A 115,343-nucleotide genomic window follows, 5' to 3' on the forward strand; every position below is an offset into this window, starting at 1 on the left:
ATGGAGCAAGAGCCGATTCCTGATTCATTGGAGAGTGTGCCGCGAGCCACGCCAAAACGGATCGCCTCTTTTACTGTATGCCCGAGGAATCCACCGACCATGGCTTCGTTTGTGAGTGCTGATTTCAGAACGACCATGATGATATCCGGGATGATGAGGACGTTTGTGAGAATAACGTAGAGGCCGGCGCCCATGTACAGGACAATCATACTCGGTACAAGCCTTTCTGCAACGGCTGCGATTCTCTTCACTCCACCAATAATCACCACCCCGACAAGCAGCGCCAGCGCAATGCCGCTGATTGCAAACGGGATCCCGAAATCACTATTAAGCGCCAACGCGATGGAGTTCGATTGCGCCATGTTGCCGCTGCCCATTGTTGCCATCAAAATAACCGCAATGGAAAACCAGAGGGCGAGAAGCTTTCCAAGTTTTTTCTGCTTCAAGCCGTCACGCAAGTAATACATTGCGCCGCCGCTGTATGTTCCGTCGGCTGTCTTTATTCTGTATTTCAGTCCCAACATTCCTTCGGCATACTTCGTTGCCATCCCGAACACGGCCGTCATCCACATCCAGAACGGAGCGCCTGGTCCGCCGCTTGCAATTGCCGTGGCAACGCCCGCGATGTTTCCGTTCCCCACGGTTGCAGCAAGGGCCGTCATAAGTGCTTGAAATGGAGTGATGTCTCCTGTACGCCCCTCCATTTCCTTCTTGCTTCTCCCGAGAAGCATAAACCGCATTGCAAGTCCTAATCTTCTCACTTGGATAAATCCGGTCTGAAACGACATGTAGATCCCGGTTCCCGCAAGCAGAAGAATGACAAAGGGCCACCAGATGTTTCCCGCGATGATTGACGTGATATGGAGAAGGCTGTCAAGAAGTTCTGTCATGCTAACTCCGTTGTTTGTAAGGATTGTGTTGGAAAGCTGTTGGGCGTGTGGCTACCATGATACTGGAATACATGCTCAGAGTCAATGAAGAGCCACGCAATGAACTTCCGGAGTGAACTTGAAACTTTCCTTGCTTTTCAATATCTTAAGTACAAGAAATTATCTTTTCAGGATGATAACGGAACTTGAAAGTGAACATGGTTGTTTAGGATTGAAAGTGCGTGAAGTGCGAGGCTGAAGCCTCAATTTTTTTGATTCTAAATAGGACTTAACAAGTCGGAGTTCGATGGTACGGCTGTCAAAAAAGGTTGAATACGGGTTGATCGCCATTCGGCACATTGCCGCAAATCCGGCTGATGTTGTTACGGCGAAGGAGATCGCCGAAAAGTATCAAATACCGTATGAGCTTCTTGCAAAAGTGTTGCAGCGGCTTTCGCGTGAGGGATTGATTAGTTCACAGCAGGGTGTTCGCGGCGGCTACTCATTAACCAGGAATCCGAATGAGATTTCCGTTTCCATGATCATTAATGCGATCGAAGGCAATAACCTTGCCATTGCCCAGTGCATGACGGAGGGTCCTGAAAGCTGTGATGTGTTCAACGTCTGCACAATAAAATCTCCGCTTTCGAAAGTCCAGGCAAATATAGAACACGCATTTGACACAATGACGCTGGCGCAGATAGTATGAAAGAACTACGCTTGCCGATATATCTTGACAATCATTCAACAACGCAGGTCGATCCCCGTGTCGTTGAGGCGATGCTGCCGTATTTTTCCGAACAATACGGCAATGCGGCAAGCAAACAGCACGAATTCGGCTGGCGGGCTGAAGCGGCTGTCGAAGCAGCGCGAAAGACGATTGCAAGACTGGTTGGGGCAGAGAAGAGCGAAATCGTGTTTACGAGCGGTGCAACAGAATCCATCAATCTCGCTTTGAAAGGGATTGCAGAGGCGTACCTAAGCAAGGGCAATCACATCATCACCGCTTCAACGGAACACAAGGCGGTTCTTGATACATGCAAGCGGCTTGAGAAGTACGGCTTTCAAATCACAGTTCTTCCAGTCGACCAGTACGGGTTTGTTTCCATTGAAGATGTGGAGAAGGCCATCACCGAAAAGACAATCGTGGTCAGTATTATGATGGCGAACAACGAAATCGGAACGCTTGCTCCGATTAGAAAAATTGGTGAGATGTGCCGGAAGCGGAACATCATCTTTCACACCGATGCAACCCAGGCTGTGGGGAAAATTCCGGTAGATGTAAAGGCGATGAATGTTGATCTGGTTTCCTTCAGTTCTCATAAACTGTACGGCCCGAAAGGTATCGGCGCATTATTTGTCCGAAATGCAACACCGAGTCTACGGGTCTTGCCACAGATTGATGGGGGAGGACACGAAAGCGGCTTGCGCTCCGGGACATTGAATGTTCCTGCGATTGTCGGGTTCGGCGAGGCAGCAAAGGTTGCGCAAGCCGGGATGGAGGATGAAAGCGTCCGGACAAGAAATCTACGCAATCGTCTGGAGAATGGAATTCTCACTCAAGTGCCCGACAGTTTTGTCAACGGCCATCCGATGAGCCGCCTCCCCAATAATTCCAATATTACTTTCAGGTTTGCTGAAGCCGACAGGATTATGATGGAGATGAAGGATGTCGCCGTGTCGTCCGGTTCGGCTTGTTCGAGTTCCGAGTCCGAACCGTCGCATGTACTCAGAGCAATAGGGCTGAGCAACGAAGAAGCAAAGAGTTCCATCCGCATCGGGGTGGGAAGGTTCACTACGGAGCAGGAAATTGATTACGTTATACAACGAATAAGAGACGTCGTGCAGAGTGTTCGTGCCGAAAAACTTCGTGTTCAACTAACACACTAACAACACATCATCACAACAATGAAACAGCTCGATTACGTTCTAAGCAACGAAAAGGAAGTGCTGGCGTTTATTAGAAGTTATTATCCAATGTACCATCTTTCGAACATCTTTTTCAGAGATGTGCAATATGGAATTCAGAAGATGTTTGAACGACGGGGAGAACGTTTGAACTATGCCAAGGCGGAAGAGGCTGCCCGGGCATTTGTCGAGAAGCTGGAAAGGAATAAGATCCTCAACAGAATCGACAATCAAAGCTGGGTTTTGAACTATCCGGAATACAAGAAGCCAACAGTAACTCCTGCGGCCCCTGCGAAGCCCGCACCGGGTGCTGCCCCGGCTAAATCGCCTGCGTCCACGACACCGCGAGCACCGCTTCCACCGCTGGGTGGCGCAAAACCGGCGTTGCCTCCGCTGAGCAGCGCGAAGCCTGCAGCCGGAGCAAAGCCTGCACTGCCTCCGCTATCGAGTTCAAAACCTGTTGGCGGGGCAAAACCCGGTCTGCCGCCTCTTTCGAGTTCGAAGCCTGCCCTTGCAGCACCGGGAGCTTCTGAGCAACCGGCGCCATCTGCTGCACCGCAAGCAAAGGCAGTTCAACCTGCGGCAGAGTCTCCGGCACAACCACCGGCGGTTGCACCGACAACACCCGCAACAGGTCAGAAGAAGACACTGCCACCGTTGAAAGGAAATTACACCCCGGCAGGGAAGAAATAATTCGTCACAAGGAAGAAAACAGGATGGCAACAGAAAACAACGATATCGAAGTTCTTACCAACAAAGAATACAAGTACGGCTTCGTCACCGAAATCGAGATGGATATTGCTCCGCCCGGATTGAACGAGGATGTTGTCCGTCTTATCTCGAAGAAAAAGAAAGAACCGGATTGGTTGCTTGAGTGGCGATTGAAGGCATACCGCCACTGGCTTACGATGGAAGAGCCGAAGTGGCACAACGTCCGATATCCGGCAATCGACTATCAAGCGGCAAGTTATTATGCCGCGCCAAAGCAGAAGAAACAACTCAGCAGCCTTGACGAAGTCGATCCTGAATTGCTGAGAACCTATGAAAAGCTCGGTATCTCACTCGACGAGCAAAAACGGTTGACCGGCGTAGCGGTTGATGCGGTGTTCGACAGTGTTTCTGTTGCGACCACATTCAAGAAGACTCTCGGCGAGTTGGGTATTATCTTCTGTTCGTTCAGCGAAGCAGTACACCATCATCCCGAACTTGTCAAGAAATATCTCGGTTCTGTTGTTCCGTACACGGATAATTTCTTTGCGTCGCTCAACTCGGCTGTATTTAGTGACGGCTCATTCTGTTTTATCCCGAAAGGCGTTCGCTGCCCGATGGAACTCTCAACGTACTTCCGCATCAATGCGGCTGAGACGGGACAGTTTGAGCGCACGCTGATTGTCGCGGAAGAAGGGGCTTATGTCAGCTATCTTGAAGGCTGTACCGCCCCGATGCGCGACACTAACCAGTTGCATGCCGCGGTTGTCGAATTGGTTGCCCTTGATAACGCACAGATAAAGTACTCGACTGTGCAGAACTGGTACCCGGGAGATAAGGAAGGGAAGGGAGGTATCTACAACTTCGTTACAAAACGCGGCAAGGCCATGACGAATGCAAAAATCTCGTGGACTCAAGTCGAAACCGGATCGGCGATTACTTGGAAGTATCCGAGTTGCATTCTTCAGGGAGATAATTCAGTTGGCGAGTTCTATTCCGTTGCGGTCACAAATCACTATCAGCAGGCCGACACCGGAACGAAGATGATTCACATTGGCAGGAATACGAAGAGTACAATCGTCTCGAAAGGCATTTCGGGCGGCTTCGGGCAGAATTCGTATCGGGGACTTGTGAAGATAGCCAAAGGCGCAACCGGTTCACGGAATTTCTCTCAGTGTGATTCACTGTTGCTCGGCGACAAATGCGGGGCGCATACGTTCCCCTACATCGAAGTCAAGAACACCTCTTCCAAAGTCGAACACGAAGCCTCGACATCGAAGATCGGCGAAGATCAGATTTTCTACTGCAAGCAACGCGGGTTGTCGGGGGAAGATGCAGTGAACATGATTGTCAACGGCTTCTGCAAGGAAGTATTTCGTGAACTGCCGATGGAGTTTGCCGTCGAGGCGCAAAAGTTGTTAGGCGTAAGCCTTGAAGGAAGTGTCGGATGAACGGTCCCGATCTTGACAAGCAACAGGTTCTGCGTCAGCTTGGTTTGCTTGACGGCGATTCATTGCGCGAAGGTATGGCGTTTACTGAGTTTCTTCTCCATAAATATTCACGGAAATCTTCAGGTGATTTCAGGGTTAGTGAGCCGCAACCCCTATGGAGCGCGAGTGATGCAATCCCTGACATACGGGAAATGCTCTGGCAGAAGCTCAGTTCATGTCCCCCGGAAGTACAAGCGGAGATTCTTGACTTCATAGACTATTTGGTGGCGAAGAAGGGTGGCCAATTCGCCGGATCTGTTCCGCAGCCGGGATTGGGCAAGAATATGTTTAGTTATGTTGCGGAAGATTTTGATGCGCCACTTGAAGATTTTCGAGAGTATATGGAATGAAGCTGCTTCTCGATACCCACGCACTCATTTGGTTTTTGCAAGACGATGAGAGACTGACGGCAGAAGCGAAGAAAGCGATTCAAACATCAGGTAATGTGAGCTTCGTAAGTTTGGCAAGTATGTGGGAGATGGCAATCAAGAGCAGTCTTGGCAAGCTAAAAATCGAAGTTCCATTTGGCGAGATTCCGAATAGTGTCCGTAAGTCTGGGTTGGAAATGCTTGATATTCGGTTTGAGCATATTGAGACGGTAAGTGGAATGCCTTTCTTTCATCGGGACCCGTTTGACAGGATCTTAATTGCGCAGGCGATCTTCAGTAGGCTCTCTCTGGTGAGCAACGAATCTGTTTTCGAACAATACGGCATAGAACGAATCTGGTAATATCAAACAACATATTGGGAAGAAGATGTTAGAAGTAAAAAATCTCCACGCCTCGGTGAATGGCAACGAAATTCTCCACGGCATCAATCTGAAAGTCAATGCAGGCGAAGTGCATGCCATCATGGGACCGAATGGTTCCGGAAAGAGTACGTTTGCCGGCGTCCTTGCGGGACGAGACGCGTACGATGTGACCGACGGACAGGTCGTGTATCAAGGAAAAGACTTGCTCGACATGGACCCTGAAGAGCGGGCCCGCGAGGGGGTGTTCCTTGCATTCCAATATCCGGTCGAGATTCCCGGAGTGACGAATACCTATTTCTTGAAAGCGGGACTGAATGCGATCCGCAAGCATCGCGGACTCGAACCGCTCGATGCGGTGGACTTTCTCGCTCTCGTGAAGAACAAGATGAAACTGGTCGAAATGGATCAAAGCTTACTCAACCGGCCCGTGAACGAAGGGTTCTCGGGCGGAGAAAAGAAGCGAAACGAAATCTTCCAGATGGCGGTGCTTGAACCGAAACTCTCGATTCTCGACGAAACGGATTCCGGCCTTGATATCGACGCGTTGCGCATCGTCGCTGACGGCGTCAACAAACTTCGCTCGAAAGAGAATGCGACGATCGTGGTTACACACTATCAACGACTGCTGAACTACATCGTTCCCGATTTCGTTCACGTTCTGGTTGACGGGAAGATTGTGAAGAGCGGCGGCAAGGAACTTGCGCTGCAACTGGAAGAACGGGGTTACGACTGGATCCGTGAAGAAACGGAAGCTGTTGCTTGAGGAATTGGACATGAAAGAAACACAAAGCATAGAGTGGTATAAATCCAGATTTGACCTTTTTGAGAAGAGTCTGAACGGCGAATCCAAAACACCGTTGCATGCGCTTCGCAAACAAGCGATCCAAACATTTGCGGGAATGGGATTTCCCTCGACGCACGAGGAGGAGTGGCGCTTTACGAATGTTCTGCCGATTGCCAGAACGGAATTCACCCCCGCCTTCGAGTATTCCGCCAAAGGGTTAAGGCAAGCGGATATCGACAAATTCACTTTCGGAGGGTTGAATTGTACGCGCCTCGTCTTCATCAACGGGCATTTGGCGGATGAATTCTCCACCCATGATCCCCAACCGGGAGTAACAATCGCAGGGCTGAAGTCGGCGCTGGCTTCGCATCCGGAACTCGTGAGCCGGCATTTGGCAAAGTATGTGAAGGTCGACGAGAATGCCTTTACGGCACTGAGCACGGCGTTTATACACGACGGCGCCTTTGTGCATGTTGAAGAGAATATCGAAGCGACGAACCCGATTCACTTGCTCTTCATCGTGACGGGAGATCAAAAAGTGGCGGTAAGTCCGCGCAATCTGATTATAGCAGAACGCGGAAGCAAAGTTTCGATTGTCGAGAGTTACGTCAGTCTTGCCACGGCCCCGTATCTGACAAATGCCGTTACGGAATTCGTTGTTGATGAGAATGCTGCTATCGAACATGACAAGTTGCAGGATGAAAGCATCGAAGGCTTTCACATCGGAACGATTCACTTCCAGCAAAGCAGAACGAGCAACGTTGTCTCGAATGCCATCAATCTGGGGGCGGCAATTGCCCGGAACAACATTACCGCGGTGCTGAACGGCGAAGGAATTGAATCAACGCTGAATGGCTTGTCTCTTGCAACAGGAACGCAGCACGTCGATAACCACACAACAATCGATCATGCGAAGCCGCATTGTGCAAGCCACGAGTTGTACAAATCGATTCTGGATGGGAAATCGAAGGGCGTGTTCAACGGCAAAATCTTCGTCCGGAAGGACGCACAGAAAACCGACGCCAAGCAGACGAACAAGACCCTGCTACTTTCGGATGATGCTACGATCGATACCAAGCCGCAGCTTGAGATTTTTGCGGATGATGTGAAATGTACGCACGGTGCAACCGTCGGCCATCTTGATGAAGAACAGAAATTCTACCTCCGCTCGCGCGGCATCGGCGAAGAAGAGGCGAACGACTTGCTTACTTTCGCCTTTGCCAGTGACGTCATCAACCGGGTTCATGTCGACGCGTTGCGTGAGCAGCTCGATACAATGATTCACGCCCGGCTGCAACGGGGACGCACACTTGCGGGATGATCATGGAAATCGCCTCTGCTACATATATCGAAGAAAAGCTGAAAGCTCCGGTGCCTGTTGAGAGTTGCCGGTTCCATTTTCCGCTTCTGAGACGGCAGGTGAACGGAAAGCCGCTTGTGTACTTCGATAATGCGGCCACGAGTCAGAAACCTCAAGTCGTGATCGACGCGATTATGCGTTACTATCACGAAGAGAACTCGAATATTCATCGCGGCGTTCACTATCTGAGTACCAAGGCGACAGAGGCTTATGAAGAGGCCCGGTTGAAGGTGCAGCGGTTCATCAATGCCCGATCCATTGAGGAAGTGATTTATGTCCGGGGAACAACGGAAGCGATCAACCTCGTTGCAACAACATACGGACGTAAGAATGTCAGCGAGGGTGATGAAGTGCTGATTTCTGCAATGGAGCATCACTCCAATATCGTTCCGTGGCAGATGCTGTGTGAAGAGCGCAAAGCGACGATGCATATCATTCCGATGAATGATGCTGGTGAGCTTCTGCTCGACGAATATGAGCAATTACTGGGTGAACGGACAAAGATCGTTTGCCTTGCTCACATCTCAAATGCCCTCGGAACGATCAATCCCATTAAACGCATGATCGCTGCTGCGCATGCGAAGGGAATTCCCGTGCTCATCGACGGAGCGCAGGCAATGCCCCACATGAGAGTTGATATGCAGGATTTGGATTGCGACTTCTACGCGTTTTCGTCTCACAAGATGTTCGGTCCGACCGGGGTTGGCGTCCTGTACGGGAAGAAGGAGTTACTCAACGCGATGCCGCCGTATCAAGGGGGCGGCGACATGATCAAGTCCGTAACATTCGAGAAAACGACGTACAATGATCTTCCCTACAAATTCGAAGCCGGAACGCCGAACATCGAAGGCGCAATCGGGCTTGGCGCCGCGATTGATTATATGAAAGGAATGGATTTGACCGCCGTTGCAGCGTACGAGCACGAACTGCTGACGTATGCCGCGGCAAAGTTGCTCGAGATCCCCGGCTTACGCATCATTGGAACGGCGAAGGAGAAGGCGAGTGTTATCTCATTCGTGCTGGAAGGAATTCACCCGCACGATATCGGTACAATTCTCGACTACGAAGGAATCGCCATCCGGACGGGACATCATTGCGCCCAGCCGGTAATGCAGCGGTTCGGTGTTCCCGCAACTGCCCGTGCCTCATTCGCATTCTACAACACGAAGGAAGAAGTTGATGTCCTTGTGAAAGCTATCTACAAAGTGAAAGAGGTACTCGGCTGATGTCACTGCTTCGTGAACTGTATCAGGAAGTCATTCTCGATCATAACAAGAATCCCCGCAACTTCCGCATCATGGAAGATGCGACGAAGCATGTCGAGGGATACAATCCGCTGTGCGGTGATCACTACACGATTTATGTGAAGATGGAGGGAGATGTAATCAGCGATGTGAGTTTTCAGGGGGCGGGATGCGCTATTTCGAAATCGTCGGCCTCCGTCATGACATCGTTATTGAAAGGCAAGTCCAGAAAGGAAGCCGAACAGATGTTCAACGACTTTCACAATCTTGTGAAGGGAGAGTTGAATGCCGAGGAGAATCTGGAAACGCTCGGCAAGCTCGCGGCGTTCGCAGGTGTCAGTGAATTTCCGGCGAGAGTGAAGTGTGCAAGTCTCGCCTGGCATACGCTCCACGCGGCGTTGCATGACGACGCTCAGAGAGTTACAACCGAATGAGTGAAGAGGGTGAAATAATGGAAGAAGAAAAGAGCCGGCAAGTCGAAGACGGCGTATCAGGAAACGGGCAAACCGAAGTGCGGGAGTTGAGCACAATCGAGCAGAGCATTATTCATAACAATGCCATCGAGGCAATCAAAACCTGCTACGACCCGGAAATCCCGGTTAACATCTACGAGCTGGGATTGATTTACGATGTGAAAGTGGCGGCAGACGGCGGTGTGCTGGTGTTAATGACGCTGACGTCGCCGCATTGTCCCGCTGCCCAATCCTTGCCGCGGGAAGTGGAAGCAAAAGTCAAAGCCATAACGAATGTGACGCAGGCGGTTGTGAAGGTCGTTTGGGACCCGCAATGGAATCCGAGCATGATGACCGAAGCTGCAAGACTTGAATTGGGTTTCTGAGAATCGTATGAATCAAGAAGGAGAAATGATGGAAACAACCGTAACAAACATCCCCGTACGACCTGAGTTGAATGAAGAGATTGTGCTTACGGAAAAAGCTGCACATCAGGTGCGCAAGCTGAAAGCGGAGAACAGTATTCCCGAGCATCACGGCTTGCGGCTTGGCGTGAAGGGCGGAGGCTGCTCGGGCATGACGTACGTTCTCGCGTTTGACGAGAAGCCGAAAGAGAATGACAAAATCATGGAGCAACTCGGCATTCAAATGTTTGTTGATCCGAAAAGTTTGTTCTTCCTTTCGGGAACCGTTCTCGATTTCAGCGACGGGTTGAACGGAAAAGGCTTCGTGTTCAACAATCCGCAAGCGGCGAAAACCTGCGGCTGCGGACAGTCGTTCGGCGTTTAGTATTCAGCATCATCTCGGGCTTTTCCCTGTTCATTTCTATTCGAAAAACATGAAACGACGTAACTTCATCAAAACTGTGGCAGCATCCGGAGCGGTTGCTGCCGCTTCACCGCTTGTGCATATTCAATCAATTCTATATCAATCAACACAAACTAAGGAGAACCACATGGCATACGAGTGGAAATTCAATCCCCGTCCGTACTCTGACGAAGAAGCAAAGAAACTTCTTGCGAACGTCATCGATGCGGAGACAACAGATTGGCACTACAATACACACCACAAAGGGTACGTTACCGCACTCAATACGATCGAGAAAGAACTTGAAACCGCGGATCGCTCGAAGGCAAACGGCAACTACAGTCAGATAGGCGAGCTGAAGCGCCGCACAACGTGGAATCATGCCGGAACGCTTTTGCATGACATCTACTGGGATGTGATGGGCGGCGACGGCGATGTTTCGAAGGGCCCGGAAATCAAGGCAGCCATTGAGAAGGAATTCGGTTCCGTTGACGCATGGAAAGCAGATTTCAAAGCCGGCGCCGTTTCGGCAAAGCTGAGCGGTTGGGGCGTGTTGGTGTACGATATGCTTTACTCGAAGCGGCTTCTCAACGTGACGGTCGACGAGCATCACTATGGCGCAATCTGGGGCGGCATTCCGTTGATTCCGTGCGATGTGTTCGAGCATGCCTACTACCACAAAGATGGCCCGAAGCGCGCGGCATACATCGATAACTTTCTCGCCAACCTTCACTGGGGAAGAATAAACGAACGGTACAAGAAGTTCGCGAAGTAGTCTTCCATTCTGTTGCACCCGGGTCAGTCCCGCCTTCCAGCGATGGCAGCCTGGGTGCTCGGTTTTTCCAATTGATGTTCTACGCCTTTTTTTCTATCATGGTGCAGAACGTCGAATGTGAGCAGAATGTCCAAAGAACTGCTGCCGTTGTTTCCGCTGCAGGTTGTTCTCTTTCCCGATTCTCTTCTTCCGCTTCACATCTTTGAAGAGCGCTACAAGCAACTCATCAACGAATGTTGGGACGAGCGAAGAGAGTTCGGCATCAATCTCGTGCAGCACAGCGAGATGGCAAAAGTGGGCTGTACCGCTGAAGTGCGTGAGGTGGTGAAGAAATACAATGACGGAAAAATGGATATTCTTGTGCGGGGGAGCCGACGTTACTTGCTGGCGAATCTGGTGATGAGTTCATCACAGTACAGCGTGGGTCGCATCAACGTGTTGAAAGATCAACACGAGGTGCCGGACACAGCCCTTGCAATGGACACGATTCGCCTGCATAACGAACTCGTTCGAATTGTGTACAGGGATGATGCATTCACGATTGAATGGGACGAACGCAACCCGATACTCTCCTTCCGAATCGCACAGAAAGCTGGAATGGAACTCGCCCATCGGCAGGAAGTACTTGAACAGAATTCAGAAAACCAGAGACTGGCGCTTCTCCACAAATACTTCGTTGAAGTCATCCCGCGACTTGAGCGGCTTGGCGAAGTAGAACGGATCATTAAAAGTGACGGATATCGTATCAACTAATCTCGAGGAAACGGATGAACAAGAAAAAACGAGTGGCACGGCTGAAGCACAAAAAGGCGATCGAGCGAACGAAAGCCAAACGCAGAGCCGGACTGCAGAAGAAGAAGACAGCATAAACTGCAAGAGGGTGACTGCGAGGTCACCTTTTGCATTGCAGGCGGTTAAGCGATGAGTGACCCGTACATCTTCACATTTGGAAAACGGGAATACAACCTCTCTTCACGGACCCACATCATGGGGGTTCTGAATGTGACTCCCGACTCGTTTTCTGATGGTGGAAAGTATTTCAATGTTGACGCTGCGGTTGACCACGGCATGGCAATGATTGATGAGGGAGCCGATATGATCGACGTGGGAGGTGAGTCAACACGTCCCAAGGGAAGTGTTTACGGATCGGGGGCTGAAGAAGTCGACGTAGAAGAAGAATTGCGGAGAATTCTGCCTGTTGTTGCCCGGCTTGCAAAGCTGACAAACGTGCCGATTTCCGTTGATACGTACAAGTCCCGCGTTGCAATGCAGGCGCTGGATGCCGGCGCGGTAATTGTCAACGACATCAGCGGCTTGACGATTGACAGAGAAATGGCCGGGGCCGTCGGATCGAGAAAGGGTTCGTTAATTCTCATGCACATAAAGGGGACGCCCAAGACAATGCAAGAGAATCCGGTCTACGGGAATTTGTTCGGAGAAATCGCCGACTTCCTTTCAACGGGAATCGAAACGGCACGCAGGGCAGGCATCACGCAAATCTTGATTGATCCGGGGATTGGCTTTGGGAAAACGGTTGAGCACAATCTCCAACTTGTCAAAGATATTGGAAAGCTGAAAGGGCTGGGTTGCCCGATTGTGATCGGGGCTTCGCGCAAAAATTTCATCGGAAAGATCCTCAATGTTCCGATTGATGAGAGATTGGAAGGATCGCTGGCGGCTGCAGTAGCGGCATCATGGAACGGGGCGCAGGTTGTGCGGGTTCACGACGTAAAAGAGACAAAACGGGCTCTCATGATTGCCGATGCAATCAGAAACGCCTAACATCTGACGTGAATGGTTGAACTTTTCAAAATAGGCTTCCTTTCTTTCACGCTCGTTGACTTGCTCGACGTGGCACTCGTGTCGTTTATCTTCTATCGCCTCTATCTGGTGATGAGGGGAACAATCGCCGCGCAGATTTTCGTCGGGCTTGTACTGATTGTGGCCTTCTCGTTTTTTGCGCAAGCCGTCAACCTGAAGGCCATGGGGTGGATACTCCGAACGCTTACCGATATTTGGGTGATAGCATTTATTATTCTGTTTCAGCCGGAATTGCGTCGATTGCTTGTCCTCGTCGGGCGGAATCCCGTTATCCGGTTCTTCATAAAGACCAATGTCGATGAATCCATTGACGAAGTTGTTGCCGCGGTTACTGAACTCTCGCGAAAAAAACAGGGGGCTTTAATCGTTTTCATTCGTGCCACGGGCATCAAAATTCACATGGAGTCGGGGACGAAAATGGAGGCAATCGTTAGCCGATCCCTGATTCTCTCCATCTTCAATCCCAAATCACCATTGCACGACGGCGCAATTGTCATTAAGGATAGGTTGATCGAAGCCGCGCGTTGCATTCTGCCGCTTTCGTACACGGCGGAATGGGAGGGAGTTCCGCTTGGCACCCGGCATCGTGCCGCGCTCGGCATTTCGGAACAGGCCGACGTTGTCGTGTTGGTGGTGTCGGAGGAGACGGGAATTGTCTCGATTGCGGAGGGTGGATTGCTCACTCGCGGGCTTAGCCCCGCCGTGTTGCGTCGTGAACTCAAAGAGCGTCTCTCGATGGAACCTGACCACTCGTTCAGTTCGATCATGAAACTTGTACGAAATTCCAATTGAAAAGGCGGATTGTTGGGAAGATTTGACGACGAATTGCTGGGGATGATCTCTTTGCTGAAGGACAGGGGGATTACCGACTCCCTCCTTTTGCGCAGCATGTTAACAGTCAAACGCCACCTGTTCGTTCCGGAGCCCTTCACGAGTCGAGCCTACGAGGATTCCGCGTTACCCATTGGGATGCAGCAAACCATCTCCCAGCCATACACTGTTGCTTTTATGACGCAGGCACTGGGCGTGAAGGCGGGCGACAAGGTTCTGGAAATCGGAACAGGCTCGGGATATCAGGCCGCGGTTCTTGCGGAAATGGGGGCGAGAGTATTCACCATTGAACGCCATGCCGAATTACTGAGCGGAGCACGACGGCTCTTCGACAGACTGAACTACCGCATTGCCTCGAAAGCGGGAGACGGCACAGTGGGGTGGAATGAGTTTGCCCCTTTCAACGGTATTATCGTTACGGCGGGAGCTCCCGATGTTCCCGAACCGCTCATGAAACAACTCGACAACGGCGGAAAACTCGTTATTCCGGTTGGTGATCTTGACTTTCAGACTCTCATGGTTGTGACGCGTTTGGGTGAGAAATTTGAACGCAAGGAAATTCACGGTTTCAAGTTCGTGCCCCTCATCGGAAAAATGGGATGGAGCCGGTAACGTTCGCAACGAAGCGGAAAGTGCCTGTTCTCGTCGGACCCACCGCCTCGGGCAAGACGGATGTTGCCATGGAATTGGCCAAGCGTACCGACGGCGAGATCCTCTCCGCAGATTCAAGGCAAATCTATAAACACCTCACTATCGGAACGGCAAAACCCTCAGCGCTTCGACTCTCTTCGGTCAAACATCATTTCGTAGATATTCTCACACCCGATCAGGAATTTAGTGCTGGAGAATTTGGTGAGAAGGGGAGAATCATCATTGATGAGATTTTTTCCCGCAACAAGATGCCTGTTGTTGTAGGCGGATCGGGACTCTACATTCAATCGCTGATTGACGGTTTCTTTGAAGGGCCGGGCGCCGATAAGGATTTCAGGAAAATCCTTGATCAGCGAGTTGCATCGGGTGAACTTCGTGTTTTGATCGAGGAACTTCGTCGTGTTGATCCTGTATCAGCGGAACGGATCGATCCGACAAAACCAAGACGAATTGTCCGGGCGCTGGAAGTGTTTCACATTACCGGGAAAGCTCTTTCGCAACTTCATCAGGAATTCCGGATCGAAATCCGTTTTACTCCCCTGCTCTTCGGATTGGAGTGGGAACGGACGAAACTGTACGACCGCATCAACCGACGATGCGAAGCAATGCTTGACGAAGGACTCTTGAAAGAAATCGATTTGTTGGAACGATGCGGATACTCATCCTCATTCAATGCACTTAACACAGTCGGCTATGCTGAAGCGTTTGCATACCGGCGCGGCGACATTTCGTATGATGAGATGCTCCGGCTCTTCAAGCAGAATTCCCGCCGGTATGCCAAACGCCAGCTGACCTGGTTCCGGCGCGACGCAAGAATCAAGTGGCTGAAGTGTGACGAAACAACTGATTACGGGCAACTCGCCGACACCATCTACCAACAGCTATTGGGACAACGCGGGGAGTGAAACGCTTACTCTACATTCTGTTGGTTCTTCTCTTGCTGTTTCCATTGGCACTGGTTACAGTCCTGTTTCTCGCCGTTGATAATGAGATGAAAGTGAATCGCGTTGCAGAAATTACTCCAGCCAGCATCGGCCGGGCGAGGGAAATTCTCAGAGAAAATGATCCCCGCACATTGCGGTCCGGGCAGCGGCAAATGGTGGCAATCGACCAACGGGATCTTGATCTTACCGCCAACTACCTTGTCAATCGGTACGCCGGAGGAGGGGCGCGCATCACGCTGGAAGAGGAGAAGCTGGTTCTGACGGCAAGTGTTCAATTGCCGTCCAATCCGATTGGGAAATATGCAAATATCGAAGCTTCTGTTGTAGAGAGCGGTTCCGGTTTGCAACTGAAGAGTTTGCGGATCGGCAGTCTTCCCTTGCCTGCTTGGGTTGCAAATCGCTTGATTCAGTTCGGTATTGGAGAACTGCAAAAGCACGTCAAGTATAGTGTTGCCACAGACATGGTAAAGAAGGTCGATATTTCATCCGGTACGCTTGAGGTCGCATACGAGTGGCAGGACGGGTTGCCGGACAGACTTCGCAACGTGTTTGTGACGCAACAGGAGCAAGAACGCCTCCAAGCATATCATTCCCTTCTTGTCGAGACAATCCGCCCGTTGTCCGGAAAGAATATTCCACTTACCAATCTTCTGATCCCTATCTTCTCTCTGAGTCAGGAACGTTCATTACGAGGGGACGCGATAGCCGAGAATAGATCGGCAATTCTTCTTCTCGCAACGTACGTTACCGGCAGAGGCTTTCACCGGCTGGTTCCCGCGTCAAGAGAGTGGCCTCAGCCTTCCCGATACACAGTCACACTTAACGGCAGGGATGATCTGGCGAAGCACTTTATTGTCTCGGCAGCGATTGCCGCCCATGCCGGTTCGCCACTCTCGGATGCGATCGGCCTGTACAAGGAACTGTCGGATGCGAAAGGAGGCAGCGGGTTCTCGTTCAGCGACATTTGTGCAGATAAGGCCGGAACGCGTTTCGGCGAGATGGCCGCCCGAAGTGCAGTGTCCGCACGGGAACTGCAAGACCGATTGAAAGGAGGCACGGTGGATTTGATTCCGGCGACGCTTGATTTGCCGGACTTCTTGTCAAAACAGGTCTTTGCGCGCCGATTCGGCGGGCCAGGTGATCAGCGATATGAAGAACTGATGCAGGAGATTGATCGACGCATTGACCTGCTGACTCTGTATCAGTGAATAGTGACGTCGCTTATTTCTGCGATACTCCATTTCCCAAGAGCAGGCTGATTTGGCGTTATCTTGACAATGTCACCCATCTCCGTTAGATTGAATGCAACTCGTTGTCAAACGATTGTTCTTCAAGAAACTGACAATCCCATTTCGACATTTGGTTGCCTTAACTTATGATGAGGAGCAGAGATTTGCTTCCTCTCTTGAGAAAAGAGTCGCTCCAACCCTGAATAACACTACAACCGCAAAGAACTCTCGCCTCATCACTTGTAGAACTACATCCAAGAAGAGTCACGAACCTATTTCATTAATGACTCCCATTGCGCGACGCCGAAAATTGCAGGGATGTACATGAACGACCGTGATTGGAGAACGCTCGTTCATAACATAGAAACCGGAAGCTGCATCCTCGTTCTGGGTCCTGACGCTGCAACAGAAAAGGTTAGCGGTGAATTCAGAACACTGAACCGGATTCTGGCTAACAAGTTAGCTGACGAGCTCTCGAAGGACCACAAGGTTCTCGACCCTGACGATCTCCTCACCACCGCACAACAATACGCCGACTTCACTTCCGAAGAAGATCTCCGGTTGGATACCGCTGACTACTACAAGAACCGGAAAGTTGAAGTAGATGCACTGCATGCGGACTTGGCTCAACTGCCCTTTCAGCTTGTTGTCAACGCCTGTCACGATTCGTTGTTTCTCCAAGCGCTGGAGAAAGCAGGGAAGAAATACGCGACAGACCTGTATAATTACCGTGGCGAGCCGCGTGATATGGTGAGATGGGAATCCCGAACGGACCCGTTTGTGTATTCGCTGTACGGTTCCACTGCCGTGCATGAATCACTTGTCATCACCGAGAAGCATTTTCTCGAATTCCTCGTCGCAATCACTACAAAAGACCCGCCCATTCACAACAATATCATGAGCGAGTTTCGTGACAAGAACAAGAGTTTTCTTTTTGTCGGATTCGGATTTCGGAACTGGTATCTTCGCATTCTCCTCTACATTCTGCTGAACAGCAAAACCGGCAAGTCGGAGAAGACGAGCCGCTCGTTTGCACTTGAACCCGATTCGCCCGAAAACGCATCGCTTGCGCAAGTCTCATTCCTTTTCAAGGACAGTCTCAAGATCAATTTCTCAGATAGGGCTGTTGGCGAATTTGTCAATGAGCTGAGAAGCCGCTTCGAAGCGCAGGTGCAATCGAACGTCCCGCAGTCTTCCTCAAATACACAAGAGCCTCCAGTGGAGGAAGTCAAAGAGAAAGCTGTCACGCAATCCACGTCGATGATGGATGATATTTCCGGAGATGCGCCGACGATCTTCATTTGTCACGCCAGCGAAGACAAGGAGACTGCGATGCGAATCTGGCAGCGGCTGCATGAAGCAGGAATGAATCCGTGGATAGACAAGGAAGGCATTCGCGGCGGCGATCAGTGGGATCAATTGCTCGAGAAACAAATCAAGGGGGTTGATTATTTTCTTGTTGTGCAGAGCAATGCCCTGGCTGCCAAAGGGAAGCAAAAGAGTTATGTAAACAAGGAAATCAAATTGGCATTGGAGGAGAGGCTCGAGTTTCCCGATCAGATTACATTTATTCTCCCGGTGAAAATTGAGCAATGCGAGTTGCGTGAGGAATTCTCCACGTGGCAGTGTACAGACCTGACAGACTTCAGCAATATCGAGAGCCTTCTGAAAGATATCCGGCGGGATCAGCAGCGGAGGAAGAAATAAATGACAGGGGCGAAGTAATGGCAGACCCAATGCACCAACGATACCCGGGAACACGTCCGTTTCAGGATACAGAACGTGACCGGTTGCTGTTCAAAGGTCGTGAGGATGATGTGCAGCGCTTCTTGCATCTCGTCCTCGCTGAGCGGCTCGTTGTTCTCTTCTCGAAGTCCGGGGCCGGGAAATCATCACTGTTGAATGCAGGCGTTTCTCCCTCCTTGCGGGAACGAGGGTACGTTCCCATTCCCATTCGTCTGAATGACTCGCAGAAGCCGCTTATCGACTTGATTGACGGCCAGGTGCGGCAGGCGGCTGCGGATCGGCACCTTGAATTTGTGGCCGGCAATACATCTTCGCTTCTCGAATATATCAGAAGCTGTGAGTTCTGGGGAGCTGGCGATGTGCTGTTAACGCCTGTTCTGATATTCGATCAATTCGAGGAAATGTTTACTCTCGATTACTCGCGGGAACAGCAGAATGAATTCTTCCGACAACTCGCGAAACTAATCCAAGGTCACACACCTGGCTCGCCGGGACAGAAAACCGAGACGCAGACAAAGAAGGTTGCATCTACCCCTCCCGATGTCAAGGTTGTTCTCTCTCTCCGCGAAGAGTATCTGGCACATCTGGAGGAAATCCATGCCGATATTCCCTCGATCTTCCGGAACCGTTTCAGGCTTCGCTCGCTGACTCCGGCGCAAGCCCGAAGGGCAATAATCGAGCCTGCTTTGCTGGGAAATTCACAATTCGCATCCCGGCCCTTCACATACGAAGATCAGACTGTTGACGCGATGCTCGGTTTTCTGCAAAAGGGAGGGACTGAAATTGCAGAACGGCCGGGCGGATCAAGACGGCTCGTCCCGTGGGTTTTGGTCGGGTTAGGAATTGCCCTCTTCTCCTACATTTTTGATCCTGTGATCGGCACCCTCGGTGACAGCGTGATTTTTATGCGGCAGCCCGCCGTACTTTCTATTGGGATAGCGTTTGCATCGTTGATACTGGCATACTACTTTCCGCTCAAGCCCGTGTACGTCGTCACTGCGGCCCTTGTTTTCCAACTTGTAAATTTGGCAAGATACTGGTCGGCGGTGGGAGGGACTGACCTTTCCGTTGAATCGAAGATTATCTTGACAGCGCTTATCGGCGCATTTGCTTCGGGTTGGATTGCGTGGCTCCGCTGGCGGCAGTTTCCGAAGCCATTGAACGACAGCCGAACGGAACGGCAAGCGGAAATCGAGACTCCCCAAATTCAACTTCTCTGTCAGCACGTTGAACAAACGGTTCTCCGCAAACAGTCAAGGTATGAGACAGTATCGGTATCACTGCATGATCTCGGCGGTGAAGAAGGAATGCAAAACATCCTGCGGGATTTTTATCGGGTACAAATGAAGCAACTATCACCCGCACAATGGTGGGTAGCGCATACGCTTTGCGAAAACGGGCTCATCAGCATGTCGGGTCGGCGATTGAGTCTTGACGGCGAGTTCATTGCGGACAAGTACAAAGTATCGCGGGCGCTGTTGGATGAACTTATCGCGAAGCATCTCCTTCGTGCAGAATCCCGGCTGGGCAGTCATTACTACGAGTTGACGCATGATTCGTTGGTGAAGCCAATCCAGGAAGCGGCCCGTGAGCGACTCCGGCGCACACGGATCCTTCTGCTTCTCGGTGTTTGTTGCACGGTCTTGTTCTTCGTCGGAAAAGATCTGATGGAAAAAGCGAGCGCGGCGAAGGAGCTTGTCGAGGCGCGGAAGACGCTACGCACGGCTTCACTCATGCTTGATGAAATGAGACTCGGAAGTTCAGGGCATGATAGCATGGTAGTACTTCTCAGTCGAGTCGACTCCATACTGAGACGGCAGGATAGTGTGCTCGGTTTGGGTGCACTGGAACGCGGAGTGCCGCCTCCAAAACCGCCGGACGACCCTGTACGCACATCTCCGCAACCCGAAGAAAGGAGTAGGATTAGTGGCAGAATTGTGGACAACAGCAACCGCGGAATTGGGCAGGCTGTCATCGTTCTCGATGGAAATAGTTTTGTTTCTGATGCAAATGGAGCCTTCGCGATTGAAGACCTTCGCATGCAGAAATATCAATTGAGAATATCCCGCGAGGGATTTCGGGAAACGACACTTGTTGATATCGAACCGGGACGTGCCCTGTTGACCGTTCAGTTGGGGGCTGTTGAACGTGTGCAGCGGGAGCCGGTTATTGCCGGAAGTCTTGGCGGAAGAGTTGTGGATTCAGATAATGACGCCGTCGAAGGCGCTGTCGTTAATGTGGAAGGGTCGGCACGACGGCAAACGCAATCGGGCAGGGACGGGAGGTTTAGTCTGAACAATCTTCCGTATGGAATGTATCGGATGAAGGTTTCCGGTTTTGGATATGAGGAGTTGAGGAGAGAAGGAATCAACCTGAATACGCCTCGAATGGATCTGGGAAATCTCCGGATTCTGCAAACCATTGCCATGCCGGTCCTCCAGAATCCGAACGATGTCGTGGCCGAATATCCGCGTGAAGCGTTGGCCTCGCGAGTCAGCGGGTCGGTGAGAATCAGAGCCTTGATTGACCCGCAAGGCAACGTTGCCAATGTCCAGGTACTCGAAGGTGTTCACCCTCTTCTTGACTCAGCGGCTGTTCGCGCTGCCAGAAGAGGAATATTTCAGGGGGGCGGATACTGGAAAACCAAATACCCGTTCAGGCATCCGGCAAGCCAATGAACGTGACAGCATTACCTTCAACCATCAACAAAACAGGGAGAAATCACCATGCACAAAAGTATCATGTGTTGTACTCTGCTTCTTTCGGGCTTGCTGCTATTGCCCTCACACGTGACTGCGCAGGAAACAGAAAAAAGGTGGGTGTTCGGGGCACACGCAGGAGTGAACCTTTGGTTGACCGAGCTTGACAATGTTGTGGCCGGCGACGGCCTGGAAGTGATGCTCCGATACGGTGTTGCCCCATGGTTTTCGTTCGGCTTGCAGGCCGGATACGAGGAACTCAAGGCAAACAACAAACCGAACAACGTCCCGGGGCTTGCCGCGGATTATTTGAAGCTCCATGCCTTTCCGGCTTCATTTGTCGGGACGATACATTTGTTTCCGGGGAGTCGCGTTGCGCCCTTCATCTATGCCGGCATCGGAGGAATAGCATATCAACGTAAGGATGGCCTCGGGAATTTTGTCGACGGGCGGGGATTGAAGTTCTCGTATCATATTCCTGCGGGAGTCGGGATTGAAACGTTTCTCTTCAGCAACGTTGCTCTCATGGTTGAAGGAGGAATCCGGCTGATGGATGACAAAACCGACACCTTCTCGAAGAATTCGTTCGACTATTATCTCAATGCAAAAGGGGGCCTGAACTGGTACTTCAGCAGGAAGAAACCCTGTGACGGGATTGACGACTATAGCGACGATCCTGACAAAGACGGCTTGACCACCGATGAGGAACGAAAACTCGGAACAGATCCGTGCAATCCGGATACTGACAACGATGGCTTGTCGGATGGCGACGAAATATTCAAGTACAAAACTGACCCCATGAGATCAGATTCGGACGGCGACGGGCTTTCCGATTTTGACGAGATTTTCAAGTACAAGACCGATCCCATGATACCTGACACGGATGGCGACGGTCTTTCGGATGGCGACGAAGTGCTGCGGTACAAGACAGATCCTTTGAAAGCCGACACTGACGGCGATGGACTTTCAGACGGCGATGAAGTGCTGAAGTACAAAACGGATCCCCTCAAGGCCGATACCGACGGTGACGGACTCTCGGACGGTGCTGAAGTAATAAAATACAGAACTGATCCCTTGAAACCCGACACCGATGGTGACGGGTGTTCTGATGGTGACGAAGTGTTGAAATACAAGACCGACCCGCTCAAGAAAGATTGCGGCGCATTTGCCGTGCCGGAACCCGACCTGACAACAATTGAATTTGACCGGCGATTTGTTGTGGCGAATTTCGGGGTTGGGAGATCGTTGCTACCCGATACGTCAAGTTTGTTTACGGCCCTTACCATCCTCCGTCAAAATCCGGAGGTTGCGGTGATGATTACAGGGCATGCGGACACGACGGGTACCGACAGAATCAACGACAGGCTTTCCCTCGACAGGGCCGAAGTTGTGAAGACGTGGCTTGCACGACGAGGGATCGAACGTTCCCGAATGACAACGCAAGGCAAAGGAAGTCGTGAGCCTGTGGCGTCAAACAGCACTGTTGAAGGCCGGGCGAGGAACAGACGTGTTGAGATATACAAGAATAACTAAACAACTTGCCTGTTAAATCCGACGGCGCCGCCTCTGCAGTGATACAAAGGCGGCGTCTTGAATTCATTTCAGGACAATCGAGAAAATTGTATGCCCGACAAATCGTCCTATCATGATTGGCTGAAGAAAAATCTCGGCAGCCTGATTGACTCCCTCACTCTGACGGATCTCCAAAAGCGATTTCTCCATTCCCGCTGGCTGGATCAAGTGATGTGGATGGAAGCAAGTGCCAACAAGGCCCGTTCACGGTACTATGCCTTGCGAATGGTGACAATCATTGGTGGAGTATTGGTCCCTGCCCTGATTAGCCTGAATCTCGCCGGAGCCGCGGCGGATGTCATCAAATGGAGTACAGTCGGTATCAGCTTGCTCGTCGGCATGAGTGCTGCAATTGAAGAATTCTTCCATTTCGGCGAACGGTGGCGGCACTACCGCCGAAATGTGGAATCCCTGAAAACGACGGGATGGCTTTTCTTTCAACTCAGCGGGCCATTCAGCGCCGCCTCGCACGCCGAAGCCTATCGCTCGTTCGCTTCACACGTTGAAGAAATTCTTCAACAAGATGTGAACGTTTATATCGGCAAGGTTGTCCAAGAGGCTTCTGACAAGAAGGTTGATAATCGGCAGGGAGAGGTCGAATAGCGGGGGACTCATTCCCACTTCCGGCACAGGCCGGTTGGAGAACAATCCATAGCTGTGCATTCTCTCACAATATTCAAGGAGTCCCCGAATGAATCCTGCAATTCAAAAACTCGTTCAGCTCGCCGAAGCTGAAGTCGGCACGCGCGAGCAAGGCGGCAACAATCGCGGTACGCGTATCGAAATGACAGCACAACAGGCGACGGCGTCTGGCGAAAGAAGCGAAAACGTGAATTGACGAATTCGTATATCCGACTCTTCTAAAACTCAGGCAACTTCATGAGCGTTCACGTTTTTGTAGCGATGCCCTTCGGAGTGAAGGAGGGCATTGATTTCAACAGGGTGTATTCCGACCTGATCAAGCCTGCACTTGAATATGCAGGCTTTGATGTGTTCCGTGCAGACGAGGAAATCCGTGGTGGCAACATCCGGACGGATATGTTTCAGGAACTTCTGCTTGCGGATTTGGTTCTCGCAGACCTTTCCATCGACAATCCCAACGTGTGGTACGAGTTGGGCGTGCGTCATGCACTTCGATCACGCGGTGTCATACAGATTCAATCCGGCCGAACCTATACTCCGTTTGACATTTATACTGATCGTTCGTTGAGATATCATCTCAAGAACGGCGTTCCGGACCCGGACTTTCTTGAGGCTGACAAATCTGCGATTGCCGAAATGGCGAAGGAAACCCTCGCGTCATGGCGCGGGCGTAAAATCAGTCCGGTCTACCAGAACCTACGTTATCTCAAGGAACCGGACTGGAAGTCGCTGCACGTTGAGGAAGCAAACGAATTCTGGGAAGCGTTTGAAGGGTGGGAGAAGCGCATCAGGATTGCGATGAAGAAACAACAACCCGGTGACATCGTTACCTTGGCTGATGAAGCGCCGACACGCATTCTGCATTTGGAGGCGTACCGTTCGGCCGGGAATGCGCTTTTCAAGCTCGGCAAATTCTCGTTCGCCCTCGAACAAATCGAACGGGCACTCGAAATCGAGCCCGACGACAACGAAAGCCTTCGGAAGAAAGGAATACTGCTTGGCAGGTTGGGTCGCCACGAAGAGGCAAGTGTTCTTTTGGAAGGATTGATCAAAGCCTCTCCCGACGATGCAGAGACCGAAGCGCTTCTTGGCAGAGTCAAGAAGGATCAGTGGACAAAAGCCTGGCATACGGAAGGAAAGACCCCTGAAGCACTGCGCGAAGACGCAGCCTACGAAGATGCCTTGCTCCGTCAGTCAATGGAACAGTATCGGGAAGCGTTCATGCACGATCATGCCAACTACTTTGCGGGCATCAACGCCCTTACGCTTTCGTATCTTCTCAAACATCTCGTCGGAGGAAGCGACGATGATGCAGATCGTGAAGCGCTGGAGGGGGGAGTTCGCTGGGCAGTGCTCAGCGCCCTTGCAAAGGAGACTTCCGAATCTCCCGACTATTGGGCGCGAGTTTCCATGGGCGATCTTGAAGTGTTGAAGGGAAAATCTGACGCAATTGTCAAGGCGTACAAAAATGCCGTTTCGATAGCAGAAAAAGATTGGTTCGCGCTCGACTCGTCCCGGCAACAGCTCGTCCTGCTTCAGCAACTGGGCTTCAGGCCTGCTGAAGTGGACGCCGCGCTTGCGGTTTTCACGCGGGAATTGGATCGATTGAGCCCGCCGTGGAGTCCGCGTACTGTAATTCTGTTTTCCGGCCACATGATCGATGCACCCGACCGGCCCACCCCGCGGTTCCCGCCAAGCAAAAAGGACTCGGTTACCGCGGCAATTGCCGCAACACTCGAAGAATTGAATGCCGGACCCGGCGATTTGGCGATTTGCAGCGGCGCTTGTGGCGGTGACCTCTTGTTTGATGAAGCATGTTTGGCGCGAGGTTCCCGGCTCGAACTACGACTACCATTTGCCGAACCGGAATTTCTTCAACGCTCGGTGAGCTTTGCAGGCGAAGAGTGGAGCAAAAAATTCTTCGAAGTGAAGGCTCACCCCAATGCGAAAGTCCTGTTCATGCTGGAAGAACTCGGCCCGTCTGCCAAAAACCAAAGCCCGTTTGCGCGCAACAATGTCTGGCAGTTGTACACGGCACTTTCGCATGGCCCTGAGAAACTGACCTGTATTTGTTTGTGGGATGGAAAGGGTGGAGACGGCCCGGGCGGGACCCAACATATGATTCAGGAAGCGAAGAAGCGATCCGGGAGGATCCGGATTCTGGACATCAATACTCTCTAAGGAATATCATGACAGCACAAGAACGGATCGCCGCTCCGGGCCCGAAGAAGATTCTCGCATTGGACGGCGGAGGAATAAGAGGGATTCTCACCATTGAAATTCTTGCTGCAATCGAAAAGACATTGCGGGAACGGCAAAGCACAAGAGACATGGTTCTCTCCGACTATTTTGATTTTGTGGCGGGGACAAGCACAGGCGCCATTATTTCCACGTGCATCTCACTGGGCATGTCGGTAGATGCAATCCGGAAATTCTATATCGACAGCGGCGCGGAGATGTTTGACAAGGCGTTCTTTCTCAAGCTTCTTCATCACAAGTACAATGATGAGAAGTTGCGAGGGAAGCTCCAGGAAGTGATTGGAAAAGACACGACTCTCGGCTCGGACAAGCTGAGAACATTGCTTCTGCTGGTGATGCGCAACGCAACCACGGATTCCCCATGGCTTGTGACGAACAACCCTGCTGCAAAGTACAATCGGCTTGAACGACGGCAAAACCCGGGCGACTGCAATCTTGATATCCCTCTCTGGCAACTCGTTCGGGCAAGCACGGCGGCACCGGTATTTTTTCCTCCGGAAGAAGTTCAGGTGGGGAAGAAGAAATTCATCTTTGTCGATGGGGGAATCACAACCTATAACAACCCGTCGTTTGCGGCTTTCCTCACCGCTACGGTTGAGCCGTACAACGTGAACTGGAAAACGGGGGAGCAGGAAATGCTTGTTGTCTCCGTCGGAACGGGTGTATCACCGGATGCAAATGAGAATCTCGACGCATCCGACATGAACCTCGTGTATAATGCGAGTCGCATTCCTGCTGCGTTGATGTTCGCAGCCTCGAGCGAACAAGATCTCCTGTGCCGGACGTTTGGCCGTTGTGTTTCGGGAATGCCTATTGATCGTGAAGTCGGCGATATGATTGACAAGCGGGGTCCCGTTCACCCGAAGCTCTTTACATACATGCGATTCAACGCCGAGCTCTCAAAGCAGGGTCTGCATGATCTTGAACTTGCCGATATCAATCCGAAAGATGTTCAGAAGATGGACTCGGTGGAACACATCGACAAGCTTCAACGTGTGGGGAGGGCGGTTGGGAACAAGTTTGTACGGCCAGAGTGTTTCTCAGGTTTTCTGCAATGAACTGCGTTCACTCCCTGACCGTTAGCGTCTTATTCTGAATGAGCCGAAATCAATCAGCGAATCACTAAGAAACTGGCCATCAAACCTTGCAGTACCCGAAGGGCGTTGAATTGTGATCGAAATGTTCCTGTTGCTGAAGGAACCTGTCAGGTTGGAGACGGTTGAGTTCAACGTCTCAGTACCGGTAAAGATGCCAGTACTCACATTGATATTGCTCGAGTCGGCGTTAAAATCAAATGTATGATTGGGGTCGGCGGTGTTTGTCCAGAATGCGCCGTTTATGGGCGGTATGTAAGTTAAGTCGGCCGGTGCCGGGTCGTTCGTTGTGCAGCTCGCCAGGACAATAATTGCACTTGCAAAAATTGCCACCATACAATTCACGTTACGCATATCAGCCTCATTGATGTGTTCGAAATCCCCCCCGTGCTTATTGCTTGAGCTTTGCGAGCAGAGCGTCGGTTTCATCATCAAGAAGTTGGAGTTTTGAATTCAAAGACTCCACCCGCCGGGCTGTTGTCTGTTTGATTTCCGTTCGTATCCGCTCGACGTCGCGCCTGTCGGTAATCCTCTTGTTGTTGATGTCCATGACCATCACAAACATTTCGTTGAAAACGAAAACATCATTGCGGTGGATGTCTTCAAGGGCAAATCGCAGGAGTTTTTCGGTCAGGAGTGTAAGTTCCTGATTCTGCCAAACGGCTTCAATCTCTTCAATGATGGCGTTTTGATTGATAGTGAGGCTGTCGTGCATTTGGTTATAGGCAACGACGGTGGCTGCGAGTTCCTCTTCGACGCGTTTGTTACCGTGGGCGAGTTCGGGCAAGTATCCGCACAGCGTGTTGAGTTTCTGTGTGCGGACGGAGAATTCCCTCAATACTCTGGAGATGCGTAAAAACGATTTTCTCCGCTCACTCTCCGCATCCGGCGGCCGCGGTTTTTTTGCTATGTTCTCTACAAGTTCCTCCATCTTCTTTTCCCTGCTGCCGGCATCATTCACAAGTCCGCGGGGCATACGAATGCTCCAGACCTTGATGGTATTGTCGAAGTTCTGAAACGTAACTGCTATCCGGTACTCGCCGCTGCTCGTGTCGTCATACACCTCACCGAAAACCACCGTGTTGGCATCGTATGCCTTAAGTGTGTCCAGCGTTGCTTGTGAAACCCCGTCGAGCCGGTGAATAGCCGTTTCATTGTCCCGGTGTGCAATCAGCCGTGCAAAGTTCCGCCGTTCAAGAACCCGGCAGAATCCCTGTTGTGCCAGCTTCTCTTCAAACTCTATCGTGAAACGTTGTGTAATCAGATTTCTTTGGCCGCTCCGCGTCGTAAAATCCCATACATAGCACCGGATGGAATCTGGTGGCGTGGCACTGGCCGTATCAGATAGGCCCGACAGCAGGATGAATAGGAGGAAGCGTGCGACTTGTTTCATTCTTACTGTAAGCATGGCCGGATACTCTTGTCACTATCAACCAACACGTTCGTTGTGCACGTACGGAATTGATTCTTCAAAACAACCTTCTGGCCTGTTTCGCGCTCTTCCATTCGCAAAACAACAAAGCTGAGTCCTTCTTCAATCACGTCGGCAAATTTTCCGTCAACGGTGATATCGGCATTATGCAGGTCGGAAGGGATTTCAAGAGTGATGCGATGGAAGCGTTTCGGGTTTGTGAAATAGACTTCCGGGCGGGGAGGAATGTTGACGGTCGAGTCGGCCTTCTTTGGTTCTTCAGTGGCTGACTTCCCGTTCTTCGCTGTAGGTGAGTCGGGTTCGCGGTAGTATTGCCAGAAGCCGAGCGCAATAATCAGAAGGGCAATAATGAATCCGAAGTTGATGACACGTTTTGCTAACTCGGCGGCAGCTTTCTTGGAAATTTGGGGGAGAATTCCGGTTTTGAGAAGCGCCGTGAGAATGCCGAAGAATAGCAGTACGACGAAGCCAATCAACACAAGTGGGTGTTGGAGGAAGGGTGCGACATCCTTGAAAGATTGAAGGAATTCCATGTCGGCGTTCCTTGGTCCGGCGTCGGGATGAATTGTGAATGAGCAGAAATACTGACCTGAATAATCAAAGATCGGTAACAAAAAGCAAGGCGTTGAATCTAGTTCCCGAATAGCGTATCTTGTTTGCGCAAAGAACGACACGGGGCGTAGCGCAGCCCGGCTAGCGCGCTTGGTTCGGGACCAAGAGGTCGGGGGTTCAAATCCCCCCGCCCCGACAAAGAAGGCTCAGAGAAATCTGGGCCTTTTGCATTTTGCGGTATCCATGTTTGTATCTTCTCGCATCATCTCCTCTGATATTTTTCTGACAGCCTCATGACATTTTTCTGACAACTCCCTTTTCCGGTTGATATATGTTGGTGTTGCAATTTTCACCAATAGTTTCAATCACAAAAAATACAAGGAGTTCGTCATGAAAACACGACAGAATCCAATCGGTGTGGTGGCACGAGTATTCTTCTTGCCAATGTGGATGTTTCTCTCAGGTTGCAGCTTGATTGGTTTCGGCATCGGGGCGGCAATTGATGGCGGAAAACCCGACAAGGAAACAGTGCTGCCGGAGAGCTCACCCGGTCTGGCTGTTGGTCAACCTGTTCGGATTACAAGGGTTGACTCGACATCGGTTGAAGGAATGTACGAGGGTGTCACGAATCTTGACTCGGTGAAATATGCCGAACGATATGGTGGATTTACTGCAACCGCCGGCGGAGAATCTGCATTCCCCAAATTGGGAGAGACACTTGATCTCTACACGGTATCCGGGAAGTTGGGAGGAGAATACAGATTTCGAGGTTTTGGATTCGGGACACTGCAAGTTGCAGTGATCACCGATGATGGGAACAGTTTGGCTCAGTTGACCTTCTCGCAGTTGGTCAGAGTTACGGATCGTCAAGGGGATGAGTTTGATCTCAGCAGATTCGCGAGACTCAGCGATGAGGGGCGGCTTCCGCGAAACGTTGCGTTAGCGCTCACAACAGGGATCGGCGGAATGCAAGTTCCGTTCGATGATGTTGCACGGATTGAAGTAAACAACTCCAAGAATGCAAAGTGGATTGGCGGGGGAATCGGGCTTGCCCTTGATATTGCGTACTTGGTTGCCGCTTCCATCGCTTTCGATCGCTGGGGCAGGGATGAGGGGTGGTTACTGGGATGGAACCCTGGACGATAGTGTCAGAAGTCTTGTCCCGCCTGTTGGCAATTAGTTGAAGTCTATTCATCTGCTCAACTCGTGTCGTAGCGCAGTGCACAGTTCATCTATGTGCCTGCGCTCGACAATTAGAGGCGGAAGAAACCGCAGGACATTCCCGTGCGTGCAGTTGATAATGATGCGTCTCTCTAACAGTCTGTCGACAATTGGCTTTCCCGCGAATGTCAGTTCAACGCCAACCATCAGCCCTTTGCCGCGTACATCCCTGAGAATGTTCGGCATTTCTGCCTGCAATGCCCGCAGTTGTTCGATGAAGTAGGCGCCCGTTTCGGCAGCGTTTTTCATCAATCCGTTCTTCACAATCTCGTGCAATACCACTTTTCCTGCCGCGCACGCGACAGGGTTACCGCCGAATGTTGTGCCGTGATTGCCGGGCTTCAGCACTTCTGACAATTCTTCAGTTACCAGAATTGCGCCAAGCGGCAAACCGCCGCCGAGAGGTTTTGCGAGCGTAACGATATCGGGCTTGAGGTCATAGTGTTCAGCAGCTAAGAACTTTCCCGTTCTTCCTATGCCGGATTGAACTTCGTCAGCGATAATGAGGAAACCGAACTGCTTCTTGAGTTCTTTCAGTCGTTCGGCAAACTCATGACTCAGTTCGTGTATTCCACCCTCTCCCTGAATGATCTCAAGAAAGACGGCAGCCACCTTTTCCGAAACGGCGGCATTCAACTGCTCAACATCGTTGAACGTGATATTGGCACAACCGCTGAGGAATGGCCCGAACCCGTCGCGATAATCGGTGTTTGTCATCATCGAAAGTGCCCCCATCGTCCGGCCGTGGAAGCTCTCCTGCATCGTGATGATCTCAGAACGGCCGTTGGCGCTTCCCCATTTCCGCGCAAGCTTCAACGCGCCTTCGCTCGCCTCTGCGCCGCTGTTGCAGAAAAAGACGTTGCTGTAACCCGTTATGGTTCCAAGCGTTTCGGCAAGTTCAATCTGCGGCTCTTGGAGAAAGTAGTTTGAAATGTGAATGTACTCCTCAGCCTGCATGCGGATTGCGCTGACGAGCCCTGTGTGTCCGTAGCCGAGCGCGTTGACCGCGACCCCGCCGAGAAAATCGAGGTATGCGTTACCGTTTTTGTCGTAGAGGTACATTCCTTTTCCCCGGACAATCTCGACAGGGAGTCGTTTGTAGGTATGAAGAAATGCAGATTGCTCGCGTTCGGCCAGCGTCATGAGGGCTCCCGGAAAATCGTTGCAGAAAAGACTTGCATAATTATACGAGAAAATGTATAATCATGCAATTTGGTTCTGACCCGTTGGCGGGCAGAAGAATGTGTTCTCGCAAATGCAAAGAATGCCGCGTTCATTGATACGTATCGGGGTTGTCGGCGCGTCAGGATATTCGGGTCTTGAGTTGCTCAAGCTGTTGCTCGGGCATCCCAAAGTACAGATTGTCCGGTTGTTCGGCAACTCGTCTGCCGGAAAAAGGATCGATGCGGTTCATCCTTCACTCCGCAATATTCTACCCCTCGAAATTCAGGAGTTCAGCGAAGTATCATTGCAGGGGATCGATCTGCTTCTCTTTGCTCTCCCGTCCGGCCAGGCGATGTCGGTGGTACCTCAGGCTCTCGCTGCAGGAACAAGAGTGATAGATTTGGGCGGGGATTTCCGCCTTTCCGATTCGGCGATCTACCGACAATATTACGCGCATCACCATACAGCTCCGGAGTTGCTTACTCAGGCAGTCTATGGATTGACGGAATGGAATTGTGAGAAGATACAGAAAGCCAGACTTGTGGCAAATCCGGGCTGCTACCCGACAAGTATTCTTCTTCCCCTCATTCCGTTGCTGAAGTCAGATGTTATTGAGTCCTCGTCCATTGCCATCACGGCCTACAGCGGCACGTCGGGTGCAGGGAAGTCGGTGACGGAGAAGATGATGTTTACGGAAGTGAACGAAAGCGTGCGGGCGTACAAGGTCGGTACTCATCAGCATATTCCTGAAATCCATCAATACCTTAGAGTGTTTGGCGGATCAGAGGTTTCGTTCTCATTTGTGCCGCATTTGCTTCCGGTGAGCCGCGGCATCTATACAACAATTCATGCAGTACTGAACGAAGGAACTGGCGAAGAAGAGATCGCCGAAGCGCTGCATTCGTGTTACGATGCATCCCGCTTTGTTCGAATCGTCTCGCCCGATCTACCCGAAATGAAAAACGTTGAGCACACGAATTTCTGTGATATCGGTTTTTCAGTTGAAGGAAATAGTCTCATCCTCCTTTCCACAATTGACAATCTCGGCAAAGGGGCCGCGGGACAAGCAGTGCAGAACATGAATGTTATGTTCGATCTACCACAATCGGAAGGATTATTGCCATGCTACCAGCATTAGAGAACGAAGCACTTGTAGCGACTGAAGAGAGAGGCGGCACACTTCCCAAAGGGTTCCGGGCTGCTGGTGTGCATTGCGGGATCAAGCGCATGAAAAAAGATCTTGCCCTCATCGTGTCCGACGTTCCTGCAACGGCAGCCGCAGTGTTCACGCTGAACAAAGTGCAAGCCGCGCCGATTGTTCTGAGTAAGCAACATTTTGCAACGCGCAGTAAGTTCCGCGCAATCATCATCAACAGCGGCAATGCCAACGCATGCACAGGAGAAAAGGGATTCGAGGCTGCATGCGCAATGGCTCAAACGGCGGCGGAGGTTCTTGGCGTGGATCCTTCCGAAGTCTTTGTTGCATCAACAGGTGTGATTGGCGAGCCGTTGCCGGTCGGGAAAGTTGTCAGCGGAATCAGAACAGCCGCTGCGCTGTTGAGCGCAGAGGAGCAGCACAGCGCTGCAGAGGCAATCATGACAACCGATACGTTTGTGAAATCGGCTTCGGCAACGTTCGAGATTGACGGGAAAGAAGTGAACATCGGCGGCATTGCAAAAGGCTCCGGCATGATTCATCCGAACATGGCGACGATGCTCGGCTTCATCACCACCGACGCGGCAATTGAGCGCAATGCATTCCAGGGGCTGTTGAAAGCAACCGTGGACAGAACATTCAACCGTATTGTGGTTGACGGTGATACGAGCACAAACGACATGGTGGTGGCGCTGGCGAACGGAGAGGCCGGCACAAATCCGCTGCAACCCGGCACCTCCTCATTCAACCGGTTCGCTGAGCAATTCGAGAACGTATTGCGCAAACTCGCGCTTGATATTGTGCGTGATGGCGAAGGAGCAACAAAGCTCGTCGAGATTCGTGTTGAAGGCGCCTTGAGCAACGGGGATGCGGTAAAGGCGGCAAAAGCCGTTGCGCTATCTCCTCTTGTAAAAACGGCGATTCATGGCGAAGACGCAAATTGGGGGAGAATCATCGCCGCTGTCGGGTATTCCGGAATTGATTTCAACCCTCCGGAGTGTGAAATCACAATCAACAACATGCCGATTCTCCGAAAGAACTTTGCCGTCACACGTTCAAATCATGAATCAAACAAAAGTCTCAAGAGTGATTTTATCGAGATGACCATCGCGCTGCACCGGGGAGACAAATCGGCAACGGTCTGGACGTGTGACTTCTCAGAACAATACGTCGCGATAAACGGGAGTTACCGGTCGTGAATTCTGCCGAACTCCGCAAGGAGGATGTGCTGGTTGAGGCACTGCCGTATATTCAGCAGTTTGAACGGACCACGTTCGTGATTAAGTACGGCGGCGCGGCAATGGAAGATGAGCAACTGAAACAAATGGTTTCACAAGATGTTACCTTGCTGCGAAAAATCGGCATTGATGTGGTTGTTGTTCACGGTGGCGGGAAAGAAATTACATCTCTTGCAGGCCGGTTGAATCTTGAAACCACATTCGTGAACGGGCAGCGCTACACAGATGAGGAGATGCGGGATGTTGTGCAAATGGTGCTTGCAGGACTCATCAACAAGGATATAGTCCGGCGAATCAATATGCACAGCGGCAACGCAATCGGCTTAAGCGGAATTGATGCTAAGCTGCTTACGGTAAAACGGTATGATCGTGAAGATCTCGGTTTTGTGGGGGAGATAACGAATGTCAATGTATCGTTCCTCCGCTCGATGCTGGGTGATGGCTGTTTGCCCGTGATCGCCCCTCTCGGTGTAGATGGTGAAGGAACAGTCTACAATATCAACGCCGATATTGCCGCGGCGGAAATTGCAAAAGCGCTGGTTGCGACGAAACTGATTTACTTGACCGATGTTGAAGGCATACGAGCCGGTTCGGATTTGCTGAAATGCCTCTCTGAATCCGAGGCAGAGAATCTTATTCACAACACCACCATCAACGGGGGGATGATACCCAAAGTCGAATCGGCGCTTGATGCCTTGAAAGCCGGAGTGGGGAAGGTGCACATCATTAACGGCAAGACCCGGCATGCGTTACTGCTTGAGATTTTTACGACTGAGGGAGTCGGGACGGAAATCGTGCATCAAAACGGAACTCGATAATGAACAAGGGCGACATTCACAAGCGGCACGCAGCTATCAAATCTCTCATTTCATCAAAAGATATATCGAATCAGACAGAATTGGTGAAGGATTTGAAAGCGAAAAAGATCGATGTTACTCAAGCTACGCTTTCACGAGATCTGGCTGAACTCGGCATCATCCGAATGCCGACGGAACATGGTTACCGCTATGAAATCCGGACTGCAAGTCCCGAGCCGGTATTACGGGGCTTTACGGCGGAGGAAGTGATTTCAGTCGATTCAAACGAAAATCTGATTGTGATCAAGACATTTCCCGGCAGGGCGCAAGGTGTCGCGTTCCTTCTCGACAGCAAAAGAGATCCGGAAATTCTGGGAACGATTGCAGGCGATGATACGATTGTCGTCATTCCCAAATCCATCAAACGAATCAAAAAGACAATCAACAACATCTCACACTATTTGGGGCTGAGCTAAATGGCAAAGCAAAAAATCGTTGTGGCATACTCCGGCGGGCTCGACACGTCGGTGATGGTTCATTGGCTGAAGAACCATTACGATGCCGAGATTATCACGTGCACGGGAAATCTCGGACAAACAAAGGAAACGGCATCCCTGAAAGAGAAGGCTCGTTCCGCGGGAGCTTCTAAAGTCTACTACATAGATTTGCGGCGCGAGTTTCTCGAGAGCTACGCGTTTCCCGCGTTGCAGGCGGGAGCCCTGTATGAAGAGGCGTACCCGATGGCAACGTCGATTGGCCGTCCGCTGCTTGCAAAGACGATGGTCGAAATTGCCCGCAAGGAGGGTGCGACAATGATTGCCCACGGTTGCACGGGAAAAGGCAACGATCAGGTTCGATTTGAAGTCTCGATTGGCGCGCTTGCGCCGGATATTCAGGTGATTGCTCCGTTGAGATCGTGGGAGTTCAAATCTCGTGAAGAGGAAATTGAGTACGCAGCGGCAAACGGCATTCCGGTTTCAGCGACAGTAAAGAGTCCATATTCGATTGATGAAAATCTTTGGGGAATAAGCATCGAATGCGGCGTTCTTGAGGATCCGATGGTTGAACCGCCGCTCGATGCATTTCAATCAACCGCCTCTCCCGAACTTGCGCCTGATGAATCCGACGAAGTGACGATTGGCTTTGAGAGAGGAATTCCTGTCAGCATTGATGGCAGGGAAATGGACGGCATCTCTCTTGTCGAATTTCTCAATTCGCTTGGTGCACGCAATGCAATCGGACGGCTCGATCTGATCGAGAACCGGCTCGTCGGCATCAAATCGCGTGAGGTGTATGAAGCGCCGGCGGCGACGATTCTCCATTTTGCGCATAAAGAACTTGAGCGGCTGACGCTTGACAAAGGCGTTGCTCAATACAAGTTTCTGGTTGCGCACGAATATGCCAATCTGATCTACAACGGGTTGTGGCACTCGCCGCTACGGGAAGCGCTTGCCGCGTTTGTGGCGAAAACTCAGGAACGAGTCAGCGGCGCCGTAAAAGTCAGGCTCTACAAAGGAACAATCCGCGTCATTGCCCGAACTTCGCCCTATTCACTGTATGATTCAAAACTCGCAACGTACACTGCGGAAGATCAGTTTGATCATACAGCCTCTGAAGGTTTCATCAAAATTTACGGGTTGCCATTGAAAACCTACAACCGTGTCGGCGGGAATAATCCTCCCAACGGCAAGAAGAACGGACAACCGGTGGGGAAGTATGCCACTGTGGAATAGCCGTTTCCGAAAGCCGCTTAACGACGAGGTATTGAAGTTCACCTCATCCATTGAGATCGACAAGCGATTATACAACGACGATATTGACGGGAGTATTGCCCACGTCCGGATGTTGATGAAGAAGAAGATTGTCTCAATCGCAGACGGGAAGGCGATTCAGCGCGGCCTTGAACGCATTCGAAAGGAAATCGGCTCGGGCAAGTTCAAGATCAATTGGCGTGACGAAGATGTTCATACACTGATTGAAGAACGGCTTGTCCGTTTGATTGGTGTGAGAGGAAAGAGACTCCACGCTGGACGAAGCAGGAATGACCAGGTGTCACTTGATGAACGGCTCTATCTCCGGAAAAAGATTCAGGAGATAGGAAAACGAATCAAAGCCTTGCAACTGACTCTTCTGTCGCAAGCCGAATCTCACAAGAAGACGATCGTACCCGGCTATACACACTTGCAGCGGGCACAGCCGATTCTCTTTGCTCATCATCTCCTCGCCTACGTTTCCATGTTTCACCGCGACGCTGAGAGATTCAGAGATTGCGGAAAACGCAACAACCGCTCGACGCTGGGCGCAGCCGCCTTTGCCGGCACCTCGCTTACCATAGACAGAAGAATGACAGCCCGACTCATGGGGTTCGACGGAATTGTTGAGAATAGTATCGATGCCGTGAGCGACAGGGATTTCATGATTGAGTTCATCAGCGCCTGCGCAATCACGATGATGCATCTCAGCCGGCTTTCCGAGGAGATGGTGTTGTGGTGTTCACAAGAATTCGGCTTTGCCCGACTCGATGATGCGTTTGCAACAGGCAGCAGTCTCATGCCGCAGAAGAAGAACCCGGATATCCCGGAGTTGATTCGCGGCAAAACCGGAAGAGTATACGGCAGCTTAGTGGGTCTTCTTACCGTCATGAAGGCTTTGCCGCTCGCTTACAATCGCGATATGCAAGAGGACAAGGTTCATCTTTTTGAGACCGTTGATACAACAGAAGATTCTCTGCGGATTGCAGCTCTCATGATGAAGAATACAGTCTTTCGCCCGGATGGATTCGAAAGGCAATTGAAGGGAGACTTCACGCTCGCAACAGATCTTGCCGAGTACCTTGTTCGAAAGGGCGTTCCGTTCAGACGTGCACATTCGGCAGTCGGGAATCTGGTTGCGCTCTGCGACGATCGGCGATGTTTGTTGCACGAGTTGTCGCTCAACGACTACAAAAAAGCAACTCCATCGTTCAAGGAAGATGTATTCCAGTTGCTTCATGCCGGCGCAAGTGTCAAGGGCAAGCGTTCCGAGGGCAGTACATCACCTGATGAAGTAGAGAAGGCGCTGCGTCGATGGAAGAAACGGCTCAAATAGAGGATGATTCGAAATATGTGAATGTTTGAATTTCTTGTTGACAAAGCCCCCCCTCTTTCCTACATTTAATCACCATCATTAAGTTACGTTCACACCATCAAGACCCATCGCACGTTACGCAAATCAGCCCGGTCACGAAAGTGTTACGTGCACGGTCGAGGGTCACAGAAGTACAAACAAACAACCGGTGTGGCGCCATGATGCGCGGATCGAAAACCTTCACACAATCTTCATCATAAACAACTTGGTCGCTATTACGCTATGCGAACTCACACACGCAAACCCTTCTATTGGCTGACGTCCCTTCTCGTCGCCGTTGCGATGTTCGGGATATCATGCCAGCAATACGAGTATTCGTCGCCCGGTCCGGGAATTCTTGAACTCAGATTGGCGGTAAAGAATACACGGGAGAATATTATTCCGTTCAATGATTTCAGTTTTTTGAATATCGTCATCAGGGACATGGCGGTGTTGCGAAACGACGGAACGTATCTGATTGTCTTGGCTGATCTTCAAGCCATTCAGCGCAAAGAGAATGGGGACACGCTGAATTGCATTACTTTTGCAGCAAGAGACTCTCAAATCGTCTTGGGACAGGTATACGCGCCTCCCGGCACATATGTGGGTCTGGGACTTGACAAAATGACTGCTGTTGTTCACGACCCGTTCTTGCTGAGGTTTGATGGCAACCGGTATACTCCCATTGCAATCCTTGATGTGGGTTCTGCTCAGAAATTCACGATGCTCGCCCCGCCTCCGCCGTTTGAGGTGAGAGAGTCGCGAAAGACGATCGTCACATTTACCCTTGATCTGGATCAGTCGATGCCACGCAGAACGGAGTGGTTTGAGTGGGTGGCACCGTTGGTGTATATATCCTCAATTCAATATTTATAGTTACAGCCAAAGAGTTCGAAGCGCTATGAATAGTACATCTCCGCAATCTCGATTTGTTCCGAAGCCGCGAACAGTGTTGCTGGCCGTACTTCTTACGGGAGTGATGCTTGGCCTGTGGAACTGCAACTATCCGGATACGCCTGCTGCAGGCAATTCGCTGCCAACTACCCGGTTGGCAAATGTGCCGGCAAACGACACGATTGCCCAATACATCAGCTTGGGCGTCATTCCGGAAATAACCCTCTTCTGGCTCGGCGATGATCCGGATGGATATGTTGTTGCGTACAGGTATCGCTGGATTGACTTTTTCAACGGACAACAACGTCCTCAGCCATTCCATACGGTGCTCAATCTTGTCAGCATTGGTCCTACACCGCTTGAACGTATGATGCTTGTGAAGGGCAATCAAAATTCGATTCCCAATATCTACACGTTCTTTGCGACACTGACAAATCAAGACGGTGATCTGATTAGCGCAATAGGCGATTCGTTGGCGACAGGCCGAACATTTGCCGTTCCGTACAAGACCGGCATCGTGGTTGGCGACTCCGTGTCAGGTGCGGATTCCGTTATCCATCGCTCGCCGACGACAGGACGTTTCATCTTTGACTCTCCGGCAGACAGCAACATGCATCGTTTCGAGGTTGCATCGATTGATAATAATGGCGGTATCGACCCGAACCCTGCACACGTGAATTTCTGGACATTGCGTTCGCCGGCACCACTCGTGACGGTTACAGCGCCCGTGGTGAATACACAGATAAGCGCAGGACTGGCTGATACCAATCAGATTGCGATCAGACATGCGACCGATCGATTCCCCGGGCTGAGGATTGACTTTAGTGCAATAGACTTCAGCACCGATGAACGTGTGTTCTCCTGGGCGGTGGATGATACGCTTGACCCTGCGAGTTGGTCGCCGTGGAGCGAGAATACGTTTGCGCTTGTAACAGCCTCGTCTTTCAAGCCGATTGTTACGGGCTGGCACAATTTCTACGTCCGTGCCAAGAACCGGTGGGGTGTGCTAAGCAATATCGCCACCTACATGCACTCGACAGGGCAGGGCAGCTTCAAGGCGACGATTGTGGCAATTGACAGCATCGGGTATGTGCCTCGAATTCTGGTGATCAATTCGGCACCGCCGCCAAGCGGGTCTGTGCCTTGGGGAATCGACACAACGGCGAGCAGAAACTACTATTCAGGGATTCTTGATGCAGTAGGGAAGTCAGGGAAGTATGATATTTGGACTGTTGCCGGTCGCCCGATTGCCAGTGCATTTCCAAGCGTCATCACGTTAGGTCAATACTCGACAGTCATACTCTTAATGGATCAGAAACTGCCCGCAATCGGCGGGGCTGTGTATCAGTTTGACCCGACGCGTCAAACCAACATGAGGAGGTACCTCACAGCGGGCGGAAATCTGATCTTCAGTGGTCCGGTGAACTACATTACTGCTATTCAGAACTTCGAGCCATGGTCGGTTGAGATATTCCATACACTTCCGTCTCCCCCTGCGTATCCTCAACGCATGAACAACAATCTCGATTTCAGGGGTACGAGGGGGCACAATGGCTATCCCGACTTGACGATAGACCCCTCAAAGTTGCCGGCTGACTCGCTTGGTTCTCTCCGGCAGATCATAGTCAACATTCCCGCCGGATTCGGCGAGACGATAGGGTGGTTCAATTCGAGAACCAGCGACCCGGTATGGAATAATACTCCTGTGGGTATTCGTTTCCTTGCGCCCCCTCCACAACTTCCCGCGCGGCGAACGTATTCAGTTGTTCACTTTGGTTTCCCGCTGTATTATGTTGAACAGGCTTCCGCCACACAAGCCATGCAAAAAGCTCTCACAGACGTACATGAATTGCCATGATGACGAACTTATTCTCTTCGAAACAGGAGGGGCTCTCAATGAAATTCCTACGGAAAGCTGCGTTTGTTCTTCTGTCTATCAGTGTTGTGTGGAGAGGGTACGCGGGTACTACGGGAGCCCTTGCAGGAAAAGTAACCGACGTGTCAACAGGTGAACCACTCCCCGGTGTCAACATTGTGGTTGTGGGAAGCGGACGCGGCGGCGTCACCAACACGAAAGGTGAGTTTTCCATCACCGGTATTACGGAAGGTTCGTACGTTCTTCGTGCCTCGCTTATCGGGTATAAAGCGATGGAAACGCAGAAAGTGCAGATCGATGCTGACCAGACAACCGTGTTCAATTTCCGGCTGGCGAGCACCGATATCGAAGTGGAAGGCGTCACGGCATTTGGCGAAAGGCCAATCGTTGACGTTCGCAAGCTTTCAGGCGACCAGACCTTCAGCAAAGACAAAATCGAGCAATTACCCAACCTGAAGGGTGTTGAGGATGTGCTGACGCTTCAGGCCGGCGTAGTGAAGTTTGGCAACCAATTGTTCCTCCGTGGTGGTAGGGCGAACGAAACACAGATCCTTATTGACGGCGTGCCGGTGAGCAATGTGGGCGGTGGCGGTACGGCAACGGGAACGAGCAGCGCAAATGAGCAATTGCAACAATTGTACTCGGGAACCGGCACAGCGGGAGGTGGGGCATTGTCCGTGGCGGCAAACGCTATTCAGTCTGTTAGCGTTTCCAGCAGCGGCCTCGATGCCGAATACGGAAACGCGCAGTCGGGTGTGGTGAATATCACGACAAAGGCCGGTGGAGAAAGATATTCTGCTTCCGGTCAATTTCGAACGGATGGTATTTCAGCAGGCGGCGGTCAAAACGAACGTTACTATTCCGCCAATCTCGGTGGCCCGGAGCCCATCACGTCATATCTGCTTCCGTCAATGGGAGTAGAGGTGCCGGGCAAACTCTCATTCTTCATGAGTGCCGACTTTAACCAGCAGGATGGCGCATACAAGTTCAATCAAGATCAGTTTTATAATCCCCAGCGCCGGAAGGTGAAGTTTGGCGGAATTTTTGGCGGACTGTTGGGCGGTTTGGGGTTCAATTACACAGACAAACAATCCAACACATATTCATTTAACACCAAATTGTCGTATGCAGTCGGGGAGAGCGACCAGTTCTCTTATAGCTATCGTGCAAACATCGAATCGCGGCGGTCGCTTTACGGCAATTACAGTTGGCGGGATTTGTCGGATTCCTTGGGTACACGGCTGCGGCTTAATACGCAGAATGTTGTTCAGTGGACCCACATTATTGGTTTGAATACTCTTCTGCGGGGATTTGTCAGTCGGCAAGAGACACAGGAAGAATACACAATTGGAGACCTGAATCCCGCGCAATATTCCACTGTGACAAATCTCTCCGACCGCGACCCGAACCAGGATGGGTTCAACGATCTCGGAACCGGACAAAGCTGGAGCAGCAACAATACGGTATTGTGGAACGCAAAATTCGACTACAGCAGTCAAGTTCACGAATTGCATTATTTGAAAACCGGTATCGAGTACTTCTACGAACAGTTGCGCGGAACAAGTATTTCCTTCCCGCAAGCACCGTTCGGTGAACGACGGCGTGCAGACAGCCTGAGTGGTGGAGTAGGTTTATATCCGGGCTACGGCCGTGGCCGTTGGGTCACCAACGCCATGCCCAGCCGCGGTGGCCTTTATGTTCAGGACAATATCGAGTTCGGCCAGGGGCTTCTCTCGATCCATGTCGGAATTCGTTACGACTGGTTCTATCTCGGAAAACAGGTGTTTGACCAAGGGCCGTCAGGATTTGTAACGCGTTGGGAGCAAGCAACGGGCCTCAAAGCTACGTGGTTGGACAATAAGTCCTTCTTCTCACAATTTACGAGCGGGAACTTCAGCCCGCGGCTTGCAATCGGGTATCCGGTGTCGCAAACCACGAAATTCTACTTCAACTACGGCCACTTCCTCCAGCATCCGGACAGAGATCAGCTTTATCGGTTCCCGTTGTTGATTGATATTTCCGGCAACTACGCAGGCAACCCCGGTTTGAAACCACAGCGTACAGTTCAGTATGAGGCTGGTTTTGAGCAGGCTATCTTTGATGATCTCGCGATAGCTATCCGCGGTTTCTACAAAGATATCTTTGATTATGTCGCGCCGTTGAACACCGGACAAATCAACCTCAATGTCAATCTTGATTATGCCAGCGCTCGCGGCTTTGAAATCATCCTCAACAAAGCGCTTTCAGATCATTATTCCGGAAGTATCGGATACACGTTCCAGATTGCGAAGGGACGCTCGTCGAACCCGTTTGCCGCATTGAACAGCCCGCAACTGCAGGGTTTGCCGCGTGAGACACGCCTCGACTACGACCAGCAGCACACGTTGAATCTCTTTGTCGCATACCGTGTTGCTCCGGGTGAAGATTATGAAGTCTTCGGAATTCCGTTGGATAATTGGGGCGCCTCGGTCACGTTCAACTTCGGCAGTGGTTTCCCGTACACGCCCTACAACAGGGGCAGAAGCCTTGAGGATGTGTACCTGCTGAACACAGGCAACGGGCCGTTTACATCTGAGCTTAATCTCTCGCTTTACAAAGGATTCAGGGTGTTTGACAAGCTGAACCTCACGGTTTCCCTTGACGTTCTTAATCTCCTAAATCGAAAGAACGTCGATTTGAATGCCGGGGGATTCAACTCGTTGACAGGACGGCCGATTCTGTTCGGCGACTACAATCCTGAAACGGGCGTTATTTATCCGTGGGGAGGTTTCGACGGAAGCCAATCACTGGATGCGCGTGTGCCCCCGTATATTTTCAGGGCACCAAGACAAATTGCATTAGGAATGAAGATTAATTGGGACTAAGGCCTATGAACACCCTACATAAAACCCGTATTGCGGCAATAGCTCTGGTGGCATTTCTCATTGTTGCCCCTGCCGACATGTTTGCGCAGCCCTTCAAGAGTATAAAGCAGGGCTACACAATGCTGTTGCAAATGGATAACAGGGGCGTCTTCGGACGCATGGCGTACCCTCGCGGCAGCAATGAACCCCCCGACTCTCTCGGGCTTGAGTACCCCGTGGGACGGCGGATAGAGCATATTTTCGGCGCCGGAGTCTGGATAGCAGGCAGAGTTGATACATCGGCAGCCGGCAATAGCCCTCGAATTAAAGTTGTGACAACGGCCTACGAAGGCTGGTCCGGACCCCATTTTGAAATGTGGCCCGAGCCGAACGACGATTTCTGGCGAGCGAGCAGAAGTGATAGCGTGAAGCCGCCGGGATGGGACACGTATTGGGGCACTGATCTGGATTTTCGCCCGATTTCCGACAATGATCTATATTCTAAGTATACAGATTATCAAGTGCGTCCCGCCGGTCACGTACCGATGGGAATAAAGGTTGTCCAGAGTTCGTATGCTTGGGATGATCCGTACGCGGAAGCGATCATCATCAATGAGTATAAGATCTTCAATGTTGATACAGCGCGTACCATCGAGGATGTGTATGTTGGCTTTTTGTGCGATGCCGACGTCGGGCCGGTTAATGTAACAAACTACTTTCAGCGCAACTTCACGGGTTACTACCAGAACGCCAGAACCGCTTATATTCATAATCCATCTGATCGCGGTTCAACGCCTGTTGGGATCTCGTTGTTGTATCCCGATCCTGACACAACGATCATCAAGAAATACACATTCCAATGGTTTCCCGGGAACAACACTCCGGCGCCCGACGTTCCAAAGTACGATATGATGGCGAGTGGAAACATCAGGCCTGATGAATTTCCGTCGCTATCCGACACACGGTTCCTCTTTGCGTTCGGCCCGTTTACACTTACGCCAGACACGGTGTTGAAGATTGCGGTCGGTATTATTTCAGGGACTGACTTGCGCGATCTCCAGAAGAATGCCAATCGTGCTGTTGATATCTACAAGAATCAAGGTATCAAACTTCCCTCCACTCCACCCTCACCGCCCTTGCGTGCGGAGGTCGGCTTCCGTCGAGTAAAACTGGATTGGAAGTGGAGACCCGGTGACTTCGAACTCTTTGGCAGACCTGATCCTGAAACCAATTGGGATACAACAAGCCAGGTTGCCCGTTGGGATACATCCCGAATTTCTCCCCCCTATCCTCCGGGTATTGACCCGAGTCGAGGCGGTCGCAACTTCGAGGCATACCGCCTGTGGCGCAGTGAGCATCCCGGCGTTAATCCTGCAACGGGGAGACCCCTGGTTCCTGATGCCAGTTTTACATTGCTGAAACAGTTCGATGCAATCGGCTACACAGATTCTACCCGGTTTGAATACGAAACCGGATTGCAATACGAGTTCATCGATTCGAATCTCGTACGCGGAAAAGTCTATGTGTATTCTGTTACATCAAAGTCTATCCCGAATATCGCATATCAGACAATCAGAATCGGGGACCGCGATACGCTTGTCACCGTTCCTGTTGAGCCGCTGGAGTCTGGAAAGCTCACCAATGCCGTCCGCGTCGACCTTCCGTTCGCAATATCTCAAGATGCCAACAAGGTGTCTGTTGTTCCGAATCCCTACAGGACGGATCGGGACTACAAACTCGAAAGTGGCGGATATGAGGGATTGACGAGCAGTTGGACGGAAAATGAGAGAAAAGTCAAGTTCATCAACCTTCCGGAAAAATGCATAATCCGCATCTTTTCACTGTCGGGTGATCTGGTGCGAACCGTCCAGCACGATGGCGGCGGCGGAACATTCCCTCGCGGCGATGCGGACGTTTTGCTCGTGAGTGAAAGCAACCGTGCCCTTGCAAGCGGTATCTACATTTTCACCGTCGAGTCGAATCTCGGCGTGCAAACCGGAAAATTCGTCATTATCAGATAGAGAAGAGCCATGATAACCCGACATTTACCAATTCGCATTTGTGCAGTTGTCGCGGGAGTTGCGTTGCTCGCGATGAGTGCATCGGCAGGAAATAGAGCCGGTGCCGTTTCGGGGCAATTCCTTAAGCTTCCCATCAATGCCCGTTCGGCAGGCATGGGAAATGCCCAGGTTTCGCTTGCACAAGGAGCGCTTTCGATTGCAACTAATCCGGCCGGCGTTCTCAATATCGAAGGTGCCTCTTTCGGATCAACGTATAACCAGTGGTGGGCTGATATTACCGTTGCCTTCTTTGGGGCAACCGCCAAGGTTGAAGGCTGGGGCACGCTTGGCGCGGGAGTTACGTTGCTCACCACGGATGAAATGAACGTGACAACACCCGCGTTCCCGGAAGGAACCGGCCAGAAGTTCAAAGCCAGCGACGTTGCCTACACGGTAACGTATGCCAAGCAGATCAGCGAGTTGTTTGGCTTGGGCCTGAGTGCCAAGTTCATCACTTCCAATCTCTACAACAAGGAAGTCAGTTCAAATTCCGTCGCGTTCGACATCGGTACGCTCTATGACATTCCGGTTCTCCGGACGCGATTGGGAATTTCTGTCACAAATCTCGGGAAAGACCTGAGGTACATCAACGAACAGTACTCGCTTCCGACGGCGCTCCGCTTTGGGGCAACAACGGCTCTTCTTCAGGAAGAAATGCACAATGTGCAGGCTGTGTTCCAGATTGGCAGACCGAACGATTCCGACGAGCAGTATAATGTTGGACTTGAGTATGGCTTTAACGAGACCCTCTACTTGCGCGGTGGATACAAATTCAATTATGATACCGAAGACTTCACCGGCGGCTTAGGGGTAAATCTGAAGAGTTTGGGCTTGAACGGGGCGGTTGACTATGCATACTCACACTACAAATTCTTGCCTGCAACTCATATGTTTTCCATTGAAATAGGATTCTGAAGTATGACCTTACGAACTGTTGTTCCACTTGTTGTGATCGGGTGTTTCGGTCTTTTCGTTACGGGATGCGAGGTGGAAACCGAATCACAACCGCCGTTGTCGTATCCGCCGGCAAATCACGTTGTTATCAATGAAGTGTACACACTCCCTGGAACGAACCCGAATGCACATTCGTGGCTTGAATTGTTCAACCCGACCTCACAGACGTTCGATCTTTCTACTTGGTCCCTCAACTTCACCACGGTCCGGCTCGAGGTTCGAGGCCTCAAGTTCTGGACAGTAGTCTTTGATACAATCAGGACTCCGACCGACACCACAGTTGTTCCCCGTCTGCAAGAAAGTGCCCGGCAATACCTGATTTTTGCGCTCGATTCGGTGTTCAGGCCGTATGACGTGCCCATTGGAAGGGTTACCGATACCGTCCGGGTCCGGATAGCCGGAACATCGACATACGTCGATACCTTGGGATATCAGTCCGATGACGGCAGACTCGAGGTGCGCCCCAATGAGTTCCTCACACTGGTCAACAATCTCGAACGACTCCGCGTGTATAACTCAATAGGACCCGGTACGGGGCCGCAACCAACGTCTTCCGTGATTCTACCTTTTCTGGAAAATGATTTTTCGACAAACATGTACGAGGAAGCCAGAACCCTCCGGGATAGTCTGAATCCATTCACGACAATTCCGGATACGCTGTATGGCCATGCGTACTTGTTTCTCCTGCAGCAAACAGACCAGATTATTCTGAAGGATGCAGCCGGGAATACGGTTGATGTTGTCCGCTACGGAAGCTACTCGTACACCGGCCCCGGTGCCGATCCCTATCCGAACAATCGTACTGTAGGCGCTATTCCAGAGTTTGAGTCTATCGCGCGCTATGCCGGTGCCTATTCGACGAAGAACACAGCGAACGATTTCTACATCACACATGCAGGGCTGCGACCCATACCTCATTGGCTAAGTCAGCAATATAAACGTTAGACTTTCTGCTGAACATAGAAAAACGGAAGAGACATGCTCTTCCGTTTTTCGTTTCTTGGTTGCTATCGCAGTATCAGAGAACATCAACAGGCCCGGAGCCAAGCCGGACAATCCCCGGTTCATCTCCCGTCAGGTCAATAACTGTTGATTGTTCCGAAACCAGCGGCCCTCCGTCGAGTATCATTTCCACGCGATTCCTGAATTGAGCTGCTATCTCGTCAGGGTCATGCATCACTTCGCCTTCGCGTGAGGTGACGCTTGTGCTCAGGATGGGGTTGCCAAGTGTTTGAACCAGAGCCAGCGTGGTCGGACTTGCGGGGACGCGAATACCAACAGTCTTTCGCTTTGAAACCAAGATCCTCGGCAAGTGTTTCATCCTTTGTGCCGGGAGAATGAACGTGTATGGCCCCGGAATCAACCGCTTCATGATTCTGAACGCCGTGTTGCTGACATGGGCATATTCGCTGATATGTGTCAGGTCGGAACAGACAAAGCTGAACGGCTTATCCGTCCGTTGTTGTTTGATGAGATGAATCTTCTCGATGGCATTCTTGTTGTCAATACTGCAGCCGAGTCCGTACACTGTGTCTGTCGGATAGATAATAATACCGCCGTTCTGCAGAACATCAACCGCCTTGCTGATGATTCGGGGTTCAGGATTCGTTGTATGAACTTTCAGAATCATAGTTGCTGCTTAGGGAATGCGATGAAATAATAGCATCAATTAACAACTTCTCGCCTGTAATGGCAAATCAATACTCCTCCGACGATAACCGGTTTACCTTTTGGCAAACAGTCCATTCAGTCGTGATATACTTGCGAAGTCTGCCTCTGCTAATCGTCATCTTCATCATTTTCATCCCTTTGTCATTTCTGTTCAAGAAACCCGTGTATGATGAGTGGCTTCGAATGGCATCGAGATTTTTCCTGCGGTTTGCGGGTGTGAGGGTGCGTAGTGTTACCGGACTTGAGAACATCCGTCAAGGTGAGCCCTACATTCTCACTCCGAATCACGTCAACTTTCTCGATCCGTTTATCTATCAGGGATATTTTCCGTATTACCTCCGTGGATTGGAAAAGAAGGAGAATTTCAAGATACCTGTTTGGGGTCGATGGATGAGGGCCGTCGGGCAGATTGAAATCGACCGCGAAAGTCCGAAGCGGGCGGCTGAAAGTATGAAGGAAGTGGCTCGCATCCTGCGTGAAGAGCGCACCTCCGTAATGGTCGCGCCCGAGGGAACGAGAACACCCGACGGAAGATTGCAGCCGTTCAAACGCGGGCCGTTTAAGACGTCTGCCGAGGCTGGTGTTCGAATTCTTCCAATGTGTTGCAAGGGACTGTATAACATCAACAAAAAAGGCGATTGGCGTGTCAAGCCCGGCTTCGTTGATATCGTGTATGGTGAGCCGCTCGGACCACCGGAGGATTCCCACGAATCGCAGAAGGCTGTTAGTGCCGAATTGCGCAGATGGATGTTGGAACAGTTGGGTCAGGGAGAAGAATCGCTCGAAGGTGCAGAGCGTCACGGCGATTCTTCGACCGCAAAAGCAAGCTGAGTATCGGTAGGTGATTTCACGTACAATCATGATTGTGTATCCATGTCTTTTCTGTGGTTATCGTCACCTTCCGCGAAGGAATGATGTAGTATAATAATAACGAATACTCTCATTGGTCCAATAGCATTTATCAGGGTTAGTAATGCGAATATTACTCGTTGAGGATAACTTCGAACATCTGCGCCTCACAAAGTACATTCTCAGACATCACAATGTTCCCGGTGAAGTGTACGTAGTACGCGACGGGCAGGAAGCAATAGATTATCTGCACAATAGAAATCAGTTTGCCGACACATCTGCAAACCCGCGGCCGCAAGTAGTACTGCTTGATTTGAATATTCCATGTATAGACGGGAAAGAGGTTCTGAAGATGATCAAGACGAGCGAATCGCTCAAGGATATTGCAGTTGTGATATTGAGTTCGTCTGATCGGGAAGAGGATATTGCGTTTGCTTATGAGAACGGCGCTGCAGCATATATTTCCAAATCAGCCGGTTTTGAGCGTTTGAATGAAGCTCTTTCCTCAATCCACACATTTGCAAACGCAGAGCGCAGCATGGTGTTCTGATTCACCACGCCGGCATCGCGTATTTTGCTGCACAGCGGGATAGCGAAGCCGGCAGTCCTGCCTTGAATGTCCTCACGCTTCTTCGTACCTTGGTGTAAATTCTCATCATTTCATCAGTATCGTTCATGTCTCATTGGTTGGTGGCCCTTGTAGGCCGTCCCAACGTGGGCAAATCCACCTTGTTTAACAGGATTGTCGGTCGCCGCGACGCCATTGTCGACGACATGCCCGGCGTAACACGCGATAGGAACTATGCAGATGCCGAATGGGCAGGGAAACGATTTTCCCTGGTCGACACAGGCGGCTATGTTCCTGCTTCGGAGGACATCTTTGAAACGGCAATCCGTGAACAGGCCCAAATAGCGATTGATGAGGCCGACGTTGTGCTGTTTGTTGGCGATGCACAGACGGGAGTTCTGCCTACGGATGCAGAACTGGCAAACATCCTTCGCAAGACGCAGAAGAAGGTTCTTCTTGTTGTTAACAAGATCGACGGGGAGAAGAAGGAGGCCGAACTCGCAGAATTCTATCGACTCGGGCTGGGAGAGCCGTATTCCGTATCGGCATTGGGCGGGCGAAAGATCGGGGATTTGCTGGATGTTGTCACTCAAGACTTTGACACCAATGCCGAAGAGAAAATTGATCCCCGCCTGAAACTTGCTATCATCGGGAAGCCGAATGTCGGCAAATCGTCGTTTGTCAACGGACTCCTGCAGGAAGATCGACACATTGTCACGGACATTCCCGGAACAACGAGGGATCCGATTGACGCCATTCTGAAATATTACGGGGAGGAGATTCTTCTCGTTGATACCGCAGGACTTCGACGTAAAAGCAAGATCAAGGAAAGCGTGGAATTCTACAGCACCATCCGGACGCTCAAGAGTATTGAGCGATGCGATGTTGCTGTTGTGTTGATTGATGCGACGCAAGGACTCGAACATCAGGATTTGCGGATCATTGAAACAGCCACTCAACGCAACCGTGCCGTCGTCATTGCTGTCAACAAATGGGATTTGATCGAGAAAGATGACAAGACAGCCCGTTTGTTCGAGAAGTTGTTGAAGGAGAAACTCCGGATTTTCGATTTCATCCCGATCATGTTCATTTCCGCGCTGACAAAGCAACGGGTCTACAAAGTGATAGAACTGGCGAAAGTTGTTGATGCCGAACAAAACAAACGTATTGCAACGAGCGAGTTGAACAACACGATTGGTGAGGATATCAAGGTGTTTCCCCCTCGCAGCAGATCAGGGAAGGAAATCAAGATAAAGTACATCACTCAAGTGAAAGCAAAGCCTCCTGTGTTTGCGTTCTTCTGCAACGAGCCCAAGATGATTGACGACAACTATCGCCGTTATCTCGAAAACAAACTGCGCCAGCATTTTGCATTTACGGGGGTTCCGTTGGTATTGTCCTTCAAGCAGAAATAGATGCCGAAACGAATTGTTGTCATAGGTGGAGTCGCAGCCGGGCCAAGTGCTGCCGCAAAGGCCAAACGGACGAATGCCGATTGCGATGTTGTTCTCTTCGAACAAAATGAACACATCTCGTACGGTGTTTGTGAGATTCCGTATTACATCGGGGGCGATGTGGAAGGAAATCGCCTTGTCTCGAATACGCCCGCACAGCTGCGTGAAAAGAAGGGAGTTGAAGTTCGAATTCTGCACCGCGTCGAGGAAATTCTTCCTACCAGAAAGAGGATTATTATCCGCGATCTTTCGCTTGGGAAATTACGCGAAGAAGCGTATGACCGGTTGATTCTCGCAACCGGTTCCCGACCGAAAAGGCTCGGCGTCGAAGGGGAAGAAGCGCGTAATGTCTTCTCCGTTAAGAAGCTCGAAGACGCGTATCGGCTGTACGAGTTCATCAAATCTGAAAAACCGAAGCACGCAGTTATTATCGGCGGCGGCTATATTGGTATGGAAATGGCTGAGGCTCTTCGTTCCCGTTCGCTCGATGTCACCATCCTTCATCGTCACAACCTGCCGATGCACGGCCTTGAAAGGGAGACGCAGGAAGAGGTTCTTCGGGAACTCGCGATGAACAATGTCCAGTTTATTGGAGAAGCGAAGACGGAGGGTTGTGTTGTTGATACCCGGAAGCGTGTGTCGCATGTGGTCACGAAAGACGGTTCGTTCCAAACCGACCTCGTCATACTGGCGTTGGGTGTTGTACCCAACAGCGAGATTGCTCAGAAAGCCGGTATTCGGGTCGGTACTACTGGCGGGATTCGAACGGATCAACGACAGGAAACGAATCTTGACAACATCTACGCCGCCGGCGATTGTTGTGAAGTCAGGAATCTTGTGAGCGATAAACCCGCGTACATGCCCCTTGCGACAATCGGAAGTAAGCAGGGCTGGGTTGCCGGCGAAAATGCAGCGGGAGGCAATGCGTCGTTCCGCGGTGCAGTTCGGTCGATAGCAGTCAAAGTGTTCGGGCTTGAAGTGGCGCGAGTAGGATTAAGTTCCGAAGAAGCCCGTGCCTCCGGTTTTGATGTCATAACCGAATCGGTTTCGGCATGGTCGAAAGTTGCTATGATGCCGGGAAGTGCGAAGGTCTCGATCACGATGATCGCCGACAGACGAACGAAGCGGCTCTTGGGTGTCAACATGATCGGGAGTGATGGAGTGGTGTTGAGAGTGAACACGTTTGCTGTAGCTATCCAGAATAAGATGTCTATTCCTGATATCCAGCAATGGGATCTTGCGTATTCCCCGCCCTTCACGCCATTGTGGGACCCGATTCTTGTTGCTGCAAATGCTACGGCCAGGAAGCTCGGCAATCCGTGAACCCGTGAAGGATCTGCACAAAAAAAAGGAAACATGATGAAAAACCTGATTGTTATCGATCATCCGCTCATCAAACGTGATCTTTCGATCCTGCGGAACAAGAGAACGGACAACCACCTCTTCCGAACAACACTCCGGCGGATTTCTTCTGTGATGGCTTTTCAAGTTACGCACGATCTTAAAGTACGCTCAGGTGTTGTTGATACGCCGCTGGAGAAAACCAAGGGTTACACGCTTGCAGAAGATATTGTCATCGTTCCGGTCTTGCGAGCAGGATTGGGTTTGGTTGACGGCTTTCTTGATTTTCTTCCTGAGGCAAAGGTAGGACACGTCGGATTGTACAGAAATGAACAGACCTTGAAACCCGTGGATTACTATTCGAAGTTCCCTCGCAACCTGAACAAAAGCCTGGTGCTGCTGCTCGATCCCATGTTAGCAACAGGAGGAAGTGGAGCGGCTGCCATCACGTTCTTGAAGAATAAAGGAGCGAAGAGAATCCGATTCGTGAGCTTACTTGCTGCGCCAGAAGGTGTGAAAAAGGTCTCAGGGGCACATCCCGATGTCAAGATGTTTACTGCCGTTCTTGACCGGCAGTTGAACTCGCATGGCTACATTTTACCCGGCCTTGGTGACGCAGGAGACAGGATTTTCGGCACTGAATGATTCTCCGGAAACGTTTTGTGGTCGTGCGTCATCTCTTCGCTTGACAATCCTGCAGCAACGAGCTATATTTTTTTTGGTGGATCGGAGGTTTCTTTCGCAGAAAGAACAGGGGCATATCCTTCCTGCTCATGAACAGTTGAAAGAGTATGACGAATCGAAAGTACAAAGAAAGGCTCGACGATCTCCTGCTCGTATGCCGGAAACACCTTGTCCGCGTCGATGAAACACTGATACGCCGGGCATTCGAATTCGGCTTCAACGCCCACCGGTTCGACAAGCGTGCATCAGGAGAACCGTTCTTTGATCATCCGTATGAAGTCGCCAGAATTGTTGCGAAGGAGATTTCCCTCGATGATATTTCTATCGCTGCCGCTCTACTGCACGATGTGGCCGAAGACACCGATTATCAGATAAAGGACATCCGGGCGGAGTTCGGCGAAACAATTGCGAACATTGTCGATGGTGCAACGAAGATTTCCGGCATTACATTTACGAGCAACGAATCGACGCAGGCGGAAAACTACCGGAAAATGCTGCTTTCGATGGTGAGCGACATCCGCGTGATGTTGGTGAAATTTGCCGACCGCCTCCACAATATGCGTACGATCGACTTCCTCCCTTCCGAAAAACAGCAGCGGATAGCAAGGGAAACGATGGATATCTATGCGCCGTTTGCTCACCGCTTCGGGCTTGCGAATATCAAATGGGAGATGGAAGATCTTGCATTCAAAACGTTGAATCGGGAAGAGTACGACAGCATTGCGCGTGAACTGAAGTCCCGCCGGAGGGAGCGCGAGCAATACCTGCAGAGATTCGCGGCCCCTATCGAGCAGCGGCTCAGGAAAGAAGATATTCCCTACGACCTGAGCGCCCGCCCGAAGCATATCTACAGCATCTACAACAAAATGATCAAGAGGAACAAGCCCCTGGGCGAAATCTACGATCTGTTCGCCGTGCGTATCATTCTTGATTCCAGTGAGGAAGATTGTTACAGGGTTCTTGGCATCATCTCGTCAATATACACTGCCAATGATGATCGTTTCAAAGATTATGTAACCAGGCCGAAGAATAACGGATACAAATCCATCCACACAACTGTTCAAGGTCCCGATGGGAAGATGGTTGAAATTCAAATACGCACAAAGTCAATGCACGCTATCGCCGAGCGCGGAGTTGCAGCACATTGGGCGTACAAGGAAGAAGTAGAGAAGATCGATGAGAAGTTGAATAGCTGGCTGAACTGGATTCGCGACATCATCGAAACCGTGGGCGAGGAGGAGAAAGCAGACGGGCAAATGATGGAGAGTTTCAAGCTGAGTCTATTTCAGGACGAGATCTATGTGTTTACACCAAAGGGTGATCTCAAGATCCTTCCCCGGAATGCTACTCCGGTTGATTTCGCGTATGAAATCCACTCGAAAGTGGGTGATCATTGTCTCGCAGCAAAAGTCAGCGGCCGCATTGTACCTCTCGACACGAAGCTACGCAGCGGTGACCAGGTCGAGATCATCACATCAAAAAACCAAACCCCGAACCCGGATTGGGAACAGTTCGTAGTCACTCACAAGGCAAAATCACATTTGCGCCGGTGGGTCAAGGAGGAACAACGCAAGGCAATTGAGGAAGGCCGCGCTATTTGGGAGAAGAAAGTAAAGAAAGCCAAGCTCAGCATTAATGATGATGACTTGAATGAGTTTCTTGCGAAACAGAGAATCGAGAATGCCGGAAAGTTTTTCCACGCAATTCGGGAAGAAAAGATTGATGTCGATACAATTATCAAACTGATTCAAACCGACCAGAAGCATCCGACGGCGGTTGTTACACAAGAGGGCAAGATCGAGGGATTGTTGGACAAGTTCATCACGTCGGCGCGTGGAATTTCGCCCGGCATTATGCTTGACGGATCCCGGGATAACTACCTTCACAACTATGCGAAGTGCTGCAATCCGATTCCCGGCGATCCCGTCGTTGGCTTTGTCACGCAGGGTGAGGGGATCAAGATTCACCGTCGTTCATGCCACAATATTCAGTTGATGCTTCAAATGGAGCATGAACGCATTGTTGAAGTCGGATGGCCGCCGAGTTCGGGAGGTCTGTTTGTTTCCGCTGTTCGGATTATCGGAGAGGACCGCAAAGGGCTGCTGAATGATATTACTCAAGCAATCAGCAATTTTCAGAATACGGCCATACGAAGTGTAAATCTTGACTCGAAGGATTCAATTTTTCTGGGACTGTTCGTGCTGGGCGTTCGGGATACTGAACACGTGAACCGCTTATTGGAGCGGCTCCGAAGGATCAAAGGCGTGACACGAGCAGACAGGCCGGACCAGTAATGGAATATCCGGGCAAAGTTCTTGGAATTGACTATGGCAGCAAGCGCATTGGCCTGGCTGCAAGCGACCCAACCCGCATGATTGCGCAAGCTGTCAGCACAATTGAGAACAATGAACGGACGTTTGACAAGCTTATGCACATCATTGCCCAAGAAGATATTATGTTGATTGTGGTCGGAATGCCGTACGGTCCCGACGGCGGAAAGAGCAGCAAAGCAATTGAAGTAGAAGCGTTCATTGCCAAACTGAAGCAAATGACATCTATTACAATCGATACGTGGGATGAAAGCTATTCTTCCGTCAAGGCACATCAGGCATTTGTCGACATCGGCATGAAAAGGAAGAAGCGCCGGCAGAAGTACCGCGTGGACGTCATGGCCGCGAGGCTGTTGCTACAGGAGTACCTTGACAACCGCAGATGATGCTGCCCTGAAACAGAACACGTTATACCTCGTGCGATTGTGGCATTGGGCAAAGGCGAACAAAGCGAAAACGGTGTTTCTGCTATTCGGCTTCTTTGTGCTGTACGAGGCACTTACAATTCCGTGGTTTAGTGTAGCCAGCCTTAAAGAGAACAATCCGACCGAAACAGCGTTGATGCGCCAGCGGATTGGTGAGGCCGAACATGACGGAAGAAGTCTGAAGATCGTACAGTCTTGGGTCCCGTTGTCCCGGATTCCGCGGCACGTTATCAATGCCGTTATTGTTGCAGAAGATGGAACGTTTTGGGAACACGATGGGTTCGACTGGTATGAGTTTCAACAGTCGTTGCGAAAGAATTGGGAAAAAAAGAAAGTGGTCCGCGGAGCAAGTACAATTACGCAGCAGCTTGCAAAGAATCTCTATCTCTCAACTTCCAAAGACCCCTTGAGAAAACTGAAGGAATGGATCATAACCCTTCTTCTCGAACAGCATCTTGACAAGAGTCGTATTCTCGAAGTGTACCTGAATGTGATTGAATGGGGGAGAGGTATCTTCGGAATAGAAGCGGCGGCAAGAACATATTTCGGGTGTTCAGCGAGTTCATTGTCTGTCGAGCAGTCTCTGAGACTTGCGGCGGTGATTCCCAGTCCGTTGAAACACAAGCCAACGGACAATACCCGTTGGGTTACATTTCGCAAGAATATTGTTGCAGCGAGATTGCAGGGACGCCGCTATTACGAACCGGAAGCGGAGCCTGAAGACGAAGAAGAAAATGGAAGCATCGAATCACTACCGAAGGAGACAGAACCAAGCGAACATCAGATTGAACCCCAGCCCGCAGACACAGGGGATGTGTCGCTCGATAAGCAGGATTATCGAGAAGTGATGCCAAATGATACGACTGACAATGAAAGGGGTGGTAGCAATGACGTACAAGGACGTGAACCTACTGATTGAAGAAGGAGAAGGATTTGAAATCGAATTCAAGAGGAGAGTTTCCAGACCGGAGAAAATAGCAAAAACAATGGTTGCACTTGCGAATACACGAGGTGGGCACATCTTGTTCGGTGTCGATGATGATGGTTCCATCGTAGGTGTCGAAAGCGAGAAAAGCGAGGTTGAACTGATTGATCAGGCTGGCACGTTCTATTGCGTTCCTGAAATCCACCCGCTGATTGACATTGTGCCGTTTGATGGTAAAGATGTTATCGTTGCCTATGTTCAAGAGAGTCACGACAAGCCGCACTACTTTACCGGCTCTACCAATGGAGATGCGGTGAACGGTGAAGAAACCAAGGTGTATATCCGCGTGAATGCAAATTCGGTGATGGCAAGCAAGGAGGTTGTGAGAATATTGCGAAGCGAACATCCCGACGCGAAACCATTCAAGATTGAAATCGGAGAGAACGAAAAGCGGCTCTTCAGATACCTTGATGGCCATGAGCGGATTACTGTTCCAGAATTCGCAAAGCTTGTCAATATTTCCGACCGTCGTGCTTCACGTACTCTCGTTTCCCTTGTACGCGCAGGCGTGATCCGAATTCACACGTTGGAGAAGAAAGACTACTTCACTCTGGCAGGCGAGATGCCGCTCTGATTGGATACATTCCAGATTCTCACCAACTCAAAAAGTGCTATCCCGTACGCCACTGCGGCGTTGAGCGATTGTTTCATGCCAAACATCGGAATTTCGATTGCAAGGTCAGCCGCGGCAATAACATTCTGAGAAACACCCGTGATCTCATTTCCAACCACCAAACAAATCGGGAATTCTTTTTTCGTAACCTCGTAGTAGGGGATGCTCTTTGTTGTATGCTCCAGAACGCATATTCTCGCTCCAGTTTGCCGAATTGCCGTGAGGCAGGCTTCAGCGGTTCGATGGTGTTCCCACGGAACTGTCTCCGTTGAGCCGAGCGCGGTTTTTTCAATCTCCTTCCTCGGCGGGTGAGGCGTGTACCCGCTGAGAAACAGCTTCTGTACCAAAGCCCCCTCCGAAGTCCTGAAGATTGAACCGACGTTGTACAGGCTCCTGATATTGTCCAGCATGGCAAAAATCGGCAGCCGCGGGCTTTGCCGGATCAGCTCCAGCGGTACACGCTGTTGTGAAATTTCATCGTGGGTTAGCCTTCTCATTGAATTAGGTGAAGCATACGCATGCAAATTAGCGATTAAACCTCTTTAATCCAACGTGGTTGCCAACAGTTTGCGAATTGGTTATATTTACTTCCCAATATCGTCGGAAATTGGTTCATTTTGAGTCCACGTAAGCTCGTCATTGCCATTGATGGGCCGGCCGCATCCGGAAAATCGACAACTGCAAAACTCGTTGCGGCCCGCTTGGGCTACTTGCATATCGATACCGGGGCGATGTACCGGGCAATCACGCTGAAGGTTCTGCGCAGCGGAGTTCAGGGATATTACTCGACGCGTATCGCGGAGTTGGTCAGCAGTACAAGCATTGAACTGCAACCCGTGAACGGTTCTTTGAAAATCCTGCTTGACGGAAGAGATGTTTCGGAAGCGATTCGTTCGCCTGAAGTGACAACTGCCGTAAGTTCGGTGAGTTCAATACGCCAAGTGCGTGCGGTATTGGTGAGTGAACAACGCAGAATCGGTAGGCAGGGCGGCGTTGTGCTTGAAGGGCGCGACATCGGCACGGTGGTGTTTCCCGATGCGGATCTTAAAGTGTTCATGATTGCAAGTATTGACGCCCGCGCACTGAGACGACAACGGGAATTGCGACAACACGGAATCGAAACCGATCTCAATATACTCCGTGAAGAAATTCGCCAACGGGATGAAAAGGACTCGACACGGGATGAAAGTCCGCTCAAGAAAGCAGACGATGCCATCGAACTTGACACATCTGAGATGTCGATTGACGAGCAGGTGGAGTTCGTGGTGAGGAAAGCTGAAGAGAGAATGAAAGCGATAGGTTCATGAAAGTAACGATTGACAAGAACTCCGGATTCTGTTGGGGTGTTGTCCGAACGGTTGATATCGCAGAAGAGGTTATGAAGGATTCGCCCGAATTATACTCGCTTGGCCCCATCATTCACAATCCGATGGAGATCAACCGGTTGAAGGAGAAGGGACTTGAAACCATTACGCATTCGGATTTCGAACAACTGAGCGGGAAGAAGGTACTCATTCGTGCACACGGAGAGCCACCTTCGACATATGCGCTTGCCCGGAAGAATAATATCGAACTCATTGATGCAACATGCCCGGTTGTGACAAAGGTTCAGGAACGGATCAGAAAGTTCTGCGACAAGGGTTATCAAATCGTGATCTTTGGGAAGAAGGATCATGCGGAGGTGATCGGGTTGGTTGGTCATACGAATAACGAAGCGATTGTCATCAAGTCGGTAGAAGAAACATCGAAAGTCGATTTGACAAGAAAAACAGTTCTGTTTTCTCAAACAACGATGGACAAGCCGACGTTTTATGAAATTGCAAGAGTTCTGAAAGAGAAAGTACGGGGCGAATTTGAAGTCGGAACGTTTGAGGAATCTGCAATCGACTTCCACGCAAAAGACACGATTTGTGGTCAGGTTTCCGGACGCGACAAGAAATTGCGTGAATTCGCTTCGCAGAATGACGTCATGATTTTTGTTGCCGGCAGAAACTCGTCAAACGGCAAAGTATTGTATGATATTTGCAAAGAAGCGAATCCCGACACCTTTTTTATTGAACAAGAATCGGAACTGAAGCACGAGTGGTTCGAAGGGAAAAAGTCGGCAGGTATTAGCGGTGCAACAAGTACGCCGCATTGGTTGATGGAAAAAGTGAAAACGGCGGTTGAGATGATCGCGAGCCCGATGCACGCGGAACACACGGTATAGTCATCACTAACAAACAACAATACAAACCAAAACATGGTCCTTTCCCCGTTGTGCGTGTAATCTGATGACGTTACACGATCGCAAGACGGAAGGGGTGTCCCGGTGGCAACGGGACGTTATGTTAAACATTCGGAGGATGAATGGCTGATTCAAACAACAGCGTTGTCGACAATGTAGTCGATCGGGAATATGGTGAGGCCGAATACAACGATCTCAAAAGGCTCTATGAGAGCTCGATGGGGAAGATCAGTGAGGGAGAGATCGTCAAAGGTCGCGTCGTTGCTATTCACGACAATGAAGTTTCGGTTGATATCGGATTCAAGTCGGAGGGAACCGTCCCTCTCGCTGAATTCACGAACAAAGATGAATTGAGGGTTGGCGACGAGATAGAAGTCTTTCTCGAAAGCGTCGAGAACAAAGACGGGCAGTTGGTTCTCTCGCGCAAGCGGGCAGACTTTATGCGCGTGTGGGAACGAGTAACAAAAGCATTTGAAACAGGCGAAGTGCTGCAAGGACGTTGTGTCCGTCGAATTAAAGGCGGGATAGTCGTGGACTTGCTCGGCATTGACGCTTTTCTTCCCGGATCTCAAATCGACGTTCGACCTGTTCGTGATTTTGATGCCTTCATCGGGAAGACACTTGACTTCCGCGTTGTGAAAATCAATCATCCTTCTGAAAACGTTGTGGTCAGCCACAAGGTGCTTGTTGAAGAAGAAATGTCCGGCCAACGCCAGGCGATTATTTCGAGCCTCGAAAAAGGGCAGATTCTGGAAGGAACAGTCAAGGCTATCACGGATTTCGGCGTCTTTGTCGATCTCGGCGGCGTCGATGGTCTCGTTCACATTACCGATTTGTCATGGGGACGTATCAACCATCCGTCTGAAATAGTCAAGCTCGATCAGAAGATCAATGTTGTGGTGCTTGATTTTGATCAAGAGAAGAAGCGTATTTCGCTCGGCTACAAACAATTGCAGCCGCATCCGTGGGAAAATATCGAAACAAAATATCCGGTTGGTACAAAGGTTATCGGAAAAGTCGTTTCACTTGCAGACTACGGCGCTTTTGTTGAAATCGAGAAGGGCATTGAAGGGCTCATCCACATCAGCGAGATGAGTTGGACCCAACACATCAAGCATCCATCGCAGGTTGTCTCGATGGGGCAAATGGTGGATGCTGTTATTCTCAGTCTCGACAAGGACAATAAGAAACTCTCACTCGGCATCAAGCAACTTGAGCCGGATCCGTGGTTGAATCTGATGCAGAAATATCCCGTCGATTCACGCCATAAAGGTATAGTCAGAAACCTTACCAACTTCGGAGTGTTCGTCGAACTTGAACAAGGCGTTGACGGTCTCGTACACATTTCCGACTTGTCGTGGACGAAAAAAATCCGCCATCCCGGCGAAGTAGTGAAGAAGGGCGATGAAATTGAAGTTGTGATTCTCAGTGTCGATGTGGATCAACGCCGCATTTCGCTCGGTCACAAACAAATCGAAGACAATCCTTGGGATCGTTTCGGCGACACATACAAAGTGGGCACGGAAGTCGAAGGCAAGATCGTGCGTATCATCGAGAAAGGTGTTATTGTCGAATTGCCGATGGGTGTAGACGGATTTGTGCCGGTGTCACAACTTGCTCAATCACAAGTCAAGAACATCGCCGATAAATTCAAAGTTGGCGAAGCGCTTCCACTGAAGGTTCTTGAATTCGAGAAAGAGTCAAAGAAGATCGTCCTTTCGGCCGTCGAAGCCTTGAAGGACAAGGAGACCCATCTGGTCGACGAGTATATGGCACAACACAAACTGCCGTCCTCAACAATCGGCGATGCAGTTGGTGCACAGGATACTCAAGCGTTGGAGGGCGACACATCCATCCCGGCTGAGAACTGACCTGCCGGGTTTTTAACAGAAAACACCTGCCCGATCATCTCAGGGCGGGTGTTTTTGTATTCCGGGAAGAGAACAGATTCAATGCCTAAAGTCGCATTTCATACACTCGGCTGCAAACTCAACTATGCTGAAACATCTATTCTCGGGAAGCAGTTTGCCGACAGGGGATTCGACATTGTGGATTTCGGACAGCAGGCTGATGTTTGCGTCATCAATACATGCAGCGTGACGGAACGCGCCAATCGCGAATGCCGTCAGATTATCCGCAGGGCGTTGAGGAGTTCCGTCAAGCCGATTGTAGTCGTGACGGGATGCTATGCACAACTGGAACCGGAACAAGTTGCCTCAATTGAGGGCGTTGACTATGTACTGGGGGCGAAAGAGAAATTCGAACTCCTCGATCATGTGACCTCTCTTGAAAAGAAACCTTATCCACATGTTGCCGTTTCCGAGATTCAGGACGTCGATAGCTTCGGCATCGGCTATTCAACGCATGCAACTGATCGGACTCGCGCATTCCTGAAAGTGCAGGATGGCTGTGACTACAATTGCAGTTTCTGCACCATACCTCTGGCACGCGGTGCAAGCAGAAGCCAATCACTGCGCGACTGCGTCGAGCAATCGCAATTATTGGTGGAGCAAGGCTACAAGGAGATTGTGCTTACCGGCGTGAACGTAGGGGATTACGGCAAGAACGCAGATACAGATTTGCTCACATTGCTCAAGGCACTCGTTAAGGTAGAAGGCCTTGAACGGATTCGCATCAGTTCCATTGAGCCGAACCTGCTGACTGAGGAGATCCTTCATTTTGTTGCAAGCGAGAAGAAGATGGCCCCGCATTTTCACGTTCCGTTGCAAAGCGGTTCTGATGTGATTCTTCGGGGGATGCGCCGTCGCTACACCACACAGCAGTACTCCGATCTTATCCATCGCATCAAAATGACGATTCCCGATTGTGGAATAGGCGTTGATGTCATAGTGGGTTTCCCGGGTGAGTCGGATGTGCTGTTTCAAGAGACACATCGCTTTCTGGCAGAACTTCCTATCACGTATCTTCACGTCTTTACGTACTCCGAGCGTCCGAACACTCCGGCAACCGGAATCGACGATCCAGTGGAACCACGCGTCCGTTTTCAACGGAACAAAGCGTTGAGAATTCTCAGTCAGAAGAAGAAGGATGCCTTCCACCTTAACATGGTTGGGCACGAAGTGCAGGTGTTGTTCGAGGGCGACCTTGAGGACGGAATCCGGCTCGGTTTCTCCGGAAACTATGTTCGGGTTGGTATGCCGGCGCATTGCGTCGGGGAGAATGAGCTTGTCGGGTCACGTATTGTGGAACCGGGGAAGAACTTCATGCTCGCTGAACGAATTGACGGCAGAGGTGGTGCAGTCGAGGCGGAGAACGCAGGCAAGTTGCTCATAGAAACACAAGGATATTTGTGAAAATCACGACCATAGAACCCGGGAGCATTGCAGAAGAACTCGAACTCAAAGTCGGTGACGAGGTGCTGGAAATTAACGGGAAACGCGTTGCCGACGTAATTGACTATCGTTTCTACGAGAATGATCCCGTTATCTCTGTGAAGGTTGCCTCGAACGGAGAAATCACCATTTATGATATCGAAAAGGATGAAGGTGAACCGCTCGGTCTTGACTTCGAGGATTTCAAGATTCTTTCATGCGGCAACGATTGCATCTTCTGTTTTGTTGATCAAAACCCCAAGGGGATGCGAAGCCAGGTTTATTTCCGCGACGGCGACTACCGCCTCTCCTTCATGTACGGTAACTATACCACAATGACCAATGCCGGTCCGGCAATTCTTCGTCGTATTATTCAACAGCGACTTTCCCCCCAGTACATTTCGGTACATGTGACCGACTATAAAATTCGGAAATTGATGATGGGATTGAAGAAGGATGATCTCATTCTGGAGAAAATCAAACTTCTTCATGATAATGGTATCGATATGCACACACAGATTGTTCTGTGTCCCGGATTAAACGACGGTACGGCGCTTGAAAAGACTGTGCATGATCTCTATCGCTTCAACAACCATGTGATCTCGCTCGCAATCGTTCCCGTCGGGCTTACGGACCATCGTTTCGGATTGTATCAACTTCGGAAAGTCGATGAACAGTATGCTCAGAATCTGCTGAACCGTGTCGAAGAATGGCAGGAGGTTTTCAAGAAAGAAACGGGGCGGTCGTTCGTGTATTGTTCGGATGAGTTTCATATTGTTGCGGGAAGGTCGATTCCCGACGATGAGTATTACGACGAATTTCCGCAAACCGAGAATGGTGTCGGGCTTGTGCGAACCTTCATAAGGGAAACAAGAAAACAGGCAAAGCAATTTCCGCGGAAACTGGCCGGGAAAAAGAAGCTGACAATGGCGACTGCCGAGTTGCCGTCCGGATTCATGCGAAGTGTTATCCTACCACTGCTTCACAATATCCCGGATCTTGCTGCGGCCCTGTACACTGTGCCGAATACCCTCTTCGGATCAAGCGTAACGGTTGCTGGACTTCTTTCGGGAAAATGTTTACTTTCATCACTGAAAGACAAAGAGTTAGGGGATTTGTTGTTATTGCCGCCGGATATACTTAACAATGACGGTTTGTTTCTCGACAACATGACAGTCCCGCAACTTGAAGATGCTCTCAATGTTCCGATACTTGTGTTTGACGGACGTTGGAACGACGTTTTCAGCCATCTCACCAAACGGAGACGACGCGCCCGACTTGCTACTGTGTAATTCATATTCACTTTCGTATTGCTCAACAGGTGCATAGCATGTTGCGATTCCATAGCGTCGTTGTTCTCACCATTCTCTTCTTCCCGCATCTTTCTGCCGGTCAACCGGAACTCTCTGGTCGGTTTGCAATTCAACAGGATTTGTTTGCCAGTTCAAATCCCAACGCCGGCTTCGGTACTTTGAATTTGCAGAATCAGGAATCAGCCCGGAAGAAGAAATCTGTTGGCCTTGCGGCATTGTATTCATTACTCCTTCCGGGATTAGGTGAGTATTATGCGGATGGATTCAGTTCCGGCAAGTACTTCTCGATTGCCGAAGGTGCGCTGTGGTTGACATACATAACGTTTGATGTCTACGGCGCTTCACTGAAGGATGATGCCATACGATTCGCGGCTGCCAATGCAGGCATTGACCCAATTGGAAAGGATGATCAGTTCTTTATTGACATCGGCAACTTTCTTAATACGGCGGAGTTTGATGAAAAGCGGAACAGGGAACGTGATCCGCAGAGAACGTACGGCAACCGTGCTGGGTATGCTTGGAATTGGGGCCCTGCCGAATCGCCTCAAAGCGACATCAACCGTGCTTTGTACAAGGATCAACGTGTCAGCGGCGAAAACATGCTCAACAATCGGAAGTTCGTCGTCGCTGCCATTGTGATCAATCACGTTGCTAGCGCTATTAATGCGGCCCGGATTGCCATTTCATACAATCGGGAAATACGTGACGAGTTAACTCAATATCAGTTTAAAGCAGATGTACTTGGCGGGTTTACAAATCCCCACGGGGTTCTGCTTACCGTCAGCAGGAATTTCTAACGATTTTCCATGAGAAATATCAAGCTTGTTCTTGAATACGATGGCACCGATTTCGTCGGGTGGCAAAGTCAACCTAACGGGCGCAATGTGCAGGATGAGATCACGAGTGTGTTGGATCAGATTCTGCAGGAACCTGTTACACTCATAGGCGCAGGGAGAACGGATTCCGGGGTTCACGCTCGCGGACAAGTGGCCAACTTCAAAACAAATTCGCCTTTGAGTGTCAGCACGATACTCAATGCCCTTAATGGTACGCTGTCGGAGGATATTTACATTCACTCTGCCGAAGAGGTTGATGAGAAATTTCATTCGCGCTTCGATGCAAAACAGCGGATGTACAAATACTATATCTCCCTGAAACCGACGGCTATCGGACGCCAGTACCAATGGTTTGTGAAGTACGATTTGAACATCAATCTCATGAATCAGGTTGCGCAAGAGGTATCCGGCGAGCATGATTTTGAATCATTCACAAAATCTGAAGCTTTGGTTCCGCACTACCGCTGCACGATTATGACATCGCAGTGGACTAAAACACCTACCATGCTAATCTACGAGATCCGTGCCAACAGGTTTTTGCACGGGATGGTGCGAGCCTTGGTGGGGACGATGGTGGATATCGGAAGAGGATACATCCCGGTTTCCCAGTTCCAGGATATTATTGCGGCAAAAGATCGCCGCAAAGCGGGCATGGCTGTTTCTCCTGCAGGTCTTTTCCTGGAAGAGATTGTGTACTAATCTGTTCTGAGTCCGCTCCCTGAGCGGGCCTCGCCAAGAATTTCGTTCTTTGTACAATTGCCCGCAGACCGTCATGCTCTCCAAAATTCTATCCTGCGCAACATACGGTGTTAACGCCTACGTTGTTGAAGTTGAATCACATCTCGAGAACATGGTTCCCGGTTTCATCATTGTTGGACTTCCCGATGGTGCCGTCCGTGAGAGTCGTGAGCGGATTACCGCTGCGATCAAGAACTCAGGCCTTCCGTTCACGAAGAAGAAGATCACCGTAAATCTTGCTCCCGCCGATATCAAAAAGGAAGGATCCGCATACGATCTTCCGATGGCGATCGGCATTCTCGCTGCAAGCGGAGAAGTACAAGCTTCGATGCTCGATGACTTTGTCCTTCTCGGGGAGTTGGCGCTCGATGGCACGTTACGTCCTGTCCACGGCACATTGCCCATGGCCCTCGAAGTGCGAAAACGAAAGTTGCGTGGAATGATTGTGCCGAAGGAAAACGGGAAAGAAGCGGCAATGGTCGAAGGGATCCAGGTTTTTCCAATGACATCGCTGAAAGAAACCGTTGAGTTCATGCATGGCGATCGTTCCGCCCGCCTACCGCTGAAAGTAGACGTGAACGACCTGTTCATGAACGACCATCAGTACATGTCGGACTTCGCCGATGTGAAAGGACAAGAGAACGTGAAGCGGGCATTGGAAGTTGCAGCCGCGGGCGGCCACAACATTATCATGATTGGGCCGCCGGGGTCCGGGAAAACCATGCTCGCGAAGAGGCTACCGAGCATACTCCCGCCGCTTTCATTCGAGGAATCTCTCGAAACCACGAAGATCCATTCAGTTGCTGGCATGCTCCCGCCAGATACTGCACTCGTTGCCACGCGTCCATTTCGATCTCCCCATCATACTATTTCCGATGCGGCATTAGTAGGAGGCGGAACGGTTCCGCGCCCGGGAGAGATTTCATTATCCCATCATGGTGTCCTGTTTCTGGACGAGCTTCCCGAGTTTGCTCGAAACGTTCTGGAAGTTCTGCGCCAACCCCTTGAAGATGGACGAGTTACGATTAGTCGCTCAAAGCTTTCTGTTGAGTTCCCTGCAAACTTCATGCTCGTATGCGCAATGAACCCCTGTCCATGTGGCTTCTACACGGACCCGAACAAGGAATGCACATGCACGCAATTGATGATTCAGAAATACATGGCAAAAATTTCGGGGCCCCTGCTCGACCGGATTGATCTTCATATTGATGTGCCGGCCGTAAAATACAAGGAACTCTCAAGCAAAGAAAGTGGCGAGAAATCGGGCGAAATCCGTGAACGAGTTATTCGGGCACGGGAGATCCAGTCGAGACGTTTTCTTGAACGAAAAGGGCTCTTCGCAAATGCCGACATGCAATCGCGAGAAATCAGGGAATTTTGTCGAATCGACGGTCAGGGCGAAGAGTTGTTGAAGATGGCAATTACCAAGCTCGGCCTTTCAGCTCGTGCGTATGATCGGATACTAAAGGTCGGTAGAACAATTGCCGATCTTGAATCCAGTGCGGAGATTCGGCCCGAACATATCAGCGAGGCAATTCAGTACCGAAGTCTCGACAGAAACCTCGTCGCGTGATTCCGTTCACGAAGACACGGCGGTTAGGACTGGGAACTCACCTCGGAACTCACAAGGCCGCAAACGGATGGGTGAGTAGTCTTTCGTTACAACTTGACATTCACACAGTTCTAGAGCATATTCTGTCAGAGCCATTCGCCTACCCGGTTTTTTCTGATTTCAACATTATCTCAAATGTGTGATGGGACAACAGCAGATTCTGTTTCTCATACTAGGTGTCTGCATTCTCGGTATAACCGCTTCGGCGGGAATCATCATGGTTCAAGCGGACCAGGTTTCTTTCGAGCGCCATGTGATTGATACTGATTTCCGAGACCTCGAGGTTCGTGCCCGGGCATATCGTGCACGCTCCTTTGAAGAAGGAGGAGGCGAAGGAACCTTCATCGGGTTAACGGCCACGCCGCAGGGAATTGAAAAGCTGACGCAAAATCGCTTCACGCCGTATGCCGAATACTCCATCACAAAGAGCGGCAATTCACGCTCTGTTCAGATTGCCTGCGTCGGATATGCACCGGGAAAAAATCCCCGAAAACCAATCCACATGGTCATGACTGTGTATGCTGATTCCACACAGATAGCTATTCTCAACTGACATTCATACGTCTTTTGTCCGCGTTGTATCTCCCTTCAGTTTTTTTTACCTTGTAACGGTTCTTTCCCTATTCATGCGTAATAATCAACTATCAAGGTAGTTCATGCACAGAGTAACGCTAATTCCGGGAGATGGAATCGGCCCAAGCATTTCCGAATCAACAACAACAATCATCAAGGCAGCCGGTGTCAATATCCAGTGGGATATTGTTGAGGCCGGCCTCGCCGCTATCGACAAGTACCGCGACCCGCTTCCTCCGAATGTCATCGAGTCGATCAAGTCAACCAAAATAGCACTGAAGGGGCCGCTGACAACTCCCGTCGGTTCCGGTTTCAGAAGTGTGAATGTTGCCCTGCGAAAAGAATTCGACTTGTACTCAAACGTCCGGCCTGCACGTTCGTTTGAGGGTGTTCCTGCCCGATATGAAGGCATTGATCTCGTCATCGTCCGGGAGAACACGGAGGAGTTTTATGCAGGTATTGAGCATTATATCGACCCGTCGCGAAGTGCGGCTGAAACGATCGGCATCGTGACGAGAATGGGATCTGAGCGCATTCTCCGCTATGCCTATGAATACGCGAGGAAACATGGACGTAAGAAAGTGACAACAGTACATAAGGCGAATATTCTCAAATATACAGGTGGATTGTTTCTTGATGTGGCCCATGAAGTCGCCAAACAATACCCTGACATTGTCTCCAATGACAAAATCGTTGACAACATGGCGATGCAGATGGTTACCAACCCGCATCAGTTCGACGTAATCGTGACGACGAACTTGTTCGGCGATATTCTCTCCGATCTTGCTTCAGGATTGGTGGGTGGGTTGGGTCTGGCGCCAGGTTCCAATATCGGATATGATGTAGCGATTTTTGAGGCTGTGCACGGAAGCGCCCCTGATATTGCAGGGAAGAATATTGCAAATCCTTGCGCGTTGATACTCGCGGGAGTTATGATGTTGCGTCACATCGGGGAAGAATCGGCCGCGGAGCGAATCGAAAACGCGGTCAGCACCGTGCTGAAGGAGGGGAAATATGTAACCGCAGACCTGAAACCCGCTGCCCCTGTCAGGACGACAGAGATGACGCAGGCAATTGTCAATAAGCTGAAATAGAAGAAGGCAGCGAAGATAAGGAGTAATGGCGGATATGCCACTACTCCTTTTTCTTCGGCAATTATTGACTGAGTTTGTTTCCGTTTACATCACACATCACAACCTCACCGAGACGCATCGTGTCAATGCCATCCTTCACAATGCCCAAATCTCCGACTACCACCACGGCCATCCGCGAAGAATTGAGGTATTTGCCCGAAACGCGCTTAACATCATCGAGCGTTACTTTCTCGATGTTCTGAAGGTACATTTCGTAGTAATTCTCGGGAAGGTTGTAGAGAACGATGTTCTGCAATGCCCCGGCAATTTGTGCGGGAGTTTCAAACGTGAGTGCAAAATTCCCGCTCAAACCCTTCTTCACAAAATCCAGTTCTTCGGCTGTGATCCCGTCTTTCTGTGTTCTATCAATTTCGTAGAAGAACTCGTGCAGTGAACTGTCGGTTTTGGAAGTTGTCACTCCGGCCGACGCGGTGAACGGACCTGCTTGTTTGTTGAAAGAAAAGGATGATCGGGCACCGTAGGTAAAACCGCGTTTCTCACGGAGATTCAGGTTCAGGCGACTTGCAAACTGCCCGCCCAACGCCCGGTTCATGAGGTTGACGGCAAAGAAGTCAGGTGAATTTCTGGCAATTGCAGGAAACCCGATGCGAATCTCTGATTGTGGAGCGGCCGGTTTGTCTATCAGGTATACCATCCGCTTATCGATAGCGGGTGCAGCAGGCATTGTTGCTGCCGGAATTGCTGCGGCCTTCCAGGAAACAAAAAGCGGATCAAGTTTCTTTACAATCTCCTTCAACTTAACGTCACCGACGATGATCAATGTTGCGTTGTTCGGGCGATAGTAGGACTCGTAGAATTTCACCAAATCCTCCCGTTTCATTTCAGCGATTGAAGTCTCGTCGCCTGCGGCATTGCGCCCGTAGGGATGATCGTTACCGTAGATGATTTTGTTGAATGACAACGTGGCGATGGTTGCAGCACGGTCCTTCTGTTGCAGAAGGGCGGTTAGACGTTGCTGTCTCAGACGCTCAAATTCTTTTTCGGGAAACGTCGGATTCACCAAAACATCCGCATAGATCGCAAGGGCCTTATCCAGATGTTTCGTCATGCAGTTTAGGGTCATTGACGATCCGTCGGTGAACGCATTTATGCCGAGATTCGCGCCGATGAAATCCAATTCCTCTGCTATTTGCAGCGCATTGCGTGTCTTCGTCCCTTCATCCAACATATCGGCCGTCATTGATGCGAGTCCGGCCCGGTTTGCCGGATCGTGATCCGATCCGGTTTGAAAGACGAGGTTCATCGCGACAAGAGGCAACTCCCGTGCTTCCACCAACCAAACCGTCAAGCCGTTTTTGAGCGCAGCTTTCTGGATGTCAGGCAGGTCGACGCGCGGTACACCCTGCGCTTTTGGCCGGATTGTTCGGTCAAGTTCCTGGGTAAATGCTGTCATGCAGACTCCCAACATGAATAACGTAAGAGTAGCGGTGAACATCTTCATTCGACACCTCCTTTTCTTTCAAGTGTCTTCTTTTCGGCTGCAAGTTCTACTTTCCCTTCCGGCACAATGCTCAAGGCAACTTTGTTCCCGCCGAGAATCTTTTTGGCAACCGCCAATACTTCGGCCGGGGTAATGCCCTTGTAGCGGTCGAACTCCTTATTGATATTATTTGGATCGCCGGTGAACGTGAAATACGTTGCAAGTGAGTTTGCCTTGCCCAATACGGTAGCGAGACTGTTGGTGAGGCCTGCTTCTCTGTGGTTGATGGATGTTTGAATTTCCTTCTCTGTCACGCCATCGTTGAAGAAAATCGCCAGCTCATCATTGACGGCAGCTTCCATTTCCGTTAGTGACTTGCCGGGCTTTGCCGTTACTTCAATGGAGAACTGGCTGGAAAGTAACTGGCTTGCCTGAAACACGTTGACAGATTGGGCAACCTGCCTCTCGTAGACAAGCGTTTTATACAGACGTGAGTTCTTGCCGGCGCCAAGGATGTCGGCGATAACGTCAAGGACTGCATCCTCACGCGTATTGAGTGGTGCGCTGGGCCAGCGAAGATAGAGGCGAGGAAGCTGTACTTTGTCTTCGAACACCATACGCTTCTCGTCGCTCAGCGTGACGGGCATTGGTGACGGTCTCGGAATTTCCGTCCCTCTCGGAATTGACCCGAAGTACTTTTTCACCCATTCTTTCGCTTGAGCGGGTTTGAAATCGCCGGCGATCGACAGCACGGCGTTGTTCGGGGCATAGTAAATGCGGAAGAATTCCATCACATCCTCGAGGGTTGCGGCAGATAAATCCTCCATGTATCCGATAACCGGCCAACTGTAGGGATGTTCCTCCGGATAGATTGCTTTGGCTATTTTCTCCCACGCGGTACCGTAGGGCTGATTGTCGACATTCTGGCGGCGCTCGTTCTTCACAACGTCCCGTTGGTTGTCGAGCTTTTCTTGCGTCATGGCAGGGAGGAGGAAGCCCATTCTATCCGATTCAAGATAAAGGGCAAGTTCGAGATAGTTGCTCGGCACAACTTCAAAGTAGTTTGTCCTGTCGTTCGAGGTTGTGCCGTTAATGTTGCCCCCTACTTCCTGCAGGAGCTTGAAGTGTTCATCATCGGCGACATGCTGCGAGCCTTGGAACATCATGTGCTCGAACAAGTGGGCAAATCCCGTGCGGCCTTTCTTCTCATTCTTTGAGCCGACGTTGTACATGGCAACCACGGCGGCTACCGGTGCGGAATGGTCCTCGTGGAGAATAACCGTCAACCCGTTGTCGAGTGTATATTGCTCGAACGATACTTTGGTCTGAGCATCAGTTTGCGCGGTTGTAAGCATAAGTATGGCCCCTAGTGTAAGAACTGCAGAAAAAAGCCTGCGAAGACCCGCCGGAGGTAAGCCGGGCGGCCTGTCCTTCCTTCGTTGCATGTGGTTCTCCTTGATTGTAATGAGATGAGATTGGTGATTGTTGAATAGAAATAATATCGCCAATCTTGTACGGAAAATCCATAAAAGAGTTGTGCTAAATCGTCATAACAGGTTGATTTCATGGCGATTTCTTGTAATTTGATGGAGAGGATTTTCCCCTACCCGGTTCATTCCAATCCACGATATACAGGATATCAAAGAAAGGATGTCAGCATGATGCGCTTGTCATTATTTGTATGGCTGTTACTCATTGGAACTTCGTTGTTTGCACAAAGCATTGTGCAAGTGGTACCACTCCCGAACACTACGTACTGGAATCAGGCATGGGGTCTTGCACCTGGCGCCGGCGGTGCGCGGCTCTTCATCAGCAGCGGAACGACAACAGCCGTGTTCAATCGCGGGCATATCTACTCGCTTGATTCTAACGGTGTGGTTCTCGACAGCGTTGTCACCGGCTTGAACTCGAGCCAGGGATTGGCATGGGATGGAGAATTTTTTTGGTACATTCGCGGTAGCGGCACGACAGGACGCATCTACAAAGTGAACACTGCAGGGGCCGTCGTAGATTCAATCATTCCTCCCGCCACATCGTGGTTTCTCGGCGGGGCTTGCTGGGATGGAACCGGCTTGTGGGTTTCACTTTACTCTCCCAACGCGTCGGCAGGACTTTACAAGTACAATGTGACCACGAAAACAATCATTGATACGATTCCCTCGATCGGCCAACAACCTCAGGGTATTGCCTGGGACGGGCAATATCTGTACTACGCAATGGACTTGAACAGCACCGAGCCAAACCTGAATCTCATTTACGTCGTCAATCCTGTTACCCGTGATACAGTCCGAACGATCCCGATGCCCGAGCCGCCGAATGTGGATTCGAACCCACGAGGATTGGCGTGGGACGGGCGCTATTTGTGGCTTGTTGCGGAGCCTGTTGGTGCCGCGTCGGGGCGTTCAATTTACAAATATGACTTGAGCGGAAGCGGAACACCGGATATCGATATTGTTTCGTTGGTTGACTTTTTTGGAACTCGCATTGGACAGCCGAGAACGATCAATCTGAGCATCAGCAATTTGGGTACGGCACCTTTGCAGATCGATAGCGTTCGCATTCTACTCTCAAATCAAATGACGACGACGTTCGTCACGCCTGTTACCGTGCAACCGAATGGTTCCGTTCAGTTCCCCGTAACATACACTCCAACAACATTCGGAAAAGACTCCGCCAGCATACGTATCCACTCGAACGATCCGGACGAGGCGGCAAAAATTGTCGCTGCCCGGGGGTACGGAATCCACGGCACGCCCGTGATTCTGAGTCCCGCCAATTATGATTATGCAGCACGGCGAGTGGGCAGTTCCAACTCGTGGTTACTTACAATCGAAAATCAAGGCGGGCCGCAACTGTCGATTTCTTCGCTTGCAACGCTCACCAACGTGTTTACAATTGATTCTGTCGGATTGCCTTTACTAATCGATTCTCTCGGTTCTGCCAACGTTCGGGTGTGGTTTATGCCAACGGCGGCAACGGCATACACAGATACGTTGAAGATCACCAGCAACGCCTCGAACGGCCCCGTCACGAACATCGTGCTGACAGGAACAGGCGATGCAACTCCGGTTCCGCTCGGTCAGCCATTGTGGACCTTCACCGTTCCCAACAACCCCCGCACAAGCTCAAATCAGAAATTGACAAAGGCTGTAAGGGCCATCAGCGACATAACGGGAGATGGAAAGCCTGATGTTGTCGTATCATCAGAGAACTACTTCACGATGGCGCTCAATGGCAACGCGTCCGTTACAAACGATACGTTGTGGGCTTTCAATACGTACATTGCCAACACAAGTGCCGGCTCGATTGGTACGACAGGTGATTATTCTCATCAAAAGGCGCTTGCTGTTGCGGATCTGAATCAAGATGGATTCAAAGATGTCATCATCGGAACCGGAGGAGGGAACGAGCATGTCTATGCCATCAACGGCCGAACCGGACAGATGCTCTGGACATTCGGCACCGATCACCCTGACAGCTTTTCACTTGGCGATTTCACCGGAGTTGACGTGAGTACGGACTACAATAACGACGGCATTCCCGATGTTATCGCAGCGGCCGCGGCGACAGAATCCGGCGGTGTCGGTGGCCGTCGCAGCATTTACCTGTTCAACGGCGCAAACGGCAATCTGCTTTGGGTGTCGCCTCTTCCGGGCTTCACACACGCCGTCACAGCAATCGGTGACATCAGTGGGGATGGTGTTCCCGATGTGATTGGATGTGTCGGTGAACCGGCGTACAAAGCAAGTGCATTCAGCGGCGCAAACGGCACGTTGCTCTGGGACTTCAGCATACCAACTGCAAGCAGCGGAGGAAAAGAAGTACTGGCATGGCCGGTCACAGGCCAAACCCCCGATGTCATCGTGGGTGCGTTCTGGGGGCCCATATATCGCGTCGATGGAGAATCGGGGACACAAATGTGGTCACGTCCAACCGGCAACAGCGGTGTTATGCAACTTGTCCGCTTGAAGGACGTGACAGGCGACGGCATAGACGAAATTATTGCACCGCTTCTCGTAGGTGGAATCTACTGCATCAATGGCGCAACGGGAGATATTGTCTGGTCGTTGCCCACCGGCAACACGATGGGGGCTGTAGCAATCCCCGATCTCAATAGCGACGGATTTGACGATGTCGCTATTGCCGTGCAGAATCAGGGAACGATGATTGTGAAAGGGCAGGATGGGTCTCAACTCGCCATCTATCCGACCGGTACGGCACAAACCCGTGAAGTCGCTGTAGTACCTGATATCGATGGTAACAACAGCTATGAGATTATTATGGGGGGACAACAGGGCAACGTTGCATTGCTGTCAGGCGGAAGCGGCGTGACGAGTGTCGGCTACGGCCCGACGGGAAATCCCGAAACATACGAGTTGGGACAGAACTACCCGAACCCGTTCAATCCTGCCACAACTATCAACATCACTCTTCCTGTTTTGTCGGATGTCAGGCTGACTGTGTATGATGTGTTGGGCAAAGAAGTGAAGACTTTCCTCTATGAACAAGTACCCGCGGGCACACATCAGATTGTGTGGGATGGAAAGAACCAGGCCGGTTCATCTGTTGCAAGCGGTGTGTACTACTACCGTGTACATGCCGGAACGTGGTTTCAAACAAAGAGCATGATTCTGTTGCGTTAGGGAGAATATGAAGCGTATCGTTTTGTTAGCGTCTGCATTTTTTTGTGGTGCCGCCGTTGCGATGTCTCAAATCGCAGCACGTATTGCTGTGCAGACTGAAGAAGATGTGATTGCGTTGCATCAGTTGGGACTTCGGATTGATGATGTGAAGATTCGAGAACGAGTATCATCCGAAGGAACGAGGCGGTTTCAAGTCTCCTACAATCCTGAAAACCGGTTCGTTACCATTATCGGAAGTGAGAGGGAGATAGAAGCAGCAAAGGGGAGGGGATTCAACATCCTCTCCCTTCAGTATCTTTCCGATGAACCCTTGCCCATGCTTCATAACGCAAACATGGATACGATTGCGTTTCAATTCGGCTGGCCCCGATCGATCTTTAACGGATTGTCGCTGTACGAAAACAGTCCCACGATTGCCGATATTAACAGAGACGGGCAGTTGAATATTTCGGTTACAAACGCGTGGGGATCGTATCAACCGACAAATCCCCCGTACGTCATTACGTGGCGAAGAAACGGCGCATATTTGCCCGGCTTCCCCACTGCACTTCAACCCGGTTTCTTGCAGAGCAGCGCCGATGCCGGAATCTCTGCTGCCGGAGATATTTTCGGAGATGATAAGTTGGAGATTGTTTGCGGCGATGAAAACGGCTATCTCTACGCATTCAATGCAGACGGAACGTCACTCACAGGTTTTCCTGTAAACTTCGGCACCTTTGTGGGCGTGTTTACGCCGGCCCTTGCCGATTTTGATGGAGACGGGAAATGCGAGATCGCCGTCATCTCACACAACTGGGATTCGCCCTACGGCAATGCCTTCCTTCATCTCTTCAAAGTGACAGCAACAGGGCCGGTGGAGATGCCGGGCTTTCCCGTTGATCTGCAGAGAGGCGCACAAAACAGTCCTGCAATCGGTGACCTTGACGGCGATGGGGAGCTCGAAATCGTTGTCGGTACAGGCGGTATCGTTGCTACCCCGATTGCACGGATTATTGCCTTCCGTTCGACCGGACAAGTGATGAACGGATTTCCATTTCTTGTCGGTGCAAGCAGTGTCGGCAATTCGCCGACGTTGTATGATGTAACCAATGACGGAAAGCTCGAGATCCTTATTCGCATGAAGCCGGACAACGATATTAACGGAATCTATGCAATTGATTATCAAGGTCAGATTGTTCCGGGCTATCCGTTCCCGATTACATACGGTAACCCCGGTTCCTGCGTTGCTGTTGGTGATATAAATGGCGACGGTATTCCGGAACTCGCTTACGGAGGCGTTGAGGCTGTTGACTCCGGAAAGGTGTGGGCCTACGATCTCTCGGGCAATCTCCTCACCGGGTATCCCGCGAGAGTGTTTCGAACCTGGGTGGACGGCTCCGTTGCAATTGCCGATGTTGATGGCGACGGCAAAGGGGATGTTGTGTGCGGAACGAACGGCGTGTCCAACAAGCCCGGCGTGATCTGCGGATTCAATTATCTCGGACAAGTGGTGCAAGGATTTCCGCTGATGCCGGGCAACCCGTTGTTGAACAGCTTCGAAACCCATCCCACACTGGTTGATATTGACGGCGATGGCGACACGGAAATTTTTGCCGGACGGTTGGACAAGTATGTGTACGGCTGGGATACCCCGGGAATGTTTGATTCGACGAATGTGTGGAGAACTTTCAAAGGGAATGCTGCACGAACCGGAGGGCAGTTAAGGAGTCCCTCGGCAGTCTCGGTCAGGGATCGAGAATATCGGCCGGCGGATTTCAGGTTGGCGCAGAACTATCCAAACCCTTTCAATCCGACAACGACAATCAGAGTCAGTATCCCAGTACGAACAGATTTCAGTCTTACGATTCATGATGTACTCGGCAGGCAAATCAAGTCCTATCTGTTTGATCATGGTGCAGCCGGGGTTTACGGCATCATCTGGGATGGGACGAACGACAACGGCCAGGCCGCCGCAAGTGGTGTTTATTTCTATCACTTACGAGCCGGCTCGATCGTTCAAAGCCGGCGGATGGTGCTGGTTCGTTAAGATTGCTTGATAGTTTGATATTGTTTTAGCATTTTGCATCTATAAACAGGCGGCAGTATTCACCATCCTCGACTGCCGCCGAGCTGTTCCTTCCCACATTCCATCCTGAAGAATTTTCCGTCGCGACATTCCGATTGTTATCTCCGTCAGGAGTGGGAAATAACTTTGTATTCGTCAACAGGAGGAGTTTGTCATGGTACGAATCGTTACGGTTATCTCTGTTTTTGTCAGCATGTTCTTTCTTTTCCCGGCAATATCTCATACTCAAGTCGATGAGGTGTTGGTCACAATTCCGTCTCTTGCGGCAATTGAAGCCGTTCGGGTGGCCCCGTCAACCATTCGCTTCTATCACCGGTTGGATGATGGTTACCTCGCAGGCACTACGAGAATCGCAACATCATACCTCAAGAAGAGAGGGATAGATGTTGTGGTTGTGGATGATCAACCTTGGAGTGAATCCTACGCAATAGTGGCGAAGCCGCATCCCGGCAAAACAGATGTAAGTCTGGACAGACTGACTGGACGCATGTTACTTGCGGGCGACGATTTCATGCTTGTCAAAGGGTCGGAATCATACTTTGAGCAACTGCGTGAACAGGGTTTTGTCTGCGTGGAAATTGATAGATGGGAAGTGCCAATAGATGCGACAACAACCCGTTTGTCTGAGAGTATCGGGCAGCATCGCTACGGCTTGATTGACACGCTGATCTCGTTTGTTTCAGACACTTCCCTCAGGGACTACATACAAGCAATGCAGAATTTCGGAACGCGCTACTGGAACAACGCGAATCGGGATTCGGTATCGAAATGGGTACGGGCTAAGTACCTCGAAACGGGAATCACGGATGTCAAGCTGGATAGTTTCCAGTACAGCAGCACGTGGCAGGCAAATGTCGTTGCCACGATCCCCGGAACTGTTGATCCGTCGAAGGAGCTTATTGTGGGCGGACATCATGACTCGTACAATTCTGCAAACCAGAATCTTGCGCCCGGCGCCGATGACAATGCCTCCGGAGCAGCCGGGGCAATTGAGATGGCTCGGGTGCTGCAGTTGAGGAATTATCAACCCGCCTATACAATGCGCTTTATGGGATATGCTGCCGAAGAAGCCGGACTTCGGGGCAGCGCAAGTTATGCGCAGCGGGCGAGGGCGGCCAATCGGGATATCCGATGCATGCAGAACTATGATATGATTGCAAACCGGTATCAGGCTCCGACAGATCAAAGCGTGTATGTGGTGTGGTACACAACCAGCGAGGCGTATCGGGATTTGCATGCAACCATGATGCAGATGTACACGCCGCTTGTGCCCGTCGCCACAACGTCATATCGTTCTGGAAGCGATAGCTATTCATTCTGGCAACAGAACTATCGTACGGTGTTTTGCATTGAACGGAACTTCAGTCCGTATTATCACAGCCAGAACGATCTCCTCCAATATCTCGACATGACCTATTGTGCCAACATTGTCAAGTCGGGGCTTGCCATGTTGGTCACGCTCGATCAAATGCCTGCCTCGGTGGCGAATCTCCGGGTGCGGGACCGCGGAAACGGAACATCCTTGTATGCAGCTTGGGATAGTGTCCACGTTCCCGATTTTGCATTGTACAAAATTTATGTCGGCAGAATTCCCGGCGTGTATGACACAGTTTACACACAAACCACGCGTTCCCGAACAATTGCCGGATTAACAGAAGGTACATCCTACATTATTGGCGTTTCGATCGTTGATGTGGTTGGTCGGGAAGGAATGGTAACAGAATTGACCGGCGTCCCCCGAAGTGTACCGCTTCCGCCCGCAGGGCTCGTAACGGAGGGGCTTTCCGGCTGTGTCAAGCTGAATTGGCGAATGAACACTGAAATGGATTTGCGAGGATACAATGTGTACAGAACAATGGTGCCTATTCCAGGTTCACCGTTTATGATGCTCACTTCAACACCAACTCTTGACACACTTTGGATGGATAGCCTCCAGAATACCGGCATCTACGAATACTACGTCACGGCAGTTGATTCACAAATGCATGAAAGCGCCCCGTCGGACACAGTACAGGGGAGTGTCCTAACGGGTATCAGACACGAGGCAGGGTTCTCGCCATTCTCTTTCAGGCTTCACAGCAACTATCCGAACCCGTTCAATCCTTCAACCAGCATCCGTTATGAGGTCGGGCAATCCGGCGATGTGGAAATCCAGGTATTTGACATGTTGGGTCGGGAAGTCGCAACTCTCGTCAATGAGCGAAAGTCCGCAGGATCGTTCGTTGCCGTCTGGAATGCTGGTGAGGCTGCCAGCGGTGTCTATTATGTTCAATTGAAGGCTGAAGGTCGGATTGCCACTCACCGAATGATGTTGATGAAGTGAGAAAATGACAACGAAATCAATATGTCTGGCTGCAGTTCTGTCGGCTTGCGGATTGTTTCGTTCTGCCGATGCCCAAGTTCCGTTTAGTACATCACCGACGTGGACTTCAACGGATGTTGCAAACTACTCAACAGGTTGTGCATGGGCAGATATAAACCAGGACGGGTGGCTTGATCTCGTTGTGGCAAACGGTAACGACATGGCGCGGCAGCGGGTGGTGATTTATTTGAACAACGGGAACGGCACGCTGCCCACCACACCTTCCTGGCAGTCGTCTGATATTGACTATCATGGACATCTTTCCGTCGGCGATGTGAACGGCGACGGATATCCCGATGTTGCAGTGTCGGTGTACATTGGGGCAGCCGGCTTCAGTCAAAAGGGGAAAGTGAAGCTCTACATGAACAATAACGGCACACTTTCCTCCAACCCTACGTGGATTTCTTCAGATGCAGTGTACACGTTCAGTTGTGCTTTCGGGGATGCGGACGGCGATGGCGACCTCGATCTTGCTATTGCCGGAGGTGAATCGTACAACAACAGAGCCGAACAAAACCGCATCTACTACAACAGATCAGGGGTACTGGATTCAGTTCCGGGATGGAAGGCTCGCGATGCAGGGTATAGCTACGACGTTTCTTGGGCGGATATTGACAACGACGGAGACCTCGACCTGGTTTTTGCGAACGAAAAAGGCCCGAATAGGGTTTTCATGAACTACGGCGATTCGATTGGCACAGTACCGATTTGGAATTCCGCCGACGGAGCATTGAATGCGAATTCACTGTTCGTTGCCGATCTCGATGGTAACGGCCTGCTCGATTTGGCAGTGTCGGATAACAACCAGCTTGGAGGAACCGGCAGGTTCAAGCTGTACCGCAATCAAGGGGGAAGGTTAGATTCGATTCCGTTCTGGACTTCGTCCTTTTCGGGATATGGTTCAGGGATAAATCTTGCCGATATCGATTTTGATGGCGATCGTGATTTGATAACTGGTGGCTGGTGGAATCCGGTTCGCATCTACATGAGTCAAAACGGAAGCTTCTCAACAACGCCTCAATGGACTTCCGCCACAAATAGTGTTGTGGAAGCTATCGTCTTCGGCGACTATGATAATGACGGATTGGATACGCTGAATCTCCAATTCATCAGTAACGGTCAAACGAAATTGTACTATATACCGAGAGCGCCCATTCAACGGATCCTTCGGCTGACGTGGAACGGCGATCCCGATTCGGTTGCGCCGTTTTGCTACGATCTTGAGAACGGCTGGATTAGTTTTTCGCTGCCGGCCGGACTTGGCACACACATCGACGTGAGGGTCGTTGTGTCGCACGATTTGGATTTTGCAGTCAGCAATTGGGACAATACTATCGGCAATTACATCTTCAAGAATACCATCACAGTTTCGGTCAGCGAGCAAAATCACATTCCCCCTCAATTCAGATTGTACCGGAACTATCCCAATCCGTTCAATCCTTCAACACGAATCAAGTATGAACTGGAAAGCAACGGACTGGTTGCGTTGAAGGTATATGACATGCTTGGCAGGCAGATTGCTATTCTTGTGAATGAGGAAAAACCTCGGGGGTTACACACGATTGAGTGGGTACCGGAGGAAGGCATTTCAAGTGGCGTATATTATGTCCGATTGGAAGGAGGGGAGAAAACTGCAACAAGCCGGATGGTTTTCCTCAGATAGGAAGGTGTTACCCCTTTTTCTAAAAACCCGTCATCACGACGGGTTTTTTTGTAGCAAGCCGCTTGCCTATGAGTATAACTCTTCTATCTTGAGAGCAATCCCAAAATACCTGCAGCTATCTTGATCTCGATACGCCTTCTTCTTCTTTTCTGCGTCTTAATCTGGGGCTGGACTTTTGTTGCCACGAAAATGTGTCTGGCATATCTCGATCCGTATGAACTTGTCGGGCTACGTTTCGGCATAGGGTTGCCGGTTCTCTTTTTTGTCATCCGGTTGAAACGCCTTCGAATAGAATTTTCGAGACGTGAGTACCGCCCGTTGGCTGTCGGGGCTGTTGTCATCGGTGTTCATTTCCTTATCCAGGCTGTTGCTCTGAACTATACATCTGCAACAAACACGGGCTGGATAATCGCTGCCACCCCTCTTGCGCTTGCCGGGCTTTCTTTCCTCATTCTCAAAGAACGAATCGGGCAGAAAGAGATTGCGGGAATTGCCGTTGCAACACTCGGCATCATCATTCTCATTTCCAGAGGCGACTTCACAAGTCTCGGCTGGTTGACAAGCATTGGAGACTGGCTGATACTGGCTTCGGCCCACACCTGGGCGTTGTACACGATCTCGACGCGAGACATTTCCCGCATACGCAATCCGCTTACAGTCACGCTGTGTGTGTTCGTTCCCGTTACCGTTGTGTGTCTTTTCTACATCCTCGCTGTAAAAGACATTTCAACAATCATGGTACTTCCTGCAGATGTTCTTGTTGCTCTCCTGTTTCTGGGCGTGTTAGGAACATTGGCCCAATGGTTCTGGCAAATCGGTATAGCGAGAATAGGGGCAACGAGGGCAGGTATATTCCTTTATCTTGAGCCGATCGCAACAACCATGCTGGCAATTCCGTTATTGAACGAGTCCTTCACATTCTCTACAGCATGTGGCGGCTTGCTGGTGATGACAGCCGTGTGGTGGGCGCAACGCAAGTAACTGGGGCCTCGTATCATCTAAATATCAATAAGGAGAACAACGTATGAAGCTATTTTTGCCCTTATTCATTCTTTCTTTTGGAGTGTGTCCTGCCATCTCGCAAGAAAGCAAACACACAGTAGGATCGTTGGATTGGCTTTCGGGCACTTGGGAGATGAATATCAGGGGGCGAGTTGTTACCGAACACTGGATGAAGCCGTCCGGCAAAATGATGATGGGGACGAGCCATTCAGTAAAAGATGGAAAGACCTATGAGTATGAGTTCATCCGGCTTGTGGAGAATGATGCCGGAACAATTGAGTACATCGCCCGCCCATCTGGGCAGGAGGGGGCGAGCTTCTCACTGATCGAACTCGATGAACGAAAAGCAGTGTTCGAGAATCTCCGGCACGATTTTCCTCAACGCATCATCTATAACAGAATTTCGTCCGACTCGTTGATCGCCCGTATTGAGGGTGTCAGGGATGGCAAACGAAGGGGAGTTGATTTTCCGTATCGCAGAATTCACTGTGATTGAGGTGGTGCTATGATGCAAGAAGAAGGTTGATTGAAGATTTGTTCAAGCAACTTGAAAAAAGGAGAGAGTGTTGACTGCCTCTGATGGATGACTCCTCAGAGGCGGTTTTTTTTTTGTTCATGGCGACCTCTGAACCTACATCGTACCCAATCAATACTGATGGAGTAGCGAACGTGTGAATCATGAGCAATAATTGGAAACGGACACGACGATGAAACGACTTGCATTGTATTGTATTGTAACGAGTTATGGAGGCAGTGTGAAGGCGGTCTGCCGACTCTGCGGCACTCTATTTGCTTGTAGCACAGGTAAGGAAAAAACCACAAAGTGCATCAGGCATGAGTACGGGACAGACAATTCTGACGTTAGGGGCATTCATGCTTCTCACAACGATTCTGCTCAACTTCTATTCTGTATTGGCAAAATCAAGCGATATTGTAGAGAGTGGCCAGGACGGCATTCTCGCAACAACTTTGTCCGTATCGTACACGGAAATTGCGCAAGGCCTTGCTTTCGATGACATTACCGACACATCTGACGCTGCAATCGGGAACACCAACTTGCTGACGCCCTCGGCCTATCTTGGGCCGGATAACTACCTTGAAACAACCATTGACACGTTCAACGACTTTGATGATTTCAACAACTTCTCGATAGAGAGAGAAGCATCGGGTACGAATCGCAGATTCAGAACTACGTTCAAAGTTCATTACGTTGACCCTGCTAACGTGAACAATATTACAACGAACAGAACATTTACGAAACGGATGGATGTCAAAACGTGGCGTACGTTTCCTGCGGTCTCAGGGAAGGTCGACACATTGCGAATGTCCGTTGTGCTTGGCTATTTTCATTTCGATTGAGAGGTACGAGTGGGAGCAATCCTTGACCTTATTACGTCGACGCTGTTAGGGGCAACTATGTTGCTGATTGTATTAAATGCAAACGACATTGCTGTAGAAGCTCAAAGTGTGCACAGTGGTGACGTTCTTGTGCAGGAGTTGCTCGTATCGACAGTCCGCCTGATCGAAGGCGAATTTCGTAATATGGGGTTCGGCGTACCGGATGAAATGACAACGGTATTGCACGCTGATACCTCTTACATATCGTTCTTGTGTGATCTGGGGCGAGACGGGGGTTTCATAGATACCGTGTCATACTACATCGGGCCGACGACCGAGTTGCTGAGTACCCAGAATGAACTCGACCGCTATTTGTACCGAAAAATCAACACGGACGCTCCCTTGAAAGTGGGTGTCGTAACCATCTTTGATTTGAGATACTCAGCGCGTTCGGGTGAAGAATTACCGGCGCCTGTTCCGGACGACAGGAGGTCGGAGATATACGTTGTTGAGGTGACGGTGGAAGTCCAGAATCCCTACGCAATCAGCAGAAGGGAAGCGGAAATCAACCCGGGTGAAAGAACAGCACGCTTTTCAAGCGCACTGTGGCAACAAACACGTCTCGCATCTCAAAATTCACGACGTTGACGAAAGCAAGGAGGAGAAATGGTAGGTAGAGCATCTCTTATTGTTGTGATGGGCTATGGTTCGATTCTCGGGTATATTGCTCTGAATCTGAACCGATCGGCCACAAATGCAGTCGGCAACATGTCGACATATTATGAAGCAACAGCTTCGCACAACATCGCTCTGGCCGGAGCCAACGTCGGCCTGGCAAAGTTCTATGCGGATACAACGTGGTTCGGTACATTCACACAGAACCTCTCGAGTACGATGGGAGGCAGTTTCACTGTTACCAATACCGATTTGGGAGGCAACAAGGTGCGCTTGAGAAGTGTTTCCACCTACGTTATTCCTCCTCCGAATGCCGAAACGCTACGGGATACTATCGAAGTGTTCTTTGATAAGACACGGTACAACAGTTTCTCCATGTTTGCCTGGATGACGCAGTTTGAGGGAAATGTCTTTTGGATAACCGGCGATACAGTATGGGGGCGAATTCACTCCAATGGTAACCTCCATGTCAATGGGAGGCCCACGTTCTTTGAGAAAGTAACAACCTCAAAAAAATTCGATCCGAAACCGGGCACAGGAACAAACAAGGCCGTCTTTAAAAAGGGATATGAAACCGGCATCGCCCCGATTGACTTTCCGGACGACCTCTCGGCAGTGATAGAGGCCTCGACATCGGGCGGGGTGAAATATACAGAGAGAATTTTCGTCGATTTGGTTCCGGGTACCTCCGCGAACAATGACGGCATTGCAGTCATCAGACGCACACCGTCAGATCCATCTCCCGACACTATTGCATTAAGCAATCCGGCGTTTAACGGGGTTATCCTTTCTACGGACACGGTGCGGGTCAAGGGGACCCTTGACGGTCAGGTAACGATCGCTTCCCTCAAAGATCTGTATGTCGACGACAATGTGCGATACGAGCAAAACCCTAGGACAATGCCGAATAGCGACGACTTGCTGGGTCTTGTTGCAGAGAAGAATGTCATTGTGGCAAACAACCCTGCAAACAATACGCATTGTGAGATTGACGGCTGTGTTTTCTCCCGCGACGGCTCGTTCATGGCTGAAAAGTACAATACGCGTCCGGTAAGCGGCGAATTGCGCTTCTACGGGTCGATTGTGCAGGATACAAGAGGACCGGTCGGCACTTTCTCCGGATCCACTATCAGCAGCGGATTCTCAAAACGTTACCGGTATGACGATCGGCTTTCAAATCCCGCGTTTCGTCCCCCGTACTATCCGGGCTTCTATGTCAAGACGTACGCCATCACAAATTGGTGGGAGAGCTTTCGAGTGCCCGAGATAAGGTGATTCGCGAAGAATCGAAAGCGAGAGTTGCAACTGTTCCGGCGGTTCAATATTCTGTGTGCAGCAATTCGTTGTGCCAGACTCATTCTACAAATCCGGGACTCTTATGTGCCGCAATATCAAAACACTCTTCAATTTTGACCCGCCAGCCACCAATGAGGAAGTCGAAGCTGCTTCGCTGCAGTTTGTTCGCAAGCTGAGCGGCTTCAACAAACCATCCGCTGCAAACCGTCCGGCCTTTGAACAGGCCGTAGCGGAAGTTGCCGCAGTAGCACGCAAGCTAATTGATTCACTCGAAACACAATCACCTCCGCGGAACAGGGAAGTAGAGGCGGAAAAAGCTCGTAAACGTGCCGCAATTCGATTCGGATGAGGCTGTTCTCATCTGTATGAACTCATTTCCGTTTTTCCTATCTTGTTCTCATGAAAATCGGAAATATCGAAATCGACAAGGGCATCCTTCTTGCGCCGATGGAGGATGTGACGGATTTGCCGTTTAGGGTCATCTGTAAGCGGCTGGGGGCGGATATCGTCTATACTGAGTTTGTGAATTCCGAAGGTCTTGTTCGTAACACGGAGAAGACCAAGAAAAAGATGCTCTTCTGGGAAGAAGAACGTCCGTTCGCAATTCAAATCTATGGCGGTGAACCCGCCTCGATGTACGGCGCAGCTCAACTTGCCGAGAGTTTCTCACCCGACATTATTGATATCAACTGCGGCTGCTGGGTGAAAGATGTAGCGATGCGTGGGGCAGGGGCGGGCCTGTTGCGCGATCTTCCGAAAATGGAAAAGATTGCCTCGACAGTCGTTAACGCGGTGAAGACGCCGGTAACGCTGAAGACGCGTCTCGGCTGGGACAAGAGCAGTATCCGTATTGTTGATGTAGCGAGAATGTGTGAAGCCGTCGGTATCCGGGCGCTTGCTGTCCATTGCCGCACACGCGATCAGGGTCACAAAGGCGAGGTTGATTATAGTTGGATTCCGAAGATCAAAGAAGCTGTGTCTATTCCCATTATCGTGAATGGAGATATTGTCTCCCCCCAGAACGTCAAGACTGTCTTTGATACAACAGGTTGTGATGCCGTCATGATCGGACGGGGAGCGGTTCTCAATCCATGGATTTTTCGTCAAGCGAAGCAGTTCATGGCAACGGGCGAGCTCTTGCCGGAACCAACAATTGAAGAACGTGTGGGTCTTTTGCGCGAACATCTGAAACTCTCGGTTGAATTCAAAGGCGAGCGGGCTGGCGTCATCGAACTTCGAAAACACTACTCGGGCTTCTTGCGCGGCATGCCGCATATCTCAAAAGTCCGGATGGAACTCATGCAGTATACCGAAGCGGAGCCGATACTTGAGCATCTCACAAACTTCTTGGAACTCTATTCTCCATCGTCCGAAGCGATTGCCGTTTAGGTGAGTCTTAAAATCAATGCCACTCGATACAAAAACTATCGTCTCAATCCTTGATGAAATGGGAACGTTGCTGGAATTGCAGGGAGCAAACCCGTTTAAATCCCGCGCATTTCATAACGCATCCCGCGCACTCGAAGGCGTTTCCGATGACATGGGTGATCTGGTTGACTCGGGAGGAATTCGGGAGATTCCGGGGATTGGAGAGAGTATAGCGAAGATCATTGCCGATCTCGTGACGAAGGGTCGGTCGAACGATTACGATGATCTGAAGAAGGCTTTTCCACCAGGTGTGCCTGAAATGCTGAGGATTTCAGGTCTTGGCCCGAAAAGGGTGAAGGTGTTGTTTGAGCAAATGAAGATCACGTCACTCGACGAGTTGCAGGACGCGGCAAGAGCCAACAAACTTGCCAACCTTGCCGGTTTTGGTGAGAAGACAGAGCAGAATATTCTCAAAGGAATCGAAGCTCTGCGTGTTCGAAGTGACAAGCATTTGTATCCTGCGGCATTCATTCCGGCGAATGCTATTCTTCATCATCTCAAGAAGCACAAGGGAGTTGTTCGAGCTGAAATAGCCGGAAGCCTGCGCCGGAAGAAGGAGGTGATAGGTGATGTCGACCTCGTGGTCAGTGCGAAGGATTCACAGCGTCCGGCAATCATGGATGCATTCGTGTCTCATCCTGAAGTTCAGAGAGTGGTCGGAAAAGGGGAGACAAAATCGAGTGTCGTGTTAACGGCAGGAATCAACTGCGATTTGCGAATAGTTGATGACAGCGAGTTTCCGTTTGCGCTGAATTACTTTACAGGCAGCAAGGAACATAATGTTGAAATGCGCACACGCGCGAAACAATTCGGCTGGAGCCTGAATGAGTACGGATTCTCGGAGATTGGAGCAGACGAAAAGCGTGGGAAGGCAAAGAAGATTGTCCGGTGCAAGGAAGAAGTTGATCTGTACAGAGCTTTGAAACTCAGTTATGTTCCTCCCGAACTCAGGGAAAATACCGGTGAATTCGTTGCAGCAGAAGCGGATGTGTTGCCGGATCTTATCGAGGAACGGGATATTCGCGGCACGTTCCATTGCCACACAACATATAGTGACGGCGTCAATTCTCTTGAACAGATGGCAAAGGCCGCGAAAGAGTTGGGTTGGGAGTATCTTGGCATTGCAGATCACAGCAAAGTTGCCGCGTACGCCGGAGGTTTGAGTGAAGAAAACGTGAAAGCGCAGTTCAAAGAAATTGATGAACTCAACAAGAGACTCAAGGGCTTTCGAGTCATCAAAGGGACGGAATGTGACATTCTGCCGAACGGTGATTTGGATTGGTCGGAGAACATTCTGGCCTCGTTCGAATATGTTGTCGCCTCGGTGCACAGCAGCTTCAAGAAGAATGAAAAGGAGATGACGAAACGAATCGTCAAGGCTTTGAAAAACAAGCACGTAACCATGCTTGGCCATCCGACGGGGCGATTGTTGTTGTCACGGGAGGGTTATCCCGTGAACATGGTTCAAATCATCAACTGCGCAGCCGATTACGGTAAGGCAATTGAAATCAATTCCCACCCGACAAGACTTGATCTGGACTGGCGACTTGTGAAGTACGCAAAAGAGAAAGGTGTCATGATTGCAATCAATCCGGATGCCCACAATATCGAAGGACTGCGGGATGTCTTCTATGGGGTGGGGATTGCCCGGAAAGGCTGGCTGGAGAAGAAGAATGTGTTGAATTCAAGACCACTTAAAGATATGCTTACGTTGCTACACATCTCCTAACGTGAAATGCCGAACGTCGTCTTTGTGCCTTTCAACAAAACAAAGCGGGTCAAAGCGGGGGCAACCATTCTTGCCGCTGCAAATCAGGCTGATGTGCCTATAGGACAATCGTGCAGTGGTGACGGTATTTGCGGATGGTGCAAAGTGACGGTTGTTTCCGGTACCGACAATCTTGCACCACCCACAAAGCTCGAAGCGAAATTGATCGCGGAGAAATTGTTCGGCCAAAACGAGAGGGCTGCCTGTCTGGCAATTGTGCGGGGAGATGTTGCAGTCACAACTTCGTACTGGTAGATGTAATTTAAATCGATATTGCCTCGGAATTCTGCTGATAGCCATCGGCGCCATCTTCCCACTCGATAGTCTTGGCATTGTGGCGTTCAGATCTCTGTTGTATCACTTCTGGCCCGTTCTCCTGATTCTCGTAGGGATCGGCATTCCCTAGAAGGGGCGGAAGCCAGAGTCTTTATCAAAACAACATCTTCACTAGCTCCTACAATCAAGCGATGCCACGATATCAACGTCACATATTTGTTTGCATAAACGAGAGAGAACCGGGACATCCGAAAGGTTGCTGTTTAGAGAAAGGTTCGGCTGAAGTTCGGGACAAGATCAAGGATGAACTCAAGAAACGGGGCCTCGCTCCGGTCGTTCGTGCCAACAACGCCGGTTGTCTTGATGCCTGCGAATACGGCGTAACATTGGTAATCTACCCTGAAGGGATCTGGTACGGAGGAGTCAAGAAGGAGGATGTTGAGGAGATTGTCGACCGCACGATTATTCATGGCGAGGTCATTCAACGCCTCTTGATTCCTAATGCACGGTACGTACCCGAATCATTGCAATACCCGAAGCTTCAAGAATAAGTAAACATGGCAACGACACGTACTCGAAAGCCCGCGCTCGAAGATTCGGAGAAGAAGAGGCAGCGGGCACACCACATCCTTACACTGCTGAAGAAGGAGTTCCCTCATCCTCTCACTGCACTCCATCATGAAAATGCGTTCCAGCTTCTGATTGCAACAATTCTCTCCGCCCAGTGCACAGATGAACGGGTGAATATGGTGACGCCAGGACTCTTCAAGAAATACAAGACTCCACAAGCATTTGCGGCTGCAAATCCTGCCGAACTTGAACAAGACATTCGCCCGACAGGTTTCTACCGGATGAAGACGAAGAATATCATCGGGTGTAGCAACGCCATCATGGAACGATACAAAGGAGAAGTTCCTGAAACGTTGGAGGAATTGGTAACACTGCCGGGGGTGGGCCGCAAGACCGCGAATGTTGTGCTTGGGCAGGTGTTCGGCATTGCATCAGGCGTCGTCGTCGACACTCATGTGCACAGGCTTTCGCGCCGTCTTGCCTTTACGCACCAGGATACGCCCGAGAAGATTGAAGAAGACCTGATGGAGTTGTTCCCGAAGAAGCAGTGGATTGATCTTGGAACCGTTCTGATTCTTCACGGAAGAAAAACGTGCATCGCGCGCGCGCCGCGCTGCGAATCCTGCCCCGTAAGTCAGCTCTGTCCGTCAGCAGAACTCTACTAAGTAAGGTACATCTCACAGACCAGCGGTATCCTGCGTCTGCGAAGGCACCTTCTCCTCCACAAAGGGTTGATGACTCACACCTTCAATGCGCGCCGACCCGGATTTTTGAACTGCACGAATGGCAGTGATGCAGTTTTCCTTTGATCTATACAAGACCCCCGAAATTGCGACAAGCTTGCCTGCATTAGTGCGAAGCTCCCATTTCCACTGAGTGTTGGCGTCATGAAAGAGATGATAAATCATCGTAACCTCCGTACGTGTCAGTGAGCGGTTCATGATCTCGCCTTCTCAACCCTGCGGGTCAGATGCGCGCAAAATGTTACGAAAGTCAATCCAAGAAGTCAAGTGACGGAAGGATTTGTGAGGGATTCCACAGCTTGCGGCCGAAAGCCCTAATTCTTGCTCAGCAATTGGTTGTGAAGGCGGTGAATACAAGACGGGCAAAAGTAGAGGAGTTTATAGTCGCCGATTTGTCGCTCAATGAGCATCGAAGTATTGTATTTCTCGCGACAAATTGAACATCTCTCCATATTGAGTTCTTCGGGTGGCTTCCCCTGCCTGATGACGGCCTTAAAACCAACGAATGCAACCACGAGGATGAGAAGAAGAAAGACGGATGCGAGAACGGTAAGTGTCACGAGTCGTCAGAGTTTCATGCTGAGGGAAACCCCGTCCCGGATGGGAAGGATTGTTGTGAAAAGTCGCGAATCGGAATAGAGCATCCTGTTGAAAGTGAGAATTGCTGCCGATGTTTCGTCTGGTGTGTTGGCGAGGATGCGCCCTTTCCACAGAACATTGTCCGCAAGGAACAGCCCGCCACGACGCAATTTGGGAATACCGAGAGAGAGTGCCCGCGGGTAAGCATGTTTGTCGATATCGCAGAACATAATATCAAAGGGCCCGTCCTCTGATGCGAGTACATCCAGTGCATCACCAACTCTGAAGTCAACCTTCTTGTCCAATCCTGCGCGGCGCAACCATTCCTTAGCGCGTGCGGCATTCTCTTCTTTCGTATCAGTGCAGATAACTCTCGCGTCGTCGGCAGTTCCCTTTGCAAACCAATACGCCGAGTAGCCGAAACCGGACCCCAACTCGAAAATGCGTCGGGCGTTTGCGGCAGACGCGAAGAGCGTCAACAGCCTTCCGACAAGGGGACCAACAATTGGAAAGTTGGTCTTACTCGCAAATGTTTCCATTTCAGTGAGAATAGAATCCCGTTCAGGAGAGACGTGTTTCAGGTATTCTTCAATAAGCGGATGAACGATGTTGAGATCAGTTTCTTGCATCCGAAACGTAGCGGATATTGTTGTATGAGATGTTGTTGAACAAATATACAGTAACTCTCTCAATTTTCAAATCTGAGAAGCAGCGCACCGGGGTTTCCCAGAAGTAGGAAATCGCTGCATTTGCATGAAGTCTTTTCCTGATAGTTCCGTCGAATTGTGAAGCTTCCGTGGCACGTAAACTGCGCGTTAATTGATTGATACGCATCTGCTCAGCAACACATGTCATTCTTTGAGGATCAATAAATGATCATTATCGAGTTCACACATCTTGATGAACTGTTTTCGGCATTGCGCAAACGGGAATACACGATCATCGGACCCGTTGCTCGTGACGGGGCAATTGCGCTCGACGTCATCTATTCTGCTTCCGATTTGCCGAAAGGCCATCATGATGAACAGCAGCCCGGCACGTACTTCCTGAGACATGAAAACGATGAGGCGCTATTCGGCTATGTCGTGGGTCCGCAATCCTGGAAGAAATATCTGTATCCCCCGCGCATGAAGCTCTTTTCTGCAAGCCGGGCAGGGAAGGGATTTGAGATTCTCCCTGATTCTGTTACGCCGCCCTCGAAATATGCGTTTGTAGGAGTGCGTCCTTGTGAAATCAGTGCAATGGTAATCAATGATGCCGTTTTTGACGGCGGTCAGTTTACGGATGCCAGATATGTGTCAACACGGAAAGGTTCGTGCGTCATCGCAGTGAACTGCACTCGCTCCGGCGGAAATTGCTTCTGTGCGTCGATGAATACCGGACCGAGGGCCACCCATGCATTCGATTTGTCGATGACCGAGATATGCGAGAACGGCACTCACCATTTTGTCGTCGAGGTTGGTAGCGAATTGGGACAGAGCATTCTTGATGAGGTCAAGCACAGAAAGGCCGAAAAGAGTGAAATGGAGCGTGCCTTGGAACTGCTGTCGACAACAGCGACAGGCATGGCCAAATCACTCGTAACCGAAGGATTGCCGCAATTGTTGAATGACAATTATGAACATCCCGAATGGGATGACGTGGCAAAACGATGTCTTGCGTGTGCCAACTGTACACTGGTGTGCCCGACATGTTTCTGTTCCACCGTCGATGATATAACAGACCTCACCGGCGATCATGCAGAACGGTGGAAACGATGGGACTCCTGCTTCACGTCGGATTTCACAAGAATCGCAGGCGGAAATATCCGCATGTCCACGCGTGCACGGTATCGTCAGTGGATGATGCACAAACTCGCGCACTGGCACGATCAGTTCGGGACATCGGGTTGCGTCGGGTGCGGACGCTGCATTACGTGGTGTCCTGTGGGGATTGACATTACACACGAGGCACAACGCATTCGGGAAACAAGTATCTCAACCATCAATACGTAAGGAGATTGAACATGGAAGACCTAACCATAATTCTCCGTCAGCATCCGTTCCTTCGCGGCTTGTCAGATGAGCACATGCAGACATTGATCGGGTGTGCTACAAACGTCAGGTTTGCAGAAAACTCCCGTCTCATCAACGAGGGTGAACTGGCGAACAAGTTCTTTCTGATCCGCAGCGGACGTGTTGCGCTGGAAGCAGAAGTGAGCGGGCGAGGCGGCATCCGCATTCAAACTGTAGGCCCCGGCGAAGTGCTTGGGTGGTCGTGGCTGATTTCCCCGTATCGCTGGCATTTCAGCGGTGTGGCCGTGATGGACACACGAGCGATTGCTCTCGATGCAGAATGTCTACGCAACAAATGCGAAACAGATGCTCACTTCGGCTATGAAATGTTGAAGCGTCTTGCTTCAGTAATGGAGCGCCGCCTCGAGGCAACGCGCTTGCAGTTGCTCGACATGTATGGCATTACCTCAACCGGAGTGACGCCATGAAGGATGAGTTGGCACATAGGTCGTCGAGCGTCGCTGATGCCATGCTAACCCACCCGGTCACAATCCGCAAAGTTATTTGGGAGAATGACGACACCTTTACGCTTACGCTGGACATGAACGGAATGCCGGATGCATTTTCGTTCCTTCCCGGTCAGTTCAATATGTTGTATGTCTACGGGGTCGGCGAGGCCGCTATTTCCATCAGCTCCGATCCGTTGAGAACCGGAACACTCGACCATACCATTCATCGGGTGGGGACCGTGACAACGGCACTCTCCCAGAAGAAGAGGGGCGATGTCATCGGGATACGTGGTCCGTACGGGTCAAATTGGCCGCTGGATGTTGCACGAAAACGCGACGTCTGCATTATCACCGGGGGCATCGGTCTTGCACCATTGCGGCCCGTAATCTACTCCCTCCTAAAAAAGCGTGAAGAATACGGACGCATCATCATTCTATATGGAGGCAGAAGCCCGCTGGATTTGCTCTACCGAGTGGAGCTTGAACGATGGGAAGATGAGAAGAATGTGGAAGTTCTGGTAACCGTTGATCGCGGGGACTCATCGTGGAAGGGTCACATTGGCGTCGTGACGTCTCTCCTGTCGTATATAAAGCTTGATACGCGCAACACGCTCGCGTATGTCTGCGGACCCGAGATCATGATGAAGTATACGATTGACGAGCTTGAGCGTCGCGGCTTGCCTCTTGATAGAGTCTACCTTTCGATGGAGCGGAACATGAAGTGTGCAGTCGGGTTCTGCGGGCATTGCCAGTACGGACCGACATTCATCTGCAAAGATGGCCCCGTGTTTCCGCTCCCTCGGATTCGATCATTGCTGGATAGAAAGGAGTTGTAGATATGCCGGCAAAAAAACCGAAGCTTGCAGTCTTCAAATTTGCATCTTGCGATGGCTGCCAACTCTCTCTTCTTGATGCAGAGGATGAACTCCTTCTAGTTGCAGGAGCTGTGGAGATTGCCAACTTCCCTGAAGCCAGCCGTCGCATACTACGCGGTCCGTACGATATCGGGTTGGTGGAGGGCAGCATAACAACTCCGCATGACGTTGAACGGATCAGGCATATTCGGAAGGAGTGCAAAGTTCTGATTACGATCGGAGCGTGTGCGACGGCCGGCGGCATTCAAGCGCTGCGGAATTGGAAAGATGTGAAGGAGTTTACGAGACTTGTGTACGCTTCTCCGGAACATATCTCGACACTCGACCGTTCAATGCCTGTCGGCTCGTATGTGCATGTCGATTTCGAACTGCGAGGATGCCCCATCAACAAGTATCAACTGATTGAAGTGGTCAATGCGTATCTCAACAAAAGAAAGCCGAACATACCTGCGCATAGTGTGTGCATTGATTGCAAGACCAAGGGAAATATCTGTGTGATGGTGGCGAAGGGCACGCCCTGTCTCGGCCCGGTTACGCAAGCAGGATGCGGGGCGCTCTGCCCCTCGTTCCATCGCGGTTGCTACGGCTGTTTCGGACCGATGGAAAGCCCGAACCCGGCCTCATTGAGCAAGCAACTGAAAGATTTGGAACTGGGAAATCATGATATCATGCTCTTGTTCCGCGGGTTCAACGCATACGCAGAGGCGTTCAGAAAGGAAAGTGACGCGCATGAAAAATAGAATCATCAAAGTAGATCAACTCGCCCGTGTCGAAGGTGAGGGGGCGGTGTTTGTCAAGATCAGCTTGGGGAAAGTGACTGATGTGAAGCTCAAGATCTTTGAGCCACCCCGCTTCTTCGAGGCGTTTCTTCGCGGACGGGACTACTCCGAAGCACCAGATATCACGGCTCGTATTTGCGGCATTTGTCCCGTCGCATATCAGATGAGCGCCGTAACGGCAATGGAGGATGCCTTCGAGATAGAAGTGGATGGCCAACTGCGTGAACTGAGAAAGCTCCTCTACTGCGGCGAATGGATTGAAAGTCACGTTCTTCATATCTACATGCTTCATGCGCCCGATTTCCTAGGTTATGAAGATGCCCTGCTTCTCGCAAAAGACCAGCCGGACCTTGTGAAGAAAGCCCTTCGCATGAAAAAAATCGGCAACGATCTTATGACTCTGATCGGAGGACGGGAGATCCATCCGATTAATGTCAAAGTGGGCGGATTTTACCGTGTTCCGACAAAATCTGAACTGGAGCAAAAACGTGATGACCTGAAATGGGGACTGGATGGTGCAATTGAGACGGCTAAACTTGTCAATACCTTTGAGTTCCCTGATTTCGAAGTTGACTATGAGTTTGTATCGTTGAAGCAGCCGAATGAATATCCACTCATAGGCGGCAGGTTCGTCAGCAGCAGCGGATTGGATATCGCCATTCGTGAATACGAATTTCACTTTGAAGAACGGCATATCGCGCATTCAAACGCCCTCCATTCGGTGGAGAAGGGAAAAGGCCCGTACGCCGTTGGCCCGCTTGCCCGCTTCAACCTGAGTTTCGAGACCCTGTCGGAAACCGCACAGCAAGTGGCAAGAGATATCGGGTTGGCGCCGGTAGTAAAGAATCCGTTCAAGAGTATTATCGTTCGCGCTATCGAAACCATTCACGCATATGAAGAATCTCTTCGAATCATTACCCAATACGAAGAGCCGGAACACCCGTCGGTTGAAGTGTGGCCGCAAGCCGGTATCGGTTTCGGAGCAAGTGAGGCGCCTCGAGGCACCCTCTATCACCGCTATCGGGTAAATGATGACGGGACGATTCTCGATGCCAAGATTGTGCCCCCCACAGCGCAAAATCAGCCAACAATAGAAAGCGATTTACGTCTTTTCGTTTCGGCGAACGTTGACTTGCCGCGTGAGGAACTGACGTGGAAGGCAGAGCAGGCAGTGCGCAACTACGACCCGTGTATATCGTGCGCAACACATTTTGTAACTTTAGAGAAGGAGTAAGACTTGCGTCGGCTGTAATGCCAATGAGGGTTATCTTCTGAAAGGAGGGTAGAAATATGGCAACACGCTATGAACACACACAAATCGGTATGGTTATGGTGGGAATGCTTGCGCTGGGGATTTTCTGTGCAACATTCTGGATGATCTATCTTGGATTCAGTTGGATAGGTCTGATTGCGCTTGTTGCACTTGACGCGTCCTTGATGCTGTTCTCGACACTGACAGTGAGAATTGAGAATCGCATCTTGCTGATTTCCTTCGGGCCGGGAGTGATTCGCAAGGCTTTCGACTTGAATCAGGTGCGAGAATGTTTCGTAGTCTTAACTCCGACTCACCATGGCTTCGGTATTCGCTGGATGCCTGAGAGTTGGCTCTACAACGTGCCGGGTACACACGCAGTTGACCTGACCATGAAAAACGGCACGCACTATCGCATAGGTACCGATGCTCCGGAAGATCTGGCACAAGCGATTCAACGGGTTATTCATGCGTGATGCGGACGACAACATCCGCAAGGCATAAGGGGATGGTGATGCAACAGAGTAAAACACCTTCTGCCAGAAAGACGACGAGCACACGGAAAGCCCGGTCGTTGCTGGTCATAGGTGTTGGCAATGAGTACAGAAGTGATGACGGGTTGGGCATCTGCGTTCTTCGCACGTTGCGTCGTCGCATGAGTAACGACATGAGAATGATAGAACTCAGTGGGGAGGGAACATCGCTTATGTCCGCGTGGAGGGAGGCGGAGCATGTACTCATCATTGATGCTGTGGTGTCGGGTGGGCCGGCGGGTATGTTGCATCGCCTTGATGCAAGGCGCGATCGGATTCCCAAGTATCTCTTTCATTCGTCGAGTCATACATTTGGCGTAGGCGATGCCATTGAACTTGCGCGAGAACTTGATGAGCTCCCGCAATCTCTCATCCTGTACGGTCTTGAAGGCGAATCGTTCGAGGCTGGTGTAGGGCTTTCGGAGTCGGTGGTGCGAATGGTGCCGGATCTCATTCATTTAGTCGAACGTGATATTGAGCGACTGTTGCGCGCAGAGTAGTGCTTCTAAATCCTCCATGATCCTGCCACACTTCCAACTCCTAAATATGACAAAAAGGAGGGTTGGGAGTCCCATTTGTTGGAAATTACCCAATCAGTGCTGCTGAAAATCGACGGAAAATCTCACTTTAGAGGGCATGATTGTTGACTTATGCTACAGTAACCTCGACAGGCTGAATTTTTGTCAACTCGGTGAGAGAAATGCACATTGCTAATATGACCCGGCTGCGGGTTGCGATTCACGGCGCCGTACAAGGCGTGGGCTTTCGTCCGTTCATCTACAGGCTCGCGTCTGATTGTCACCTGAACGGCTGGATTGAGAATTCCCCGCAGGGGGTATGCATTGAGGTTGAGGGTGGGAAAGAATCGTTGGAGAGATTTCTTCTTCGCGTTGTTTCGGAGAAGCCGGTGCACTCTTCGATTCAAAGCCTCGAAGCAACGTACCTCGACCCTGCAGGCTATTCCGGTTTTGAAATCCAATCGAGCAATCATGCTGGTAAGCAAACGGCACTTGTTCTTCCCGACATTGCAACATGCCCTGATTGTTTGCGCGAGATGCTCGATCCGTTGAACCGCCGGTATCTGTATCCCTTCATCAACTGCACACATTGTGGCCCGCGGTTCAGCATCATTCAGTCGCTTCCGTACGATCGCGTCAACACAACGATGAAGCAATTTGAGATGTGTGACGAGTGCCGGCATGAATATGAGAACCCGCAGGATAGGCGATTTCACGCTCAACCGATCGGCTGTCCGCAATGCGGTCCACGCATTGAACTGTGGGCACAGACCGGAACGATTCTCTCCAGAGGCCAGGAAGCGCTGACCACCGCTGCAACATCCATTCAACAAGGCATGATTGTCGCGCTAAAAGGACTCGGAGGTTTCCACCTTCTTGTTGATGCAGGGAACGAGGATGCTGTAGTGAAACTGCGATACAGAAAGCGTCGCGAGGCAAAGCCGCTTGCGGTGATGTTTCCTTCACTTTCGGAAATTGAGACGGCATGTGAAGTATCTGCTTTGGAACGTCAGGCCCTTCAATCCCCGGAAGCACCAATCGTTCTTCTCCGGAAACGTTCGGAAAGCACTTCAAGAGTTGCGCCGTCAGTATCTCCGGCAAACCCGTACATTGGCGCAATGCTCCCGTATACGCCGCTTCACCATCTTGTAATGCAGAAATGCAGTATCCCTCTCGTTGCGACGAGCGGAAATGTTTCCGATGAACCCATCTGCATTGATGAAAACGAAGCGTTGCAGAGGCTTCACGGAATTGCCGATGTGTTTCTTGTCCACAACCGCCCCATTCAACGGCATGTTGATGATTCGGTTGTAAGAGTCATGTTGGGCAGAGAACAGGTATTACGGCGGGCCAGAGGATACGCTCCCCTTCCGATTCGATTGAAGTATGACGTGCCGACGATGATGGCCCTCGGCGCGCATCAGAAGAACACGGTATCAGTGTCAACCGGAAGAAGTGTGTTCATAAGTCAACACATTGGTGATCTTGAAACGCCTGAAGCATTTAATGCGTTTACGAATGTTGCCGCCGACCTTCGAGGTCTTCTCGCTATTTCTCCGGAACTGATCGCAACAGATATGCACCCCGACTATCTTTCAACACAACATGCACAGTCTATCGGACTGCCTATCACGCAAGTCCAGCATCACATTGCCCATGTAGCAGCGTGCATGGCTGAGAATGAACTTGATGACAATGTATTGGGTGTGTCATGGGATGGGACAGGACTCGGATGTGACGGAACGATATGGGGTGGGGAGTTCTTTCTTGTGCACGGCTCAGAGTTCACACGCGTTGCAACGTTCAGGGAGTTTTGTCTTCCCGGCGGTTCGCAGGCCGTCCGCGAACCACGCCGCACTGCAATTGGTTTGATGCATACAATGCTCGGAGATGATGTTTTTATTATGAAAGATCTGTTGCCGGTTTCGGCGTTCACACATACGGATTTGAGACTACTCCAGCGGGTGATGGTTCAAGGGGTGAATTCTCCCCGAACGACAAGTGTCGGTCGTCTGTTCGACGCTGTCGCGTCGATTGTGAATCTTGCACACAAGGTAAGCTACGAAGGTCAAGCTGCGGTAGCGCTGGAGTATGCCATTGATGACCATGAAAACCAATCCTTCTACGAATATCATATCGAAACAAAGCAAAGCGAGCCGCTGCTATTCAGTATTGATTGGGCTCCGATGATTGTTGGGATTATTCATGATGTGAATTCTGAAATTCCGATTTCGTGTATTTCAGCAAAATTCCATAACACTCTTGTCGAGATGATTGTGGGCGTTGCGCGTCTCCAAGGAGCCCAGCGAATTGCGTTGACCGGTGGCTGTTTTCAGAACAAGTACCTCACGGAGCGTGCAGTGAAACGGCTTCGTGAAGAAGGATTCACCCCGTATTGGCATCAACGAATTCCACCGAATGACGGTGGAATTTCTCTCGGGCAGATCGCCTTTGCCGCGAGGATGGAGGCGAGCGCAAAAAACATGCATGACCACGACCTGCTGCACAGTTCTTTTGTGCTGATTCCATCTGATAACTAAAGTGTCACGAAAAGGAGGCCTGTAATGTGTCTCGCAATTCCGGGAAAGGTATTGACGATAGAGAAGGATGCTCAACCAGTGATGGGAAATGTCAGCTTTGCAGGCATTCAACGGCGTGTTTGTCTCGAATGGCTTCCCGACATAAACGTGGGAGAGTATGTTCTTGTGCATGTAGGCTTTGCTCTGAGCAAAGTTGATGAAAAGGAGGCGAAGGAGACGCTGGATATTCTGCAGAAGATGAGGGACGGGCTTGATGACCTAAAAGAAGACGGAGATTTGTAGCGTGAGATTCATCGATGAATATCGAGATGGTGAAACAGCCCGGCGCTATGCCGAAGAAATCAAGAGGATCACTACCCGTACGTGGACTCTTATGGAAATCTGCGGCGGGCAAACACATTCCATTATAAAGAGTGGAATTGAGTCTCTCTTGCCCGCTGAAATCCAACTGTTGCACGGGCCCGGTTGCCCTGTGTGCGTGACACCCCTCGAAATTATCGACAAGGCGATAGCGATTGCCTCACGCTCGGACGTCATCTTCACGTCGTTCGGGGATATGTTGCGCGTACCGGGCTCACACAAGGACCTTCTTTCGGTGAAAGCCGAAGGAGGAGATGTCCGGATGGTGTACTCACCCCTCGACGCATTGACAATCGCTAAGAACAATCCTGACAAGCGGGTAGTCTTCTTTGCCGTGGGGTTCGAGACCACAGCCCCAGCTAATGCAATGGCCGTGAAAGAAGCACGCAAGCAGAGCATTGTGAATTTCTCAATACTGAGTTCGCATGTCCTGGTTCCACCTGCTATTGCAGCAATTCTCTCATCTTCAACAAACAAGGTTCAAGGATTGCTCGCAGCGGGTCACGTCTGCACCGTCATGGGGTATGAAGAGTACTTTCCTCTTGCTGAGCAGTACAAAGTGCCGATTGTTGTTACGGGTTTTGAGCCGGTTGATATTCTTCAAGGAATCTACATGACGGTAAAGCAACTTGAAGAAGGTCGTTACGAGGTGGAAAACCAGTATTCGCGTTCTGTACGCAGAGAAGGGAATCCTGCAGCACGGGCATTGCTGAAAGAAGTGTTTGCTGTAATAGATCGGAAATGGCGCGGCATCGGCGAAATTCCATCAAGCGGATTCGGCCTATCGGAACTGTATACCGAGTTTGATGCGGAACAAATATTCGGCGTTGAATCCATTGAGGTTCAAGAACCTGCTGTGTGCATTGCAGGAGACGTGCTGCGAGGAATACGCAAACCTCAGGAATGCCCCGCCTTTGGAAACGAATGTAAGCCCGAACATCCGCTCGGCGCGCCGATGGTGTCGTCCGAGGGTGCTTGCGCCGCATACTACAACTACAAAAGAATACGAAACACAATAGCAACCCAATGACTATGAACGCAAGCTACGCCCTGACCAATCCAATTTCACTGCTTGTTGATAAGCAGTCGGAAGAATTTACGCGCGAGGATATGCTATCGGTGATCGAGCAGAAACGCATCGAAAGAATTACCTTCCGGTACACTGCGCTCGATGGCAAGCTGAAAGAACTGAAGATTCCGGTATCCAGTCGGTATCAGGCCGAACGTATTCTTGCAGATGGCGAGCGGGTTGACGGATCCTCGTTGTTCAAAGGAATGGTCGATACCGCATTATCCGATCTGTATGTGGTTCCTGTGTACAAAACTGCATTCCTTAATCCGTTTGATGAAAGCAGCTTGGATTTCATCTGCCGCTACCTGACGCGTGAGGGGCAACTGGCTCCTTTTGCGCCTGATACCATTCTTCATAATGCAAGCAGGCTGTTCAAAGAACAAACGAAACTGGAATTGTACGCCCTCGGAGAGCTCGAGTTCTTCCTGTTAAGCGAGAAGAGATCAAACATCTATCTTTCCTCGAAACAACGAGGGTATCACGCAGCCGGCCCGTTTGTGAAAAGCGGATTAGTGTTGGATGAAATGGTTCGATACATCTCGCAGTGTACCGGCTCTGTGAAGTACGCCCACAGTGAGGTGGGATATGTTGAGAGTGTGCGCAGTGATGTGGAAGAGATCGCCGGAAAGCAAGCCGAGCAGTTGGAGGTGGAATTTCTTCCGCAACCGATTGAAGATGCGGCAGATTCTCTCGTTCTGGCCCGCTGGCTGATCCGGAATGTCGCCTACAAACACGGCTGCGTTGCAACATTCACACCAAAACTCGAAGAGGGTGTTGCCGGAAACGGCTTGCACGTGCATATGGAAGTTCTTCGCGATGGAAAGAATATCATGACGGATGAGTCGGGAAAGCTTTCCGGAACGGCAAAGAAAGTGATTGGCGGACTGTGTACGTACGCGGACTCACTCACTGCTTTCGGGAACACCGTGTCTGCCGCGTACTTGCGGCTCGTTCCAAACCAGGAGGCGCCGACGAGAATTTGCTGGAGCGACATGAATAGAAGCGCGATGATTCGTGTGCCGCTCGGGTGGGCAAGTCTGAACAATCTTGCCCAAGTTCTGAATCCGCAGCAGAAGCAAAAATTGGAACAGCGCGAAGGACGCCAAACAGTGGAACTGAGGAGCCCCGATGGAAGTGCCATGGTCCATCTGCTGATGGCCGGAATCACAATGGCAGCGGAATGGGGCTTGACATCCGATGAGTCGACAAATATCGCTCAACGACTCTATGTCGCAGGGAACATATTCAAAGATCAGAAACTCCTTGCCACGTTGACTGCACTTCCCACTAGTTGCGTGGAGTCATCCCGCATCCTTGCTGAAAAGAGGCAACTCTACGAGAGGGAAGGAATCTTCCCCCCGAGCATCATTCACTATGCTGCAAAGTTGCTTGCCAATGAAGATGATGAAGATATGAACCTGCGTTTGGTTGATTTGCCTGCCGACGACCGCCTGCATGAAACGAGGCGTATTATGCATCAGGACATTCATCGACATTGAAGCAAGAAGGCTGTATACGTTACATTATTCACAAAACAAAGGAAACCATATGATACAGAGATTCCTCCTCGGAGCGTTGCTTACAATCGTGTGTGTTGGGTACGTGAATGCACAAGCATTCGACCCGGCACGAAAAGGAGCGGAATATTGTGCTGAGAAGAAGCAAAACTCCATCCACCAATTCGACCGGCTTGCGTTATCGCCCGGAAGCCCGAAGCACTCCTTCGACGTTTTGGACTACAAGCTTGACCTTGATCTATACAGTTGCTTTCTCAGTCCGTATCCGAAGTCGTTTACAGCCAGCAACGTGGTCACCTTTCGCGTCGATTCAGTACTGTCCACCATTGCGCTGAACGCCGTGAACACATCGATGGTTATTGACTCTGTTGCGCTGGCGGGCGTTTCGTTTACCCATACATCCAACATTCTGACAATCACACTTGACTCGATGTATCAGGAGGGAAGCATAGTTCAGGTGAAAATCTACTATCGCCACCTGAATGTCAGCGATGGTGCGTTCTACGCAAGCAACGGCATGATCTTCACCGATTGTGAGCCTGAGGGTGCCCGAAAATGGTTTCCGTGCTGGGACAGGCCCTCCGACAAGGCGACGTTGAATCTTACGACAAAAGTACCCGCCACGGTGAAGCTCGGTTCTAACGGCCGACTTGCCGATTCCACCCGCATCGCCGATACTATCTGGTACAATTGGATTAGCCGCGATCCTATAGCAACGTACTTGATGGTGATGTCGGGAAAGGTGAATTACAATCTTGATATTGTTCATTGGAAGAATCCCCAAAGTCCGAACGATAGTATTCCGATCAGATTCTATTGGAATGCTGGTGAAAATCAGACAAATCTCAACAATATCAAGACAAAGATCATCCCGATGACAACGGAGTTTTCGCGCTTGTACGGCGATTTTCCGTTTGAGAAGAACGGCTTTGCAACATTGAACAGTCAGTTTACATGGGGGGGGATGGAGAACCAGACATTGACGAGCCTTTGCGCAAATTGCTGGAGCGAGAATCTCGTGTCGCACGAACATGCGCATCAGTGGTTCGGTGATATGATTTCGCCGGCAACATGGGCTGACTTGTGGCTGAACGAGGGATTTGCAACATACAGCGAGGCAATCTGGTTCGAGTACACAGGCGGCTATACGTCATACAAGAATGATATCAACGGTAACGCAAGCGGGTACCTGAGCGGCAATCCGGGTTGGCCAATTTACAATCCCTCGTGGGCAGTGACAACTCCTCCGACAAGCACGCTTTTTAACACGGCTATCACGTATTACAAAGGCGCATGTGTTCTCCACATGCTTCGTTATATGTTGGGCGATTCCACGTTTTTTGCTGCCATTAAAGCGTACGCGGCGGACGCCGTGAATTTCAAACACAAATCGGCTGCTACTGCGGACTTCATCGCGAAGATCAATGATGCCACGGGGCAGAATCTGACGTGGTTCTTCGATCAGTGGATCTATCAGCCGAATCATCCTGTCTATCAAAACGGGTATTATTTCACTTCGTTGGGAGGCGGCGAATGGCGTGCAACGTTTGTAACGCGGCAAACGCAGACAAATCCGCCATTCTTCCGGATGCCCATCGAACTTAAGTTTACATTCTCAACAGGTTCTGACACAACGATCAGAGAGATGAACGATGTGAACAATCAGATATTCACGTTCACGTTCAACCGGCAGCCGACCGGTTTGCAATTCGATCCCGGAAACAATATCGTATTGAAGCAGGCGACAACAGTGGTCGGAGTGCCGGCGGGGGCAGTGCTGCCCGGCGAGTTTACTTTACATCAGAACTACCCGAATCCGTTCAATCCGGTAACTACTATCAAGTACGATATTCCGCAGCAGGCACATGTGAGGTTAACCGTGTACGATCAATTGGGCAGACAAATCGAACAGCTTGTGAACGAGGAGATGCCCGGCGGCAGTTATGCCGTTCAGTTTGATGGTTCGCGGTACAGTTCCGGCGTGTACTACTACAGGCTGGAAGCGGGGAACTATGCAAAGACAATGTCATTGGTATTAGTGAAATAGATGGCGAAGAAGACTGAAATCAACTTCGATGGTGGGATGTCTTGCCCGATTCCCTTAACGGAATACAAGCATGTTCTGCTCGCTCACGGAAGCGGCGGCAAGCTGACGCATCAGTTGATTCAGAAGGTGTTTCTGTCGCAATTCAAGAATGAGGCGCTTGAGCCTTTGCATGACGGCGCAATTCTAAACATCAATGGCTCACGCCTCGCTTTTTCAACCGATTCATTCGTAGTAAACCCCATCGTCTTTCCGGGCGGAAGTATTGGAGAGTTGGCAGTAAACGGAACAGTAAACGACCTCGCTGTTTGCGGCGCCAAGCCATTGTTCATCGGCGTAGGCTTCATCATTGAAGAAGGCTTCTCCATGGAGGAGTTGTGGCGGATTGCTGTTGCCATGCAAGAGGCCGCGAGGAAAGCGGGCGTCATGGTAGTAACGGGGGATACCAAGGTTGTCGAGCGCGGCAAGGCGGACAAGATATTCATCAACACGTCCGGCATCGGGGTTGTTGAGGAGGGCGTTGATATCAGCCCGAAAAACATCAAACCGGGTGATGCCATTATCGTGAGCGGAACGATTGCCGATCACGGCATTGCGATCATGTCCGTTCGGGAAGGGCTTGAATTCGAAACGCAAATCACAAGCGACACAGCCCCGCTGAACGACTTGGTTGAGAGGATGTTTTCCGCAAGTAAGCGAATACGTGTGCTGCGTGACGCGACAAGGGGTGGAGTGGCCAGCGTTCTGAATGAGCTTGCCGAAAGTTCCGGAATAGGGCTCACAATCGTTGAGGAGAGGATTCCGCTCAAAGAAGAAGTACGCGGCGCATGCGAGCTTCTCGGGTTCGATCCGTTGTACGTTGCAAACGAAGGGAAACTCCTTGCCATTGTCCCGAAAGAAGTTGCAGAAGCCGTTCTTGAAGCTATGCGCTCGCATCCGTTAGGGGTTGATGCGCAAATTATTGGCGAGGCAACAATGGATCATCCCCGGATAGTTGTCATGAAGAGCAGAATCGGCGGCACACGGGTTGTAGATATGCTTTCAGGCGAGCAATTGCCCAGAATCTGCTGACAAAACGTAAGTCGTGATTTTTGTCCGAGTTTCTGCTCAATATCTCATATCTTCTTACCTACTATTTCCTGTTAGGAGAATTGGATGATTCCCGATCGCCAACGATCTCTTGATCTGTTGTTTGAATACACAAAAACCGACAGCCTCCGAAAGCATGCGCTTGCGGTCGAAGCTGCGATGCGTGCGTATGCCCGCAAATTCGGCGAAGATGAAGAGAAGTGGGGGACTGTCGGGCTGCTGCACGACTTCGATTATGAGATGTATCCACGGGTTCCGGATCACCCGATGAAGGGTTCGGAGATATTGCGGGAGCATGGCTATTCAGAAGAAATTCGGACAACTATCATCAGTCACGTTCCCGCGATGCAGGTGCCACGGGAAACGCTTATGTCGAAGACACTGTTTGCCTGCGATGAACTTAGCGGGTTCATCGTTGCATGTGCGATGGTACGCCCCAACAAATTGGCTGATCTGAAGGCTTCATCGGTGAAGAAGAAGCTAAAGGATAAGGCGTTCGCAAGGACCGTCAGCAGGGAGGATATTCAGTTGGGAATTGAGGAGATTGGAATTGGTACAGACGAGCATATAGAATTCGTTATCTCTGCCCTCTCTAACATATCTAAAGACATTGGGTTAGACTGACCAACGTCAATAAAAAAGTTGCCTTTCTACCAAAAATCAAATGCAACGCCAACCCCCCAATCCTCCCGTCTCAGGTCATAGTATTGGCTGAAAACATCCAGCCCGTTGTAGTAGCTCAGGAATATCCGAAGTCCGGTTGACGACCATTCGCCGAGCTTTATCCCCATCTCAGAATGATGAGTAGCGACGTAGGAGGGAATCCCTCTTAGCGTCATATTGTAAGCAAGATAGAGATTGAACGGTCGCCCGAGAACTGAACCTGCCGCCTCCGGTGTATAGAATTCCATCCCCCCGTGACCCTCAATCCTCTTGATTTCAGTAGGACGAATGAGCGTGGCATAGCTGATTCCGGCGTAGATTCTACCGGAAACCCACGATCCGCGAAAGTCGTACATACCGAGCAGCTCACCGAAATCCCGCGTAAACGGGATGGGAGCACGGCCATCCTTCCAGGTTTGCGTTGAGTTGTTGAAATGCCCGTCGAGAAAATGGGCGCTCAGATGCAAAAGTCTGAGTCGCAATGTGAACCGGGAACTCGTTTCGTGTGTTGAAATGTATGTTACATGTCCGCCGAAAAAGCCGTCGACTGCATCAATCTGAAGCCGTAGGCCTTCCGAATTCGTGGAAAGAGCATACGTGAAGAAATCTATGCCAAGTCTAATAATGTCAGTAGAATCCGTTGATGTTCTGAACTCCAACATATCAACAGATGCGCCTATGTCCACCTTCAGCCGAGATGTGCGAATATCCTTGCAAAGCCCGACCCTCGGTTCCTGAAGCGACGCACGAAGCGGAGCCGTGAGAAGTCTGCCCGGGAGGAATGTGAATTGCGAGGTGTTGTCACCTGCCTGCGATGAGCCGGCGCCGATAACAAGTTGAAGGAGAAGGAGAATGCTGGGAGTGTGGCGCATTAAGAAATTGCTGAAGTTGTCATGGAAACGAACTCAATATATGCAAGTGATGAAGGAGTATCAACGTTGAATATCAGCAGAGATTTGACTAACTTTTTGCCATTCTTGTGAGCATATCATTCATATCGGAGAAAGATAATGAAGCGTACGTTAGCTGCAATCGTCATATTTGCGACCATCGTTTCAATGACATTTGCTCAAGAGGAGCCGATTCCGCCGAAACGTTCGAAAGCTGCAAAGATCGGCGGGTTGGGCGGCTTCACGCCGAGCTGGCTTTTTGTTGATGTGAAGGAGATTAACAACTTCCTTCAAGCCGGCAAGGCTGCCCCCTTGAAGGAGAACGGCGTATTTCTCACCGGCGGGGCAGGCGCAGCGTATATTATGGTTATCCCCAACCTGCGTGTTGGTGGATTAGGAATGAGCGGCTCAATCAGCAGTTCATCGCTTGATGCTTCCGGCTTGCGGCGTGACGCGAAGCTTCATATCGGGTTCGGCGGCGTGACGTTTGAATACGTTGTTCCGATTGTTGAGAGATTTGACGTGGCGTTCGGCTCGATGTTCGGCGGCGGCGGAATTGACATTACCTTGAGGCAAAACTCAAGCGGCCAGAACACGTGGCAGGGAGAACAAGGCTACCTTGGCGGAGGGAGCGCGGTACCGAATAACACCCGCGAACTGAACGGCTCATTCTTTGTTATCGTGCCCTCAATTAATTTCGAGTATAGCCTGTTGAGTTGGATCGGTGTGCGTGTCGGAGCAAGTTATGCTGCAATGATTGCCCCGTCGTGGAAGGTTGATGGAGAATATGACCTGATGGGAGTCCCGGGCGGCGTCAACGGTAGAGGCTTCATGATCAACGCCGGTTTGTTTGTCGGCACGTTTTAACCGGGAGAAATTGGCAGAAAAACAAACGGCGGCTCCGAAAGCCGCCGTTTCTATTTGTGTTCGGTGAACTGAACTGTTTTCCACCGGGCAAACAAGTCCTTACAGCGGCTCCGCTGATACTTGCCTGTTGAGGTAACCGGCACATCGTTCCCAAATATAATTACCTTCGGAGATTTTGCGAACGGCAGATGTTTCCGGCAGTAGGATTTCACCTCGGCTTCCGTAAGTTCCACCCCATTCTTCGTCATGACGTATGCACCGACTTCTTCGCCATACCAGTCATTTTCGAACGCAACTGCAATGCCTGCGTGGACACCGGGCATCTTCATCAACACTTCATCAATCTCGAAGGGAGAGATATTGACGCCGCCACGAATGATCAGTTCCTTGAGGCGACCTGTGATGAAAAAGAACTTCCTGTTCTGCTCGTCATACGTGAAGAATCCCTCATCACCGCTGCGGAACCAATGGAACGCAAATGTCTTTTCGTTTGCGTCGGGGTTCTGGAAATAGTACTTCATCACGTTGTGGCCGCGTATGACAATCTCACCCTTCTCGCCTTCACCCATCTCCTTGCCGTTCTCGTCGTGAATTGCCATTTCATTCACGGGAAGCGGCACGCCGATTGACGGGTACCCGAACTCGGACATCCACATCTTATGCTCTTTCGGCGTCAGATCGATCGGGCGGAAACAAGAATAGCAGGTCGTCTCTGAAAGTCCGTACCCGTGCATGATGGGGATTTTGAACTGCTGCTCGAACTTCATGGCAAGTTCGACTGTCAGCGGCCCGGCCCCGCAGATGATGTGCCGGAAATGGGCAAGCTTGTAGGCGTCCATGTTCAGCTTTGCGTGGAGCAGAAACTGAAGCAGCGTAGGCACAACACTGACTACGGTGACCCGTTCGCTGCTGATCCGTTCGAAGAATTTGTCGGGATGGAATTTCTGATTCAATACAACGCCGCAGCCCGCATACAAGGGCGTAAAAAGCGTAACGATGGTGCCATTAACGTGATGAATCGGCAGTACACACATCATCCGTTGATCATCCGAAATGCGGTGCCATTCGGCAATCGCCATCGCATCAACGAGAAGATTGTATTGAACAAGAACGACACCCTTCGGATGTCCTGTCGTTCCCGACGTGTATACAATCAACGCTTCGTCCTCGAGAGAAGGCGAGGAAGCAGGTTTGAACACAGGCGAATGCTTGCCGATTTCTTTGACAAAATGGGGAACGGAGGGATTGGTGACCTGGCCGGTCTCAACGATCACCTGAAGAGAAGTGACGTTCTTTGATATCTTCTGAATGCGCTCGAGAAACTGGTCGCGGACAAAAGCGAGTTTGGTGTTTGAATTCTGTAGAATGTAAGCAATGCGTTCATCGTCTTCCCCGACATTGATGGGAACAACAACCGCCCCCAGCAAAAATGCGGCAAAGTACTGAATCACCGTATCCGCATGGTTAAACGAGACTGTAGCGATACGATCGCCCTTCTTGATTCCACTCGCCTGAAGAAAGTTTGCAGTCCGGCACGCCTCTTCACAGAACTCGTGATACGCATATTCCTTCCGGTATCCTTCGTCACTGTAGAAGATGAGAAACGGCTTGTGTTCATACTGATCGGCTTTCTCACGCAAGAGCTCGCCGATGTTTCTGTACGGAACCATCGGGCTTGTTGGCGGAATGCCGTTGACGGTCTGGGCGTTCAGGATTTTTCCGGACAAAGCTTCCGGAAGGGAATCAGCCGGGGATGTCATAGAACAGATCGATCAATCAATACGAGGATCGGGGAAAATTACATGATTCTACTTCTTTTCCATCCAACTCGCCCAATACTCCTTCCATTCGGCTTCTTCACCGGCGGGAAGAACATGTATCGGGTTCAAGCCATCGAGCATTACTGCGTACTCATCCGTATGCGTTTTTGTTGCCTGACCTTTCAGCGCTTTCGGATGCGGACCGTGATGAATGCCGCGGGGATGGAGAGTCACCATCCCGGCTGTGATGTTGTCGCGGCTGAAAAAGTTGCCGTCGTGATAGAAAATGAACTCATCGTAATCCGTGTTCCGGTGGAAGAACGGAACCTTCAGGGCTTCAGGATCCTCCTCAAGGGGACGCGGCAGGAAACTGCACACAATCGCCCCTTGTGTGATGAACGTTGTGTGGGCGCTCGGCGGTAAGTGGGCGCGATGGCTCATGATCGGGCGGATATCCCTCATGTTCAGCTTCCAGACTGTCAGGTCGCCTTTCCATCCCACAACATCAATCGGGTTGAAGGGATAGGTAACTGTTGTGAATTCGTCTTCCACTTTAATGCGGACGTCCCACTCATTTTTGTCGTCGAGATTGGGTTGAGGATCGGGCGTTACAATCACTCCCGGGTCATACAAGGCGTGTTGTCCGATAAGCCCTTTGTCGGGTTGCTCAAATTCTGTTTTCGATTGGATGATGAGGAAGAAGTTGTCTTTCGTTGATGGAATGACTCTGTACGTTACCGCCCTCGGAATATTAATGTAGTCGCCCTTCTCGAACGTCAGCGGCCCGAAGTCCGTTTCGATGACTCCCTCACCCCGATGCACAAAATACAACTCATCACCATCGGCATTGCGGTAGTAGAAGGGCATCGGCTCGGTTCTACGTGAGACGTACAGCGTCACATCGTTGTTGCCGATAAATGCCACGGGCGCCCCTTTGGGATCGTGCTGGTCGGTCGGTTTCAACTTGTTGCAGTCAATACAGTGCGGCCGGAGTTTCCCTTCAAACCGGATCCATCCTGTTGGCGGATTGGCATGGTACAGATGTGCTGCCTTTCCTGAAAAGCCCTTGCGCCCGTGCTCCTCCTCATAAGTCCCCTGCGGAAGTGCAACGTGAGCTTGCTTTGTTGTGAGCCCTTTCTTGAGCGGATACATGTACTCTCCTTGGTTAGTAAAAACGTGCCGGTTTGGATCGGGGATTGGCTGCAATCCACCCGCAATATAGCAGGTGTGGCGGTAATCAGCAAGCAGAATTTATGGAGGGGAGACTAACAAAAAAGGGGTTGCCCTTGCAAGGCAACCCCGAATCGGCAGGAGGGCCGAGATTACTTCAGCAGGACAAGTGATTTGGTTTGGGAGAAATTGCCTGCCTGCAAGCGGTAGAAGTACACGCCGCTCGCAGCACCTGAGGCATTCCACGTAGCCTCAAAGGAGCCTGCATTGAGCTCGCCGTCATGAAGCGTCGAAACCAGCTGGCCAAGTGTGTTGTAAATCTGAAGCGTGACACGCTCTTTCACCGGAATCGAAAACTTGATCGTAGTGCTCGGATTGAACGGATTCGGGTAGTTCTGGGAAAGAACGTAGCCCGACGGAACTTCAGTACTCGATTCCTTCACGTTCGTGAGAACCTGGCCGTAGATCGTGAACGGCATACCCTGAGGAGTAAGCGTTCCCCCCATCGAGAGGTTAACCCAGCCGGCGGCGCCTCGCTGGCGGCCGTTGCCTGTGGTTGTCTGTCCGGGAATGGTAATCGGTGGTGAGAAGGAAAGTCCCGTGATATTCCAATCAAGCCAGTATGTACCCTGCGGCAGGGTCGTGCCGACACCGGCATTGACAATCATCAGTGCGCGCTGGAGGTTGATTGTAGTTTCAGAAATGCGAACCTCTCGCTGCCAGTAGGTTCTTGTCATGCGATTGGTCGTCGTATCTCCCCAAACAACACTACTGCCGGCTGTATCGGGGATGCCATTCCAAATCCGCAAGTTCACAGCGGTTGCACTGGAGTTAATGGTGTCCGGTGTTGTCATCGTGGTATAGCCGTTGAACTTGATAGAGTCGATTCTCCACCCTCCTGATGAGTTCACGTTGATGTCATCCGCCAAACGCACTGTGCCCGTGACGCCAAAGCCGAGAGTCGTCATTCCGAGAGAGGTTTGAAGCACCGAGGCGTTCGTCCCGCCGGGGCCGCCACCGGGCGCAGTCACATACGGGCCGTTGTCATAGATAATGGTGCTTGTCGACGTCGTTTGGCTCGTGCCGAACAGCGCAAAATGGTTCGAAGGATTCGCTACACCGAGTGACGTAACCGTAGCCCACGGGAACGGCGGGATTCCAAACAAGCCTGTAAAATCCTGAATATGGGCCGTCAAGCCTACAGCCGTCGGGCCGTTGTACCAGTTCCAGCGCGTCTGGGAAAGAACGGTTCCCGTGTTGTAAATGGCGTAAACGGAAAGCCAATAGGTACCGCTGTTGAGAACAACCGGTGAGGGCAGCTTCAACCGCAAGCTGTCAAATCTGGGAAGCCCGTTTGCCGGAATAAGCGCGCGATAGTAAATCCGTGTGCCGGGCTTGTTCGCCGGGTCGTTTGCATAGATTGCAACAGCATACGAATCCACGGCACCGGTGACTGTTGAGAAACCGCGTGCATAGATGCTGTCTATCGACCACTGAACGCCTGCCGGCACGACGAAATCATCGGCTGTATTGACCAGCGAGGAGTCGGGATGACGGCCGCGTAGATCGTTTGACACGATGCCCGAGGTTGTCACGTTGATATTGGTGTTGTCCCACAGCAGAACTGCGTTCGGGCTCGATCGCGGAGTTTCCGCGTTCATAAAAGGTCCGGCCTGGATCAAATCCGGAAGAACGATGTTTGCCGGGGCGATTTGTGCAGCCTGCCCGACTGTTACCTGCTGAGTTGTTGCTGCGGCTTCAACGTCGGCAACGATTTTGCCTCCGGGCTCGCCGGCGTTCAATGTTGCGACAAAGGAAACCGCAAACAGAAGAACAAGAAAAACTCGACCATATTTCTCAAATGTCATGAGAAGGTCCTTTCATGCATGTTTATGAATGAATGTGTTTCTGCTGGTAAAGACAGCAGTTGGTACAGATGTACAGTATAAGGCATTCCTTTCAATTAGTGACTGATTTGTTAGTTGGTGAATTACAGATTTCCGCGTAGCGCCTGCTCGCGTTCAATCGCCTCAAACAGAGCCTTGAAATTTCCCTTGCCGAAGCTGCGGCTGCCTTTGCGTTGAATGATTTCGTAGAACAGCGTCGGTCGATCTTCCACGGGTTTTGTGAAGATCTGAAGCATATACCCCTCGTCATCCCGATCGACCAATATGCCGAGTTCGCTCAGTTGGTCAACCGGTTCGTCAATCTTGCCGACGCGGGAGAGGAGAGTGTCGTAGTACGCAGTTGGAACACGCAGAAAGTCTATGCCTTGTTTGTGCAGTTTCGTAACCGTGTCAATGATGTTATCGGTGGCCATGGCAATATGCTGAACGCCGGGGCTCCGATAGAAATCAAGGTACTCTTCAATCTGGGACTTGCGCTTTCCGTGGGCGGGCTCATTGATCGGAAATTTGATCCGTTCATTGCCGTTCGACATCACTTTCGACATCAGTGCCGAGTATTCGGTGCTGATGTCCTTGTCGTCGAAATGTTTGAACATTCTGAAGCCCATAACATCTTCATAGAACTTCACCCAGACATTCATCTGACCCCACCCGACGTTCCCCACCATATGGTCGATGTATTTCAGTCCGACGGGACGAGAGACGGTGTCGGGTCCCTCAATGGCCTTGTATCCGGGGAGGAAGGTGCCGGAGTAATTCTTGCGTTCAATAAACGTATGCACTGTATCGCCATAAATGGCAATGGAGGATTTCCGTACTTCGCCGAACTCGTCGTTGAACACCGTCGGCTCCATCACGCCGCGGGCGCCTCGCTTCGTGGTTTCACGATAGGCGGACTCCGCATCATCTACCCACAACGCAATATCCCGAACTCCGTCGCCGTGCAGTTTTACATGATCGCTCACGGGATGGTCGGGTTGCAGTGCCGTGGTAAGCAACAGACGAATTTTGTCTTGCTGAAGAACATAAGAGGCCCTGTCGCGTACACCTGTTTCGGGTCCGCAATAGGCAACCAGTTTGAATCCAAAAGCGGAGCGATAGAAGTGAGCGGATTGTTTCGCATTGCCGCAGAAAAACTCGACGTGATCCGTCCCGTTAATGGGAAGAAAATCAACAGACGTCTCCGCCCGACTTTCCGTCATGGTTGCCATAGACTTGTTCCTTACTTCACTTCGAGTAATGACTATCTGAATTCCTTGTCGATAACGTCAATTTCGCCCGGGTAGGAAATCGGGCCGAAATCGGTTTGGATGGTCGGCTTGACACGCAACGTGATTCTGCTTGCCGAGCCGTTGGCTCCCCCTAAGGCAAGGGCAAGGTTGAGGATGCTCTCGTAACCCTTGTCCCTAAAGAACTTTAAAAGATCCAGATTAATTTGCAAGGGAATAATTGTTTGCTGGCCGGTTCCCGGTATTTTGATCGGGTCTTTGATGTTCCCGCTGACGGTCAGTGTCGTATCAAGAATGAGCGTCCAAGCGAGGCTTGTCAGGGTTGAGGTGGCCTGAGTTGTGCCGCCGGTGCCGTCATTCGGGTTAAAAACGGCGATATTGAGCGTAAATGCGGCTGGCAGATCGTTACGATTGTACGCGGAAAGCAACTTTGCCCCATCCAGAAGAGTGAAACTCGTCTTGCCGGACAGTGGGATTCCGGCAAGCTGAAAGCCATCGACCGTGTCAAGCTTGAATTTCGTTCTGGAGAGATTTGTCATCATCCCGGACATTTCCTTGAGCGTGGAGCAGGAGAGGGTGGATAGAGACAAGACTATTGCTGTTAAGAATAGAAGTCTCACAGCGGGATTTCGAAGAAGTATCAGAATCATACCGGAACAGATAATTTGATGGTCTTGAGAGAACGTATCAGCCTTTCGTTTTCCGCCATGGTGCCGATCGTGATCCGGATACAATGCGGCAATCTGAATGCAGGCAGTGGCCGGATAATAACGCCTAACTTCAGCAGTTCGTTGTACAATTCTGTTACGGCGGCCGGACTCTCCATCGGACACATGACGAAGTTGGCATCCGAAGGGAGAACGGTGAATCCGAGATTCTTGAGTTCGGGAACGATATACTTCATTCCTTCGGCGTTTACTTCAAGCGAGCGATGAACAAATACGCTGTCGCGTAAAGCACCGATGCCTGCTGCCTGCGCAAGCGTACTCGGTTCGAAGGGGAGCTTCACTTTCAGCAGGTTCGTGATCAGCGTATCATGCGCAAAGCCGTACCCGATGCGAATGCCCGCAAGTCCGTACACCTTGGAAAATGTACGGAGCGTGATCACATTATCGTACCGGTAGTGCATCGAGTCGGGGTACTTCGGATTGTCTTTGGCGTACTCGAAGTAGGCCTCATCCAGAATAATCAACACATGCGGCGGAACATGTTTCATAAACTCGTCGAATTCATGCGTTGTGAAGATCGTGCCTGTCGGGTTGTTCGGATTGGCGAGATAGATGATTTTTGTGCGGGGCGTAATGGCAGCCGCAA

Annotated in this window: 107 protein-coding genes and 1 tRNA gene (1 of these 108 running past the window's edge); 89 read left to right on the forward strand and 19 right to left on the reverse strand. The window is 50.7% G+C overall.

Translation table 11 applies throughout. The features are described from left to right. The coding region (locus tag KF749_00925; protein ID MBX2989709.1) for a sodium:alanine symporter family protein at positions 1–890 on the reverse strand (890 nt) is incomplete at its 3' end. A 286-nt stretch (positions 891–1,176) separates the two neighbouring features. Between KF749_00925 and KF749_00930 the strand changes: the two genes are divergently transcribed. The 26 genes from KF749_00930 to KF749_01055 all read left to right on the forward strand — a co-directional run bounded on the left by KF749_00930 (position 1,177) and on the right by KF749_01055 (position 26,600). Continuing rightward, positions 1,177–1,578 carry an Rrf2 family transcriptional regulator gene (locus tag KF749_00930; protein MBX2989710.1) on the forward strand — a complete coding sequence of 134 codons (402 nt, stop codon included), beginning with the start codon at positions 1,177–1,179 and terminating at the stop codon, positions 1,576–1,578. Then, complete coding sequence (locus KF749_00935; GenBank protein ID MBX2989711.1) at positions 1,575–2,759, forward strand: IscS subfamily cysteine desulfurase; 1,185 nt, start codon at positions 1,575–1,577, stop codon at positions 2,757–2,759. The genes KF749_00930 and KF749_00935 overlap by 4 nt, the downstream gene beginning before the upstream one ends. Positions 2,760–2,777: 18 nt before the next feature. Beyond that, the gene (locus tag KF749_00940) at positions 2,778–3,470 is read left to right on the forward strand and encodes a hypothetical protein (GenBank protein ID MBX2989712.1); all 693 of its coding nucleotides are present in this window, start codon (positions 2,778–2,780) and stop codon (positions 3,468–3,470) included. Positions 3,471–3,493: 23 nt separating this feature from the next. Then, a complete protein-coding gene (sufB, locus tag KF749_00945; GenBank protein MBX2989713.1) occupies positions 3,494–4,936 on the forward strand; it encodes a Fe-S cluster assembly protein SufB in 1,443 nt (480 codons plus the stop codon). A gap of 191 nt (positions 4,937–5,127) precedes the next feature. Beyond that, complete coding sequence (locus KF749_00950) at positions 5,128–5,325, forward strand: DUF2281 domain-containing protein (protein MBX2989714.1); 198 nt, start codon at positions 5,128–5,130, stop codon at positions 5,323–5,325. Continuing rightward, entirely contained in the window at positions 5,322–5,705 is a 384-nt protein-coding gene (locus tag KF749_00955; protein MBX2989715.1) for a type II toxin-antitoxin system VapC family toxin, read from the forward strand. Before KF749_00950 ends, KF749_00955 begins: the two co-directional genes overlap by 4 nt. Before the next feature lie 25 nt (positions 5,706–5,730). Beyond that, entirely contained in the window at positions 5,731–6,489 is a 759-nt protein-coding gene (gene sufC / locus KF749_00960) for a Fe-S cluster assembly ATPase SufC (GenBank protein MBX2989716.1), read from the forward strand. Between the two features lie 10 nt (positions 6,490–6,499). Beyond that, complete coding sequence (gene sufD / locus KF749_00965) at positions 6,500–7,831, forward strand: Fe-S cluster assembly protein SufD (GenBank protein MBX2989717.1); 1,332 nt, start codon at positions 6,500–6,502, stop codon at positions 7,829–7,831. A gap of 2 nt (positions 7,832–7,833) precedes the next feature. Continuing rightward, the gene (locus tag KF749_00970; GenBank protein MBX2989718.1) at positions 7,834–9,096 is read left to right on the forward strand and encodes a cysteine desulfurase; all 1,263 of its coding nucleotides are present in this window, start codon (positions 7,834–7,836) and stop codon (positions 9,094–9,096) included. After that, positions 9,096–9,548, forward strand: coding sequence for an SUF system NifU family Fe-S cluster assembly protein (locus KF749_00975; protein ID MBX2989719.1), 453 nt, complete (start codon positions 9,096–9,098; stop codon positions 9,546–9,548). The genes KF749_00970 and KF749_00975 overlap by 1 nt, the downstream gene beginning before the upstream one ends. A 17-nt stretch (positions 9,549–9,565) precedes the next feature. Continuing rightward, positions 9,566–9,952: a DUF59 domain-containing protein gene (locus tag KF749_00980; protein ID MBX2989720.1), complete on the forward strand. Its 387-nt coding sequence runs from the start codon at positions 9,566–9,568 to the stop codon at positions 9,950–9,952. Between the two features lie 28 nt (positions 9,953–9,980). Continuing rightward, the gene (locus tag KF749_00985) at positions 9,981–10,355 is read left to right on the forward strand and encodes an iron-sulfur cluster assembly accessory protein (protein ID MBX2989721.1); all 375 of its coding nucleotides are present in this window, start codon (positions 9,981–9,983) and stop codon (positions 10,353–10,355) included. A gap of 49 nt (positions 10,356–10,404) precedes the next feature. Then, complete coding sequence (locus tag KF749_00990) at positions 10,405–11,148, forward strand: superoxide dismutase (protein ID MBX2989722.1); 744 nt, start codon at positions 10,405–10,407, stop codon at positions 11,146–11,148. A 126-nt stretch (positions 11,149–11,274) separates the two neighbouring features. Next, positions 11,275–11,901, forward strand: a complete 627-nt coding sequence (locus tag KF749_00995) for an LON peptidase substrate-binding domain-containing protein (protein MBX2989723.1) — start codon at positions 11,275–11,277, stop codon at positions 11,899–11,901. Between the two features lie 168 nt (positions 11,902–12,069). After that, complete coding sequence (gene folP / locus KF749_01000) at positions 12,070–12,930, forward strand: dihydropteroate synthase (GenBank protein MBX2989724.1); 861 nt, start codon at positions 12,070–12,072, stop codon at positions 12,928–12,930. A gap of 12 nt (positions 12,931–12,942) precedes the next feature. After that, positions 12,943–13,761 carry a diadenylate cyclase CdaA gene (cdaA, locus tag KF749_01005; GenBank protein ID MBX2989725.1) on the forward strand — a complete coding sequence of 273 codons (819 nt, stop codon included), beginning with the start codon at positions 12,943–12,945 and terminating at the stop codon, positions 13,759–13,761. A gap of 42 nt (positions 13,762–13,803) precedes the next feature. Further along, complete coding sequence (locus KF749_01010) at positions 13,804–14,412, forward strand: protein-L-isoaspartate(D-aspartate) O-methyltransferase (GenBank protein MBX2989726.1); 609 nt, start codon at positions 13,804–13,806, stop codon at positions 14,410–14,412. Next, on the forward strand, positions 14,400–15,356 hold the full coding sequence (miaA, locus tag KF749_01015) for a tRNA (adenosine(37)-N6)-dimethylallyltransferase MiaA (protein MBX2989727.1): 957 nt from the start codon (positions 14,400–14,402) through the stop codon (positions 15,354–15,356). Before KF749_01010 ends, miaA begins: the two co-directional genes overlap by 13 nt. Continuing rightward, the gene (locus tag KF749_01020) at positions 15,353–16,603 is read left to right on the forward strand and encodes a hypothetical protein (protein MBX2989728.1); all 1,251 of its coding nucleotides are present in this window, start codon (positions 15,353–15,355) and stop codon (positions 16,601–16,603) included. Before miaA ends, KF749_01020 begins: the two co-directional genes overlap by 4 nt. A gap of 345 nt (positions 16,604–16,948) precedes the next feature. Further along, positions 16,949–18,331 carry a toll/interleukin-1 receptor domain-containing protein gene (locus KF749_01025; protein MBX2989729.1) on the forward strand — a complete coding sequence of 461 codons (1,383 nt, stop codon included), beginning with the start codon at positions 16,949–16,951 and terminating at the stop codon, positions 18,329–18,331. A gap of 29 nt (positions 18,332–18,360) precedes the next feature. Next, on the forward strand, positions 18,361–21,048 hold the full coding sequence (locus KF749_01030) for a TonB family protein (protein ID MBX2989730.1): 2,688 nt from the start codon (positions 18,361–18,363) through the stop codon (positions 21,046–21,048). A 48-nt stretch (positions 21,049–21,096) separates the two neighbouring features. Continuing rightward, entirely contained in the window at positions 21,097–22,602 is a 1,506-nt protein-coding gene (locus KF749_01035; protein MBX2989731.1) for an OmpA family protein, read from the forward strand. Positions 22,603–22,692: 90 nt separating this feature from the next. Beyond that, positions 22,693–23,244 carry a DUF4231 domain-containing protein gene (locus KF749_01040; protein MBX2989732.1) on the forward strand — a complete coding sequence of 184 codons (552 nt, stop codon included), beginning with the start codon at positions 22,693–22,695 and terminating at the stop codon, positions 23,242–23,244. A gap of 88 nt (positions 23,245–23,332) precedes the next feature. Next, complete coding sequence (locus KF749_01045) at positions 23,333–23,479, forward strand: hypothetical protein (protein ID MBX2989733.1); 147 nt, start codon at positions 23,333–23,335, stop codon at positions 23,477–23,479. Between the two features lie 41 nt (positions 23,480–23,520). After that, the gene (locus tag KF749_01050) at positions 23,521–25,464 is read left to right on the forward strand and encodes a tetratricopeptide repeat protein (GenBank protein ID MBX2989734.1); all 1,944 of its coding nucleotides are present in this window, start codon (positions 23,521–23,523) and stop codon (positions 25,462–25,464) included. Between the two features lie 8 nt (positions 25,465–25,472). After that, the gene (locus KF749_01055; GenBank protein ID MBX2989735.1) at positions 25,473–26,600 is read left to right on the forward strand and encodes a patatin-like phospholipase family protein; all 1,128 of its coding nucleotides are present in this window, start codon (positions 25,473–25,475) and stop codon (positions 26,598–26,600) included. A gap of 21 nt (positions 26,601–26,621) precedes the next feature. Here KF749_01055 and KF749_01060 read toward each other — a convergent pair whose 3' ends face one another. From KF749_01060 to KF749_01070, 3 genes are read right to left on the reverse strand one after another with little or no spacing between them, the layout of a single operon-like run. Beyond that, positions 26,622–26,990: a hypothetical protein gene (locus KF749_01060; protein MBX2989736.1), complete on the reverse strand. Its 369-nt coding sequence runs from the start codon at positions 26,988–26,990 to the stop codon at positions 26,622–26,624. Positions 26,991–27,027: 37 nt separating this feature from the next. After that, positions 27,028–28,029, reverse strand: coding sequence for a hypothetical protein (locus tag KF749_01065; protein MBX2989737.1), 1,002 nt, complete (start codon positions 28,027–28,029; stop codon positions 27,028–27,030). A 2-nt stretch (positions 28,030–28,031) separates the two neighbouring features. After that, on the reverse strand, positions 28,032–28,601 hold the full coding sequence (locus tag KF749_01070) for a hypothetical protein (protein MBX2989738.1): 570 nt from the start codon (positions 28,599–28,601) through the stop codon (positions 28,032–28,034). Positions 28,602–28,741: 140 nt separating this feature from the next. Here KF749_01070 and KF749_01075 point away from each other — a divergent pair. Both KF749_01075 and KF749_01080 read left to right on the forward strand, forming a co-directional pair. Beyond that, positions 28,742–28,816, forward strand: a tRNA-Pro gene (locus KF749_01075). A gap of 194 nt (positions 28,817–29,010) precedes the next feature. Beyond that, positions 29,011–29,766: a hypothetical protein gene (locus KF749_01080; GenBank protein MBX2989739.1), complete on the forward strand. Its 756-nt coding sequence runs from the start codon at positions 29,011–29,013 to the stop codon at positions 29,764–29,766. Positions 29,767–29,811: 45 nt separating this feature from the next. Here KF749_01080 and KF749_01085 read toward each other — a convergent pair whose 3' ends face one another. Continuing rightward, a complete protein-coding gene (locus KF749_01085) occupies positions 29,812–30,984 on the reverse strand; it encodes an aspartate aminotransferase family protein (GenBank protein ID MBX2989740.1) in 1,173 nt (390 codons plus the stop codon). A gap of 121 nt (positions 30,985–31,105) precedes the next feature. On the opposite strand from KF749_01085, the gene argC reads away from it, so the two are divergent. From argC to KF749_01145, 12 genes are all read left to right on the forward strand, one after another. Continuing rightward, on the forward strand, positions 31,106–32,143 hold the full coding sequence (gene argC / locus KF749_01090; GenBank protein ID MBX2989741.1) for an N-acetyl-gamma-glutamyl-phosphate reductase: 1,038 nt from the start codon (positions 31,106–31,108) through the stop codon (positions 32,141–32,143). Then, positions 32,128–33,360: a bifunctional glutamate N-acetyltransferase/amino-acid acetyltransferase ArgJ gene (gene argJ, locus KF749_01095; protein ID MBX2989742.1), complete on the forward strand. Its 1,233-nt coding sequence runs from the start codon at positions 32,128–32,130 to the stop codon at positions 33,358–33,360. Before argC ends, argJ begins: the two co-directional genes overlap by 16 nt. A 26-nt stretch (positions 33,361–33,386) precedes the next feature. Then, entirely contained in the window at positions 33,387–34,217 is an 831-nt protein-coding gene (gene argB / locus KF749_01100; GenBank protein MBX2989743.1) for an acetylglutamate kinase, read from the forward strand. Beyond that, positions 34,217–34,672, forward strand: a complete 456-nt coding sequence (gene argR / locus KF749_01105; protein ID MBX2989744.1) for an arginine repressor — start codon at positions 34,217–34,219, stop codon at positions 34,670–34,672. Before argB ends, argR begins: the two co-directional genes overlap by 1 nt. Further along, entirely contained in the window at positions 34,673–35,929 is a 1,257-nt protein-coding gene (locus tag KF749_01110) for an argininosuccinate synthase (GenBank protein MBX2989745.1), read from the forward strand. It begins immediately after the preceding gene. Beyond that, the gene (gene argH / locus KF749_01115) at positions 35,913–37,283 is read left to right on the forward strand and encodes an argininosuccinate lyase (GenBank protein MBX2989746.1); all 1,371 of its coding nucleotides are present in this window, start codon (positions 35,913–35,915) and stop codon (positions 37,281–37,283) included. The genes KF749_01110 and argH overlap by 17 nt, the downstream gene beginning before the upstream one ends. Before the next feature lie 261 nt (positions 37,284–37,544). After that, positions 37,545–38,177 carry a hypothetical protein gene (locus KF749_01120; protein ID MBX2989747.1) on the forward strand — a complete coding sequence of 211 codons (633 nt, stop codon included), beginning with the start codon at positions 37,545–37,547 and terminating at the stop codon, positions 38,175–38,177. 25 nt (positions 38,178–38,202) lie between these two features. Then, positions 38,203–40,053 carry a hypothetical protein gene (locus KF749_01125; GenBank protein ID MBX2989748.1) on the forward strand — a complete coding sequence of 617 codons (1,851 nt, stop codon included), beginning with the start codon at positions 38,203–38,205 and terminating at the stop codon, positions 40,051–40,053. Between the two features lie 38 nt (positions 40,054–40,091). Further along, positions 40,092–42,935 carry a TonB-dependent receptor gene (locus KF749_01130; protein MBX2989749.1) on the forward strand — a complete coding sequence of 948 codons (2,844 nt, stop codon included), beginning with the start codon at positions 40,092–40,094 and terminating at the stop codon, positions 42,933–42,935. A 5-nt stretch (positions 42,936–42,940) separates the two neighbouring features. Then, positions 42,941–44,935, forward strand: a complete 1,995-nt coding sequence (locus KF749_01135; GenBank protein MBX2989750.1) for a T9SS type A sorting domain-containing protein — start codon at positions 42,941–42,943, stop codon at positions 44,933–44,935. Between the two features lie 9 nt (positions 44,936–44,944). Further along, complete coding sequence (locus tag KF749_01140) at positions 44,945–45,889, forward strand: PorV/PorQ family protein (GenBank protein ID MBX2989751.1); 945 nt, start codon at positions 44,945–44,947, stop codon at positions 45,887–45,889. A 3-nt stretch (positions 45,890–45,892) separates the two neighbouring features. Next, complete coding sequence (locus tag KF749_01145; protein ID MBX2989752.1) at positions 45,893–46,873, forward strand: lamin tail domain-containing protein; 981 nt, start codon at positions 45,893–45,895, stop codon at positions 46,871–46,873. Between the two features lie 73 nt (positions 46,874–46,946). On the opposite strand, the gene KF749_01150 is transcribed toward KF749_01145, so the two are convergent. Beyond that, complete coding sequence (locus tag KF749_01150) at positions 46,947–47,558, reverse strand: threonylcarbamoyl-AMP synthase (GenBank protein MBX2989753.1); 612 nt, start codon at positions 47,556–47,558, stop codon at positions 46,947–46,949. 224 nt (positions 47,559–47,782) lie between these two features. Between KF749_01150 and KF749_01155 the strand changes: the two genes are divergently transcribed. The 9 genes from KF749_01155 to KF749_01195 all read left to right on the forward strand — a co-directional run bounded on the left by KF749_01155 (position 47,783) and on the right by KF749_01195 (position 56,809). Next, a complete protein-coding gene (locus tag KF749_01155; protein MBX2989754.1) occupies positions 47,783–48,430 on the forward strand; it encodes a 1-acyl-sn-glycerol-3-phosphate acyltransferase in 648 nt (215 codons plus the stop codon). A 142-nt stretch (positions 48,431–48,572) separates the two neighbouring features. Beyond that, complete coding sequence (locus KF749_01160; protein ID MBX2989755.1) at positions 48,573–48,998, forward strand: response regulator; 426 nt, start codon at positions 48,573–48,575, stop codon at positions 48,996–48,998. Between the two features lie 125 nt (positions 48,999–49,123). Next, a complete protein-coding gene (gene der / locus KF749_01165) occupies positions 49,124–50,431 on the forward strand; it encodes a ribosome biogenesis GTPase Der (GenBank protein ID MBX2989756.1) in 1,308 nt (435 codons plus the stop codon). Continuing rightward, positions 50,432–51,793, forward strand: coding sequence for an FAD-dependent oxidoreductase (locus KF749_01170; protein ID MBX2989757.1), 1,362 nt, complete (start codon positions 50,432–50,434; stop codon positions 51,791–51,793). 36 nt (positions 51,794–51,829) lie between these two features. Beyond that, positions 51,830–52,456: a uracil phosphoribosyltransferase gene (upp, locus tag KF749_01175; GenBank protein ID MBX2989758.1), complete on the forward strand. Its 627-nt coding sequence runs from the start codon at positions 51,830–51,832 to the stop codon at positions 52,454–52,456. 146 nt (positions 52,457–52,602) lie between these two features. Beyond that, complete coding sequence (locus KF749_01180) at positions 52,603–54,789, forward strand: bifunctional (p)ppGpp synthetase/guanosine-3',5'-bis(diphosphate) 3'-pyrophosphohydrolase (GenBank protein ID MBX2989759.1); 2,187 nt, start codon at positions 52,603–52,605, stop codon at positions 54,787–54,789. Beyond that, positions 54,789–55,211: a Holliday junction resolvase RuvX gene (gene ruvX / locus KF749_01185; protein MBX2989760.1), complete on the forward strand. Its 423-nt coding sequence runs from the start codon at positions 54,789–54,791 to the stop codon at positions 55,209–55,211. The genes KF749_01180 and ruvX overlap by 1 nt, the downstream gene beginning before the upstream one ends. Next, entirely contained in the window at positions 55,195–56,169 is a 975-nt protein-coding gene (gene mtgA / locus KF749_01190) for a monofunctional biosynthetic peptidoglycan transglycosylase (GenBank protein ID MBX2989761.1), read from the forward strand. The genes ruvX and mtgA overlap by 17 nt, the downstream gene beginning before the upstream one ends. Then, complete coding sequence (locus tag KF749_01195) at positions 56,138–56,809, forward strand: putative DNA binding domain-containing protein (protein ID MBX2989762.1); 672 nt, start codon at positions 56,138–56,140, stop codon at positions 56,807–56,809. The genes mtgA and KF749_01195 overlap by 32 nt, the downstream gene beginning before the upstream one ends. Here the strand turns inward: KF749_01195 and KF749_01200 are convergent. Further along, positions 56,776–57,345, reverse strand: a complete 570-nt coding sequence (locus KF749_01200; GenBank protein ID MBX2989763.1) for an RNA methyltransferase — start codon at positions 57,343–57,345, stop codon at positions 56,776–56,778. The two genes, KF749_01195 and KF749_01200, sit on opposite strands and share 34 nt — an antisense overlap. 120 nt (positions 57,346–57,465) lie before the next feature. On the opposite strand from KF749_01200, the gene cmk reads away from it, so the two are divergent. The 10 genes from cmk to KF749_01250 all read left to right on the forward strand — a co-directional run bounded on the left by cmk (position 57,466) and on the right by KF749_01250 (position 68,573). Then, positions 57,466–58,155 (forward strand): (d)CMP kinase, encoded by a 690-nt coding sequence (cmk, locus tag KF749_01205; protein MBX2989764.1) that lies wholly within the window; start codon positions 57,466–57,468, stop codon positions 58,153–58,155. After that, the gene (locus KF749_01210) at positions 58,152–59,057 is read left to right on the forward strand and encodes a 4-hydroxy-3-methylbut-2-enyl diphosphate reductase (GenBank protein MBX2989765.1); all 906 of its coding nucleotides are present in this window, start codon (positions 58,152–58,154) and stop codon (positions 59,055–59,057) included. The genes cmk and KF749_01210 overlap by 4 nt, the downstream gene beginning before the upstream one ends. 140 nt (positions 59,058–59,197) lie before the next feature. Further along, a complete protein-coding gene (gene rpsA, locus KF749_01215; GenBank protein MBX2989766.1) occupies positions 59,198–60,946 on the forward strand; it encodes a 30S ribosomal protein S1 in 1,749 nt (582 codons plus the stop codon). 81 nt (positions 60,947–61,027) lie between these two features. Then, complete coding sequence (gene mtaB / locus KF749_01220) at positions 61,028–62,389, forward strand: tRNA (N(6)-L-threonylcarbamoyladenosine(37)-C(2))-methylthiotransferase MtaB (protein MBX2989767.1); 1,362 nt, start codon at positions 61,028–61,030, stop codon at positions 62,387–62,389. Continuing rightward, complete coding sequence (locus tag KF749_01225; protein MBX2989768.1) at positions 62,386–63,699, forward strand: DUF512 domain-containing protein; 1,314 nt, start codon at positions 62,386–62,388, stop codon at positions 63,697–63,699. The genes mtaB and KF749_01225 overlap by 4 nt, the downstream gene beginning before the upstream one ends. 38 nt (positions 63,700–63,737) lie before the next feature. Next, on the forward strand, positions 63,738–64,517 hold the full coding sequence (locus KF749_01230) for a hypothetical protein (protein MBX2989769.1): 780 nt from the start codon (positions 63,738–63,740) through the stop codon (positions 64,515–64,517). Positions 64,518–64,526: 9 nt separating this feature from the next. Next, complete coding sequence (gene truA, locus KF749_01235) at positions 64,527–65,255, forward strand: tRNA pseudouridine(38-40) synthase TruA (protein MBX2989770.1); 729 nt, start codon at positions 64,527–64,529, stop codon at positions 65,253–65,255. Positions 65,256–65,328: 73 nt separating this feature from the next. Beyond that, positions 65,329–66,867 carry a YifB family Mg chelatase-like AAA ATPase gene (locus tag KF749_01240; GenBank protein ID MBX2989771.1) on the forward strand — a complete coding sequence of 513 codons (1,539 nt, stop codon included), beginning with the start codon at positions 65,329–65,331 and terminating at the stop codon, positions 66,865–66,867. A 256-nt stretch (positions 66,868–67,123) separates the two neighbouring features. Continuing rightward, the gene (locus tag KF749_01245) at positions 67,124–67,459 is read left to right on the forward strand and encodes a hypothetical protein (protein ID MBX2989772.1); all 336 of its coding nucleotides are present in this window, start codon (positions 67,124–67,126) and stop codon (positions 67,457–67,459) included. Between the two features lie 103 nt (positions 67,460–67,562). After that, positions 67,563–68,573, forward strand: coding sequence for an NAD-dependent isocitrate dehydrogenase (locus KF749_01250; protein ID MBX2989773.1), 1,011 nt, complete (start codon positions 67,563–67,565; stop codon positions 68,571–68,573). 61 nt (positions 68,574–68,634) lie between these two features. Here KF749_01250 and KF749_01255 read toward each other — a convergent pair whose 3' ends face one another. Together KF749_01255 and KF749_01260 are read right to left on the reverse strand one after the other, a co-directional pair. After that, positions 68,635–70,074: an insulinase family protein gene (locus KF749_01255; protein ID MBX2989774.1), complete on the reverse strand. Its 1,440-nt coding sequence runs from the start codon at positions 70,072–70,074 to the stop codon at positions 68,635–68,637. Next, entirely contained in the window at positions 70,071–71,498 is a 1,428-nt protein-coding gene (locus KF749_01260) for an insulinase family protein (GenBank protein MBX2989775.1), read from the reverse strand. Before KF749_01260 ends, KF749_01255 begins: the two co-directional genes overlap by 4 nt. A gap of 213 nt (positions 71,499–71,711) precedes the next feature. On the opposite strand from KF749_01260, the gene KF749_01265 reads away from it, so the two are divergent. From KF749_01265 to nth, 15 genes are all read left to right on the forward strand, one after another. After that, complete coding sequence (locus KF749_01265) at positions 71,712–74,696, forward strand: choice-of-anchor D domain-containing protein (GenBank protein MBX2989776.1); 2,985 nt, start codon at positions 71,712–71,714, stop codon at positions 74,694–74,696. 7 nt (positions 74,697–74,703) lie between these two features. Next, positions 74,704–76,722 carry a T9SS type A sorting domain-containing protein gene (locus KF749_01270; protein MBX2989777.1) on the forward strand — a complete coding sequence of 673 codons (2,019 nt, stop codon included), beginning with the start codon at positions 74,704–74,706 and terminating at the stop codon, positions 76,720–76,722. 193 nt (positions 76,723–76,915) lie between these two features. Beyond that, a complete protein-coding gene (locus KF749_01275; protein MBX2989778.1) occupies positions 76,916–79,084 on the forward strand; it encodes a M28 family peptidase in 2,169 nt (722 codons plus the stop codon). Positions 79,085–79,088: 4 nt separating this feature from the next. Next, positions 79,089–80,786 carry a VCBS repeat-containing protein gene (locus KF749_01280; protein ID MBX2989779.1) on the forward strand — a complete coding sequence of 566 codons (1,698 nt, stop codon included), beginning with the start codon at positions 79,089–79,091 and terminating at the stop codon, positions 80,784–80,786. Between the two features lie 120 nt (positions 80,787–80,906). Beyond that, positions 80,907–81,767: a DMT family transporter gene (locus KF749_01285; protein MBX2989780.1), complete on the forward strand. Its 861-nt coding sequence runs from the start codon at positions 80,907–80,909 to the stop codon at positions 81,765–81,767. Positions 81,768–81,810: 43 nt separating this feature from the next. Further along, a complete protein-coding gene (locus KF749_01290) occupies positions 81,811–82,284 on the forward strand; it encodes a hypothetical protein (protein ID MBX2989781.1) in 474 nt (157 codons plus the stop codon). A gap of 338 nt (positions 82,285–82,622) precedes the next feature. Then, the gene (locus KF749_01295) at positions 82,623–83,147 is read left to right on the forward strand and encodes a hypothetical protein (GenBank protein MBX2989782.1); all 525 of its coding nucleotides are present in this window, start codon (positions 82,623–82,625) and stop codon (positions 83,145–83,147) included. Between the two features lie 9 nt (positions 83,148–83,156). Next, positions 83,157–83,774, forward strand: a complete 618-nt coding sequence (locus tag KF749_01300; GenBank protein MBX2989783.1) for a hypothetical protein — start codon at positions 83,157–83,159, stop codon at positions 83,772–83,774. An 18-nt stretch (positions 83,775–83,792) separates the two neighbouring features. Beyond that, on the forward strand, positions 83,793–85,076 hold the full coding sequence (locus KF749_01305; GenBank protein MBX2989784.1) for a hypothetical protein: 1,284 nt from the start codon (positions 83,793–83,795) through the stop codon (positions 85,074–85,076). A 103-nt stretch (positions 85,077–85,179) separates the two neighbouring features. Further along, positions 85,180–85,446, forward strand: a complete 267-nt coding sequence (locus tag KF749_01310) for a DUF2277 domain-containing protein (GenBank protein ID MBX2989785.1) — start codon at positions 85,180–85,182, stop codon at positions 85,444–85,446. 50 nt (positions 85,447–85,496) lie between these two features. Continuing rightward, positions 85,497–86,486 carry a tRNA dihydrouridine synthase DusB gene (gene dusB, locus KF749_01315; protein ID MBX2989786.1) on the forward strand — a complete coding sequence of 330 codons (990 nt, stop codon included), beginning with the start codon at positions 85,497–85,499 and terminating at the stop codon, positions 86,484–86,486. Positions 86,487–86,502: 16 nt separating this feature from the next. Next, positions 86,503–88,254 (forward strand): DNA polymerase/3'-5' exonuclease PolX, encoded by a 1,752-nt coding sequence (gene polX, locus KF749_01320; protein MBX2989787.1) that lies wholly within the window; start codon positions 86,503–86,505, stop codon positions 88,252–88,254. Positions 88,255–88,260: 6 nt separating this feature from the next. Further along, positions 88,261–88,548, forward strand: coding sequence for a (2Fe-2S)-binding protein (locus KF749_01325; GenBank protein MBX2989788.1), 288 nt, complete (start codon positions 88,261–88,263; stop codon positions 88,546–88,548). A gap of 212 nt (positions 88,549–88,760) precedes the next feature. Then, complete coding sequence (locus KF749_01330) at positions 88,761–89,120, forward strand: (2Fe-2S) ferredoxin domain-containing protein (GenBank protein MBX2989789.1); 360 nt, start codon at positions 88,761–88,763, stop codon at positions 89,118–89,120. 6 nt (positions 89,121–89,126) lie between these two features. Then, complete coding sequence (gene nth, locus KF749_01335) at positions 89,127–89,804, forward strand: endonuclease III (GenBank protein ID MBX2989790.1); 678 nt, start codon at positions 89,127–89,129, stop codon at positions 89,802–89,804. 12 nt (positions 89,805–89,816) lie between these two features. Here the strand turns inward: nth and KF749_01340 are convergent, their stop codons facing one another. The 3 genes from KF749_01340 to KF749_01350 all read right to left on the reverse strand — a co-directional run bounded on the left by KF749_01340 (position 89,817) and on the right by KF749_01350 (position 91,090). Continuing rightward, complete coding sequence (locus tag KF749_01340; GenBank protein MBX2989791.1) at positions 89,817–90,080, reverse strand: DUF1508 domain-containing protein; 264 nt, start codon at positions 90,078–90,080, stop codon at positions 89,817–89,819. Between the two features lie 116 nt (positions 90,081–90,196). After that, positions 90,197–90,442, reverse strand: coding sequence for a hypothetical protein (locus KF749_01345; GenBank protein ID MBX2989792.1), 246 nt, complete (start codon positions 90,440–90,442; stop codon positions 90,197–90,199). A gap of 6 nt (positions 90,443–90,448) precedes the next feature. Further along, a complete protein-coding gene (locus tag KF749_01350; protein ID MBX2989793.1) occupies positions 90,449–91,090 on the reverse strand; it encodes an O-methyltransferase in 642 nt (213 codons plus the stop codon). A gap of 243 nt (positions 91,091–91,333) precedes the next feature. Here KF749_01350 and KF749_01355 point away from each other — a divergent pair, with 243 nt between their 5' ends. The 14 genes from KF749_01355 to KF749_01420 all read left to right on the forward strand — a co-directional run bounded on the left by KF749_01355 (position 91,334) and on the right by KF749_01420 (position 106,167). Then, positions 91,334–92,455: a 4Fe-4S dicluster domain-containing protein gene (locus KF749_01355; protein ID MBX2989794.1), complete on the forward strand. Its 1,122-nt coding sequence runs from the start codon at positions 91,334–91,336 to the stop codon at positions 92,453–92,455. Between the two features lie 11 nt (positions 92,456–92,466). Beyond that, the gene (locus KF749_01360) at positions 92,467–92,943 is read left to right on the forward strand and encodes a cyclic nucleotide-binding domain-containing protein (GenBank protein ID MBX2989795.1); all 477 of its coding nucleotides are present in this window, start codon (positions 92,467–92,469) and stop codon (positions 92,941–92,943) included. A 41-nt stretch (positions 92,944–92,984) separates the two neighbouring features. Beyond that, positions 92,985–93,800, forward strand: coding sequence for an FAD/NAD(P)-binding protein (locus tag KF749_01365; protein ID MBX2989796.1), 816 nt, complete (start codon positions 92,985–92,987; stop codon positions 93,798–93,800). 2 nt (positions 93,801–93,802) lie between these two features. Next, complete coding sequence (locus KF749_01370) at positions 93,803–94,579, forward strand: oxidoreductase (protein MBX2989797.1); 777 nt, start codon at positions 93,803–93,805, stop codon at positions 94,577–94,579. Further along, a complete protein-coding gene (locus KF749_01375) occupies positions 94,569–95,852 on the forward strand; it encodes a Ni/Fe hydrogenase subunit alpha (GenBank protein MBX2989798.1) in 1,284 nt (427 codons plus the stop codon). The genes KF749_01370 and KF749_01375 overlap by 11 nt, the downstream gene beginning before the upstream one ends. 56 nt (positions 95,853–95,908) lie before the next feature. Then, positions 95,909–96,346 (forward strand): hypothetical protein, encoded by a 438-nt coding sequence (locus tag KF749_01380; GenBank protein ID MBX2989799.1) that lies wholly within the window; start codon positions 95,909–95,911, stop codon positions 96,344–96,346. A 38-nt stretch (positions 96,347–96,384) separates the two neighbouring features. Beyond that, positions 96,385–96,903 carry a hydrogenase maturation protease gene (locus KF749_01385; protein MBX2989800.1) on the forward strand — a complete coding sequence of 173 codons (519 nt, stop codon included), beginning with the start codon at positions 96,385–96,387 and terminating at the stop codon, positions 96,901–96,903. Positions 96,904–97,103: 200 nt separating this feature from the next. Beyond that, a complete protein-coding gene (gene hypF / locus KF749_01390) occupies positions 97,104–99,461 on the forward strand; it encodes a carbamoyltransferase HypF (GenBank protein ID MBX2989801.1) in 2,358 nt (785 codons plus the stop codon). Positions 99,462–99,485: 24 nt separating this feature from the next. Then, complete coding sequence (locus KF749_01395) at positions 99,486–99,743, forward strand: HypC/HybG/HupF family hydrogenase formation chaperone (protein ID MBX2989802.1); 258 nt, start codon at positions 99,486–99,488, stop codon at positions 99,741–99,743. Position 99,744: 1 nt separating this feature from the next. Next, positions 99,745–100,851, forward strand: coding sequence for a hydrogenase formation protein HypD (gene hypD / locus KF749_01400; GenBank protein MBX2989803.1), 1,107 nt, complete (start codon positions 99,745–99,747; stop codon positions 100,849–100,851). Beyond that, positions 100,848–102,392, forward strand: coding sequence for a glutamine synthetase (locus KF749_01405; protein ID MBX2989804.1), 1,545 nt, complete (start codon positions 100,848–100,850; stop codon positions 102,390–102,392). The genes hypD and KF749_01405 overlap by 4 nt, the downstream gene beginning before the upstream one ends. Positions 102,393–102,441: 49 nt before the next feature. After that, positions 102,442–104,457, forward strand: coding sequence for a T9SS type A sorting domain-containing protein (locus KF749_01410; GenBank protein ID MBX2989805.1), 2,016 nt, complete (start codon positions 102,442–102,444; stop codon positions 104,455–104,457). Positions 104,458–104,493: 36 nt separating this feature from the next. Further along, complete coding sequence (gene hypE, locus KF749_01415) at positions 104,494–105,525, forward strand: hydrogenase expression/formation protein HypE (GenBank protein MBX2989806.1); 1,032 nt, start codon at positions 104,494–104,496, stop codon at positions 105,523–105,525. Positions 105,526–105,609: 84 nt separating this feature from the next. Then, complete coding sequence (locus tag KF749_01420) at positions 105,610–106,167, forward strand: HDIG domain-containing protein (GenBank protein ID MBX2989807.1); 558 nt, start codon at positions 105,610–105,612, stop codon at positions 106,165–106,167. 26 nt (positions 106,168–106,193) lie between these two features. On the opposite strand, the gene KF749_01425 is transcribed toward KF749_01420, so the two are convergent. Beyond that, on the reverse strand, positions 106,194–107,078 hold the full coding sequence (locus KF749_01425; GenBank protein MBX2989808.1) for a hypothetical protein: 885 nt from the start codon (positions 107,076–107,078) through the stop codon (positions 106,194–106,196). A 138-nt stretch (positions 107,079–107,216) separates the two neighbouring features. On the opposite strand from KF749_01425, the gene KF749_01430 reads away from it, so the two are divergent. Further along, positions 107,217–107,963 carry a hypothetical protein gene (locus KF749_01430; protein MBX2989809.1) on the forward strand — a complete coding sequence of 249 codons (747 nt, stop codon included), beginning with the start codon at positions 107,217–107,219 and terminating at the stop codon, positions 107,961–107,963. Between the two features lie 50 nt (positions 107,964–108,013). On the opposite strand, the gene KF749_01435 is transcribed toward KF749_01430, so the two are convergent. The 6 genes from KF749_01435 to KF749_01460 all read right to left on the reverse strand — a co-directional run. Further along, positions 108,014–109,723 (reverse strand): acyl--CoA ligase, encoded by a 1,710-nt coding sequence (locus tag KF749_01435; protein ID MBX2989810.1) that lies wholly within the window; start codon positions 109,721–109,723, stop codon positions 108,014–108,016. Between the two features lie 48 nt (positions 109,724–109,771). Then, positions 109,772–110,875 carry a homogentisate 1,2-dioxygenase gene (locus KF749_01440; GenBank protein MBX2989811.1) on the reverse strand — a complete coding sequence of 368 codons (1,104 nt, stop codon included), beginning with the start codon at positions 110,873–110,875 and terminating at the stop codon, positions 109,772–109,774. Positions 110,876–111,045: 170 nt separating this feature from the next. Further along, positions 111,046–112,761, reverse strand: a complete 1,716-nt coding sequence (locus tag KF749_01445) for a T9SS type A sorting domain-containing protein (protein ID MBX2989812.1) — start codon at positions 112,759–112,761, stop codon at positions 111,046–111,048. A 122-nt stretch (positions 112,762–112,883) separates the two neighbouring features. Beyond that, positions 112,884–114,011, reverse strand: a complete 1,128-nt coding sequence (gene hppD, locus KF749_01450; protein ID MBX2989813.1) for a 4-hydroxyphenylpyruvate dioxygenase — start codon at positions 114,009–114,011, stop codon at positions 112,884–112,886. A gap of 32 nt (positions 114,012–114,043) precedes the next feature. Continuing rightward, positions 114,044–114,571 (reverse strand): hypothetical protein, encoded by a 528-nt coding sequence (locus KF749_01455; protein ID MBX2989814.1) that lies wholly within the window; start codon positions 114,569–114,571, stop codon positions 114,044–114,046. Positions 114,572–114,675: 104 nt separating this feature from the next. Next, positions 114,676–115,343: the 3' portion of a histidinol-phosphate transaminase gene (locus tag KF749_01460; protein MBX2989815.1), read on the reverse strand. It continues 430 nt past the right edge of the window; the window shows 668 of its 1,098 coding nt (coding positions 431–1,098); its start codon lies beyond the right edge, outside the window — the gene reads right to left on this strand; its stop codon occupies positions 114,676–114,678.

Source organism: Bacteroidota bacterium (assembly GCA_019637975.1).
Classification (GTDB): domain Bacteria; phylum Bacteroidota; class Ignavibacteria; order UBA10030; family UBA6906; genus CAADGV01.

Bases quoted from the DNA above. Each gene is read 5' to 3' on its own strand.
- KF749_00930 (MBX2989710.1), top strand. From the start codon at position 1,177: ATGGTACGGCTGTCAAAAAAGGTTGAATACGGGTTGATCGCCATTCGG.
- KF749_00935 (MBX2989711.1), top strand. From the start codon at position 1,575: ATGAAAGAACTACGCTTGCCGATATATCTTGACAATCATTCAACAACG.
- KF749_00940 (MBX2989712.1), top strand. From the start codon at position 2,778: ATGAAACAGCTCGATTACGTTCTAAGCAACGAAAAGGAAGTGCTGGCG.
- sufB (MBX2989713.1), top strand. From the start codon at position 3,494: ATGGCAACAGAAAACAACGATATCGAAGTTCTTACCAACAAAGAATAC.
- KF749_00950 (MBX2989714.1), top strand. From the start codon at position 5,128: ATGCTCTGGCAGAAGCTCAGTTCATGTCCCCCGGAAGTACAAGCGGAG.
- KF749_00955 (MBX2989715.1), top strand. From the start codon at position 5,322: ATGAAGCTGCTTCTCGATACCCACGCACTCATTTGGTTTTTGCAAGAC.
- sufC (MBX2989716.1), top strand. From the start codon at position 5,731: ATGTTAGAAGTAAAAAATCTCCACGCCTCGGTGAATGGCAACGAAATT.
- sufD (MBX2989717.1), top strand. From the start codon at position 6,500: ATGAAAGAAACACAAAGCATAGAGTGGTATAAATCCAGATTTGACCTT.
- KF749_00970 (MBX2989718.1), top strand. From the start codon at position 7,834: ATGGAAATCGCCTCTGCTACATATATCGAAGAAAAGCTGAAAGCTCCG.
- KF749_00975 (MBX2989719.1), top strand. From the start codon at position 9,096: ATGTCACTGCTTCGTGAACTGTATCAGGAAGTCATTCTCGATCATAAC.
- KF749_00980 (MBX2989720.1), top strand. From the start codon at position 9,566: ATGGAAGAAGAAAAGAGCCGGCAAGTCGAAGACGGCGTATCAGGAAAC.
- KF749_00985 (MBX2989721.1), top strand. From the start codon at position 9,981: ATGGAAACAACCGTAACAAACATCCCCGTACGACCTGAGTTGAATGAA.
- KF749_00990 (MBX2989722.1), top strand. From the start codon at position 10,405: ATGAAACGACGTAACTTCATCAAAACTGTGGCAGCATCCGGAGCGGTT.
- KF749_00995 (MBX2989723.1), top strand. From the start codon at position 11,275: ATGTCCAAAGAACTGCTGCCGTTGTTTCCGCTGCAGGTTGTTCTCTTT.
- folP (MBX2989724.1), top strand. From the start codon at position 12,070: ATGAGTGACCCGTACATCTTCACATTTGGAAAACGGGAATACAACCTC.
- cdaA (MBX2989725.1), top strand. From the start codon at position 12,943: ATGGTTGAACTTTTCAAAATAGGCTTCCTTTCTTTCACGCTCGTTGAC.
- KF749_01010 (MBX2989726.1), top strand. From the start codon at position 13,804: ATGATCTCTTTGCTGAAGGACAGGGGGATTACCGACTCCCTCCTTTTG.
- miaA (MBX2989727.1), top strand. From the start codon at position 14,400: ATGGAGCCGGTAACGTTCGCAACGAAGCGGAAAGTGCCTGTTCTCGTC.
- KF749_01025 (MBX2989729.1), top strand. From the start codon at position 16,949: ATGAACGACCGTGATTGGAGAACGCTCGTTCATAACATAGAAACCGGA.
- KF749_01030 (MBX2989730.1), top strand. From the start codon at position 18,361: ATGCACCAACGATACCCGGGAACACGTCCGTTTCAGGATACAGAACGT.
- KF749_01035 (MBX2989731.1), top strand. From the start codon at position 21,097: ATGCACAAAAGTATCATGTGTTGTACTCTGCTTCTTTCGGGCTTGCTG.
- KF749_01040 (MBX2989732.1), top strand. From the start codon at position 22,693: ATGCCCGACAAATCGTCCTATCATGATTGGCTGAAGAAAAATCTCGGC.
- KF749_01045 (MBX2989733.1), top strand. From the start codon at position 23,333: ATGAATCCTGCAATTCAAAAACTCGTTCAGCTCGCCGAAGCTGAAGTC.
- KF749_01050 (MBX2989734.1), top strand. From the start codon at position 23,521: ATGAGCGTTCACGTTTTTGTAGCGATGCCCTTCGGAGTGAAGGAGGGC.
- KF749_01055 (MBX2989735.1), top strand. From the start codon at position 25,473: ATGACAGCACAAGAACGGATCGCCGCTCCGGGCCCGAAGAAGATTCTC.
- KF749_01060 (MBX2989736.1), bottom strand. From the start codon at position 26,990: ATGCGTAACGTGAATTGTATGGTGGCAATTTTTGCAAGTGCAATTATT.
- KF749_01065 (MBX2989737.1), bottom strand. From the start codon at position 28,029: ATGAAACAAGTCGCACGCTTCCTCCTATTCATCCTGCTGTCGGGCCTA.
- KF749_01070 (MBX2989738.1), bottom strand. From the start codon at position 28,601: ATGGAATTCCTTCAATCTTTCAAGGATGTCGCACCCTTCCTCCAACAC.
- KF749_01080 (MBX2989739.1), top strand. From the start codon at position 29,011: ATGAAAACACGACAGAATCCAATCGGTGTGGTGGCACGAGTATTCTTC.
- KF749_01085 (MBX2989740.1), bottom strand. From the start codon at position 30,984: ATGACGCTGGCCGAACGCGAGCAATCTGCATTTCTTCATACCTACAAA.
- argC (MBX2989741.1), top strand. From the start codon at position 31,106: ATGCCGCGTTCATTGATACGTATCGGGGTTGTCGGCGCGTCAGGATAT.
- argJ (MBX2989742.1), top strand. From the start codon at position 32,128: ATGCTACCAGCATTAGAGAACGAAGCACTTGTAGCGACTGAAGAGAGA.
- argR (MBX2989744.1), top strand. From the start codon at position 34,217: ATGAACAAGGGCGACATTCACAAGCGGCACGCAGCTATCAAATCTCTC.
- KF749_01110 (MBX2989745.1), top strand. From the start codon at position 34,673: ATGGCAAAGCAAAAAATCGTTGTGGCATACTCCGGCGGGCTCGACACG.
- argH (MBX2989746.1), top strand. From the start codon at position 35,913: ATGCCACTGTGGAATAGCCGTTTCCGAAAGCCGCTTAACGACGAGGTA.
- KF749_01120 (MBX2989747.1), top strand. From the start codon at position 37,545: ATGCGAACTCACACACGCAAACCCTTCTATTGGCTGACGTCCCTTCTC.
- KF749_01125 (MBX2989748.1), top strand. From the start codon at position 38,203: ATGAATAGTACATCTCCGCAATCTCGATTTGTTCCGAAGCCGCGAACA.
- KF749_01130 (MBX2989749.1), top strand. From the start codon at position 40,092: ATGAAATTCCTACGGAAAGCTGCGTTTGTTCTTCTGTCTATCAGTGTT.
- KF749_01135 (MBX2989750.1), top strand. From the start codon at position 42,941: ATGAACACCCTACATAAAACCCGTATTGCGGCAATAGCTCTGGTGGCA.
- KF749_01140 (MBX2989751.1), top strand. From the start codon at position 44,945: ATGATAACCCGACATTTACCAATTCGCATTTGTGCAGTTGTCGCGGGA.
- KF749_01145 (MBX2989752.1), top strand. From the start codon at position 45,893: ATGACCTTACGAACTGTTGTTCCACTTGTTGTGATCGGGTGTTTCGGT.
- KF749_01150 (MBX2989753.1), bottom strand. From the start codon at position 47,558: ATGATTCTGAAAGTTCATACAACGAATCCTGAACCCCGAATCATCAGC.
- KF749_01155 (MBX2989754.1), top strand. From the start codon at position 47,783: ATGGCATCGAGATTTTTCCTGCGGTTTGCGGGTGTGAGGGTGCGTAGT.
- KF749_01160 (MBX2989755.1), top strand. From the start codon at position 48,573: ATGCGAATATTACTCGTTGAGGATAACTTCGAACATCTGCGCCTCACA.
- der (MBX2989756.1), top strand. From the start codon at position 49,124: ATGTCTCATTGGTTGGTGGCCCTTGTAGGCCGTCCCAACGTGGGCAAA.
- KF749_01170 (MBX2989757.1), top strand. From the start codon at position 50,432: ATGCCGAAACGAATTGTTGTCATAGGTGGAGTCGCAGCCGGGCCAAGT.
- upp (MBX2989758.1), top strand. From the start codon at position 51,830: ATGAAAAACCTGATTGTTATCGATCATCCGCTCATCAAACGTGATCTT.
- KF749_01180 (MBX2989759.1), top strand. From the start codon at position 52,603: ATGACGAATCGAAAGTACAAAGAAAGGCTCGACGATCTCCTGCTCGTA.
- ruvX (MBX2989760.1), top strand. From the start codon at position 54,789: ATGGAATATCCGGGCAAAGTTCTTGGAATTGACTATGGCAGCAAGCGC.
- KF749_01195 (MBX2989762.1), top strand. From the start codon at position 56,138: ATGACGTACAAGGACGTGAACCTACTGATTGAAGAAGGAGAAGGATTT.
- KF749_01200 (MBX2989763.1), bottom strand. From the start codon at position 57,345: ATGAGAAGGCTAACCCACGATGAAATTTCACAACAGCGTGTACCGCTG.
- KF749_01210 (MBX2989765.1), top strand. From the start codon at position 58,152: ATGAAAGTAACGATTGACAAGAACTCCGGATTCTGTTGGGGTGTTGTC.
- rpsA (MBX2989766.1), top strand. From the start codon at position 59,198: ATGGCTGATTCAAACAACAGCGTTGTCGACAATGTAGTCGATCGGGAA.
- mtaB (MBX2989767.1), top strand. From the start codon at position 61,028: ATGCCTAAAGTCGCATTTCATACACTCGGCTGCAAACTCAACTATGCT.
- KF749_01230 (MBX2989769.1), top strand. From the start codon at position 63,738: ATGTTGCGATTCCATAGCGTCGTTGTTCTCACCATTCTCTTCTTCCCG.
- truA (MBX2989770.1), top strand. From the start codon at position 64,527: ATGAGAAATATCAAGCTTGTTCTTGAATACGATGGCACCGATTTCGTC.
- KF749_01240 (MBX2989771.1), top strand. From the start codon at position 65,329: ATGCTCTCCAAAATTCTATCCTGCGCAACATACGGTGTTAACGCCTAC.
- KF749_01245 (MBX2989772.1), top strand. From the start codon at position 67,124: ATGGTTCAAGCGGACCAGGTTTCTTTCGAGCGCCATGTGATTGATACT.
- KF749_01250 (MBX2989773.1), top strand. From the start codon at position 67,563: ATGCACAGAGTAACGCTAATTCCGGGAGATGGAATCGGCCCAAGCATT.
- KF749_01255 (MBX2989774.1), bottom strand. From the start codon at position 70,074: ATGAAGATGTTCACCGCTACTCTTACGTTATTCATGTTGGGAGTCTGC.
- KF749_01260 (MBX2989775.1), bottom strand. From the start codon at position 71,498: ATGCAACGAAGGAAGGACAGGCCGCCCGGCTTACCTCCGGCGGGTCTT.
- KF749_01265 (MBX2989776.1), top strand. From the start codon at position 71,712: ATGATGCGCTTGTCATTATTTGTATGGCTGTTACTCATTGGAACTTCG.
- KF749_01270 (MBX2989777.1), top strand. From the start codon at position 74,704: ATGAAGCGTATCGTTTTGTTAGCGTCTGCATTTTTTTGTGGTGCCGCC.
- KF749_01275 (MBX2989778.1), top strand. From the start codon at position 76,916: ATGGTACGAATCGTTACGGTTATCTCTGTTTTTGTCAGCATGTTCTTT.
- KF749_01280 (MBX2989779.1), top strand. From the start codon at position 79,089: ATGACAACGAAATCAATATGTCTGGCTGCAGTTCTGTCGGCTTGCGGA.
- KF749_01290 (MBX2989781.1), top strand. From the start codon at position 81,811: ATGAAGCTATTTTTGCCCTTATTCATTCTTTCTTTTGGAGTGTGTCCT.
- KF749_01295 (MBX2989782.1), top strand. From the start codon at position 82,623: ATGAGTACGGGACAGACAATTCTGACGTTAGGGGCATTCATGCTTCTC.
- KF749_01305 (MBX2989784.1), top strand. From the start codon at position 83,793: ATGGTAGGTAGAGCATCTCTTATTGTTGTGATGGGCTATGGTTCGATT.
- KF749_01310 (MBX2989785.1), top strand. From the start codon at position 85,180: ATGTGCCGCAATATCAAAACACTCTTCAATTTTGACCCGCCAGCCACC.
- dusB (MBX2989786.1), top strand. From the start codon at position 85,497: ATGAAAATCGGAAATATCGAAATCGACAAGGGCATCCTTCTTGCGCCG.
- polX (MBX2989787.1), top strand. From the start codon at position 86,503: ATGCCACTCGATACAAAAACTATCGTCTCAATCCTTGATGAAATGGGA.
- KF749_01325 (MBX2989788.1), top strand. From the start codon at position 88,261: ATGCCGAACGTCGTCTTTGTGCCTTTCAACAAAACAAAGCGGGTCAAA.
- KF749_01330 (MBX2989789.1), top strand. From the start codon at position 88,761: ATGCCACGATATCAACGTCACATATTTGTTTGCATAAACGAGAGAGAA.
- nth (MBX2989790.1), top strand. From the start codon at position 89,127: ATGGCAACGACACGTACTCGAAAGCCCGCGCTCGAAGATTCGGAGAAG.
- KF749_01340 (MBX2989791.1), bottom strand. From the start codon at position 90,080: ATGAACCGCTCACTGACACGTACGGAGGTTACGATGATTTATCATCTC.
- KF749_01350 (MBX2989793.1), bottom strand. From the start codon at position 91,090: ATGCAAGAAACTGATCTCAACATCGTTCATCCGCTTATTGAAGAATAC.
- KF749_01355 (MBX2989794.1), top strand. From the start codon at position 91,334: ATGATCATTATCGAGTTCACACATCTTGATGAACTGTTTTCGGCATTG.
- KF749_01360 (MBX2989795.1), top strand. From the start codon at position 92,467: ATGGAAGACCTAACCATAATTCTCCGTCAGCATCCGTTCCTTCGCGGC.
- KF749_01365 (MBX2989796.1), top strand. From the start codon at position 92,985: ATGCTAACCCACCCGGTCACAATCCGCAAAGTTATTTGGGAGAATGAC.
- KF749_01370 (MBX2989797.1), top strand. From the start codon at position 93,803: ATGCCGGCAAAAAAACCGAAGCTTGCAGTCTTCAAATTTGCATCTTGC.
- KF749_01375 (MBX2989798.1), top strand. From the start codon at position 94,569: ATGAAAAATAGAATCATCAAAGTAGATCAACTCGCCCGTGTCGAAGGT.
- KF749_01380 (MBX2989799.1), top strand. From the start codon at position 95,909: ATGGCAACACGCTATGAACACACACAAATCGGTATGGTTATGGTGGGA.
- KF749_01385 (MBX2989800.1), top strand. From the start codon at position 96,385: ATGCAACAGAGTAAAACACCTTCTGCCAGAAAGACGACGAGCACACGG.
- hypF (MBX2989801.1), top strand. From the start codon at position 97,104: ATGCACATTGCTAATATGACCCGGCTGCGGGTTGCGATTCACGGCGCC.
- KF749_01395 (MBX2989802.1), top strand. From the start codon at position 99,486: ATGTGTCTCGCAATTCCGGGAAAGGTATTGACGATAGAGAAGGATGCT.
- KF749_01405 (MBX2989804.1), top strand. From the start codon at position 100,848: ATGACTATGAACGCAAGCTACGCCCTGACCAATCCAATTTCACTGCTT.
- KF749_01410 (MBX2989805.1), top strand. From the start codon at position 102,442: ATGATACAGAGATTCCTCCTCGGAGCGTTGCTTACAATCGTGTGTGTT.
- hypE (MBX2989806.1), top strand. From the start codon at position 104,494: ATGTCTTGCCCGATTCCCTTAACGGAATACAAGCATGTTCTGCTCGCT.
- KF749_01420 (MBX2989807.1), top strand. From the start codon at position 105,610: ATGATTCCCGATCGCCAACGATCTCTTGATCTGTTGTTTGAATACACA.
- KF749_01425 (MBX2989808.1), bottom strand. From the start codon at position 107,078: ATGCGCCACACTCCCAGCATTCTCCTTCTCCTTCAACTTGTTATCGGC.
- KF749_01430 (MBX2989809.1), top strand. From the start codon at position 107,217: ATGAAGCGTACGTTAGCTGCAATCGTCATATTTGCGACCATCGTTTCA.
- KF749_01435 (MBX2989810.1), bottom strand. From the start codon at position 109,723: ATGACATCCCCGGCTGATTCCCTTCCGGAAGCTTTGTCCGGAAAAATC.
- KF749_01440 (MBX2989811.1), bottom strand. From the start codon at position 110,875: ATGTATCCGCTCAAGAAAGGGCTCACAACAAAGCAAGCTCACGTTGCA.
- KF749_01445 (MBX2989812.1), bottom strand. From the start codon at position 112,761: ATGACATTTGAGAAATATGGTCGAGTTTTTCTTGTTCTTCTGTTTGCG.
- hppD (MBX2989813.1), bottom strand. From the start codon at position 114,011: ATGGCAACCATGACGGAAAGTCGGGCGGAGACGTCTGTTGATTTTCTT.
- KF749_01455 (MBX2989814.1), bottom strand. From the start codon at position 114,571: ATGATGACAAATCTCTCCAGAACGAAATTCAAGCTTGACACGGTCGAT.